Source organism: Neisseria sp. P0017.S009, assembly GCF_051957375.1.
In the GTDB taxonomy this organism is placed as follows: Bacteria; Pseudomonadota; Gammaproteobacteria; order Burkholderiales; family Neisseriaceae; genus Neisseria; species Neisseria perflava.
On record NZ_JBQCWL010000005.1, the window covers coordinates 112,821 to 206,002 of the forward strand.

The window sequence follows — 93,182 nt, forward strand, 5'->3', positions numbered from 1 at the left end:
TGAAGATGATGCTCTTCAATTAGAATATTCTTATTTAGATGGCAGATTAATTACTTTAACTGTATGGAGATTAAGTATATCCGTAATTTCTGAAAGAATATAATCGTTATATTTTCTAAGAAAATTATTGTCTATATAAACCGTGCCGTCTGAAAAAATCCCAATTTTCAGACGGCTTGAGACCTTAGTAAAAAAACTAAGTTTTTACCCAGGCATTTAGGGAATTCCTTATAAGAATCTTCTTTCAGCAAACCGAACAAACTATGATCAACAAATACATCGACCGATTCCTTTTGTTAAAGCTGGAGAAAGTGATTGATTGGCAGCGGTAGGCTGTTTTTAAAAGAAAATATGCTGTCAGACTTTGCCTTTCTTTCGCCAAACTGATAAACTGTTTGCCATTATTTTTGGCCGGGGCATAAATTTTTCATGAAAGACGCAGAGCAGAGTAGTTGTTATACCGCTTCTTCCCTTTATCTATGCCCGAAATTTGGCAGTCTGTCCGTTTTAAGCGGAACGGCTGCCTTTTTGTATTTTAAAGGAACGCAATCATTATGGATTTCAGTTGGTTGGCCGAGCCGCATACTTGGATAGGCTTTGCCACGCTTCTGGTTTTGGAAGTTGTTTTAGGTATTGATAACCTTGTTTTCGTAGCAATTTTGGCAAACAAGGTCAAACCGTTGCAACGGGATAGGGCGCGGATAACGGGCTTGGGTTTGGCTGTCGTTATTCGGATTTTTATGCTGGGCTTCATGGCACACATCATGACACTGACACGCCCTTTGTTTGAGCTGGGTGGTCTGGAGATTTCCGGCAAAGACATGATTATGTTTGCCGGTGGTATTTTCCTGCTTTATAAAGCGACTACCGAGCTGCACGAACGCCTTGAAGGCCACAATCAATTTGCGGTTGCTGAAGGACAGAAGAAGCATTCTTCTTTTTGGGGTGTTGTGGCGCAAATTTTGATTTTGGATGCGGTTTTCTCTATCGATTCTGTTATTACAGCAGTGGCGATGGTGGATCATATTGTGGTGGCAATGGGTGCGGTTGTTGTGGCGATGACGGTGATGATTTCCGCCAGTAAACTGTTGACTGCCTTTGTGGACAAGCATCCGACCGTTGTGATGTTGTGTTTGGGTTTCTTGTTGATGATTGGTTTCAGCCTGATTGCGGAAGCCTTCCATTTCCATATTCCGAAAGGCTATTTGTATGCGGCGATCGGCTTCTCGATTTTGATCGAACTGTTTAATCAGGTTTCGCAAAAGAATGCCCGCAAAAATGACTACATCAGCACTTCTTGGCGTAAGCGCACCGCTGAAAATGTGTTGGGTATGATGGGTATCCGCGAAAGCATTTTGGCAAAAGCAGGCGATAATGGCGGCGATGACGAGCATTTTGAAGAAAACGAAAAATCCATGATTCGCAGCGTGCTGACTTTGGCGGAGCGTCCGATTATGGGCGTGATGATTCCGCGTCGGGAAATCGAGAAATTGGATATTTCCCAAAGTCGGGAAGAACAAAATGCGCAATTGAAAAATACACCGTATAGCCGTTTGTTGGTTGTCGGTAAAGCAGGTGTAGATGAGCCTTTGGGCTATATCAGTAAAAAAGATTTGCTGAACCAGCTGCTTGAATCCGGAGAAATCAATATTCAGACGGCCTTGCGCCAGCCATTAATTTTGCCGGACAGTACGACGGCGTTGAATGCGATTGAATTGTTCCGTCAAAGCAGCGCGGATTATGCGTTGGTGGTGGACGAGTTTGGCGCGGTGCTGGGTATGGTGACCATGAAAGATTTGTTGGAAACCATTGCCGGTGAATTCCCCGAAGAGTTTGAGCGTGAGGAAGAAGAAGCTGCTCCGGCCAGTCAGGATGAAACGCTGTCTGTGGATGGTGCATTGGAGTATGTGGAATTGGCTTCTCAGTTAAATCTGCCTGCTCAAGAGGAAGACGCCGATTTTCATACCGTTGCCGGCTTGATTATGGAAGAATTGCAAAGTATTCCTGATGTGGGCGACTTCATCGATTACCATGGCTGGCGTTTTGAAGTGGTTGAGAAGGACGGACAACGGATTGCCCGTGTAAAAATCAATCGTTTGCCGGAAGAAGAATAAGTAAAAGCTAATATAGTAAAGGCCGTCTGAAAATGTCCAGACGGCCTTTTTATTTATCCGACTTTAGTTACCGTAATGTCCCGAGCCTAAAATTCGGTGTGAATGTGCGCCGGTTGCATGGTAGGGATTGCTCGGAACTTGATTGCACCAACAGGCTGCAAGCCAGGCAAAAGCGGCAGCTTCGACCCATTGCGGGTCAAGATGGAGCTTGGCTGTGCTGTGCAATTTGGTGTCGGGAGAAAACAGGGTTTCCAAGTCTTGCATCAAAACCGGATTGCGGATGCCGCCGCCGCAGATGTAAAGATTATGAATCGCCGGAGCAGCTTGTTTGGTCGCGTCAAAAATGGTTTGTGCGGTATAAAAGACCAATGTGCGTATCACATCTTCCGGCTTTTCATTACCTTTCAGACGGCCTTGAAGCCAGCTTAGGGAAAACAACTCTCGGCCTGTACTTTTGGGATAAGGGCGGCTGAAATAAGGATGGTCGAGCAGGGAAGCGAGCAGGTCGGGGAGGATTTTGCCTTGTGCGGCTTTTTCCCCGTTTTTGTCGTAAGGCTGCTGCCAGATATGTTGCATCCATGCATCCATCAGCATATTGCCGGGGCCGGTATCGAAGCCGAAAGAAGGGCTGTCGGGCGGGAGGATGCTGATATTGGAAATGCCTCCAATGTTGAGTACGGCTCGGGTTTCATTCGCATCTCGAAACAGCGCTTCGTGAAAGGCTGGGACGAGGGGTGCACCTTGACCGTTGCAGGCAAGGTCGCGGCTGCGAAAGTCGCCGACAGTGAAAATGCCGGTCAGTTCAGCTAACAGGGAGAGGTTAACCAGTTGAATGCTGTAACCGTATTCAGGCGCATGGCGGATGGTTTGTCCGTGGCAGCCGATTGCGGCAATGTCTTTGGCCGACAGGTTTTGTTCTGCCAATAGTTGTTGGACGGTTTGGGTGTATAGGCGGCTGAGTGTTTGCGCCAGGATATTGCTTCTGTGCAATTCATTTTCGCCTATGTCTTGTAGTGCCAACAATTCTTGGCGCAGGCCGTCTGAATAGGGTAGAAAGCTGTGGGCAACGGCTCGTTGCCATTGCTTGCCCTGCATTTGAATCAGTACGGCATCGGCACCGTCCATGCTGGTTCCGGACATGATGCCGATATAGTATTGGGGTTGCATTTCGGTTACAGAAAGAGAAGGTAAAGCGACATTTTAACGCCTTTTGACGTTTTTACGGGAATTTCGGCATTTAATGTAAATAGTTGGTGCAAGAAAGATTACAAAGAGGTTAAAATAACGTGACTCAACATGTTTTCCAAAAGGAAACTTTCCATGGCTCAAACTCAGTCGAGTGCGAACTTGAAGCTGATTAATACGGTTTTTGCCGCTATGCTTGTGAGCATGGTCGGCTATTTTATTTATTGGGGCCTGGGTTATACCCACTACAACCACTCCGGCCTGTTTATCCTTGCTACCTTTTTCGGCGTCTTCATGGCGTTTAATGTGGGTGGTAACGATATTGCTAACTCTTTCGGTACAAGTGTCGGCTCCGGCACATTGACTATTCCGCAAGCTTTGCTGATTGCGGCAGTATTTGAAGTCAGCGGCGCAGTGATTGCCGGCGGCGAGGTAACAGATACCATCCGTAAGGGTATTGTCGATTTGAATGGCATGCATCTGGATCCGATGCAGTTTGTTTTTATTATGATGTCTGCGCTTTTGGCTGCGGCATTGTGGCTGCTTTTTGCATCGCGCAAAGGTCTGCCGGTTTCTACGACACACGCCATTATCGGCGGTATCGTCGGTAGTGCCTTGTGTATGGCGGCATTGAACGGTGTGGATTCCATTGCGCTGATTCAATGGGACAAGTTGGGCGAAATTGCCTTGTCTTGGATTTTGTCTCCGGTATTAGGTGGCATCGTTTCCTATCTATTGTTTTCACGAATTAAGAAAAACGTTTTGGACTACAACTCTTGGGCCGATAATACGCTCAAAGGCATCAAGTTGGAGAAGAAAGCCTATAAAGAAGAGCACCGCCTGTTTTTTGATGCCTTGAGTGAATCTGAAAAAGTCGAATACGCCACCAAAATGGCGCACGATGCCCAAATTTATGATGAGCCGGACTTTGATCCTGAAGAATTGCAGTCTGAGTATTATCGCGGTCTGCACCGCTTTGACAGCCGTAAGGGCGAAGTAGATTCTTACAAAGCACTGCATTCCTGGGTGCCGTTTATTGCTTCTGTCGGCGGCATGATGATTGCGGCCATGTTGATTTTTAAAGGTCTGAAAAATCTGCATTTGGGCATGAGCAACGTCAACAGCTTCCTGACCATTTTCATGATCGGCGCAGCTATTTGGATGGGTACGTTTGTATTCGCCAAAAGTTTGAAACGCAAAGATTTGGATAAATCGACTTTCCAAATGTTCTCATGGATGCAGGTATTTACTGCTTGCGGTTTCGCATTCAGCCATGGTGCAAACGATATTGCCAATGCGATTGGTCCGTTTGCCGCGATTATGGATGTGCTGCGTACCAACAGCATTACTTCTCAAAACGCCGTGCCGCCAATTGCCATGTTGACTTTCGGTATCGCTTTGATCGTCGGCTTATGGTTTGTCGGTAAAGAAGTGATTAAAACCGTAGGCACCAGCTTAGCAGAAATGCACCCCGCGTCAGGCTTCTCAGCAGAGCTTTCTGCCGCCGCCGTCGTGATGGCCGCATCATTTATGGGCTTGCCTGTTTCCAGTACCCATATCTTGGTAGGTGCAGTTTTGGGTATCGGCTTGGTTAACCGCAATGCCAACTGGAAATTGATGAAACCGATCGGCCTTGCTTGGGTTATTACCTTGCCTGCTGCTGCCGTTTTGTCTGTTGTCAGCTATTTGGTTTTGCAAGCCGTGTTTTAACTGACTGTTTGATTTAAAAAGGCCGTCTGAAAGATATTTCAGACGGCCTTTACTTATGTTCATAAGAGTAGATTTTAGATTGCTTTAATGTCGAACAAATAATGTTGTTCAATGTTTAAATTGATACAAGAATAATCAGCGTAATAAAGAAATACCTTATTGGGAATAGCTTAGAAAAGATTTTGGTTTCAAAACTTGGCTTGGTGGGGGTAAACAAGGCTATTTTTAATCAGCCACTATAAGGTTAAGGCAATAAAAAGCCCCAATTCATCGACGTTAAAGATGTCGTATTAAATTGGGGCTCTATTTATTTAGTGCAAGCCTTATCAGGCCGTCTGAACATTATTCAGAAGCTTCGTTGGTCTCGGCTTGAGTAGGAGCTACTTCTGCTTCTGTAGTAGCCTTAGCGGCTTGACGTTCGGCTTGTGCAGCCAATGCCTGTTGAACGGCTGGGTGCTGTTGGGCGATGGTTTGTTCTTCTGCGCTGACTTCGCCTTTGAAGCGGTTATTCAAGTCAAAACGTTTGCCGCCGCGAGCCAGGGCTTTCAGATAGCGCGGACGGCGGCAGTGGTTAGCCAGTACGCGTGCAATCAGTGCAGGGTCGTATTGGGGCAGGGCGGCAACCAAGTCTTGGTCGATACCGACGGCCAACGGTTTGAATCGTTTGAATACATCATATTTGCCGTAAATGTGGTCGGCAATCATGTCTGTCTGTTTTTTCTTGCTCATAGTTTGGACGGCAGATTTCAGCGCAGCGCCCAAAGCGGTTTCTTGTGCCATTGCGGTTGTATTCCTCTAATATAAATCCGTATTTTCGTCATACGGCAATAAGGTGCTATTGTAGTATAAAGACTGTGATTTGGCTAAATTTTTCTGAGAATATTCAGAAATAAACGGTTATTTTTCCAATTTGGCAATGTCTGGTGTATTAACCTGAACATCGGCATTTTGTGCACGATGGCGTAAGGCGTGGTCGATCAAGACCAATGCCAGCATGGCTTCTGCAATCGGAGCGGCGCGTAATCCGACGCAGGGGTCGTGGCGGCCGTGTGTGGCAAGTTCGACAGGGTTGCCCTCTATATCAATACTGCGGCGCGGTGTGGCGATGGAACTGGTCGGTTTAATGGCAATATTCACATGAATGTCTTGTCCGGTGCTGATGCCACCCAAGATGCCGCCTGAGTGGTTGGATAGAAAGCCTTGAGGCGTGAGCTCGTCGCCGTGCTCGCTGCCGCGTTGAGTTACGCTATCAAAACCTGCGCCGATTTCCATGCCTTTGACGGCATTGATGCCCATCATGGCATAGGCAATTTCTGCATCGAGGCGGTCAAAAACTGGTTCGCCTAAGCCGACAGGGACGTTGGCTGCTTCGATATGAAGTTTTGCGCCGACAGAATCCAATGATTTGCGCACGCTGTCCATATAGTTTTCCAAGTCCTCAATTTGGCTTTGGTTTGCGGCAAAAAAAGGATTTTGGGAAATATATTCGTAACCTTCAAACTGGATTTCTTTTTCGCCTACTTGGGTAACGTAGGCGGTAATTTCAGTACCGAATTTTTCTTTCAGCCATTTTTTCGCAATTGCTCCGGCTGCAACGCGGGCAGCGGTTTCGCGGGCGGAACTTCTACCGCCGCCGCGATAGTCGCGTGTACCGTATTTGTGCCAGTAGGTGTAATCGGCATGTCCGGGGCGGAAACTGGTGGCGATATTGCCATAGTCTTTGCTGCGTTGGTCGGTATTGCGGATTAGGAGAGCGATAGGTGTACCGGTAGTTTTGCCTTCGAATACGCCGGAGAGGATTTCGACTTGGTCGGCTTCGCGACGTTGGGTAACGTGGCGGCTGGTGCCGGGTTTGCGACGGTCAAGGTCATATTGGATATCCGCTTCGCTCAATTCTAATCCTGGCGGGCAGCCGTCGATGATGCAGCCCAAGCCTGCGCCGTGGCTTTCGCCGAAAGTGGTAACGGTAAAGATTTGTCCGAAGGTATTGCCTGCCATAGGGATACTCTTTTGAAATTGGGTTTGGAAATTTTTTACTTGTTTGGATAATTCTCAGGCCGTCTGAACAGATGTGAGAACGAAATCAAAGATTCTCGTTTCACCGTTCAGACGGCCTTTTGAGATGACTACTTAGTTCAATTTACCGTGGCACTGTTTGTATTTCAGGCCGCTGCCGCAAGGGCAAGGATCGTTGCGGTGAACAATCAGGCCGTTTTGTGCAAGCGCTTCAGGGCTGAAGTCTGTGCCGTCAGGGTCGAACGCTTCTGTAACCAAATCGGTTTGCGATTGACCGAGCAATTCTTCCATATCAGGCGCATCGGAGTGGACGGTTTGAACATCGCTGACGCTTTGTGCGGCGGTGTGGTCGTATTCGCTATTGCGCTCGATTTGAACGGCAGTCAGCAAAGCGGCAATGTTTTGTTTGATACCGCGCCACAGATTTTCAAACATGGCGAAAGCTTCGCGTTTGTATTCCTGTTTCGGATTTTTCTGAGCATAGCTGCGCAGATGGATACCTTGGCGCAAGTAGTCCATAGCGGCGAGGTGTTCGCGCCATTGGTTGTCGATAACTTGCAGCATAACATTGCGTTCGAAGTCTGACATAGCCTGTTTGCCGACCAATTCAACTTTTTCGGCATACTCATCTTCGATGCGCTTGATGAGGCGTTCTTTAATGTCTTGGTTGTCCAAAGTGCTGTCTTCTTTCAGCCAGCCTTTAATATCGACATGCAGGCGGAAATCGGCGGCAAGTTGGTGCTCCAGTGCTGGAATGTCCCATTGCTCTTCCATGCTGTCAGGCGGGATGTGGTAATCAACCAAGTCGCTGATAACGTCGGCGCGGATTTCGCGGGTCAAATCACTGACATCTTTGCTGGTCAGGATTTCGTTGCGTTGATGGTAGATCACTTTACGTTGGTCGTTGGCAACGTCATCATATTCTAAAACCTGTTTACGCATATCAAAGTTGCGGCCTTCGACTTTACGTTGTGCGCCTTCGATTTGACGGGTCAGCAGGCCGTGTTCGATGGCAACGCCGCGTTCAGGTGCCAGGCGGTTGAGGATGGCGGCGGCACGGTCGAGTGCAAACAGGCGCAACAATGGATCTTCAAACGATAGATAGAAACGGCTGGAGCCGGGGTCGCCCTGACGGCCGGCACGACCACGCAACTGGTTGTCGATACGGCGGCTTTCATGGCGTTCTGTACCGATAATATGCAAACCGCCTGCGGCCACAACTTGGTCGTGTTCAGCTTGCCAACCGCTTTCAAGGGCAGAAATTTGCGCTTGTTTTTGCTGTTCGCTCAGGGTTTCATCGGCATGGATGGCTTCGATTTGATGTTTGAGGTTGCCGCCCAAAACAATATCGGTACCGCGGCCTGCCATGTTGGTGGCAACGGTAATTGCGCCGACTTTACCGGCTTGAGCTACAATCAATGCCTCGCGCTCGTGTTCTTTGGCGTTCAGAACGTTATGCGGCAGACCGGCTTTGTGTAACAAGTCAGAAACCAGTTCGGAGTTTTCGATGCTGGTGGTGCCGACCAAAACCGGTTGACCGTTTTTGTGGCATTCGGCAATGTCTTTGACAACGGCTTCAAATTTTTCTTCAGCTGAGCGGAAGATTTGGTCGTTGAAGTCTTTACGTTGTACAGGACGGTTGGTCGGGATGATGACGGTTTCGAGGTTGTAAATGCTTTGGAACTCGAAGGCTTCGGTGTCGGCCGTACCGGTCATACCGGATAGTTTGCTGTACAGGCGGAAGTAGTTTTGGAAGGTAATAGATGCAAGCGTTTGGTTTTCGCGTTTGATTTCTACGCCTTCTTTGGCTTCAACAGCTTGGTGCAAGCCTTCGGACCAACGGCGGCCGGCCATCAGACGGCCTGTGAATTCGTCCACAATCACGATTTCACCGTCTTGAATGACGTAGTGTTGGTCTTTGTGGAACAGGGTGTGCGCACGTAATGCCGCCATGAGGTGGTGCATCAGGGAAATATTGGCGGCAGAGTAGAGCGAGTCGTTTTCCTGTAATAAGCCCATTTGTGTCAGGATTTGCTCGGCGTGTTCGTGACCAGCTTCGCTCAGAATAACTTGGTGTGCTTTTTCATCTACCCAGTAATCGCCTTCGCCTTCTTCGGTTTCTTGGCGGATAAGGTGGGCCGGAACGGCATCCATTACGCGGTAGAGCTGGATGTTGTCATCTGCCTGGCCGGAAATAATCAGCGGCGTACGCGCTTCGTCGATCAGAATGGAGTCCACTTCGTCGACAACGGCAAAGTTCAATTCGCGCTGAACTTTGTCGTATTGGTCGGTAACCATATTGTCGCGCAGGTAGTCGAAGCCGAATTCGTTGTTGGTGCCGTAAGTAATGTCGGCACCGTAAGCGGTTTGGCGTTCGAAAGGTTGCAAATCGGCGACGATCACGCCGACACTCAAGCCTAAGAAGTTGTACAAAGGCTCCATAATGCTCGCGTCACGGGAGGCGAGGTAGTCGTTGACGGTAACGACGTGGACGCCTTTTCCTGACAATGCATTCAGGTAAACGGCAAGGGTGGCCACCAGAGTTTTACCTTCACCGGTACGCATTTCGGCGATTTTGCCGTTGTGCAGAACCATACCGCCGATAAGCTGTACATCAAAGTGGCGCATGCCCAATACACGGCTTGATGCTTCGCGGCAGACGGCAAAGGCTTCGACCAAGATGTCGTCCAGGCTTTGTCCGTCGGCGAGACGTTGTTTGAATTCGGCTGTTTTAGCTTGCAGTTCTGCATCGCTCAATGCCTGCATTTGTTTCTCAAGCGCGTTGATTTTGGCAACGGATTTACGATATTGTTTCAGCAGGCGGTCGTTGCGGCTGCCGAAGATTTTCTTAGCAATGTTTGTCAGCATGAATAATTCCTGCGCCTTGATATAATAGTGGGCGAAATTGGGATTTTAACACAAGCGCTTGTATAACGCGGTAATGCTGTTTGAAATAAAGGCGGTTTTGCTGTATTTCAATTGTAATTGTTTGGTTAATTTACTGAGAGGCCGTCTGAAATATATGGATTTAGCACAATTAGGCAAGCGCAATCATTTATTGGCGGGCTTGTTGCAACAATCGCAACAATGGCGGAAATTGGATGCAAAAATCAAAACGGTTTTGCCGGCCAACCTGCATCCGCATTTTCAGACGGCCTGCGTAGAAGACGGAAGATTGGTCTTGCTTGCCGCCAATAATATGGCTGCTTCGCGTTTGAAAATGATCCTGACTGCCATGTTGCCCAAGTTGCAAACATTGCATACAGGCGTCAGGGAAGTGGTGGTCAGGGTAGTTCCCAAGCCTCCGGCTCAGCCGAAAACCAATAGTTTGAGATTGAGCGAGGCAGCTTTAGACAGCTTCGATGAGGCGGCAGCCAAATTGGAAGGCAAACATCCCGAATTGGCGGCGGCATTGGCAGAATTGGTGCGCAAGCACAGCCGCTAAAATCATGCCGAATGAGATTATGGTTAATAAATGTTAAAATTTATTTCATTTGACTGATAGCATCTAATACTAAAGAAATACGACCTAAACAGTAACTGTTTTCTTTTAGGTAAACTGATGTAAACTTGGCCTGAAATTTTGATTTCGTGTGAAGTTTGTAGCAAAATAACGCCTGAATTTCTTATCACTCTGCGTGAATAAGTTTAAGTTTGACATTTGTCTTTGTTAATATATTCGCGCGGGTTCTATTAATAGAACTTAACAAGACTCTCATCATTAGGAGATACATCAATGAAAGCTTATCTGGCTCTGATTTCCGCTGCCGTTATCGGCTTAGCTGCATGCTCTCAAGAAGCTGCAAAACCTGCTGAAGCACCTGCTGCTTCCGCTGCTTCTGAAGCTGCTCCTGCAGAAACTACTGCACCTGCCGATGCCGCTCCTGCCTCTGAAGCTGCTCCAGCCGATGCTGCCGCCGCTCCTGCTGCCGGCAACTGCGCAACTACTGTTGAAGCCAACGACGCTATGCAGTTTAACACTAAAGAAATCCAAGTGAGCAAAGCTTGTAAAGAATTCACCATCACTTTGAAACACACTGGTACCCAACCTAAAGAAAGCATGGGTCACAACATCGTCATCGGTAAAGCCGAAGACATGGACGGTATTTTCAAAGACGGTGCCGGTGCTGCTGCAACTGACTACGTTAAACCTGACGACGCACGCGTTGTTGCCCACACCAAACTGGTTGGCGGCGGCGAAGAAGCTTCCCTGACTCTGGATCCTGCTAAATTGGCCGGCGGCGAATACAAATTCGCTTGTACCTTCCCAGGTCACGGCGCTTTGATGAACGGTAAAGTTACTTTGGTTGACTAATCCGCCTCAAGCTCGAAAACAGACAGCCTGCCTTGCGCAGGCTGTTTTGTTATAATCTGGAAACATTAATTTAAGAATAAAACTTCAAAACCATGAATCCGTTTGAAACCAAAAGCGTTACTTTTGCCGAACCCATTGAAATGCTGTACGCCTGTCATGGCAAAGTGCGCCGTTTCTGCAGCCAGGTTGCCATGTTGTCGAACTATATTGCCGAAAACGGCTGCAATCAAATCGTTTTGCAAACCATCCGCCAAATTGCCCAATATTTTAATGTTGCCGCGCCGTTGCACCATGAAGACGAAGAAGAAAATTTCTTCCCGCTTCTATTGCAATATGCGCCGCAAGCTCAAGAAAGCGTTGACGAGCTTTTGCGCCAACATATCAGCCTGCACAACAACTGGGCGGCGGTATCTGCCGAATTCGCCAAACTCGAAGCAGACAACGCCTATATCCCCGATGCGGAAACGTTCAAACGCTTTGTCGCAGGATATGATGTTCATCTGGCGATTGAAGAGCCGCTATTTGATATGGGCAAAACCTTTATCCCCAAAGAAAAACTGACCGAAATCGGCGAAATTATGGCTGCACGCCGCCGCAAATAAGGTCGTCTGAAACAATCGTCTCAAGGAATACACTATGCTGACCCCAAAAAGTTGCGATTTGTTCAATATCCCTTTTTTCCAGTTTTCCCAGCTTAAAAAATACCAGCCTGAAAGCATTCCGCAAATCAAGGCAGACTATAAAGAAAACTGGCAGGTATGGCAGCAGCTAATCCAGCAGGTTGCCGCCGAATTGGGTGCACCGTTTGCGCCGCCGCATATCGAACGCTGGTGTAACGGCTGGCAGGTCCGCGCCCATTTTTTTGCCTATTTCAAATACGAACAATATAAAAATTCCGCAGCGATTTTATCGATTTTGCTGAATCGCCGCCGTTTGAGCGTCAGCTTGGACTGGCATTGCTATAAAGCCGATGTTTCTCCCATTGCGCTGCCTGATTACAACCGCTGGCTGGATAATTTTGATACTGAAAAATACGCTTCCTTCGATATGTGGCACGGTGCGGAAAGCGAATATGACGATTATCGTACCGTTGCCCAACAAAGCGACGGCGATAGAAAGCTTCGAGACGATAAAGATTTCTTCTGTATCGGCAAACACATCGAACGCGATGATTTGGGCAAGCAGGATGTCGCGAAATGGATAGTGGAAACAGTGGAAGACTTACTGCCGCTGTATGAAGCTTGTCATGGAAAATAAATCAGGATGCAGAAAGGGAAACTGCCCATTCAGTATCTTCAAATAAACTCAAGGCCGTCTGAAAATCATATTCAGAACGTTTCAGACGGCCTGTTTCTCAAAGTGAGCAAATATGACCGAAACCCAATCCCTAGAGCTTGCCAAAGAGCTGATTTCCCGCCCGTCCGTTACGCCGGATGACCAAAACTGCCAACAACTGCTGGCCGAACGCCTGCAAAAAATCGGTTTTGCCGTAGAAGAGCTTCATTTCGGCGACACCAAAAACATTTGGTTGCGCCGCGGTACTCAGGCTCCGGTGTTCTGCTTTGCCGGACATACCGACGTTGTGCCGACAGGTCCTGTTGAAAAATGGGATTCGCCTCCGTTTGAACCGACCGAGCGTGAAGACCGTCTGTATGGCCGCGGCGCGGCGGACATGAAAACCAGCATTGCCTGCTTCGTTACCGCCTGTGAGCGTTTCGTTGCCGAATATCCCGATCATCAAGGCAGTATCGCGCTCCTGATTACTTCAGACGAAGAGGGCGATGCGCTGGATGGCACAACCAAAGTTGTCGATGTATTGAAAGCGCGTGGCGAATTGATTGATTACTGTATCGTCGGCGAACCGACTGCCGTGGATAAATTGGGCGATATGTTGAAAAACGGCCGACGCGGCTCGTTGTCGGGCAATCTGACCATCAAAGGCAAGCAAGGCCATATTGCCTATCCGCATTTGGCAATCAATCCCGTGCATACTTTTGCCCCGGCCTTGCTGGAGCTGACGCAGGAAGTCTGGGACGAGGGCAACGAATACTTCCCGCCGACCAGTTTCCAAATTTCCAATATTAACGGCGGCACAGGCGCGACCAATGTGATTCCGGGCGAGCTAAACGTCAAATTCAATTTCCGTTTCTCTACCGAGTCTACTGAAGAAGGGCTGAAACAACGCGTTCATACCATTTTGGATAAACACGGCGTGCAATACGATTTGCAGTGGTCTTGCTCAGGCCAACCTTTCCTGACACAGGCAGGAAAACTGACCGATGTGGCACGCGAAGCCATTGCCGAGATTTGTGGCGTTGAGGCTGAATTGTCCACCACCGGCGGCACTTCGGACGGACGCTTCATCAAAGCCATTGCGAAAGAGCTCATCGAATTAGGCCCGTCTAACGCGACCATCCACCAAATCAACGAAAACGTACGTTTGGAAGATATTCCGAAGTTGTCGGCGGTGTATGAAGGTATGTTGAAACGCCTGTTGAAGTGAAAAGGCCGTACCGTAGGCTTTGAAAAACGATAGGGCGATACGATTCTTTTGCTCTTTCGGTTTTCTCTTAAGTTATCGATAATTGAACAAGGCAAAATATGATTACTCTGCCTTCTTTAAACGAGCTTCCATCAAAGTGGAATGAAATCCGAGAGCAGTTGGAAACTGACTTTCCCGCTACTCTCGAAGCCTTACTGCACGAGCGTCTTACCGAACACGAAGCCAAGCAGTTTGAGCAGGATTTTATTGACTGTATCGGTTGTGCGCCTGAAGAATATGTCCGTATCCGCCGAGCTATCCGACTGTTGGAAACGCGTTATCCTGATAGTCCGAACGAACTGACTGCGGCCGCGGTTGCCACGCCGTTGGGCGAGATGTTGGCGGTGTTCGGCAGCAAGGGTTTGTGTCTGCTGGAATTTGTCGGGCAGAAACATATGGAACAGGAAATCATGGCTGTCCAAAAAGCTTTGAACGGACAGTTTATTTTCCAAGAAAATGAGCAAACGCAACTTTTGCGTCAAGAATTGGATTTATACTTCCAAGGCCGTCTAAAAGTTTTTGCGACGCCTTTGGAAACGATAGGTACAGCCTTTCAGCAGCAGGTGTGGAATGCGCTGCTGACTATTCCTTACGGCGAAACGCGCAGCTACAAGGAGCAGGCGCAACAGTTGGGCAATCCTAAAGCCATTCGCGCCGTTGCCGCTGCAAACGGGCAGAACAAGGTGTCTATCTTGATTCCCTGCCACCGCGTTATCGGTAGCGACGGTAAGCTGACCGGCTACGCAGGCGGTTTGAACCGCAAACAATCGTTGCTTGCCTTGGAGAGAGGCGAGGTTCAGACGGCCTTGTTTTGAGTTTTGATAGAGGATAAGGGGCCATGCTTCGGGCAGGCTTCGCACGTTAAAAAAATTGAGCAGCAGAAGGTCGGTGGAAGCCCGACGAAATCTGCATGGAGAAAAATGTTGGGCAACGCCCACGCTAGAAAAAAGAGAAATAAGACATGAGCCTGAAAAACCGCCATTTTTTAAAACTTTTGGATTTCACGCCGGAAGAAATTACTGCCTATCTCGATCTTGCCGCCGAATTGAAAGCCGCTAAAAAAGCAGGGCGCGAGGTGCAGCGGATGAAGGGGAAAAACATTGCCCTGATTTTCGAGAAAACATCGACCCGCACCCGTTGCGCGTTTGAAGTGGCCGCGCGCGATCAAGGGGCAGGGGTAACTTATCTGGAGCCTTCTGCCAGCCAAATTGGGCATAAGGAAAGTATTAAGGATACGGCGCGGGTTTTGGGGCGGATGTTTGACGGTATCGAATATCGCGGTTTTGGACAGGATGTGGTGGAAGAGCTGGCCAAGTATGCAGGCGTGCCTGTGTTCAATGGTTTGACCAACGAGTTTCACCCGACTCAAATGCTTGCTGATGCGCTGACGATGCGCGAGCATAGCAACAAGCCTTTGAACCAAATTGCGTTTGCCTACGTCGGTGATGCGCGTTACAACATGGCCAATTCGTTGCTGGTGTTGGCTGCGAAACTGGGCATGGACGTGCGTATCGGTGCACCGAAAAGTTTGTGGCCGTCTGAAAACATTATCGAGACAGTGCAGGCTGTTGCCAAAGAGACCGGTGGACGGATTCTGTTGACGGAGAATGTGAAAGAAGCCGTGAAAGGCGTGGATTTTATCCATACCGATGTGTGGGTCAGCATGGGTGAGCCTAAAGAGGCGTGGCAGGAACGTATCGATTTGCTGAAAGATTACCGAGTTACGCCCGAATTAATGGCCGCGGCTGAAAATCCGCAAGTCAAGTTTATGCATTGCCTGCCTGCTTTCCATAATCGTGAAACCAAAGTCGGTGAATGGATTTATGAGACATTCGGCCTGAATGGTGTGGAAGTAACGGAAGAAGTCTTTGAAAGCGAAGCCAGTATTGTGTTTGATCAGGCAGAAAACCGGATGCACACGATTAAAGCGGTGATGGTAGCGGCATTGGGCGATTGAGTTTTGCGCTCAACGCTGCTTACCGCTTCATTTAATAGAGATTAAATAAAGGCCGTCTGAAAGAAAGACTTTCAGACGGCCTTGTTGTTTGATTGGGTTTATTGCCAAATCAGGACTTTGGGTTCGGGCGTCACTTGATAGCCTTCTTGACGCAATAGTTCGATTAAGCCTTTTCCGCTGGGTAAATGGGCAATGCCGACAGCAAAGAGGGTGCTTTGTTTGGCCGATTGCTTGCGGATTTCAGGTAGCCATGCCAAGTTACGGCGGATCAGGAGGTCGTTTTTCAGCCAATCGGACATGGCTTTGGCGTGTTTAGCATCAACACGTTTGAGGGTGCACTGTTCGGTTTCTTCCAAAAGTGGGATGAGTTCTTCAAAGCGGCCTTCTGAATAGGCTTGATGGAGTTTTTTGATATCTTCGGTTTCTTCTTTATTGGTTTTAATGCTGGCTTTCAGAAAGTTGAGCATGGTTTCTTCAGGCTGTGCTTTGAAGATTGCGGAAACTTCGTCCAAGCTTTCTAATGAACTACGCGGTTTGTTGATATTGACTGCTGCGTTGGTCAGCAACATATCTGCACCGGTTTCTGCGCTATATCCTTGGGGAAATGCGCTGCCGGCAAAAACCAATGCTGCCCACGGGTGGAGTTTGTCGGCAATTCTGGTGATGGGTCGGCTTTCTTCATTTTTTGAATAGATTTCTTGTAAAAGACGGAAATCTGTTTTGCCAAGCTTGCGGCTAAGCGGTTCGGTACTCATGACTTCTTTGAAGTATTTTTGATACATTTTTTTCGTTTCCGGACTGCTGTCCGGCAGTGGGTCAATTTCTGTGGTCAGTTGGTTGGTGGATTGCAACAGTTTGACCGCATCGGAAGACAAAGTTTGATTGGTTCGTCCCATGTGGATGGTGCCGAGCAGGTAGGAATCGGGTTGGCCTTCTTTGCTGATTTTCCAAACATTGCTGGTCAGTTTAGGCTGCTGCCAGTTAAGTTCGGCAGGTTTGTTGTCGGGTGAGATCGCGGCGGGTTTGCAGGCGCCCAGGGCGAGGGCAGTCAATGGCACAAGCAGGCAGGCAAGCAGTTTTTTCATGTTTTTCCTTATTGTGGTGTGCGGTAGGCAAGGGCAATTTAGAAATCGAGCAGGTTTTGAACCGGATGTTCGCCCGTTTCGGTTTTTTCCATTTTGCGGTTGCGGATTTTGGCTTTCCTGAGGGATAGAAGGTGCATGACTTGATGCTTTTGGCTGTCGGTCATCTGGAGCCAGTACAAGCGCTCTTCCCGGCTGCGCAGGCAGCCTTTGCAATAGCCTTTGGCATTGGCTTCACAAACGCCGATGCAGGGACTGGGGATGGGGAAAAAATCAGGTTGTTCCATATTTTAAAAGCGTTTGAGACAAGAGACTGGACAAACCAAAATTGCAGACTGCATTCGTATTTGTCTACACACGATCGGTGTATCCAGCAGGGTTCCTAATATCCAATTGAGTTGATCATTTCAATAAGTTTATATCTGCCACCCTAGGCATAAAAAACCTAAGAGAAACCATAAATATATCGCAGAAGAAGTCAGTATCTTCCCTATTTTCAGATTTCTCCAATAAAACCCAAGTAAGAACATTATAAAAATTAAAGGAATTCCAATATAAATATAATATTTAAGCGATCCTAATTCACTGAACACGTTTATAACAGAATAGAGACCGATAAATCCACCTGACCAAAAAACAATTATTGCTGGCCCTAAAAAAATAGCCGTTATTAAATGAGGGAGCAGTATGATTTTTATCCATTCTTTATATTTGTTGTTCATTTTAATCCCAATTACTTCAATGGTATCGTATCGATTCAAATGGGGGAGCAAAGTGTACAGTAACGTCACCAAGAATAATTACGGTATGTTTGGCAGAATCATGTTTTAATACATATTTGGAGTTCCGCTATATTTTGATTTTCAGACGACCTATGTGTAGCCCCAACTATCTGCATTTTATGACTTAATCAGTTTGCGCAAAGACTGATTGTTGTATTTGATATCGGCAATCAGCTGGTCATATTGGTGCATTCTACGGAGCGAGCGGGTAATTAGATAGACCGAGAAAATAATCAAGCTGATGTTCATCAGACTGACCAGTACGAGCAAAGGCCAAACATCAACGGCCTCGTACCATTTCGATGTCGCAATCAGCGCACTGAAAATAGACAAAGGGAGTGCGAAAACGGCAATGCCCGTACGCATGATAGCAAGTGCCGTGCGTTTTTCTGCAAGGAGAAGCTGTACTTGATTGATGCTGAGGATATCGTTTTGCTGTTCGGTAACCATAGGATACGCGCCTATACAAATTAACTTTGAATTCTGATAAAGCGGAAAATATGGTTTTATGTTACCCGAAAGTATTGAAAATAAAAACAAAGGTCGTCTGAAAATTTTTAGACGACCTTTTCCATTCCTGTTTATACGGTTTGCGAGTATTTGGCTTTGGTTTCTTTATGGCGCAAATGGTAGTCGAACACCATGGCGATGTTGCGGATCAGGAAACGGCCCTTCGGTGTCACGGTCAGGCTGTGCGGTTTGAGACGGACCAGGCCGAGGGTTTCAAGTTGCTTCATATCTTCCAGTTCGGCTGCAAAATAGCGGCTAAACGGAATGCCGAACACGCTTTCGTAAATTTGATAATCAAGCGAGAAGCGGCACATTAAATCCTGAATAATGTTGCGGCGCAGGATATCGTCTTGATCAAGCTGGTAGCCGCGCATAATCGGCAGATGTCCGGCATCAAGAGCGGCGTAATAGGCATCGATGTCGCGCTCGTTTTGGGAGTAGGTGCTGCCGATTTTGCCGATAGAGGACACGCCGATCGCTACCAAATCGCAGTCGGCATAGGTTGAGTAGCCTTGGAAGTTGCGTTGCAGGAAGCCTTCTTTGAGGGCGATGGAGAGTTCGTCGTCAGGTTTGGCAAAGTGGTCCATGCCAATGAAAACGTAGCCGCGCTCAGTCAGGGTTTGGACGCAATATTGCAGCATATCGAGTTTTTCTTCGCTGCCGGGAACGACATTGGTGTCGATACGGCGTTGCGGTTTGAAGATATGCGGCAGGTGGGCGTAGTGGTAGAGGGCGAGGCGGTCAGGGTCAAGCGACAAGACCGTGTCGATGGTGGTTTTGATGCTTTCGGTGTTTTGGTGCGGCAGGCCGTAAATCAAATCGACACTGACGGATTTGAACCCTGCTTCGCGGGCGGCATCGATGACTTCTTTGGTTTCTTCGTAACTTTGGATACGGTTGACGGCTGCCTGCACTTTAGGATCGAAGTCTTGAATGCCGACACTCATGCGGTTGAAACCGAGTTTGCCCAGTTTGAGGACGGTTTTGCGGCTGACTTTGCGCGGGTCGATTTCGATGGAGTATTCGCCGTTGGGGATGAGCTGGAAGTATTTGCGGATCATTTCGAAGACGCGTTCGAGTTGGTCGTCGCTTAGGAATGTCGGCGTGCCGCCGCCGAAGTGGAGTTGCGCAAGCTGGTGTCGTCCGCCTAAATGCGGTGCCAGCAACTCCATTTCTTTTTCCAGATACTGGATATAGGCATCGGCACGGCTTTTGTCTTTGGTAATGATTTTGTTGCAGCCGCAGTAGTAGCAGATGGTATTGCAGAAGGGGATGTGGATGTAGAGTGAAAGGGGTTTGTTGAGCGCGCCCATGTTACGCAGGTTTAAAGCTTGGATATATTCGGCTTCTTTAAAGCCTTCATGGAAGCGGTCGGCGGTCGGATAGGATGTATAACGTGGACCGCTTGATGGCAAACTGGCAATCAATTCGCGGTCGAATTCCGGTAATTCATTGTTTGTGTTAGTGTTATTTGAGATAGGGATGATTTTCATGGTCGGGGCTTGTAGTATGAAGTAAGGAAATTAGGGAAAATTTTAGTCAAAATTTCGATAGTTTGGTAGAATGCCTCATAATGATATGCCAACTTTGACATGGGTCAATAGTTATTCGGCTTCATCAGGGATTGAGAGAACTAAGCAAATTAAAGGTGCGTTATGGCCACACACAATGCAACACATCAAATGAAAACCTTGTGTTCCACATGTTCTTTACGCGAGCTGTGTTTGCCTGTCGGACTGATGCCTAACGAATTTTCACAATTAGACGCGGTTATCCGTCAAAGCCGCCGTCTGAAAAAAGGTGAATACCTGTTCCGTGCCGGCGAGCCATTTACCTCTTTGTTTGCCATCCGTGCGGGCTTCTTTAAGACAACAGTCGCCAGCCAAGATGGACGAGACCAGGTAACCGGCTTTTTTATGTCGGGCGAGCTGATCGGTATGGATGGGATTTGTTCCCATATTCACAGCTGTGATGCTGTGGCTTTGGAAGACAGCGAGGTATGCGAGCTTCCGTTTACACACATTGAAGAACTCGGTCAGGATATTCCCAGCCTCCGCTCTCACTTTTTCCGCTTAATGAGTCGCGAAATTGTTCGAGATCAGGGCGTTATGCTGCTTTTGGGCAATATGCGCGCTGAAGAGCGATTGGCAGCATTCTTGCTCAACCTGTCTCAGCGTCTCTATTCACGAGGCTTCGCCGCCAATGATTTTATCTTGCGGATGTCGCGTGAGGAAATCGGCAGCTATTTGGGGCTGAAGCTGGAAACAGTCAGCCGCACCTTGTCTAAATTCCATCATGAAGGCTTGATTTCGGTTGAACACAAGCACATCAAAATCTTAGATGCGACAACCTTGAAGAAAATGGTTTCTGGTTGTTCGCACGCTATCTGAATCTTAGGCCGTCTGAAATATTTCAGACGGCCTTTTTAACAAGAATTAAAGAATAATTGTTAAGTTACGCAAGTGATAGTCAGGTATTAAATTGAAAAATCTTCAACAACCGGCGTGTACAGAATGCGGTCGACTACTTCTCTGGTCAGTTTCGGTGCAAACATCTGGATAAAGTCATACGCGTAACCGCGCAGGTAAGTATCCGAGCGTAAGGCTATCCAAGTGGGCGACGGTTCAAATAAGTGTGCCGCATCAATAAGCTGTAAATCTTGATCGACAACGGGATCGTACGCCATTTTGGCCATCAAACCAACGCCCAAGCCTAAGCGGACATACGTCTTCAATACATCTGTATCGGCAGCCGATAAGGCAACATCAGGTTGCTCAATATGCGCTTTATTAAATGTACGCGCAATGCTGCTGCCGGAATTAAAAGCAAATTCGTAAGTAACCAGCGGAAAAGAAGCCAAATCTTCAAGGCTTAAAGGATTGCGGCAGTCCAAAAGAGGGTGGTCATGCGGAACAATCACGGCATGGTTCCATTCGTAGCAGGGCAGCTTGCCTAACTCAGGATGATCATCAATCTGTTCGGTAATAATTGCTAAATCTGCTTCGCCGCTGCTGACCATTTGCGCAATCGCAGAAGGGCTGCCTTGTTTGATGGTCAAATTGACCTTAGGGTAGTTTTTGACAAATTCCGCAACGATTTTGGGCAAGGCATAACGCGCCTGGGTATGCGTTGTCGCGATGGTCAGCGAACCGCTGTCATGATCGGTAAACTCGCTGCCGATATTTTTAATGTTTTGTACATCGCGCAAAATTCGTTCCGAAATTTCTAACACGGCTTTGCCCGGTTGCGAAACGGAAACCACACGCTTGCCGCTGCGGATAAAAATTTGGATACCCAATTCTTCTTCAAGCAGGCGGATTTGTTTGGAAATGCCGGGCTGGGATGTGAAAAGCGCATCGGCGGCTTCAGAGACATTCAGATTGTGCCGGTAAACTTCAAGGGCGTAACGTAATTGTTGCAGTTTCATGGTAGCAGTACCGAATACGTTGTTATTGTGGATTTTGTGCGACAAACGGCATGTAATTTAACATATTTTGCCCAGTTTTGCCCCGAGTTTTGAAAATGGTTGTTTTTAATGAAAATATCTTTTAATGATATGAAAACAGGAAATTCAGGAAAGAAGAGGGAAAGGGGTTTTGTTGTTTTTGTACAACTTTAGGTAGGTGAATTGTCTGATTTTGCCCTAAATTAATGACACAAGATTGATTTTTCGGCATGATTAACTACTAGGAAGCAGGCACTTCATGATTGTTTGAAGGCATCGAGTATTGACAGTTTGCCTTGCGCTTCTTTATAGTGCAACCTGATATATCCGATTTGCCGCTGTTTTGATACTGCGGCCTGTATATTGGTACTTTGCAGCGGTTGCTTTCCTAGTCCGCCGCATAACAATTTGATGAGGGAATAAAATGACCAAACAGCTGAAATTAAGCGCATTGTTCGTTGCCTTGGTTGCCTCTGGCACCGCTATGGCCAGCGAAGCGCACACCAAACACGGTTACACCGTAAGCAGCCAATCTCAAGAAATCGTCCGTAACAACTACGGCGAATGCTGGAAAAACAGCTACTTCGACAAAGCTACCGAAGGCCGTGTTGAATGTGGTGACCGCGAAGCAGTTGCTCCTGTACAACAAGCTCCTGAGTATGTTGATGAAACTGTTTCTCTGTCTACTAAAACTCTGTTCGGCTTCGACAAAGACAACCTGCGTCCTGAAGCTCAAGAAAACTTGGATTCTTTGGCTCAACGCCTGAGCAACGACAGCGTACAAACTGTACGTGTTGAAGGTCACACTGACTTCATGGGTTCTGAAGAATACAACCAAGCTCTGTCTGAGCGTCGTGCCAACGTAGTTGCTAACTACTTGGTAGGCCGTGGCGTTGCTTCTAGCAAAATCTCTGCAGTAGGTCTGGGCGAGTCTCAAGCTCAAATGACTGCTACTTGTGAAGCTGAAGTTGCTAAACTGGGTAAAAAAGTTTCTAAAGCTAAGAAACGTGCTGCCCTTATCGCTTGTATCGAACCTGACCGTCGCGTTGATGTTAAAATCCGCAGCGTTGTTACTCGTCAAGTTGCTCCAGGCCAAACTATCGAAGGTCAAGGTGAATTGCCTGCTACTGATGAAGGTTGGATCCCAGCTCCTTACAATGGCGTTCACGGTTACGCTAAACCTTAATCGGTTTGTGAAAAATGCCCTGCAATATGCAGGGCATTTTTTTATGGTTTATATTTGAAGAGTCAGGGAATTTATGATTCAAAATAAAAGGCCGTCTGAAAGACTTTTTTCAGACGGCCTTTTATTAAGACAGATTAGTTTGGTTTGGGCCATTTCCATACGCAGATGGCTGCCAGTATCGTACAAATCAAAAAGATAATACTGGATAAGCCATGCCAAATGCCGAATGTACCGCCTACTAGAGACAAGAGCCAGTTATCCAGCCCGTACTTGTGTGCCTCGATAACCGGCGTAACCAAAAGATGATTACAGGCTAAGAGTAGCCAAAGCACCAAAACCCACCAAGAGAGGGAGGCAAGTTGCCGTCTGAAAAAGGCATAGGCTACACCAAAAATAGCTAATCCGCATATTGCTGTGATGGCAAATAAAATGCCGGCGATTTCTCCTGCCAGCATTTTGGGCAGGATGCGGAACAGGATAGGGGCAGTAACATAGCCTGCTGTCAGCTGCATACCAAGCCACATGGCGGCAGCGGTTTGGATAATTTTGTACAGTAGATTCATTATGCTTCTCCTGGGAAGATTTCGTTTTCTTTGATTATGGTGTTTTTAGGTACAGCAAAAGGCCGTCTGAAAATGTTTTCAGACGGCCTTTTGTTTATTTAAATATATTGCACGGCAATGATGTCATATTCACGCACGCCGCCGGGTGCTTGAACTTCTGCAACGTCGCCTTCTTCTTTGCCGATCAGGGCTCGGGCAATGGGGGAGCCAACGTAGATTTTGTGTTCTTTGATGTCTGCTTCATCTTCACCGACGATTTGGTAGGTAACTTGTTCTTCGGTTTCCAAATCTTCCAGTGTCACAGTTGTGCCGAACACAATTTTGCCTTCTGCATGGATTTCGGCAGGGTTGATGATGTGCGCCATAGAGAGTTTGTGTTCCAACTCGGCAATGCGGCCTTCGATAAAGCCTTGACGCTCTTTGGCGGCTTCGTATTCTGCGTTTTCAGACAAGTCGCCGTGTGAACGTGCTTCGGCGATGGCTTCAATGACTTCTGGGCGTGCTACGCTTTTGAGGTGTTGAAGTTCTTGTTTCAACAATTCTGCACCACGGACGGTCAAAGGGATTTTTTGCATTGAGTTCTCCATGAAAGCATGATGATGCTTTTAAAATTTTATCCGGCCACGCGCGGTAGCCGGATTGGAAATAAAAATACAAGCCGCCAAAGCTTGGCGGCTTGATGAATAAATAAGTAATGCCTGTATTCTACCAAATTCTGCCGAAACCGCAATAATTAAAACGGATTTTCAGTAAAGTGTTGTTTTCTGTCTATTTTGTTTTTCAGACGGCCTGAAAACTAAATATTGAAGTATTTCAAAGCTGCATCGGAAAAACGGTTTCTTAAATGAATGTTTTTGATTAAAATGCCTGATACTAATTCGTAATAATTAGTCTGCTTTGACTATATAAAGAGAATATATGGAAACAAAACCAACTTCCCAAAATGAACAACAGGCTAACCGCCGTTATTTGACTGTTTGGCGATGGCATTTTTATGCCGGACTTTTGGTTGCGCCGTTTTTAACCCTGCTGGCTGTTACAGGGTTGGGAATGCTGCTATTTGCCAATATTACCGGTAAAGAAGGCGAGCGCATACATGTTACGCCTCAGGCAGTGGTTCAGCCTTTGTCGGCTCAGGCTGAAGCTGCCAGACAGTTTGTGAATCCGGAAACTTCCTCTGTGGTGCAGTATATTGCGCCGCGCACAGATGATATGGTTGCCGTATTCCGCGTGAACAATGACGATAAAGCCACTATGGTTGCCGTTGATCCCTATACGGCAAAAGTCGTGAACACGATGCCGCGCGGTCAAGGCTGGTATCACACGATGGATGAAATCCACGGCGATATTATGATTGGGGCGACAGGGGACTACCTGTTGGAAACCGCTGCGTCGCTAACCATCATCATGATTGTGACCGGTATTTATTTGTGGTGGGTAAAACAGCGTAGTCTGAAGGCTGTTTTTTTACCTAAAGCAGGCAAAGGTCGTTCTTGGTGGCGCAACCTGCACGGTGCATTTGGCTCTTGGGTTTCTTTGATTTTATTGCTGTTCTGTCTGTCGGGCGTTGCTTGGGCAGGTATTTGGGGTGGTAAAGTGGTTCAAGCGTGGAGTCAATTTCCTACGGGTAAATGGGGCGTGGAGCCTAATCCTGTATCTTCCGTATCAACCCATGGTGATGTGCTGAACGACGGTAAATCCAAAGAAGTGCCGTGGATTTTGGAGCTGACGCCTATGCCGGTTTCCGGTACGACAATGGGCGAAAACGGCATTAATCCGAGTGAGCCGATGACGTTGGAGACGGTTGACCGCTTTGCGCGCGAAATTGGCTTTAAAGGTCGCTATCAGCTTAATTTGCCTAAGGGTGAGACCGGTGTATGGACGCTGTCGCAAGACTCAATGAGCTACGATATGATTAGTCCGACTGCGGATCGTACGGTACACATTGATCAATACAGTGGCAAAATCCTGGCTGATATTCATTTCGATGATTACAACTGGTTTGGTAAATTCATGGCGGCAAGCATTGCTTTGCATATGGGTACGCTGGGCTGGTGGAGCGTATTGGCAAATGTCTTGTTCTGCCTGGCGATTATCTTTATCTGTGTCAGCGGTTGTGTAATGTGGTGGAAACGCCGCCCTTCGGAAGCGCGAGGTTTAGTTCCTCCTGCACAGAAAATTAAATTTCCGGTATGGTGGGCAATGGCTGTGCCACTTCTGATTTTGGCTGTGATTTTTCCAACGGCCATTGCTGCAATCGCTGTTATTTGGATTTTGGATACACTGTTGTTGTCGCGTATCCCAGCATTGGCAAGATGGTTTAAATAACCGTCTGATGTGATTAAAGGCCGTCTGCATCTTTTGTTTCAGACGGCCTTTGTTATAAAGGTTAAAAGAAGCAGGGGGAGTTATAATTCTGTTTAAGTTTATGCGTGAGATGGGAATTGTGATTGGCTTACAGGATTGTGTAAGAAAGACAAGGCGTTCTTGTATAAAAACAAAAAACCCACTTCATTGAAGTGGGTTTTTGATGAAGGCTTTAACCTTTGCGAGCAGGCAATTTTTCTTTAATGCGAGCTGCTTTACCGGTCAGGCCGCGCAAGTAGTACAGTTTGGCGCGACGTACGTCACCACGGCGTTTAACTTCGATTTTTTCTACGGTAGGAGAGTACAGTTGGAAAGTACGTTCTACACCTTCGCCGCTAGAGATTTTGCGAACGATGAAGTTGCTGTTCAGGCCACGGTTGCGGCGAGCGATAACAACACCTTCGTATGCTTGCAGACGGCTGCGAGAACCCTCAACTACGCGTACAGATACGACAACGGTGTCGCCTGGAGCGAATTCAGGGATTTCTTTGTTCAAGCGAGCGATTTCTTCTTGCTCTAATTGTTGAATCAAGTTCATTTGTTTTTCCTAAGTTATGATTGGATTTCCTGTTGCTCTTGCAAGATTTCTTTTAAGAGGCGGGATTCCTTTGGGATTAAACTGCGCTTTTCCAATAAATCGGGTCGGCGCTCTAAAGTGCGTCGCAGTGATTGTTTCAATCGCCACTCGGCAATCAAGCCATGATTCCCTGAGCGTAAGACATCAGGAACTGTCATGCCTTGGAATTCTACGGGTTTGGTGTAATGAGGACAGTCTAAAAGGCCGTCTGAAAACGAGTCTTGTTCGGCTGACTGTATATCGCCCAATACGCCCGGAACCAATCTTAAGACAGCATCCATCAACATCATGGCGGGTAATTCGCCACCTGAGACGACAAAGTCGCCAATGCTGATTTCTTCGTCCACACTGCTTTGCAATAGTCTTTCATCTATGCCTTCATAGCGTCCGCATAGAAGAATAAGATGGGGCAGTTCGGCAAGATCTGCGGCCTTTTTATGTGTCAGCGACTGACCTTGCGGACTGAGATAAATTACTTTGGCAGGTTTTTGCGAGTTTGCTTTGGCTTCTTCAATTGCTGCTTGAAGCGGCGGCGCCATCATAATCATTCCCGGACCACCTCCGAAGGGGCGATCATCAATATAACCGAGTTTGTTGTCGGCAAATTTTCGGGGATTGATGGCTTGAAACTGCCAAAGATTTTGTTTTCTTGCTCTGCCTGTAACGCCATATTTGACAATGCTGTCGAACATCTCTGGGAAAATGGTGATGGCTTGGATCAGCATCAGTAGTCCAAACCCCAGTCGGCGATAATGGTTTTGCTGTCGGTATCGACAGATTCGATATAGTTGGAGACAAAGGGAATCAGGATTTGTCCATGTTCGCCTTTAATCATCAAAACATCATTTGCACCGGTTTCCATCAGGTTGCTGACTTGGCCGAGGACGATGTTTTCTTTGTTGATGACGGTCATGCCGACTAAATCTGCCCAGTAGTATTCGTCTTCCTCAGTAGGGGCGAATGACTCTCTGGGGATTTCGATGGTATAGCCGCGCAAGGCAAATGCTTGGTCGCGATCGTCTATACCTTCAAATTTGACCTGAAGTTCGCCATTGACAATTTTACCTGCCTCAAGCACAACATTCAGGGTTTTGCCATCCTTGCACAACTGCCACTCGGGGTAGTCCAGCAGGCTGTCGGTATATTCGGTATTGGCAGCAATTTTAAGCCAGCCTTTAATGCCGAATACGCCTTTGATGTAGCCCATGGCTACCCGTTTTTGAGTGTCTGTCATGGTCGTTTCGGCTGATTAAGCAGCGATTTTTTGCTCTTTAATCAGTTTGGCAACTGCATCGCTAACTTTCGCGCCTTGAGCAACCCAGTGGTTGATGCGGTCTGCGTCGAAACGTACGCGTTCTTGTTTTTCGTTGGCAACGGGGTTGTAGAAACCTACGCGCTCGATGAAGCGGCCGTCACGACGGTTGCGAGAGTCAGTTACGACTACGTTGAAGAAAGGGCGGTGTTTTGAGCCGCCGCGAGCCAAACGGATAACTACCATTTTGAGTCCTTTTGAAAAATGCGGATATATAGAAACCGCTAATTTTAGGATATTTCACACGGGTTATGCAAGTTTTTATTTGTTTTTGTTGCTGTTTTGCCATTCGTTCAAATCGAGGCTGGCTTGATACAGTCCGCGGTCGGTTTCCGACGGGGTGACGGTAAATCCTGATTTTTCAGCGAGTTTGAGCATTGGGGTGTTTTCTTTGAGGATTTCCGCATTCATGATTTGATAACCTTGCTGTGTGGCAGTTTGGATAATGAGGCTCATCATTTTGCCAGCCAAGCCGGTTTTGCGTGTTTCAGGTGCTAAAGTAATGCCGAACTCGCACTCATTACGATTGATGCGGCTGTAACGGCTAACTGCGACGATACGGCCGTCTGAAGCGAAGGCTGCCCATGCGCATTCGGTATGGAAATCGGGACGGGTCAGCCGTGCGAGTGTGGGCAGCGGTAACTCGTTGGTATGGGTCATGAAGCGCGTATAGCGGTCGGCCGCGGGTAATTGGCGGACAAATTTTTGTTTGGCTTCGGCATCTTCAGGTTCTAGTGCGCGGATGTGCAGTGTGTTGCCGTCGGGCAGGATAAAGGTATCGGTTTGGCTCGGATAGGGTGCGAGTACGTTTTGTATCTCGGGCGTTTCGGTTTTAGGGTGCAGCAGTTCGGAAGCGGCTTCGCCGGTGTTGCGTAGGAATTCGGCTGCGACCGGATTTTTTTGTTGGAGGTAGGCGGCGGCGCTTTGCATTTTTGCTGCAGCTTGTTCTAAGGTTTGGACGGCTTTTTTGGGGATTTTGGTTGTCGGCGCGGCTGGTTTTTCCACAATTTCGGGAATGATGGTGCTGCTGTATTGGCTGCCGTTGTAGTTGAGGATAATGTCGCCGATATGCTGGTTGTTGCGGATAAGCGTGTTTAGGGAATGCAGGAACTGATTGAGAACGGAAGTGTTGTCGAGTTCTGCAAATTGGCTTAAACGCTGGATATCAAGCGTGGTAAAGGGAGGTAATGTGGCTTCGGTTTTGCCGTTGTAATGGGCGGTAAGGATATTGCCGTAAATGGCATGGCGGCTGAACCGGAATTGGACGGCATTGTGTTTTTGGGTTTGGCACGGAGGCAGGTATAGGGCTTCCGCCATCAGTTCGGTTTGGCCGGATGCAATGGCTTTATCGATACTTTTGCTTTTAGGTGTTTTCAGACGGCCTGTTTTGGCTGGCGCAGGGGTATTTTGCACCTGTTGCAAATAGGCTGTTTGATTGCGGAAATAAAGTGTCAGCAAGGCTTCTTCCGGTGTGTTAAACCGAGTCAGGCCGTCTGAAAAACAATAGCTGACGAGAATGGGCTTGCTGGTTTTTTGTGCCAAATTATCCAGAGTTTGATGAATACTGTATGCGTCCGGCGTATCTGGCGAAATAATGCCAAGTAGGGCTTGAGTATGCGGATTTTGTAATTGTTCGAGTGCCAAGCGGTGGATGCGTGCAGGCGTAGGGTTGCTGCCGATGCAGCCTTGTCGGATGGATGGTGCATCGGTTGGGAGGTCGAGGGTCAATTCGCAGGCATTGGCGGTAGTGCGCAGCCATTCTATCGGCGTATCGGACAGAATGGTGGGATGGGTAATGACGGGAATGCCGGAAAGGTAGGCTTTTAGGGCTGCTTCCAGTTCGGCGTTATTGAATACCGGTTGGAAATTGCAATGGCGGCTGAGGCTGCGCAGGATGGCTTTGTCTGTGTCGTCGGTGTAGTGTGTAGACAATAGGATAAGCGGAGTGTGGCGTGTAAAGTGGCGGATGGCACTGAACAGCTCGCGTTGGTTTTCGGCCGGATTGTAGTGGATCACGGCAACTTTAGTATGGCGGTTGTGGCCGAAGCGGTTGAGCCAGTCGGCCGATGTAGTAGGGCTTAGATCATAGTTGAGGCTGATGTGGCGCGATACGCCTTGATGCAGCGTGTTCAGCAGGTGGTTGATGTTGCGGCTGACGGTGCTGTGGCCGGTGAGTAATGCGATATGGCCGGCCGGATAGTCGGTTTGGGTGCTGATGTTGAGGTTGAGTGAGGGAAGTTGGATGCCTGCGCTGTTGCATACGGTGATGTTCAATTCATCGCCGTGATGTTTTTGAATGGTGGAACGGGCGTTTTTGCAGGATTCGGGCGGTAGGTTTTCCCAATCTTGAATCAGAATAATGTGGTGCAGGTCTTTTTTACGGCAGGCTTTGAACAGCGAGTCGTAATGGTCGGGCGGGATAACGGCAACAACCAAATCGGCTTGTCCCGGGATTTTGCTGAGGCTGGAGTAGGAGGGAATGCCTGCTACACTGCTGTGTCGAAGATTGACGGGGGTGATTTTGCCTTGATATGAGGAACCGAGCAGGTGGCTGAAAATGCGTTCGCCAAGGCTGTGCGGACGTTCGCTGGCGCCGACGAGGATGATGTGTTCAGGCATGAAGAAGTAGCCGGAGCCGGTTTGGACGGTTGCGCTCATGATGGTTCCTTATTTGTGTTTTTGGCCGTCTGAAAAGTTTCAGACGGCCTTATTTTTAGACTTCTTTTTTGTCTCCGGCTTTCTTTTTGGGAAGGATAAAACGCATCCTCAGGCCGTTGGGTTTGACATTTTCAGCAATGATTTTACCGCAGTGCTGTTCCATAATGTGCTGTGTCAATGCAAGCCCTAAACCTGTACCGGGCTTGTGCGCGCTGGAGTCGGCGCGATAAAAGGCAGTGAAGATATGCGGAAGCTGCATTTCATCGACACCCGGACCGTTGTCGGTCACATCGATAATCCAGTGTTTGCCGTCTTGTCCGATATGGGTTTGAATGGTGCTGCCTTCCGGACTGTAATTGATGGCATTACGGATAACGTTGTCAAAGGCGCGGTATAGATAGCCTTCGTTGGCGCTGACCACGGCATTTTCGGGGATTTTTGGGTCAATGCTCAGGGTAACGCTTTGGTTGTTTTGGTGGGCAATGCTTTGGTTGTCCTCAATCAAGTTGGTTAAGAACGGAACGAGTTTGAGGTTTTCTTTTTCCAAAGGAATATTGGAAGTTTCCAAGCGGGATAGGGTCAACAATTCACCGACCAGAGTATCCATGCGCACCAGTTCGCCTTCAAGTCGCTTGAGGTATTGCTCTTGTTTTTGCGGCTGAGATTGAATCAGGCCGACAATCGCCTGCATACGCGCCAGTGGCGAGCGCATTTCATGAGAAACATGGTGGAGCAGGTGGCGCTCTTTGGCAACAAGTTTTTCAAGTTTCTCGGCCATTTTATCGAACTGCACGGCAAGGTGGGACAATTCGTCGTCACGGTCGTCAACTTGTTGGGAAATGCGGGTTTCGAGTTCGCCGTTGGCTACTCTGTCCATGCCGCCGCCAAGAATTTTGATAGGCTTGGTAATGTTGTTGGCAAGGATGTATGCCATCAGCAGGCCGACGATGATGATGAAAGACAGAATAATAAATTCGTGCCAAATAGGCGAAAGCGGCAGGCCGGGAATGAAGAGTGGGCTAGGTAGGCGTTGGGCTTGATGATTGTCCCAGCCTTTAATGAAGAAGAGGTATTCTTCGCCGAAACGGTCGTATTCGATGTGGGCTAAATCGGATTCGGGATTGTTGATGGCAAAGATGCGGGCGCGTTCGATGGACAGGCTGTCGATATTGCGGCCTAAAATATCTTTTTTATCGTCGCCGGTAATCACATAAACGGCATTGGAAACAGGATTGTTTTTCCATTCCGAAAGAATTTCACGCGCACCGCTGTCTCCGCGCGAGTTAAACGCGGAGATGATGCTGCTCATCAATGTGGTTTCGATGGTGCGGCGTTGGTTGAATTGGTTTTCGGCGAGGGTGTTTTGCACCAGCCAAAATGAAAAACTCGCCACAAAGATTGCGCAGACGATGACTGCGCAAAATGTGGCGAAGATGCGTTGAAACAGTTTCATTGATCTGTTTAATCTTTAGTTTTTAACAAACAGGTAGCCTAAGCCACGTACAGTTTGAATCAGGGAAGCATCGCCCAATTTGTGGCGGATGCTGGAGATGTGTACGTCGATGCTGCGGTCAAATTTAGCCAGTTTGCGGTCGAGTGCCTCGATAGACAGGGTCTCTTTGCTGACGACTTGTCCGGCGTGGCGCATCAAAACTTCGAGCAGGTTGAATTCGGTGCTGGTCAACTCGAGCGGAGTGTCTTTGATGCTGGCTTGGCGTTTGGCCGGGTACAAAACGACGTCGCTGACAGAAATGCTGTTAGGCGCGTTGTTTTGTTCGTTGCTGTGTTGCGCACGGCGCAGGATGGCGTTGATGCGGGCCAAGAGTTCGCGCGGTGTGCATGGTTTCGGTACGTAATCGTCCGCACCCATTTCCAGACCGATAATGCGGTCGATGTCGTCGCCTTTCGCGGTCAGCATGATGATGGGCACGGTGCTTTGGGTGCGTACGTTTTTCAGTACGTCCAAACCGTTCATTTTAGGCATCATGGAGTCTAATACGACGACATCGTATTGTCCGGTCAGAATTTCTTGAACGCCGGCTTCGCCGTCGGGAACGCTATGAACGTTGAGGCCTTCGGCAGTCAGGTATTCGGTCAGCAATTCGGTCAAGAGGGCATCGTCATCTACGAGTAATACGCGACTCATGGAATTTCCTTTTCGTGATTGTATGCGCCGCGGTACTAAATGGCAGTACGGCGCTTAAAATAGAGTTGTGTTCAATCTTAACATGCAATCTGCTTTTGTTGATAGCGTAATTTTCTGTGCTTTTGCGCTTTTTTGCATAGAAACTTGTCGCTCTTTACATTTTCAGACGGCCTGTAAGGACAAACTGACAATTGAGTGAGTTTTGTTTAGGGTTTATCACATGATTTGGCAGTTTGGTGTTTCGGTGCATTGATGAAATCTTTGCAATCGGACAAAAGTTTGGGCAGCAGAGGGGCGAATACCGGATGGCTGCGTATTTTGTCGGCGTAGAAATACATCATATAGGGATAATAATATTGCACTGCCTGCATCCATTGCGCACCTTCTTCTTTTTTGCCTTGTCGGTAGAGGTAGAGGCCGACTTGATAGGCGTTGGAGTAGGGGCGGTAGGTCAGGGCTTTGAGTGCGGCCTCTTCCGCCCATGGGCGGATGTAGGCATCGGTCGGGTCTGCACGTTTGCTCAAACTTAAATCGGCGTAATAGGCAAGCATGGGGCTTTCTTTGGAAAGCTGCTGCAAGCCGTCGATTTTGTTTTGGACTGTTTGCGGATCGTCGGTTTTCCCTACACGGCTATATTGGGTCAGATTTTGATATTCCCAGCTGAGGTTTGCCATGCCGATTAAGATCGATAAAGCGGCTATACCGCCTGCCCACTGCCTGATTTGAGTAGATAAAGGGCCGTCTGAAACATCTTTTGGATAAGAAGGTGTCAGCGACAGAATCAGGCTGAATACGGTGAGGAAATAAATATACCAAAGTGGATATTCGAGCATGCTGTGGCAGAGGCTGACGGCGGCGGCGGTTAGTAAAAACAGGGAAGCCGGCGTTTGGTTGCGGCCCAACAGTCGCCATACGGCTGCAAGCAGGGTTAAGGTTGCAAGCAAGGTGCCGGCAATGCCCATTTCGGACAATAACTGCATGACGATATTGTGCGAATGGGTAAACAGTACGCCAAGGATATTGTTGGGGAAGTATTGTTGTTGGGCATTGATCAGGAAGGTTTGCTGGGCAAAACTGTTCCAGCCGTGACCGAACCAAGGTGCGGATTGAAAAGCAATCCATGCCTTGCTCCATTCGATTTGGCGCATGGAGCCTTCAAAACCGCTGGTGCCTGCGCGTTCGACAGCGGTTTCGTATTTGATGTTGCCAAACAAATCCAACAGGCTGCCCATACCGAATTGGAAAGCGGCGGCCAGGATGGCGGTCAGAAGGAAAATGCACAGTGCGCGTTTGTGTTGGAAACGGGTACGCCAAAACCATAACGGCGTAATCAGGAATAGGGCGGCAATGTAGCCTAAGATGGTGCGCGAGTTGACAAGGCCGAGGGTCGCAGTCAAAGCCAATACGAACAGAAAACCTGCTGCATTGGACATTTTGCGCGCCGTCCATAAATAGGATGCCGCCAAAATGCCCCACATTAAATAATGTCCCAAATGGTTTCGTTGGCCGAGTTGGCCGTTTACGGTGCCGTTGCTTCGGGCAATGATGCCGTTCAACCACTCTACGTTGGACCAGCCTTTAAATTGCAGCCAGACGATGGCAGCCTGTATGGTTGCACCTATCAATAAAGACCAAGCAAAGATGCTGACGACGCGTTCCTGTCCGTAAGCTGCTACCCAGCCCCGCACCGACCATGCGCCCAGTGCCAAAATGACAAATGTCCAGGCGGTGATGTCACTCATGCCGGGGTAGATCGAATGCATGAGGCGCGCTTGGAGCGACCAAAATACGGCCATGGCAAACAAGCCGATACTGAGTGCAGGAAGGCGGATATTCAGCAGGCCTTTGTGTGCGCTAATCAATGTCAGTACCAATGAGCCGCTCAGTGAGATGGCTTCCAAATAAAAGCTGGGCAGTGGGCCGACTCGGTAGAGTGAGAGAAAAGGGACGGCGCAAATCCAAAGAAAACTGAGCCATAAAGGCCAAAAGGTTTTCACTGAAGATTCAGTCAGGCCGTCTGAAAGTGTGTGGTAGGTCATTTTGATGTGTGTTTTTGTTGTTTGATAAATGCAAGGCAGCCGAGGAAAAAGGCAATACACAATAATACGGAAACGGCGGCGCAAATCCGGCTGGCGACGGCTGTGTCTGCCAGGCGCATACAGGCTTCGGCAAAGTAAATCAGAATCAGCATGGAGCTGTATTGATAAGTGTAGATGCGTTTTTTCAAAATGCCGGTCAACGGCAGGCACAGCGGCAGGGCTTTCAGTGCCAGCCATGAGCCGCCTTCGCGCAATGGCGCGATCCACAATTCCCATGACAAGGAAAGCAGAATCAGCAGGATAAGGCTTATGGAAGTTGCAAGATAAGGTAATGGGGAGCGTGTATTGTTCACAATATTGAGGGCGTAAAGCCGTACTGGAAAACTTAAAATTATACCGCTAAAAAGGCGGGATAAGCCAAGAATATTGCTTAAAGGTACTGAAGAAAGGATTTATTGTTTTTTTCAAACGAATGAAACTTTATCTTGTTTTATAGTCTTATTAATATATATATTTAATAAAGATTGTGCTACTATTATAAATACTTTATCTCAGGAGGATAGAAAACCATGAATCGCGTTGCTGATGTTATCCGTGATGATATTAAAGTAATGACAGCCTATCAGGTTGCTGATTTGCCGGAAGGTTTTATTAAGTTGGACGCCATGGAATGTCCGCATCATCCTTTCGCCGGGTATGAATCTTTATTGTCAGAATGGGCGAATTTGGCAAAGCAGGCACCGATTCATTTGTATCCCCATACTGCCAAGAGCGGTATTTATGAAGAATTGAGGGAGGTTTTCGCTATTCCCGATAAAGCGGAAATCGCATTGGGTAACGGCTCCGACGAGCTTATCCAATTTTTGACTATGCTGGTTGCCAAACCAAATGCGCGTGTATTGGGTATTGAGCCAAGTTTCGTTATGTATCGTCATAATGCCGCGCTTTATGGCATGGAATATGTCGGCGTTCCCTTAAATCCAGATTTTTCTTTAAATCTCCCTGCCGTTTTGACCGCTATCGAGCAACATCAGCCGTCATTAATTTTTATTGCCTATCCCAATAATCCTACCGGCGTGTGCTTTAAACGAGAAGAAGTGGAAGCGGTCATTCGTGCGGCAACCGGCATTGTGGTTGTCGATGAGGCATATGGAGCGTTTCATCATGACAGTTTCCTTCCTTGGGCGGGAGAAGTCGAAAACCTGGTCGTAATGCGCACCATCAGTAAAATCGGCTTTGCCGGCTTACGGATGGGGTATGCGGCGGCAAGCCCAAGCATTATGGGTGAACTGGCCAAAATCCTTCCGCCTTACAATATGAATCAATTAAGCTTGGCGGCGGCAAAATTCTCATTGAAACATCATCAAATCATTCAGCAAAACATTGATACATTAAAAAATGAGCGTTCGCGCGTGATGAATGAATTGTCGAAATTAAACCGTTTGGAAGTTTTTCCGAGCGAAGCCAACTTTATTACTGTTCGCGTTCCTGATGCGAACGGGCTGTTTGAAACATTGAAGCAAAACCGCATACTGATTAAAAAACTGCATGGCAGCCATCCGCTTTTGGATCAGTGTGTCCGTATAACCGTAGGCTCGGCAGCGCAAAATGATGCCGTCTTGGCGGTTATTAGAAACCTTTACCCCAATCTTTGATTTCAAGGAAACTACCATTATGAACAAAGCTCAACTGCATTTGACCAATTTTCTGTTACTGGTTGAAGAAGCCGGCTCATTGACCAAGCTTGCACGTGCGTGCGGTTATGAAAACTCCGCCTCTTTGTCTCAGCTCAAACGCCGTTTGGAACAACAGGCAGGCGATGAGTCTGCACGCGGCATTCGTCCGAGCCTGGCTGCGAAGTTGGAATCCGGTATGCGCAAACGCAAAGGCTGGCTGAACCGTGATCACAGCAAAGATCAAGAAAAAGCAGCAGTTGAAGCGGCGCGTTTGGAAAAACAAACTGTCGAAGCAGCCGAAGCTGGTGTTTCAACCGAAGGCCGTTTTGTTACCGTTACCCGCAATACCTGCGAAACCCAAATCACCGTCAGCCTCAATCTTGACGGTACCGGTAAATACCGCTTGGATACCGGCGTTCCTTTCCTTGAGCATATGCTTGCCCAAGTGGCGCGTCATGGTTTGATTGACTTGGATATTACCTGCAAAGGCGATTTGCACATTGACGACCATCACACGGTTGAAGACATCGGTATCGTATTGGGTCAGGCCTTGAAACAAGCGCTTGGCAATAAAGCCGGCATTACCCGTTATGGCCATGCCTATGTTCCGCTGGATGAAGCGTTGAGCCGTGTAGTCATCGACCTTTCCGGCCGCCCTGGCTTGGTGTACAACATTGACTTTACCCGCGCCCTGATCGGCCGTTTTGATGTCGATTTGTTTGAAGAATTTTTCCACGGCCTTGTAAATCACAGCATGATGACCTTGCACATCGATAACTTGAGCGGCCGTAATGCACATCATCAAGCCGAGACCGTTTTCAAAGCCTTCGGCCGTGCATTGCGCATGGCGGTCGAATACGATCCGCGCATGATTGGTCAAACGCCTTCTACTAAAGGCACGCTGAGCGAAGAATCTGTTCAAGAAGAAGCGGAAGCCGCATCAGAAGAATAAGGCAGCGTTTGAATGAATAAAGGCCGTCTGAAACCGATTGGGATTTCAGACGGCCTTTATTATTCATCTTGTATGGTGGCAATATTTTGTTTTAAACCATCTTTTGCTACAATCATTCTTATTATTATATTAATCATTAAATGTTTTCAGACGGCCTGAGGAGAAGCAATGAAAGTAGCGATTGTCGATTATGGAATGGGAAACCTGCATTCAGTGTTGAAATCGGTTCAGGCGGCGCAGGTCTTGTCCAAGCAAAATGCCGAGGTTTATCTGACTTCGCGGCCTGAAGAAGTGATGGTGGCGGATAAGGTTATCTTTCCGGGGCAGGGCGCCATGCCGGACTGTATGTCTGCGCTGAAGGCCAGCGGTTTGGGCGAGGCGGTTTCAGACGGCCTGAAAAACAAGCCGTTTTTTGGAATTTGCGTAGGTGCGCAATTATTGTTCGAACACAGCGAAGAAGGCGATACAGATGGTTTGGGTTGGTTTGAAGGACAAGTAAAACGGTTTTTGCCCAATCAAACCGATGCACAGGGAGGCCGTCTGAAAGTGCCGCATATGGGTTGGAATACAGTGCGCCAAACCCGTCCGCATCCTTTATTTCAAGACATTGGGCAGAACGAGTATTTCTATTTTGTCCATAGCTATTATTTTGCACCGAAAAATGAAGAGATTATTTTAGGTGTCAGTGAATATCCGAATGAATTTGCCTGCATTGTCGGTAAGGACAATGTATTTGCCACACAATTCCACACGGAAAAAAGCCATCAGGCAGGATTGCTGCTGCTGCGTAATTTTTTAAATTGGCAGATTTGAGGCTTTAACATAAATCTGCTAAAAATCGCTAATTTGTGTAAAATATACTGAAATTGAATAGAGGAGAAGAAAATGCTGTTGGTACCTGCCATTGATTTGAAAGAAGGACGCTGTGTTCGCTTAAAACAAGGTTTGATGGAGCAGGCGACGGTGTTTTCCGACTCGCCGGCAGAGATGGCGTTGCATTGGCGCAATCAAGGCGCACGCCGTTTGCATTTGGTTGATTTGAACGGCGCATTCGCAGGCGTTCCTCAAAATTTTCCGGCGATTAAAGAAATTTTGGCCGCCGTGGTTAAAGATATTCCGGTACAGCTTGGCGGCGGTATCCGTGATTTGGGCACCATCGAAAAGTATTTGGATTTGGGTCTGACCGATGTGATTATCGGTACGGCCGCGGTAAAAAATCCTGAATTTGTGCGCGAAGCATGTAAGGCCTTTCCGGGTCAGATTATCGTCGGCTTGGATGCCAAAGACGGTATGGTGGCGATAGACGGTTGGGCAACGGTAACGGAACACCATGTCGTCGATTTGGCCAAGCGTTTTGAAGACGATGGCGTCAACAGCATTATTTATACCGATATCGGTCGCGACGGTATGATGAGCGGCGTGAATATCGAAGCCACCGTCAAATTGGCTCAATCAGTGAATATCCCGATTATCGCTTCCGGCGGCTTGACGAATTTGGACGATATCCACGCATTGTGTGCCGTCGAAAAAGAGGGTGTGAGCGGTGCGATTACCGGCCGCGCAATTTATGAGGGAAGTATTGATTTCGCACAGGCACAAAAAATGGCCGATTCTTTGGCTTGACCTAAGTGCGTTTAATTATGCAGATTGGGGCTTTGCAAGGTGTAACAGCGCAGGAGTTGGCGTATAGCTGAAAATGCCTTCAAAAGCGGCATTTTGCAAAGTCCTTAGACTTAAAATCTGTCTGAAATAATTATAAAAAAACAACTCACTCAATATCTTATTTTATTAAGGGATTGGTATGCTTGAAGCGTTTGTTTTGGGTTTTTGGATTATCTGGTCATCCGACCGCGAAGTGTATCCGCTAAGCGAAAGTTTGTGGTTTACACTGATTGCAGTGATATTGCGGCAGCTGACGGCGTTTGATTTGCCGATTATCGATACCTATTGGATGATTTTCAACGGGATAATCTGGGCATTTGCCGGTTTAATTTTTTCCATTGTCGGCCGCATTGACAGCAATTTCATTATTTCCTGTGTTTTGGCGATGATAGCCGGCATTGGTTATTTTCAGCTGTTGCAACATTTGCCGGATTGGTTGAGCAAATTTTTGGCCTGACGGTTTCAGACGGCCTGATAACGGATAATAGGTATTGAGTATGGCATTGGCAAAACGAATTATTCCTTGTCTGGATGTAAAAGACGGTCGCGTGGTAAAAGGTGTCAACTTTTTGGGTCTGCGCGATGCAGGCAATCCGGTTGACGTTGCCAAACGCTACAACGATGAAGGCGCGGATGAGTTGACCTTTTTGGACATCACTGCCTCCAGCGACAATCGCGACACTATTTTGCACGTTATTGAGGCAGTCGCTTCACAAGTTTTTATTCCATTAACCGTCGGCGGCGGTGTCCGTACGGTTGCCGATATCCGTCGTCTGCTTAATGCCGGTGCCGATAAGACCAGCATCAATACGGCCGCTGTAACCAATCCTGATTTGGTAAACGAAGCGGCCGGTTTTTTTGGTTCGCAAGCGATTGTTGTTGCCGTGGATGCCAAAGCGGTTAACCCTGAAAACACCCGTTGGGAAATCTTTACCCACGGAGGACGTAATCCGACCGGTTTGGATGCGGTGGAATGGGCTGTCGAAATGCAGCGGCGCGGTGCAGGCGAGATTTTGCTGACCAGTATGGACCGAGACGGCACCAAGCAAGGTTTCAACCTGCCTTTGACACGCGCGGTCAGCGAAGCGGTCGATATTCCGGTCATTGCTTCTGGCGGCGTCGGTTCTGTTCAACACTTGGTGGACGGCATTAAGGACGGGAAGGCCGATGCGGTATTGGCCGCCAGTATTTTCCACTTTGGCGAAGCGAGCATCCGCGAAGCAAAACTGGCCATGCGTGAAGCAGGAATTGAAGTGCGTTTGTGATTACTATCCAAAGGCCGTCTGAAAATATGGGAAAAAAATGCGAATGTCGAACATAAACGAAACGCTGCTGAATGCCGTAAAATTTGATGAAAAAGGTTTGGTTTGCGCGATTGCCCAAGATTGGCAGACACACCGTGTGCTGATGGTTGCCTGGATGAACGCCGAAGCCCTGCAAAAAACCGTAGAAACCGGGTTTGCCCACTATTACAGCCGTTCCCGCCAAAAACAATGGATGAAGGGCGAAGAGTCAGGGCATACGCAAAAAGTACATGAATTGCGCCTGGATTGCGATGGCGACGCAGTGGTCATGTTGATTGAACAAAACGGCGGCATTGCCTGTCATACTGGGCGCGAAAGCTGTTTTTACAAAGTTTGGCAAGACGGCGCATGGCAGACAGTCGATGCCGTGTTGAAAGACGAAGAGGCGATTTACGGACATAAACATCCTTAAGGCCGTCTGAAAGAAAATAAGAGAAACTGACCATGACCGATACTATCCTTACCCAAATTCAAAACGTCATCGATTCGCGCAAAGGCGGCGATCCCGATGCTTCTTACGTTGCCCAGCTGCTGCACAAAGGCGAAGACAAGATTCTGAAAAAAGTCATCGAGGAAGCGGGTGAAACCTTGATGGCCTCTAAAGATGGCGGTGGCGAACATTTGGTTTACGAAGTGGCGGATTTGTGGTTTCATACCATGGTTTTATTGGCGCATCACGGATTGCGTGCCGAAGATGTAGTAAACGAGCTTGCGCGCCGTCAAGGTTTGTCGGGATTAGTGGAAAAAGCTTCTCGCAAAGAATCTTGAATTTATATTACAATCCCGTATTTGACCTGTTTCAGAATCCGTCTCTTAGGGCAAAAACGATTTCCCTTTTTGGGGTGAAACTCGTTATACCCGTTTTCAGACGGCCATTGGAGCCATTATGGATAATTGTATTTTCTGCAAAATCGCAACCAAAGATATTCCGGCACAAACTGTTTACGAAGACGATGAGATGCTTTGTTTCAAAGACATCCGTCCTGCTGCGCCGGTGCATCTGCTGCTGATTCCGAAAGTACACTTCGATTCACTGGCACACGCAACCGCCGAACATCAAACCCTGTTGGGGAAAATGATGTTGAAAGTCCCTCAAATCGCCCAAGAGGCAGGTTTGACCGACGGTTTCAAAACCCTGATCAACACAGGCAAAGGCGGTGGACAAGAAGTATTCCACCTGCATATACATATCATGGGTACGCCTGCATAACTATCATCTATTTTTAATAAATTCAAGGATTTATCATGGGTAGCTTCTCTCTCTGGCACTGGATTATCGTACTGATTATCGTCGTTTTGGTATTCGGTACCAAAAAATTGCGCAATGTCGGCAAAGACCTCGGCGGTGCAGTGCATGACTTCAAACAAGGCCTGAATGAAGGTACAGACGGCAAAGATGCCAAAAAAGACGAAGTCATCGAACACAAAAAAGACGAAGACAAAGCATAATCCATGTTTGATTTCGGTTTGGGCGAATTGCTGCTGGTCGGCGTTGTCGCCCTAATAGTGCTGGGTCCAGAACGTCTGCCGCAAGCCGCGCGCACGGCCGGGCGTTTGGTCGGCAAATTGCAAGGCTTCGTCAACAACGTCAAGCAGGAGCTCAATACTCAGGCTGAGTTGGACGAATTGCGCAAGGTGAAGCAGGAATTTGAAGCCGCCGCTTCGGAGTTTCGCGACGGTATCAAAGACTTAGGCGATGATGCACAAAAAAATCTGAATGATATTTCAGATGGCCTCAAGCCTTGGGAGCGCCTGCCCGAACAAAAAACGCCAGCTGATTTTGGCGTGGACGAGTTCGGTAATCCTCTGCCTGATTTGGCTTCAAGCAGCACTGAAAATGAAAGTGCGGCCCAAGTTCCTGAAGAGGGTGGAGCAGCGCAAACTCAAGAGCCTGTCGGAGCTGAAAATGCCGAGTCCGAGCAAGACCGCGCTTGGCGTGAGTATTTGACCGCATCGGTTTCCCCCGCACCGGCGGTTGAAGTCAGCTATGTCGAAGCTCCTGCTGCCGATGTTCCTCCGCTGCATACGACTTCTTTGCGTAAGCAGGCGATGAGCCGCAAACGCGATATGCGCCCGAAATTCCACGCCAAGCCCAAACTGCGCGTCCGTAAGTAAAAAGTGAGTCAACCGGTGTCCGAACCTCAACACGAACAACCCGTCCAACCGCTTATCGAGCATCTTCTCGAGCTGCGCCGCCGAATGATGTGGATCGTCATCGGTATCGTTGTCTGCTTTTTGGGCATGATGCCGTTTGCCCAGCAGCTCTATACTTTTGTTGCCGAACCATTGATGGCCAATCTGCCTAAAGATACCAGCATGATTGCGACCGATGTGATCGCGCCGTTTTTTGTGCCGGTAAAGGTTACCTTGATGGCGGCGTTTCTGCTGTCGTTGCCGCACACGCTGTATCAAGTCTGGGCGTTTGTCGCCCCGGCTTTATACCAAAACGAAAAGCGTTTGATTACGCCGCTGGTGTTGTCCAGCGTGACGCTCTTCTTTGTTGGTATGGCGTTTGCCTATTTTCTGGTATTTCCCGTTATTTTCAAATTCTTGGCCGGTGTAACCCCTGTCGGTGTCAATATGGCGACCGATATCGATAAATACCTGTCCTTTATTTTGGGCATGTTTGTTGCATTCGGTACGACGTTTGAAGTTCCCGTCGTTGTGGTGTTGCTTGCCAAAATGGGCATTGTTTCGACTGCACAGCTTAAGAATGCGCGTCCGTATGTGATTGTCGGTGCGTTTATCGTGGCCGCAATCATCACGCCGCCTGACGTAATTTCCCAAACCCTGCTTGCCGTTCCGCTGATTCTGCTCTACGAAGCTGGTATTTGGTTCAGCCGTTTTGCCAAAGCGAAAACGCAGCAGGAAGATGAGGATACACCGCAACCACCGGCAGAAGTTTAAGAATCAAGGCCGTCTGAAGAATTTTTCAGACGGCCTTTGTATCATGGCACTTTCAGTTTTTAAGAAAAAGCATGATGAATGTTCGGGGAATCGTAAAACATTACTGTCCAGATTCTTTTGATTCGGCTAAAATTTTTGACCGAGGATTTTGCCGAAATCGAAGCAGTAATGCGTAACAGTCCCTCATGCCTCAATGGGCTGGATTTTAATACCAAACTGCCGGAATTACGTTTGGGAAATGGGGTGATTTTTACCAAGGCATAAGCCGAAAATACTTGATTTTAGGTAATTGAAAAAATATTCGTTTCTATTTTATCGAGAAGAATGATGTCAGGCCGTCTGAAAATTAACTACGTTTCAGACGGCCTTTTTGTCACCCTTGTTTTTCGTTGTAATCCTTATTTATCAAGCATCTTACAAAAAGGGTTTTGAAAAAGAGAAGTTTATATTTTGACTAAATCCAGCCGTATGAATCCATAGTGAAATGTGTTATCTTATCTACGTGTGTTAAGAAACATTAATAAGTTTGTATTTTTCTTACAGAGAAAGGCTTCAAAATGGATGGATGGACTCAAACGCTGAGTGCCGGTACTTTGCTCGGTATCGCCGCGGCAGCGATTTTGCTGATCTTGATTTTGATTGTAAAACTGCGCGTTCATGCCTTGCTGACGTTGGTATTGGTCAGCTTGCTGACTGCCATCGTAACAGGTCTGCCTATGGGCAGCATTGTTAATGATGTATTGGTCAAAAACTTCGGCGGTACACTTGGCAGCGTGGCGTTGTTGGTTGGTTTGGGTGCAATGCTTGGCCGTTTGGTGGAAACTTCCGGCGGTGCTCAGTCTTTGGCAGATGCGCTGATTCGGATTTTTGGTGAGAATCGTGCGCCGTTTGCCTTAGGCGTGGCTTCTTTGATTTTCGGTTTTCCGATTTTCTTTGATGCCGGTTTGGTGGTGATGTTGCCGATTGTGTTTGCAACGGCACGCCGCATGAAGCAAACTGTTTTGCCCTATGCGTTGGCATCTATTGGCGCATTTTCCGTCATGCACGTCTTCCTGCCGCCACATCCCGGCCCGATTGCAGCTTCTGAATTTTATGGCGCAAATATTGGTCAACTGCTGATTTTGGGTTTGCCTGTTACCTTGATTACTTGGTATTTCAGCGGCTATTTATTGGGTAAGATTTTGGGCCGCAGCATTCATGTGCCCGTTCCTGATTTGCTCAGCGGCGGTACGCAAGATAACGACCAACCGAAAGCGCCTGCAAAGGCATCTACGGTCATTGGCATTATGCTAATTCCTATGTTGTTGATTTTCTTGAATACTGGTTTGTCTACTCTGATCAGCGAGAAAATGGTCAGTGCGGATGAAGGCTGGGTGCAGTTTGCACGAATGCTCGGTTCGACACCAATTGCTTTGCTGATTTCTGTTTTGGTAGCCCTGTATGTATTGGGCAGTAAACGTGGTGAAAAAGCCAGCGCTTTGGAGAAAACCATTGATGGCGCATTGGGCCCGGTTTGCTCGGTTATTTTGATTACCGGTGCAGGCGGTATGTTCGGCGGCGTATTGCGTGCTTCCGGTATCGGTAAGGCTTTGGCCGACAGCATGGCTGACTTGGGTATTCCTGTTTTACTGGGCTGTTTCTTGGTAGCTTTGGCTTTGCGTATTGCGCAAGGTTCTGCGACTGTTGCCCTGACTACCGCTGCCGCGTTGATGGCACCGGCCGTTGCGGCGGCAGGTTTCAGCGATTGGCAGATTACTTGCGTGGTATTGGCGACGGCGGCAGGTTCCGTTGGTTGCAGCCACTTTAACGACTCAGGCTTCTGGCTTGTCGGCCGTCTGTTGGATATGGATGTGCCGACGACCTTGAAGACATGGACGGTCAACCAAACACTTATCGCACTCATCGGTTTTGCTTTATCGTCAGTGTTGTTTATCTTGGTTTAATCGAAAATGGCCGGCGGATAGTGTTTTTGAGATAACACAATCCGCCTGTTTTCAAATACCGTTAAAATCTAGATAAACAAGGAGTAGAAAAATGACGACACATTTTGTCATGATGGGCGTGTGCGGTTGCGGTAAAACCACTGCCGCATTGTCTTTGCAAAAACATCTCAACCAATGCCCATATGCCGAAGGCGATGATTTCCATACTCAAGCCAACCGCGACAAAATGGGTGCCGGTATTCCGTTGACGGACGAAGACCGCTATCCTTGGCTGGGCAATTTGCGTGACTGGATGACAGAGCAGGCAAAAAACGGGGAAAAATATTCCATTGTTACTTGTTCCGCACTCAAGCATCACTATCGCGATATTCTGCGTGGTGCAGAAGGGAAGGTGGCTTTTATTCATCTGACTCCGCCTCAAGCAATCAATCTTGAACGTATGCTGTCGCGTCAGGGGCATTATATGAAAGCCGGAATGCTGGATTCGCAGCTGGAGATTTTGGAAGAGCTGGGTGCGGATGAGTACGGCGTTAAAATTGACAATCCGGGTTCGCCTGAAGCCGTTGAGGCAGATATTGTGAACTGGGTGAAAGCGCAAGGCTTGATTTAGTAATGATCAGAAATGGAAAGGCCGTCTGAAATATTTCAGACGGCCTTTTTTGATGGGATTTAGAATGTTTTTTGCGAGTCAAGCAATAAGGTAACCGGCCCGTCATTGCAAAGGGAAACCTGCATATGGGTTTGGAATCTGCCGGTTTCGACAGTCAATCCATGTTTGCGCAAAAGTTGCGCGGTATATTGATAAAGCTTATCCGCTTGTTCGGCAGGGGCAGCATTGGAGAAAGATGGGCGGCGGCCGCTGCGCGCATCAGCGTAAAGGGTAAACTGGGAAACCAGTAATATCGAGCCACCGACATCTTTGAGCGATAAATTTAATTTGCCGTTTTCGTCTTCAAAGATACGCAGGTTGGCGGTTTTATCCGCAATGTATTTGGCGTCTGTTTCTGTATCGGTGTGGGTAACGCCGAGCAATATCATAAATCCGTTGTCGATTTTGCCGCAGGTTTCGCAGGAGTTTTCGGACAAAACGTCAACTTTGGCTTGGGTAACTTTTTGGATAACAGCGCGCATGATGTTTTTGAATAAAAGAAGTTTGTAAAAAAGGGCGTAAAAGACACGCCCTTTGGGTTGGAGTATGGTTTCAGACGGCCTGAAACCATTGAATCAATTTACGGATTAATGCCGTTTTCTTTTAAGATACGTTCGATCTGATTCTCGACTTTTTGTCGTTTAACAGCTTGGGCAATCTGATTGCGTACCAGTTCGAAAGGTTCGGCATTGGGATCGTGTTCTACTGCACTGAGTTTAAACAGATAAAAACGGTTTTCCATTTGAATCGGCTCATGCGTTACATCGCCTCGGTTCATGTCGGCAAAAGCGGTAGCCAGTTGAGGAGAGAGCTGCTGCGGAGAGATGAAGCCGTCGAACTCTTGTTCGGGGTTTGGATAGCGTTTCATCAGCTCTTCAAATGACAAGCCTTTTAGCAGCAGCTCTCGCGCGGCGCGTACTTCGTCGGCTGAAGCAAAGCTGACTTGTTGCAGCTTGATAATGCGTGTTTGATGGTCGTAGAAACGGCGCAACTCAGCATCGTCAACCGCGGTTTGACGTTCTAGATAAGCAGCGTATTGGTTGGCATAAAACTCAGCTTCAACGTTTTTAAGCTGATTCTGCACTTCTGCATCTTTGTCCAAACCAGCCTGGATGGCTTCATTTTTCAAAATTTCCAAAGTCTGCAAACGTGTAACCACATCTTTGCGGATTGCCTGACCATCGGGTTTGGCAGTCTGGTTGGGATGTTGATCGGCTTGTCTCAATACTTCGGCAACCATGCTGTCGATACGGGCGGGATCGATTTCAGGTGCTTTGGCAGTTGCCAAGCCGATGGTTGATAGGGCGAGGATAGCCAAAACGGCAGTTTTGGGCTTGATGTTCATGTGAGTTCCTTATTGCCCGCCGTTATCACGGCGGGCACGTTATATTATTTGTTGACTTTGATGCTGGCTTTTTTCAGCAATGATTGAATGGCCGCATCAACACGGGCTGCCTGTAAGTCGCTGCCAATCTCGTTTTTAGAGGCTTCGTAAGAAGGTACGGTAACGTTACGGCGGTCATTGACGTAGAAAACGGCGTACAAATTACCGTTTTGCAGCGGCGTTTTAGTGTGCGCACCTTTTTTCAGGTCTTTGACAGCTGCGTAAAGCGGAGGCGCTGATTCTTGCAAATCTTTAAGCGGAACATAAGCTTTAGGGATACCGCCGGCTTTTTTGGCCGCTTCGTCAATTGAGTATTGGTTCAATACCGAAACAAAGCTTTTTTTCGCATCCAAATCGGCAATGGCTTTTTGGGCATTGCTGCTGCTGTCAGTCACGATTTCGCCCATTTGGACTTCCTGAGTACCTTTATAGAAGTTGCTGAAGTCGTTGTAAGCGGCTTTGACATCTTTTTCTTGAACAGGATATTGACGGACGATATGCGCCGCGAAAGCTTGGCCTAACAAATCATTTTCGAAAACTGCCCATTCGGTTTTGAATGTGGCTTTTTTATCTGCACCTTGCTTGGCGGCATCGGCACGCGCTTGCTCCAATGCAGTTTTGAATTCAGCGCTTTGATCCAGTTTTAATTTTTTAGCTTCTTGGGTAACAACAGTGCTGATAACTTGGCGTTCAGTCAGCATTTGACGCAATTCAGGAGTGTCTTGAACGTTCGGGTTGCTGGCGCGTACGGAAGCAACTTGGTCATCGATAACGCTGCTGTCGATGGCTTGACCGTTGACGGTCACCAAAGTTTGGGCAAACAGGGTGCCGGTAGTCAGGGCAAGCATCAAGGCTGAAGCAAAGTAGGTTTTTTTCATCGTATTTCTCTTTTAAATAATGATTGGAAATAAATTAATGATTAGAAATCAAAGTTTAAGTAGTAATCTTAATGGAAGTATTCGTCCGGCGTGGCCGCTTTGATACTGAGTGCATGAATCAGGCCGTCTGAAAACAAGTCTTGCAAAAGCTGCTTAATCATACGTTGCCGCTGGAGGCGACCGATATTTTCAAATGCGTTGCTGACCACCAATATCGCATAATGCCCGCCGCCTTTATTGCCGGCATGGCCGGCGTGCAGATGGCTCTCATCTTCAAAATCGAAGAACTCAGGCTCAAGTGCCTGCAGGCGTTCCTCGATAATTTGACGCATATTGCTCATTTGAACACGGCTTTAAAGGGTTTAATCAATACTTCTGCGTATACGCCGGCATCGACGTAAGGGTCTTGTTCAGCCCATTCTTGTGCTGCGTCCAAAGATTCAAATTGAGCCACAATCAGGCTGCCGGAAACGCGTTCCGGATTGTCTGGTAGAGGATTGGGGCCGGCAGTCAGCAGACGGCCTTGCGCTTTCAATTCTTCCAAGCGTGCCAAATGAGCAGGGCGGGCTGCCATGCGTGCTTCGTGGACATCTTCGGCATCAGTGGCCAAAAGCATGAAATATTCCATTATTGATCCTCCTTAGGCTGGAAACGCATCAGATACATGCCCTGTGCGATAGAAAAAATGATTGTGAAACCCAATGTGCCGAACAATTTGTAATTGACCCATTGGTCTGGAAAATACGTAAAGACAAAGAGATTGGCAGCCCCCATAAAAATCAGGAAGCCAATCCATGCATAAGTCAGGCGCGTCCATACAAAATCAGGAAGCTGCATTTCTTTACCCATCACGGCTTTTAGCCCGTTTTTACCGGCAAGATGGCTAAACAGCATGACGATTGCGCCGATCCAAAACAGAACGGTCGGTTTCCACATGATAAAGCGGTTGTCTTTCAGCAGAATCGTTGCACCGCCAAAAAAGACAATCAAAATCAGACTGACCCATTGCATGGTGTCCAGTTTGCGGTGTTTCCAAAAGGTCAGCGCAGCTTGGGCAATACCGACTATAACCGCAACAGCCGTTGCGGCAATCATGTCTTTGGTGATGATGTATGTGATGAAAAATAAGAATACGGCGAATAAGTCGCTCAAAACCTTCATATATTAATGATGAAACTAATTGAGTAAATGCTAATCATACAGGGAGATGTGTTTTTTTGCACCTTTCCCCATGACTTTAATACCACATATATCCATATGAGATATTTGTTTTGGGTTGGCGAAATTTGTAAAAAAGAAACACAAGCATGCAAAAGTAATAGATTTACCAAGGAATTTCAGGCTGAATAGCCTGTATTGCTTGGCAGAAATGGGTTAAAAATATATCATGACGTAATATCTAGTAAATATATGGTTAAATGCGCGCACATTGGTTAGTACCATAATTTCCGAACAGGGGATCAGTTTTGAAAAAACATCACAATATTAAATTAATTACAGCTTCTATCGCTTTAATGACATCGCTCAGCGCTTCTGCAGGTTTGGGCGGTTTGAACGTTCAATCTCATTTGGGTGAGCCTTTTACAGGCAGTATCACTGTGACTGGCGAGGAAGCTCAGGCTCTGCTTAATGGCGGTAAGGCCACTATTTCAAATGGTAATTTGCGCGCGGCGGTACGCAAATCAGGCGATAAGGCAGTCGTTACCATTCGTTCCTCTAAAGCCATCAAAGATCCTGTTTTGGTTTTCCAAGTAGGTGTCGGCGCGCAATCGCGTGAATACACTGCTATCATCGATCCGGCCGGATACGACGCTAAAGATGCGGCATCCGTCCGCCCCCGTCAAACTGCCGAATCCCAATCCTTCGAGCCGACACGCAATGCCCAACAGCCTGCAACTAAAAACAATAAAGCAGTAGGTAATCAGGCAGCTCAAGCGCGTAAGGATGTGCAGCGTAAGGCTGAGAAAAAACAAGTTCAGACGGCCTCTGCTAAAAACGACACAGCTGCACGTTCAGGTAGACAGCATTTGGTGCGTACGGGTGAAACCCTGATTGCCATTGCGTCCAGCATCCGTCCGCAAGGTATGACCTTGGATCAAACCATTCAAGCATTGGTTAATGCCAATCCGGATGTGTTTATCGATAACAATGCCAACCGTATGTTGGCAGGTAAGGTGCTGAATATTCCAAACCGTAGCGAATTGCAACGTTTGGCTGCTTCTGCTCCTGCTAAAACTAATACGGCAACAGAAAAAGCCAATGAAACCGCTAATGCAACAGAGGCTAAAACAGAAAAACCTGTTGTTCAGCCTGAGGCTCAAACTGAAGCCCAGGTTAAAGATGCTGGCGTAAATACACAGCAACAGGAAGAAGTAAAACAAGCTTCAGCTGAACAAACAGAACAAGCAGCATCTGCAGCGGTTAATGAAAATGCCGCATCGACTGTTCCTGCATCCGATATTCAAGAAGCTATGGCTTCTTCTGATGCTCAAGAGAATGTAGTGGCTTCTGAGTCTGTTGCAACCACTGATTCTATCGCGGAGCAAACAGAGGGCGAATCAAATGGCAATTTATGGAAATGGTTATTGGCAGGCGGTGCAGCCCTTATTGCTGCTTGGTTGTTGTTAAAAGCTGCGGGTAAACGTAAAGACGAGCTTGAAGCAGCACCTGTAAGCCGTATGGATGAAGAGAAGGCTGTACAGAAAGATGTTGCTGCTTCAGCTGCTGCGGTTGCTGCAACTAAAGTAATGCCGTCTGAAAAAACTCAAGATGGCCTGCTTATCGAAGACGATTTTGAAGATGATGTGGTTATCAATGAAGTAGAAGAATCTTCCAATATCGATGATGTCAAACTTGATTTAGGTAAGATTGACAATAGTCAGGCAGGTATTCTTTCAGGTGCAGTAACGCATGATGTTGAGACAGAACAACGTCGCCATGCTGATTGGGACAATATCGAATCAACAGAAAGCGTGTACGAACCTGAACCAGAAAATCCATATCAGCCGGTATCCGTTGTTATGCCTGAACGTAAAGAAGAGCAGGCAAATACATTTGCTGAGTTTGATTTGGCGGCAGAGAAAAAAGTCTCCGAGTCAAGAAATGAAGAGCCACTCGAGTTTACGGTAGAAACCCCTGAAGCTTCAGACGGCCATGCGTTGCCATTCGAGATCAAGCAAGATCAAGACTTGCAAATTCAAGGAACCAAAGAAGAAGTAGAGAAAGAAGAAGCTGCTTCTGAGTTTGTGATTGAAGAAGGTGCATTGGAATGGGGAGCTGAAGATGTTTCAGTAGCCGCCGATAAAAGCAATAGTGAAAGAGGCTTTGTTTCAGAATCAGTTGGCATGACTGCACCGCTTGAAGCCAAATATGATTTGGCTAAGATGTATATCGAAATCGGTGATCCTGAAGCGGCTCGAGAAACATTGCAAGGGCTGATTGAGGAGGCTGAAGGCGATATTCTGCATAAAGCCCAAAAACTGATGAAAGAACTTGGCGCGTAAGTGCTAGTCAAATGAAGATGCCGTTTCAGACGGCATCTTTTTTATGGTAAATTAAAAAGCAAGATTTTATCTGAGTCTATTATTGGTTGGGTAAGATTTCAGCTTTATATGATGGTTGAAGATGAAGGCCGTCTGAAATACAAAATGGAGGCGTGTGTTAATCACGCCTTTTTAATATTTGTTACTTGAGCGTAGGCAACAATATCAATTTACAAGAAGTATAAGAAATGACTGAACAAGTAAATACAACAGGACATCTGGTGCAGCGCTGGGCTTTGACCCTCTCTTATGACGGTAGTCGTTTTTATGGTTGGCAAAAACAGGCTGGAGATTTGCCGACTGTTCAGACGGCCTTAGAGCAGGCATTAACTTCAATAGCAGGAGAGCAGATTAATACTATTGTTGCAGGAAGGACAGATACGGGTGTACATGCGACAGCTCAGGTCGTACACTTTGATACATCTGTAAGCCGTCCGGAGCAAGCGTGGGTGCGTGGAGTCAATGCGCATTTGCCTGACGGTGTGGCTGTATTGCTTGCGCAAAAAGTTGCACCTCATTTTAATGCTCGATTTGATGCTTATGGCCGGCATTACCGTTATTTGCTGGAGTCATCTCCGGTTTGTTCTCCGTTGTTGGTTGGCAGGGTGGGGTGGACACATTTGAAATTAGATTTAAATCTGATGAGGCAGGCTGCTGCTTTATTGGAGGGTGAACATGACTTCTCCAGCTTTCGTGCGGCTGAGTGCCAGGCAAAATCGCCTATAAAAACGCTATATAGGGCAAGTATTAGTGGGACTCCTCGTTATTTGTGCCTTGATTTGCATGGAAATGCATTCTTGCATCATATGGTGCGCAATATTATGGGCGCATTGGTATATGTGGGAAGTGGTAGGATTAGTGTGGATGAATTTCAGTCAATCTTTTATGCAAGAAGCAGATTGAAAGCGCCTCCGACCTTTATGTCTGACGGTCTATATTTGACAGGCGTTGATTATCCTGATGAGTTTGGGGTGGTAAGACTGCCTCTGCCTGAGTGGATGAATGTTTCGGGTAACGTTTTTCAGACGGCCTAATTGGCAGATTGTTGGTATAAAAGCAACAAAATAGCTGGATTGATGTGTAAATTAATAAAGTGTTGTAAAAATGCACAATTGGTTTTAAAAGAAATTTATCATTGATTTTAAATAATAAATTTCATTTTTTTAGGCTGTGTTTGCCTTTGCTGGGTTTCAAGGGTGGTGGGGGTGGATTGAATAAAGTTTGTTTTTTTAGAGAGGAGCAATTATAGTAACAGTCATGGAATCGCTGATTCCAGCGATAATGTAAGCCTAAGCGGATTGTCCGGTCTGCTTAAGTTATTTCTTCACAATAGAAAAGGAATACAGCAATGAAAAAATCTCTGATTGCTCTGACTTTGGCAGCTCTGCCTGTTGCAGCTATGGCTGATGTGACTCTGTACGGTCAAATCAAAGCTGGCGTAGAAATCTCTAAAGTAAAAGAGGGTAAGACTTCTTCTAAAACTGCTACTGAGATTGCTGACTACGGTTCTCGCATCGGCTTCAAAGGCCACGAACACTTGGGTAGCAACTTGAATGCTATTTGGCAAGTTGAACAAAACACTTCTATCGCCGGTGGTGATTCTGGTTTCGCGACCCGTGAATCTTTCTTGGGCTTGGAAGGCGGTTTCGGTAAAGTTCGTGCTGGTAAATTGGATACTTCTCTGAAAAACAGTAGCGACAGCTTCGACCCTTGGGAATCTAGTAATGCTAACGCAGACGCTCTGCAATTGGGTAAAATCAAACGTGTAGATACTCGTAAAGTATCTGTACGTTACGACACTCCTGTGTTTGGTGGTTTCAGCGCAAGCGTACAATACCAACCTCGCGACAATGCTAACCCTGGCGATAAATACGATCACGCTGTGAAAACCCGTGCGTCTTACGACTTAGGCTTGAACTACGAGAACTCTGGTTTCTTCGGTCGCTACGCTGGTTCTTATGCTAAACGTGCTGACTTGACTTCTGGTTACCTGGATGCATTCAACCACAATACTACTTTGGCTGCCGGTACTTACAAAGATCACCAAGCACACCGTCTGACTGCTGGTTACGATGCTAACAACCTGATGGTTGCTGTTGTAGGTCAATACGAAGGCTTCAAAGCTGACGTAGCTGGTGCTAAGAAAAACGAACGTACTGAAGTTGGTGCAACTGCTGCTTACCGCTTCGGTAACGTAACTCCTCGTGTTTCTTACGCTCACGGCTTTAAAGCTAAAGAAGAAGGCGTGAAACAAGAGAACAGCGCTTACAACCAAGTTATCGTTGGTGCTGACTACGACTTCTCTAAACGCACTTCTGCCCTGTTGTCTGCCGGCTGGTTGAAAGAAGGCAAAGGCGATACTAAATACGAGAAAACTGCTGGTACTGTTGGCCTGCGTCACAAATTCTAATCTGACTTAAGATTAGTCTGAAAAAAGAGCCTGTTTTATATAGGCTCTTTTTGTTTTTGTAAGAAATGTATTTTGTCATTGTAGGGGTAGGTTAAAGTATTTTCGATATTCGTTTTCAGGCGGCCTATGGAAATTTAAGTCAGGTTCTATTCTATTTAATATATGCTAAATGAAATTTCAGAAATTGTTTTGAGTATTATTATAAATAAGTTAATAATATGGGGATGATTCTTGGATTGAGTTGATTTTCCTATGTTTCATGCCTAATAATAAAAGGTTCATCTAATGTAGTTCTAAAGTATTATTAGTATGTAGAATCTGGTTTTAAGATTTGTAAACTTGATTTTAATCAAATTATTGCTGATAGATGATTCATATAATATAAGTGTTTAGAGTATCGATATATCGGGAATAGCCATGTCCTGTCTTGAAATGAAGTGCTTAAGTGGCATTTGGAAACGAATCCTTATGCTGTTTGCTGTATTTTTCGTGATGATGGTAAGCCTGCCTGCTTACGCGGAACGCTTGCCTGATTTCTTGGCAAAAGTTCAGCCGTCTGAAATTTTCCCAGGTGCTGACCGCTACGGTAAGCCTGAAGGTAAGCCCTTGGTTGCTCGCGTGTACAAGGGCGAAGAGCAGCTTGGCTTGGTTTATATCACGACTGACGTGGTCAATACGCGCGGTTATTCGAGCAAACCGATCGATACGATGGTTGCATTGGCCAATGATGGCACTATTGCCGGCGCAAAATTGGTTGAGCACCATGAGCCGATTATGCTGATCGGTATCCCGCAATCCCGTGTCGATAAATTCATTGACAAATATATCGGCTTAAATTTTATTAAAAACCCGCCTCAACCAGGTGTTGCACCAGGGGATATTATTAGTGGTGCGACTGTGACCCTGATGGTCATCAATGACAGTATTCAGCGCTCTGTTAAAGCAGTAATCCATCAATATCATTTGGGTACAGATAAAGCAGTTCAAGCCGGTACGGCAGCTGCTTCCGGCGAACAGTCTGCTGTACCTGACGTTCAGACTCGTCCGCGTCGTGTTGCTAATCAAGACAAACAAGATATCCTGTCATGGAATGCGCTTTTGGAACAAAAAGCCGTCGGCCATCTGCATATTTCTATCGACGAAATCAATAAACTGTTTGAGAAAAGCGGTAAAGCAGGTGTGGCAGATCATGCGGAGCAGGGTGATGGTAATGATACATTTATTGATCTGTATGTTGCCTTGGTCAGCCAACCTTCCATCGGTAAAAGCCTTTTAGGTGAAGCCGGTTGGAACAACCTGCAAAAACGTTTGAAACCTGGCCAAGAAGCCGTGATGGTGGCCGGCGAGGGTCGCTATTCTTGGAAAGGTTCGGGTTATGTCCGCGGCGGTATCTTTGACCGTATTGAAATGATTCAAGGCGATACCAGCTTCCGCTTTACCGATGCGCAACATGAACGTGTAGTTGCTTTATCTGCCGAAGGTGCGCCTGCATTTAAAGAAGTTTCTTGGTTCACAATCCCCGAAGGTGTGGAATTTGATGGTGCTGAACCATGGCGTTTGCAATTGATGATTCAACGCGTATTAAGCGTAAATGATAAGGCATTTGTAACTGCCGATTTGGATTACGAATTGCCAAAAGGCTACTATGTCGATGATCCAAAAGCACCACCTGTTGAAATCAGCGCGCCGGTTGAGCAAGTTGCAGCTGCCGCTTCAGCTCCTGAAAGTACGGGTATTGCTGAAGATGCGACTGCCGGTGATGATGGTGTTTCCAACCAACTTTGGAAACAGGTTTGGAAAGCCAAACAAGGTCAAATTATCGTTGTCGGTATTGCTTTGACAATTCTCTTGTTGGTATTCCTGTTCCAAGACTGGATTGTCCGTTACGAAAAATGGTATGACCGATTCCGTCTTTGTTTCCTGACCTTTACGCTGTTTTATATCGGCTGGTATGCTCAGGCACAATTATCGGTAGTGAATACTTTGACGTTGTTCTCAGCTGTTTTGACTGAGTTCCACTGGGAATTCTTCCTGATGGATCCGCTGGTATTCATTCTGTGGCTCTTTACAGCGGCAACCATGCTGTTGTGGAACCGCGGTACATTCTGTGGATGGCTGTGTCCTTTCGGTGCATTGCAAGAGTTAACCAACCGTATCGCTAAAAAATTGGGTCTGAAACAGATTACAGTGCCACACTTGTTGCATACCCGTCTGAGTGCGATTAAATATGTAATTTTCTTCGCTTTGCTGGCAATTTCCCTGTACGATTTGGGTACGGCTGAAAAATTTGCTGAAATTGAGCCTTTCAAAACTGCAATTATTTTGAAATTCATGCGTGAATGGTGGTTTGTTCTGTTCGCCGCCGCTTTGCTGATTGCAGGCTTGTTCATCGAACGTTTCTTCTGCCGTTATCTGTGTCCTTTGGGTGCAGGTATCGCATTGCCGGGCCGCTTCCGTGTATTTGATTGGCTGCGCCGTTATAAAATGTGCGGTAACCCATGCCAGATTTGTACACACGAATGCCCAGTACAAGCAATCGCACCAGAAGGCGACATTCATCCGAACGAATGTATCCAATGTCTGCATTGTCAGGTAATGTATCATCACGATACGCGTTGCCCTCAAGTAGTGGCAACGAATAAGAAAAAACAAAAACAAGCGGCGGCAAAAGCTGAACAGCATGATGCGGCAGCGACGCAAAATGCTCAAGAACAAGTCGTCCAGTTTGTTAAAAAAGAATCGGCAATCAGTGTCGACAAGTAGTAATTTATCAATAAAAAAAGAGGGCTGTATCGGCAGCCTGACTTAGAAAGTTTTTCATCGGCAGGCCGTCTGAAAAATCGGCCGCCGGATTTTATCCAAGGAGTGTCGTATGTCAGACGAAAAATTAGAACAAAACGGCTTAAGCCGTCGTTCATTCTTAGGTACTGCCGCTGCTTCCGGTGCGGGTATTGCTGGTGCCGGTTTGTTGGGCTTGGCCGGTTGCTCTAACGGCGAGGGTGATAAAGCTGCTGCTTCCGGTGCTGCACCTGCCGAAAAAGCCGCTGCTCATTCTGCCGAACCGGGCAAACAAACTTCCGAAGTTGGTCCAGGCGAACTTGACCAATACTACGGTTTCTTGTCAGGCGGTCAATCAGGTGAAATGCGCTTGATCGGCGTACCTTCTATGCGTGAGTTGATGCGTATCCCTGTGTTCAATATGGACAGCGCTACCGGTTGGGGTCGTACCAACGAGAGCCTGCGTATTTTGAATGAAAAAATTACGCCGGAAACCCGTAAATTCCTGCAAGACAGCGGTCTGCGTTGCTACCCTAACGGCGACTTGCACCACCCGCACTTGTCTTTCACCGACCAAACTTACGATGGCCGTTATGCTTACGCCAACGATAAAGCAAACACCCGTGTTTGCCGTATCCGCTTGGATGTGATGAAAACTGATAAAATCATCGATATTCCTAATGCTTCAGGTATCCACGGTCTGCGTCCTCAACGCTATCCGAAAACTGGCTACGTATTTGCCAACGGTGAGCATATCGTTCCTGTTGACGGCGTAGGCAAATGGGATGATCCTAAAACTTGGAATGCCGTTTATACTGCAGTTGATGGCGAAACCATGGACATCGCATGGCAAGTATTGGTAGACGGTAACTTGGATAATGGCGATGCCGACTACCAAGGTAAATACTCTTTCTCTACCTGCTATAACTCTGAGCGCGCTCTGACTGTACAAGGTGCATCTTCTAACGAACAAGACTGGTGTGTAGTATTTAACCTGGCCGCCATCGAAGAAGGCATCAAAAAAGGCGACTTCAAAGAAGTTAACGGCGTAAAAATGTTGGACGGTCGTGCGGAAGCCAACTCTCCATACACTCGTTACATCCCGGTTCCTAACTCTCCTCACGGTTGTAATGCAAGCCCTGACGGCAAATACATCATGCTCAACGGTAAACTGTCTCCAACCGTTACCGTATTGGATGTTAGCAAACTGGATGACTTGTTTGCAGGTAAAATCAAAGAGCGCGATGTTGTCGTAGCCGAGCCTCAACTGGGTCTTGGCCCATTACACACTGCATTTGACGGTCGCGGCAATGCCTATACTACATTGTTTATCGACAGTCAAATGGTGAAATGGAACATCGACGACGCGATTAAAGCCTATAAAGGCGAGAAAATCGATCCGATCAAACAAAAACTCGACGTTCACTATCAACCGGGTCACAACCACACTACCATGGGCGAAACCAAAGAAGCCGACGGTAAATGGTTGGTATCTTTGAACAAGTTCTCTAAAGACCGCTTCTTGAATGCCGGTCCTTTGAAACCTGAGTGTGACCAATTGATCGACATCTCCGGCGACGAAATGCGTCTGGTGCATGACAATCCGACTTTTGCCGAACCACACGACTTGTGCTTGGTTGCTGCGTCTAAAGTGAACCCAAGCAAAACTTGGGACCGCAAAGACCCATGGTTCTGGCAAGAAGCTTTGGAACAAGCTCAAAAAGACGGTGTTGAGCTGGAAAAAGCTGCCAAAGTCGTACGTGAAGGCAACAAAGTACGCGTGTACATGACTGCCGTTGCGCCTGCTTACAGCGTTCCTCAATTTGAAGTGAACCAAGGCGACGAAGTTACCGTATATGTAACCAACGTTGAGACCATTGAAGACTTGACTCACGGCTTTACTTTGGAAGGTTATGGCATTGCTATGGAGATTGGCCCGCAAGCTACATCTTCTGTAACCTTCAAAGCTGTCCGTCCAGGCGTACACTGGTACTACTGCCAATGGTTCTGCCACGCATTGCACATGGAAATGTCTGGCCAAATGATTGTTAAACCAAAATAATTTCGGTTTGATGATTTAATTCTTCAGGCCGTCTGAAAAAACATTCTTTCAGACGGCCTTTATAGCAAAGTTGTTTGTCGGCCGATATGGTCACAAAATGAAAGCCATCATCAGACAGCTTTGCTATAACACCAAAATACCTGTTTCCGCATCGGTTTATCATGCGGCAAGCAGGCCGTCTGAAACAGAGATATGATTATGACGCACACACAAATCCATCATTCCAAATGGCAACGTGCCGCACTCGTATTGCTGCTTGGCAGCATGGTTCAGACGGCCTTTGCCGCAGTCATCAACGTATCCGCACAAGACAATCTCAATGATGCTTTGGCGCGCGCCCAAGCCGGCGATACGCTCAAGCTTGCCTCCGGTACATACAAAACCAAACTCTATATCGACAAACCCATTACCATCGAAGGCCCTGCCGACCGTTCCGCCAAGATTGTCGGCGACCGGAGCGGGAGGACGGTTGCCGTTCATGCGCCTGATGTAACTTTGCGCAATCTGACTGTTTCCCATTCCGGCATGAGTTTGCCGGCAATGGATGCGGGTATCTATTTAGAAGAGACGGCAACGCGCGCGCTGGTGGAGCATAACAACATCATCGACAATTCTGTCGGCGTGTATATTCACGGTGCGGCAGAATCCATGGTGCGGGAAAATAAAATCATCGGCGATGCAACCCTGCGCGTCAACGAACGCGGCAACGGCGTAACCGTCTGGAATGCGCCCGGTGCGCAAGTGGTTGATAACGATATTTCCAAAGGCCGTGACGGTATTTTTTCAAATACCAGTACCCATAATACCTACAAGGGCAACCGTTTTAGCGACTTACGCTTTGCCGTCCATTATATGTACACCAATGACAGCGAAGTCAGCAACAATATCTCCGTCGGCAACAACATGGGTTATGTGCTGATGTTTTCCGAACGCCTGAAAGTGTATGGCAACATTGCCGTTGGCAGCCGCGACCAAGGCATTATGCTCAACTACGTCAATTATTCCGAAATTTACGATAATGTGATCAACAAGGCAGGCAAATGCGTGTTTGCCTACAATGCCAACTACAATAAAATTTTCGACAATCATTTTGAAAACTGTCAAATCGGTATTCACTTTACCGCGGCCATTGAAGGCACAAGCCTGTTCAATAATTCGTTTATCAACAACGAAAGCCAAGTCAAATACGTCAGCACCCGTTTCCTTGATTGGGGCGAGGGTGGTCGCGGCAACTATTGGAGCGATAACAGCGCCTTTGACCTTGACGGCGACGGCTTCGGCGACAGTGCCTACCGTCCCAATGGGATTATCGACCAAATCATCTGGCGCGCACCCGTCGCCCGGTTATTGATGAACAGCCCTGCCATCAGCATTGTCAAATGGGCGCAATCTCAATTTCCCGCCATCCTGCCCGGCGGCGTAATTGACAGCAAGCCTTTGATGAACCCTGTCCGCAATAAAACGACAACCAAATACGAAGCCATGAAGGACGAATTGCTGCATGAAGCAAAAACGCACCAATCCGAATGGGGTAATGCCGAAAACGGTGCGTTGACAGGCGGAAATGCCAATATGTAACCTTTCAGACGGCCCAATATCAAAGGCCGTCTGAAACATTCACTAGAGGAATATCCATGAGCAGTACCAACCACGTTGAATTAAGAAACGTGACCAAGCAGTTTGGCAGCCAAAAGGCCGTCAACCAAGTCGATCTGGTTCTCAAGGCTGGCGAGAGCGTCGGCATGGCAGGACACAACGGTGCAGGCAAATCTACCATTATGAAGCTGATACTCGGCCTGATTACGCCGACCGAGGGCGAAGTGATGCTTTTGGGAGAGCCGACCGGCAGTAAAGCAGGGGCGCAGCGTCGCAGCCAAATCGGTTACCTGCCTGAAACGGTTGCATTGCACCCTTCATTGACCGGTATCGAAACCATGGATTTCTATGCCAAACTAAAAAAACAGCCCCTGAGTAAAAACCGCGAATTGCTCGAGCGTGTCGGCATTTCCCAGGCCGCACGCCGCCGTGTCGGCACTTACTCTAAAGGTATGCGTCAACGCCTCGCTTTGGCACAAGCCTTGTTGGGCGAGCCTAAAGTTTTATTGTTTGACGAGCCAACTACCGGCCTTGATCCGGCTTCACGTCAAATGTTTTACGAAGTTGTGCGCGAACTCAATGGGCGCGGCGCAACCGTATTGCTCAGCACCCATGCACTGGCCGAGCTTGACGGCCACGCCGACCGCATCATCGTTATGAAAAACGGCGTGAAAGTTGCTGACGGCAGCATGGATGAGTTGCATGTTCAAAGCGGTCTACCGCTGACCGTCAACGTCCGCTTGAAAGAAGCGCGCCCGTTGAGCGAGCGTTGGCATCCGCTTTCAGACGGCCTGTCGTATAAAGCGCAATGTAAAGCCGAAGAGCGTATGGGACTTTTGAGCGAATTGGGTGATTTGGGCAGTCTTGCCTACATCGATATCCACACGCCAACACTTGATGATATGTACGCGCAATTCTTGAAGAGGGAAGACGTATGAACCCCGTTTGGATTATTACCGGCAAAGAAGTCCGAGACAGCCTGCGCAACCGTTGGGTTCTTGCCGCCGCACTTTTGCTTGCCGCATTGGCACTGTCATTAGGCTTTCTCGGCAGCTCGCCTACCGGTTCGGTCAAGGTTGATCCCTTGACGGTAACTGTAGTCAGTCTGTCCAGCCTGTCTATCTTCTTGATCCCGCTGATTGCGATGTTGCTCTCTTATGATGCACTGATCGGCGAAATCGAGCGCGGTACAATGGCGTTGTTGCTAAGTTACCCCATCTCGCGCAACCAAATCCTTGCCGGTAAATTTATCGGCCACCTCATCATTCTTGCCCTTGCTACCACCGCAGGCTACGGATTGGCAGGTATTACCCTTCAGCTTGCCAACGGCGGTTTTGATATTGCCGCATGGCAACCTTTCGCCCTTTTGATTGCTGCCAGCGTGATTCTTGGCGCAGCCTTTTTGTCCATGGGCTATTTGATCAGCGCAAAAGTTAAAGAACGCGGTACAGCCGCCGGTATCGCCATCGGCGTATGGCTGTTTTTTGTCGTTATTTTCGATATGGCGCTTTTGGGTGTTTTGGTTGCCGATACCGAACAAGTCATTACCGCGCCTGTAGTGGAAACCGTTCTTCTGTTCAACCCCGCAGACATTTATCGCCTGCTGAACCTGACGGGTTACGAAAATACAGCCATGTATGCCGGCATGGCAGGTTTGAGCGAACAAATCAGCCTGAGTATGCCTATTTTGCTGACGGCTCAGGTATTATGGGTTATCATTCCTTTGATTTTAGCCGCCTGGATTTTCGGAAAGCGACAAATATGAGAAAAATATTATTGACAACCTTCACACTCATCGCATTGGCAGCCTGCAGCAAGCAGGACAACAGCCCTCCGCCTGCGCCCCAACAAATCAGCGACAGCGCGGTCGGTCATTACTGCAGCATGAATTTGACTGAACACAACGGCCCTAAAGCGCAAATCTTCTTGAACGGCAAACCTGACAAACCGGTTTGGTTTTCCACCATCAAGCAGATGTTCGGCTATACCAAACTGCCCGAAGAGCCTAAAGGCATTCATGCCATCTATGTTACCGATATGGGTAAAGTCAAAGATTGGGAAAAACCCAATGCTGACACTGAATGGATAGATGCGAAAAAGGCCTATTACGTTATTGAAAGCAGCTTTATCGGCGGCATGGGTGCGGAAGACGCGCTTCCGTTTGCCGACAAGGCTCAGGCTGAAAAATTCGCCAAAGAAAAAGGCGGCAGAGTAGTCGGTTTTGCAGAGATGCCCGACGAATACATTTTCAAATAAAACAACCAATAAAGGCCGTCTGAAACAGTTTCAGACGGCCTTTGTGTTGGAAGCTGCCGATTGCTGATTTAATGAATGCGGCTTTCAATATAAAGATAAAAAATCTAAGGAATACTTTATGTCCACCCCTTTAACGCGCCGCCGTTTCCTTGCCATAGCTGCCACCCTTGCCGCCGGTGTCAGCATTCCTTTTGCCATCAGCCGCAAAACCAATCAGCTGACTCATTCAGCCAGCCCGAATCAAGAAGGGCAGCCTGTTATCTGGAAAGGGATTGCATTAGGCTCGGGTGCGGAATTGCGTTTGTTCGGCGTTGGGCGCAGGCAGGCGGAGATACTGATCAACAAAGTATTGGCAGAAGTTTCACGGTTGGAAAAAATCTTCAGCCTGTATCGGGACGACAGCCTGATCAGCCGTTTAAACCGAGAAGGCCGTCTGAAGAATCCGCCATCCGATTTTTTGCAGCTGCTCAGCATCAGCCGAGATATACATCAGCTGACGCAAGGTGCATTTGATCCCAGCATTCAGCCTTTGTGGAATCTGTATGCCAACTATTTCAGGAGAAACCCCAAAACCGAAACGCCACCATCTGAACGCAGTATCAAAGACACGCTCAAATTAGTGGATTTCAACAAAGTCGATTTTGATACTAAAGAAATCCGTTTTGCCCAAAAAGGCATGGGCTTGTCGCTTAACGGCATTGCCCAAGGCTATATCACCGACAAAGTAGCCGAATTGTTGAAGCAGCAAGGCGTTACCCAGGCATTGATTGATATGGGGGAGATTTACGGCTTTGATAATGCCAACCAGCGCGAGTGGAATGTCAGCATTCGCAATCCTGACCAAGAAGACCAAATCCTGACCACCATTGCCATGAAAAATCAAGCGTTTGCCACATCGGGTGGCTATGGCACGGTGATGGACGAAGCTGGCAAATTTACCCATCTTTTTGATCCGCGTACAGGCGGAAGCCAACCGCGCTATAAAAGCATGAGCGTCATGGCGGAAAGTGCGGCAGTTGCCGATGCTTTTTCTACCGCATTTTCTATTATGGATGAAGCGGCCATCCGAGCAGCGGCCCAAGTTAAAAAGGCACAGGTTTGGCTGGTGATGCCAAATAATGAATTGAAGAAGATTTGAGATTGAGAAAAAGAATAGTTTTGCCAGTTGCTTTGAATATATGAATAAGGGAAAGTCTAAAATATTGAAATAATGAAATATAAAAAAAGAAGGGCTGCCCAAGGGGCAACCCTGAAACTCTTGCAGCTGGGAGTAATTAGCAAGAGATTACGACACTTAAAACAAAAATTCACTCATTTCAAAGCACGAAGCTTTAATATCTAAGCAAAACGGTATTTCGACCGCTCAAACCCCTTCGATACGGAGAAACACAACCTACATGGGAAAATCCGACAAAGTGGTTTGAAGCAATTCAGATGAACGGTCTGTAATGCAGATAACCGGATGTCTTTAGATAAACGGTATAATATCAGGATAAGCGGAACATTACTAGTGAATATTATAAAAAAGTAGAATAATTCATTTAGTGATTGATTATATTGAATAAAAACATGATTTCTTATTGAACTTTTTTACAACATATTGATTTGGTTTTAAAAAGGGAATTACGTAAGTATTTGGCGTTAATCAAAAAACTTGTTTTGAGCTTTGAGAAGAGATAATCAATAGAAAAAGGCCGTCTGAATGTTCAGACGGCCTTTTTTCAAAAAGTTACTTATTTGGTTGCAGAAGCAGTAGAAGCAGCTTCGGCTTGAGCGCCTGCAGCTGCGTTTTCACCCCATGCCGCAGGATATTTGTAACCGGCAAAGCGTTTTTGTGAGTAAGCTTTGAACTCGTCAGAGTTGTAGGCTTCGGTTACATCTTTCAGCCATTGGCTGTCTTTGTCGGCAGTGCGGACGGCAGACCAGTTAACGTAGGCAAAGCTTGGCTCTTGGAACAGGGCTTCGGTCAGTTTCATGCCGCTGCTCATGGCGTAGTTGCCGTTAACGATGGCAAAGTCAACGTCGGCACGGCTGCGTGGCAGTTGGGCGGCTTCAAGCTCTACGATTTGGATATTTTTTGGATTCTCGGCAATATCGTTTTTAGAAGCAGTCAGCGGATCAACGTCGGCTTTCAGTTTAATCCAGCCCAATTCGTTCAACATAACCAATGCACGGGCAAAGTTGGATGGGTCGTTAGGCGCAGAAACGCTGACGCCGTCTTTCACTTCGTCCAAAGATTTCAGTTTGCCAGGGTACAGGCCCAAAGGTGCAGTCGGTACTTGGAAGGCTTCAGTGATGTCCAGTTTGTGTTCTTTTTTGAAGTCATCCAGATAAGGTTTGTGTTGGAAGATGTTGATGTCCAATTCGCCTTCAGCCAAAGCAAGGTTGGGGCGCACATAGTCGGTGAACTCGATCAGTTTGACTTTATAGCCTTTTTTCTCCAAAGCCGGTTGGATTTGGTCTTTTACCATATCGCCGAAGTCGCCGACGGTTGTACCGAAGACGATTTCTTTTTTCTCTGCGCCGTTGTCGGCAGAAGAAGCAGCAGAGGCAGCAGGCGCGCTGTCTTTTTGACCACCGCAGGCAGCCAATACGATGGCCAGCGCAGCAGCAGAAAGGGTTTTGAAGAATGTGTTGGTTTTCATATTTTGCTCCAGATGGATGATAAAACGGTTTCAGACGGCCTTAAGCTGCCGCCGTCAAAAAAAGAGGAATTGTAAATCTATTTTGGGAATATGAGGGTGTTTTTTGTAGATTTATTTGGTATATCCTAATATGTTCTAAATAGATAACAGGCCGTCTGAAAAATAGTAAGTCCATTTCAGACGGCCTGGTTTGTTTAACGTTTATCCAGTTTGCGCGCCAATCTGTTGCCGATACCTTGAATCAGGATAACGAGTAAAACCAGGATGGCAACGATGAAGATGATGACTTCCATTTGATAGCGGTAGTAGCCGTAACGGATAGCAAGGTCGCCCAAACCGCCGCCGCCAATCATACCTGCCGCCGCGCTGTACGACAAAAGGCCAATAGCCAGTACGGTAATGCTGGAAACCATACCTGCGCGCGCTTCATTCAAAAGCACTTTGCAGATGATGCTCATGGGTGAGGCACCCATTGCGGAGGCCGCTTCAATTACGCCTCTGGGTACTTCGCGCAGGTTTTGCTCAACCAGACGGGCGAAGTAGAATAGGCCGGATACGCTCAATACCAATGAGGCGGCAACCGGGCCGATGGTCGTGCCGATGATGGCGCGTGTAACAGGAATCATGGCAATCATCAGGATGACGAAAGGGAATGCGCGCATCAGGTTGACCAGGTTGTCCAAAAACAAATTCAGCTGTTTGTTGTAGTGCAACTGATGGCTTGACGTCACAAACAGCAATACGCCCAAAATCGTACCGAAGATAACGGCGAAAGTAGTCGATAGGCCGACCATAATAAAGGTTTCGCCCAAGGCTTGGATAATTTCGCCCTTCATGCTGACGATGGTCTCAACAGCACTTTCAAATGTTAAATCTGCCATATTAGTCCTCTCGAATCAGCTCTTGCCCGATTTCGGATTGGGCATGGATTTGGTTGCCGTGTACTTCAACGATTTCCAGCAGACGGCCTTTATCCAAGAGGGCGGCACGGTCGCACAGGCGGCGGATAACGCTCATTTCGTGGGTAACGATGACGATGGTTACGTTGAAACGTCGGTTGATGTCTTCCAAACATTTCAAAACGCTGCGCGTAGTGGCGGGGTCGAGGGCGGAAGTGGGTTCGTCGGCGAGGATGACTTGAGGTTGCGGCGCCAGCGCACGGGCAATGCCGACACGTTGTTTTTGACCGCCGGAAAGTTGGGACGGGTAATGGTTGGCACGGTCTTGCAAGTCGACAATTTCCAAACATTCTTCAACACGCGCTTGGATTTTTTTAGACGGCCATTTGGCAATTTCTAAAGGGAAGGCGACGTTTTCGGCAACGGTACGGTTGCTCAATAGGTTGAACTGTTGGAATACCATGCCGATGTTTTGTCGGGCGTGGCGCAGTTGCGTGGCGTTGAGTGCGGTCAGCTCTTGGCCGCACACGCTGACGGTACCTGTATCCGGACGTCCCAATAAGTTAATCAGGCGCAGCAGGGTGGATTTGCCTGCGCCGGAATAGCCCATCAAGCCAAAGATTTCACCCTGTTTGATTTCGAGGCTGGTCGGCTCGACGGCGACAAAGTCTTTGTTGTCGCGTGTTTGATAGTGTTTGGAGACGTGATCCAGAATAATCATGGTTTATCCGTGTTTTCTTTAATTCGTGTGGCCATCAGGGTGTGCAGACGGCGGTTGTCGGCGCGTGCGACGGTAAATTGCAGGCTGCCGATGATGACTTTTTCGCCGCGTACGGGCAGGTGTCCCAATTCTTGAATGACCAGGCCACCGATGGTATCGGCTTCTTCGCTGCTGTATTCCGTACCGAAGAAGGTGTTGATGTCTTTGATTTCGGTGGCAGCGTGGATGCGCCAGCGTTCGGAAGAAACGGCGTGGATATTGTCGGCGCTGTCGTCTTCATCAAATTCGTCTTCGATGTCGCCGACGATTTGCTCGATGATGTCTTCAAAGGTTACCAGGCCGGATGTACCGCCGTATTCGTCAATGACAATCGCCATGTGGTTGCGTTGTTCGCGGAATTCTTTTAAAAGGGAGGCCAGTGATTTGCCTTCGGGGACGAAAACGGCAGGGCGCAAGACGGATTTCAGGTGGAACTGCTCGGGGTTGAACATATATTTGAGCAGGTCTTTGGCGTGCAAAATGCCCAAAACTTCGTCTTTGTCTTCGCCGATGACGGGGAAACGCGAATGGGCGGTTTCGATGATGTAGGCCGTGATGCGCTCGATGCTGTCGTTTTCTTTCAATACGTTCATGCGGCTGCGCGTAATCATGGCATCGCGCACTTCCAGCTCGGCAAAGTCCAATACTTTTTCCAGCCGGGTCAGTGTGTCGGCATCAAAAACTTCCTGCTCGTGCGCTTGGCGCAGCAGGGTCAATACGTCTTCGGCGGAATCAGGCTCGCCGGCAAGTCGGGAGATTAGGCGTTCGAAAAACTTGGGTTTCGACTGCGTACCGTCCATTTTAATATTCGTCCTCTTGGTAGGGGTTGGGGAAGCCTGCCGCCAGCATCAGGCGGATTTCTTCGGCTTCCATTATTTCGGCTTCATTGTCTTCGATGTGGTCGTAGCCCATCAGGTGTAAAGTACCGTGTATGGTCAGGTGGGCAAAATGCTGCTCAGGTGTTTTGCCTTGTTCGGCGGCCTCTTTCAAAACCACTTGCGGACAAATTACCAAATCGCCATACAAGCCGTCTGAAAACTGGTCGGGCAGGATTTCGCCTTCGTTGAGCGCGAAACTCAATACATTGGTGGCGTAATCCTTGCCGCGGTAGTCGCGGTTGTAGGCGCGGGCTTCTTCTTCGTCCAGAAGAATCAGGCTGATGTCTGCGCGGCGGTATTCGTTTTTCAAGGCCGACCACGCCCAGCGGTAGAAGTCGTTCTCTGACGGAAGGTTGGCGGCGGAAGAAGCGTTTTCAAAGCTCAGATGAAAACGTTGCCGCTGTAAGGATAAAAAAGGATATTTCTTGGCGCGTTTCATGTTGTCCGGAAAATTTGGTTTTTAGGCGTAAATATAACATATTCACCCCCATGCCGTCTGAAAAAACGCCCAAAATATGATAGACTTCATGCCGTTTTCCATCTTTCAGGCAACCATTATGAACCCGAAAAAACTCGTTATCGCCAGTCGCGAAAGCCTGCTTGCCATGTGGCAGGCAAAACACATCCAAGGCCGTCTGAAAGCCCTGTATCCCGATTGCGAAGTCGAGATTTTGGGCATGACCACGCGCGGCGACCAGATTTTGGACAGAACTTTGTCAAAAGTCGGCGGTAAAGGCTTGTTTGTCAAAGAGTTGGAGCAGGCTTTGTATGACGGCCGGGCCGACTTGGCCGTGCATTCGATTAAAGACGTGCCGATGGATTTACCTGAAGGTTTTACGCTTGCGGCCATCGGCGAACGCGCCAATCCGTTTGACGCATTTGTGTCCAACCAATACGCGCGTTTGGAAGAAATGCCCAAAGGCGCTGTCGTCGGCACATCCAGCCTGCGCCGCGAAGCCCAGTTGCGCGTGCGCTATCCGCATTTGGTTATCAAACCTTTGCGCGGCAATGTGCAAACCCGTTTGTCCAAACTCGATAACGGCGAATACGACGCGATTATTTTGGCTGCCGCCGGTTTGCAGCGTCTGGAATTGGACGAACGCATCCGCATGATTTTGTCGGAATCCGACAGTCTGCCTGCCGCCGGACAAGGCGCATTGGGTATTGAAATTGCAGCGCATCGCGAAGATTTGTACGAAGTCTTAAAGCCTTTGAACCACGATACCACACACGCCTGCGTTACGGCCGAACGTGCGTTGGCGCGCGCTTTGGGTGGAAGTTGCCAAGTGCCGCTGGCCGCATATTGCACTGAAGAAAACGGCTTGCTGACCTTGCGCGGCTTGGTCGGTCATCCTGACGGTTCGGTAATTTTGCAGGCGGATGCGCAAGCCCCTGCCGAATACGCCGATGCCTTGGGTCGTGCAGTCGCCAAAAAACTGGCAGATGATGGTGCGGAAGAATTGATTGCTGCCGTATTGCAAGAATAGGCTTAAAACAGCATAGATCATTTAAAAGGCCGTCTGAAACTTTCAGACGGCCTTTATTTTTTGATGCTTAAGGATTCATAATCCGCGCAACCAAAGCTTTTTCTTTGCCTTGCATATTCGGGATTTTGACCTGAATGCCGTTGCCTGGGGCAACATCGACAGGCTGGCCTTTGCGGGTCATTTGTTCCAATTTGATGGTTTGGTTGCCGCTCGGGTGGATGATTTCGAGTGAATCGCCGACAGCGAAGCGGTTTTTAACTTCGATTGTCGCCCAGCCGTTTTCATCAATTTCGGTAACGTGGCCGACGTATTGGCTTTGTTTGGCGGTGGAATGGCCGCTGAGGTAGTTTTGGTAGTCTTGAGTTTGGTGGCGTTCGAGGAAGCCGCTGGTGTAGCCACGGTTGGCGAGGCCTTCGAGTTCGCTCAACAGGCTGTAATCAAACGGACGGCCTGCAACGGCATCGTCAATCGCTTTGCGGTAGGACTGGGCCACGCGTGCAACATAATAGAGCGATTTGGTACGGCCTTCGACTTTGAGGCTGTCCACACCAATTTTTGCCAGTTTCTCAACCACTTCAATGCCGCGAAGGTCTTTGGAGTTCATGATGTAGGTGCCGTGTTCGTCTTCCATAATCGGCATCATTTCGCCCGGGCGGTTGGACTCTTCAATCAGGAAAACTTTGTCGGCGTAGGGATGGCGTTTTTGACCATTGATGCCTTCAAAGTTTTGGTTGGCTTCTTCTTGAGCTTTTTCAAAGTTGAAACCTTGCAGAAGTTGGGCGTCGCCTGCATCGCTTTCAGTGGCGTTGTGAACCTTGTAGTCCCAACGGCAGGAGTTGGTGCAGGTGCCTTGGTTGGGGTCGCGATGGTTGAAATAGCCGGAGAGCAGGCAGCGGCCGGAGTAGGCGATACACAATGCGCCGTGAATGAAGACTTCGAGTTCGATGTCGGGGCATTCTTGGCGGATTTCGGCGATTTCTTCCATGCTCAATTCGCGCGACAGAATAATGCGCTCAACGCCGATGTTTTGCCAGAATTTCACGCCCCAGTAGTTGGTGGTGTTTGCCTGTACGGACAGGTGAATCGGCATTTCCGGCCATTTTTCGCGCACAGTCATAATCAAACCCGGATCCGCCATAATCAACGCGTCGGGTTTCATGGCAATCAAGGGCTCCATATCGGAAACAAAGGTTTTGAGTTTGGAGTTGTGCGGCAGCGTATTGACGGTCAGGAAGAATTTTTTGTTGCGCTCGTGCGCTTCTTTAATGCCTTGCTCGAGGACGTCGAGTTTGGCAAATTCGTTGTTGCGGGCGCGCAGGGAGTAACGCGGGCTGCCGGCGTAAACGGCATCTGCGCCGTAATCGTAGGCGGCGCGCATGCGTTCGAGGCCGCCTGCAGGCAATAAGAGTTCGGGTACTTTCATGTTTTATGCTTTTTAAAATGTTTTCAGACGGCCCTTAAGGAAAGAGGGAAGGCCGTCTGAAAGATGTTTGAAGAATGGGCGGATTATCCGCTGTTTTTGTGTTTCGGTCAATTTTGTGTCGGGTTTGCGCTTTGTTTTTTATACGGAAAATGTCCTATATGGGCAAAGGTGAAAAGGGGCTTTAATTTATTAGAAATGTAAAAAAAGCAGGGTTGGGCGGAATAATTTAACAAAAAACCGTTCAAGCAATGTATTTTCTTGTAAAATATCAAGCTTCATTTTAAAAAATATTCGGATTAGTTACCGATTTTGACCGACGGAAGGTTTATGGATTTTCGTTTTGACATTATTTATGAATACCGCTGGATGTTTTTATACGGCGTGTTGACAACGCTGGGACTGACGGTGGTTGCAACGGCAGGTGGCTCGGTTTTGGGTTTGCTGTTGGCATTGGCGCGTTTGATCAATCCGGAAAAAGCCGGTGTGCCGATGCGTGCCTTGGCTTGGGTGTTGCGTAAGATTTCTTTTTGGTATGTTACGCTGTTCCGCGGTACGCCATTGTTTGTACAAATTGTGATTTGGGCTTATGTTTGGTTCCCATTTTTCGTTCACCCGGCCGACGGTGTGCTGATTAGCGGCGAAGCAGCTGTTGATCTGCGCCGTTCTTATGGTGCGCTGATTGCCGGTTCTTTGGCTTTGGTTGCGAACTCGGGTGCGTATATTTGTGAAATTTTCCGTGCCGGTATTCAATCGATTGATAAAGGCCAAATGGAAGCTGCGCGTTCTTTGGGGCTGACCTATACTCAGGCGATGCGTTATGTGATTTTGCCGCAAGCTTTGCGCCGTATGTTGCCGCCATTGGCCAGTGAGTTTATTACGTTGTTGAAAGACAGCTCATTGCTTTCCGTCATTGGCGTGGCAGAGTTGGCTTATGTACAAAGCACGATTACCGGCCGCTATTCTGTCTATGAAGAGCCGCTTTATACAATTGCGCTGATTTATTTGGTGCTGACAAGCTTTTTGGGTTGGGTATTCCTGCGATTGGAAAACCGTTACAATCCGCAACACCGCTAATCGCTTTAAATCAAAAAAAGGAAGACTTTTTCAAGTCTTCCTTTTTTTATTTGCTGTCAATGTTTCAGACGGCCTTGAATCAGAATGCTTCACCGACTTTGACACCGCCAGCGATGTCTTTTGGCGTTGCCAGTTTGGCAGTTGCTTGTTGGGCGGCTTGGAATGCTTCGGTTGCCATGATGTCGGCGGCTTCTTGTACGGTCAATGTGTTGGCCATGTATTGCCAACGCGCTGCCAAGTCGGCGTTTGCCGGTGCGTGGAAACCGTCTCGCAATTCATCTACCAAATCGGGACGGTTGCACACCAGTACAATATCGCAGCCTGCTTCAAAAGAAAGGCGGGCGCGTTCTTTAATACCGCCGACACCGCATGCGCCTTCCATGGTCAGGTCGTCTGAAAAGATAACGCCGTTAAATCCGATTTCTTGGCGCAGGATTTGTTTCAGCCATTTTTCGGAGAAGCCGGCAGGTTGGCTGTCGGTTTGCGGGTATACGACGTGGGCAGGCATGACTGCGGCCATGCCTGCTTGGCTCAATGCTCGGAAGGGGATAAGGTCTGCGGCTTCTAGCTCTTCTCGGCTGCGTTCGTCGCAAGGCAGGACGTGATGGCTGTCGCCTTCGACAAAGCCGTGGCCGGGGAAGTGTTTGCCGCAAGATTTCATGCCGCCTTTGTTCAGACCTTTTTGCAGGGCAAGGGCAAGCTGGGTAACGATGTTGGCGTCGCGGTGGAAACTGCGGTTGCCGATGACGGCGCATTGACCCCAGTCCAAATCCAATACAGGCGTAAAGGATAGGTCGATACCGCAGGCGGAGAGTTCGGTTGCCAAAACCCAGCCGACTTGTTCTGCTTGGGTACAGGCGGCTTCTTGGCCTTCGTTATCCCAAATTTCGCCCAATACATTCATGGCAGGCAGGCGGGTGAAGCCGTCAATAAAACGTTGAACCCGTCCGCCTTCGTGGTCGACGGCGATGATAAGTTCAGGTGTACGGACGGCTTTGATTTCTTGAACCAAAGCTTTGAGCTGGGAAACGTTTTCAAAGTTGCGGCGGAACAAAATAACGCCACCGACGGCAGGGTCGAGCAGGCGTTGTTTTTCTTCTTCGGTCAGATGATAGGCAGCGACGTCGGCCATGGCTGGGCCGCGTGGAAGATGAGGCGTATTCATTGTTTTGTCCTGAATAATGTATCTATTGGATAATCGTTATGTTCAGACGGCCTGAGAGTGTAAGAATATCTCAGGCCGTCTGAATATTGGTTTTGAATTAGGCAGTTGCTTTTTTCTTGTCTTTTAAGATGAAAACCAACACAACCATCACGATGCCGGTTACCACAAAACCTAAAGGCGCAGAGCCGGTCATGCCCAGTGCGAGGTAGCCTGTGGCAGCAGATGCGGCTACGGTCAGCGCATAAGGGAATTGCGAGGTAACGTGGTCGATGTGGTTACAGTGTGCGCCGGTAGAAGAGAGGATAGTGGTATCGGAAATTGGCGAGCAGTGGTCGCCAAATACGGCACCGGCCATTACGGCAGACATGCAAGGGATAATCAGCGAAGGTTCGACTTTGACGGCCATGGCGGCGGCAATCGGCAACATGATGCCGAATGTGCCCCAGCTTGTGCCGGTAGCGAAGGCCATCACGCCTGCGAGCATAAACAAAATCACGGGTAGGAAGCCTGCGTGGATATTGCCTGCCACCAAAGTGGAGAGGTATTCGCCGGTGTGCATCTCGCTGACAACGGTGCTGATGATCCATGCCAAAATTAAGATGGTAATGGCACCGCGCATAGAGATGATGCCCTGCCAAATGGCTTTAGGGTAATCGCCGGTTTTGATGGTGCCGATGGTGCAGAGGATGACGGCCAATACGCCGCAGGTGCCGCCGAATACGAGGGAAGTGTTTACATCGGTATTTTCAAATGCGCTGAGCAAAGAGAAGGTTTCAGAAGCTTGTGCGCCAGTGTAAATCATGGCGGAAACAGTGGCGACGATCAGTACCAAAACCGGCACAATCAGAGCGAATACGCGACCGTTGGGATGGCCTGTTTCAACGGTTTCATCATGAGTTTCGTTCAAAGCGGCGCGTTCCAAACGGGCCATGGAGCCGATGTCGAAGGAGAACCAGGCCACGACAAACACCATAATCAATGCGAAGACGGCGTAGTAATTCATCAGGCTCATGGCCACGAATGCGCCCATTGGTGTGTAGTCTGTGATGTTGTAAGTCACCAAAAGGCCTGCCAAAGTAGCAATAATCGATGCCCCCCAGCTGGATACAGGCATCAAAACGCACATCGGCGCGGCAGTGGAGTCAAGGATATAAGCCAGTTTGGCGCGGGAAACTTTGAATTTGTCGGTTACAGGGCGGGCAATCGCGCCGACGGCAAGGCTGTGGAAATAGTCGTCAATAAAGGTAACGAATACCAGGCAGGCAGTCAGCAGCTTCGCACCACGGCGGCCTTTGATGTGCTGTTTTGCCCAATCGGCAAATGCTTGGTTACTGCCTGAATGCGTCAGCAGGGAAGTGAAAATCCCCAAAAGCACTAAGAAGAGCAGGATTTTGGGTTTGCCCAAAGACCAATCGCCGTCCGCCCAAGTCAGGCTGACGGCCATGTCTTTCAAGTGAACCAAGGCATCAAGCGGATTACCGCCTACCAGCAGGAATGAGCCGACGATAATGCCGACACCCAAGGACAGCAATACACGACGCGTGGCAATGGCCAGGGCAAGCGCGATGGCTGCAGGAATAATGGATAAAATAGAATTCGAATAATTAATAAGTTGCATAATTATATTGTATATAAGCGGTGAAATATTTTCAGACGGCCTAAACTGGAAGACGGATAACAAAATACCCACCGCCTCTGACAGATGGGTATTTTATCATTTAACGCATCATCATGCCGTCTGAAAATCTTGCTATTGCAGATTTAGCGCGAGGAACAAAGTATTGCCTTCGCGTTGTACCAAAAGCGGTACGTTTTTGCCTGCGCTTTCCAATGCGCTACGGAAAGTGGATTCGTCATTGACGCTGATTTGGCTGACGGCAATAATTTCGTCGCCGCGTTTGAGGCCGGCACGTTCGGCCGCACCGCTAACGCGCAGAACGATTAAGCGTTGTTTGCCGTCTGCGTTTTCAACCTGCAAAGTTAGGCCTGCATTTTCAACGGTAAATCCGTCATGGCCGCCTTCGTGTTGCGGGTGTTCGGCTTCTTTTGCAGAAGTTTCCGTTTGTTCGGCTGCGCTGCCAAGTTTGACTTTGACATCGGTTTGTTTGCCGCCGCGCCAAATGCTCAAAGTCACTTCTTTGCCCGGCATCATCGAGCCGACCATGACCGGCAAGTCGCTGGAGGCACGGACTTCTTCTCCGTTTACGCTGCGGACAATATCGCCGACTTGCAACCCGGCTTGTTGCGCTGCGCTGTTCGGCATGATTTTGGCAATCAGCGCGCCGCTTGCTTTGTCCAAACCGAAAGATTTGGCCAAATCGTAAGAAACTTCTTGGATAACCACGCCTAATTGACCGCGTTGGACTTTGCCGTTGGCTTTTAATTGATCGGCCACATTCATGGCAACATCAATCGGAATGGCAAACGAAATGCCCATGAAACCGCCGCTTCGGCTGTAAATTTGCGAGTTGATGCCGACTACTTGGCCGCGGAGGTTGAATAACGGGCCGCCTGAGTTGCCGGGGTTGATGGCAACGTCGGTTTGGATGAACGGCGTGTAGTTTTCATTCGGCAGGCTGCGGCCTTTAGCGGAGACGATGCCTGAAGTTACGCTGTTGTCAAAGCCGAAAGGTGCGCCGATGGCGGCTACCCATTCGCCCGGTTTCAAATCTTTCGGATTGCCGATTTTGACAACCGGCAAGTCTTCTTGCGGCTCAATTTTTAAGAGGGCAACGTCGGATTGGGCGTCTGAGCCGACCAGTTTGGCCGTGTATTCGCGTTTGTCGTTGAGCAGGACTTTGATATTGCCCATGCCAGCAACCACGTGGGTATTGGTCAGGATATAGCCGTCTTTGCTGATGATGAAGCCGGAGCCGAAATTCAGATCGTCGCTTTCGGTATCTTCTTGCGGCATGTCTGGCATATTGGGAACAAGGCGTTTGAAGAACTCGTAAAACGGATCGTTGTCGGGAAATTGGCTCAGGTCCATGCTGTGGTCGTCATCCGGTGTCGCAGAGCGTTTTGCCGGTGTCGCTTGAATATTGACGACGGCCTGTCCTTCGTTTTGCACCAGTTGGGCGAAGTCGGGCAACAACATACCGACTTTTCCGTCATCGGTATTGGTTTCAATACGTTGAACGAGTTCTTTGTTTTCGTCTTTGTCGAAAAAGGTGCTGACTTTGTCGCAACCTGAAAGAAGGGAAGCTGAGAGGACAGCAAGGGCCAGATATGTGTTTGTTTTAATATGCACGAAAGTTCCTTTTGCCGGTGCCTATCGTATTGTCGGCATGCGTTTGAATCGGCAGGCAGTTTTATTGTTTGAATGCTGTTTAAATGTATAAGGTAGGATTTTTACACTTTAACGGTTTTTTTTCAAGCATTTCATTTTAAATGAAAAAATGATAATTGGGATTTTATTGTTTTAAGGCCGTCTGAAAACTTTTGAATATGACCTGTCGGTCGGTTCGCTTTTTTCAGACGGCCTTTAAATTGTGGTCAGTCGTGTTGATCCAAATGGTAGATCTGTGCCACGGCATCGATTAATTCGTTGTTGTCCGAGCCAGCTTTATTGAGCGTGCGTGTCGGAGAGTGGAGCAGTTTGTTGGTCAACTGAATGGAGAGGCGTTCGAGGACATCCTCGGCGGATACGCCTTTTGCCAGTTGCTTCATGGCATTTTCCAATACTTGGCGGCGTGCACGTTCACCTTCGTCGCGCAAGGCGCGGATAAGCGGAACGCTTTGGCGGTTTTTCTGTAGGCGGATAAATTCGCTGACTTTTTCTTCCACCATGCTTTCAGCCGCCGCCGCTGCTTTTTTGCGCGCATCTTTACCGCTTTGGACAATGTCCATCATGTCGTCTACGGTATAGAGATATGCGTCTTCCAATTCGCCGACTTCGGCTTCGATATCGCGCGGAACAGCCAAATCCAGCAGGAAAACAGGCATGTTGTGGCGTTTTTTCAATGCGCGTTCGACCATGCCTTTGCCGACGAGTGGGAGTTGGCTGGCAGTGGAAGAAACAACCACGTCGTAATCGTGAAGAATATCGGGCAATTCGTTCAGCAGGCAAGCTTCGGCGTTGACACCGAGTTTGTCGCACAATTCCTGCGCGCGCTGGTGTGTGCGGTTGGCAACGGTAATGAGCTTGGGATTTTTGGCGGCAAAATAAGTAGCCACCAGCTCAATCATTTCGCCTGCGCCGATAAAAAGGACGTTCAGATCAGAAATGGAAGGGAAGATTTGCTCTGCCATTTTGACCGATGCAGAAGCCATGGAGACGGAGTTTTCGCCGACAGCAGTGTCGGTACGCACTTCTTTGGCAACGGCAAAGGTTTTTTGAAACAGGGCGTTTAAGTGGGTGTTGATGCTTTCCTGTTCTTGCGCAACGCGGACGGCATCTTTGATTTGACCGAGAATTTGCGGTTCGCCCAAGACCATGGAATCTAAACCGCAGGCGACGCGGAAGGCGTGGCGGACGGTTTCATTATTATCTAAGGTATAGAGGTAAGGGCGGATTTCTTCGGCAGGCAGGTCGTGATATTGTGCCAACCAGTCGATGATTTTTTCGGTTTCGCCGACGCAGTAAAGCTCGGTGCGGTTGCAGGTAGAAAGAATGACTGCTTCTTCCGCCGCCTCACTACGCGCGAGGTTGGACACGGCATCCGGCAGATTTGCAGCTGCAAATGCCAGTTTTTCGCGTATGCTCAAGGGCGCGGTTTGGTGATTGAGTCCGACGACGGTAAGTTGCATGGTTATGGTATGACTGGGTAGTGTGTGTGGTGGGTATTATAGCTTAAGTGGGCTTTAAAATGAATGTGTTGGGGGAGAAGATGCAATGAGGTTTGCCATCGAAAAGGCCGTCTGAAAAGATTCAGACGGCCTTTTATCAAGAAAGGCTTAAACGGCTTCAGCTTCTTCTGCCAAGAAACCGCGCAGTTTTTGCATAGCTTTGGCTTCGATTTGGCGGATGCGTTCGGCAGATACGCCGTATTCGGCAGCCAATTCGTGCAGGGTCAAACCGCCATCGTCTTGCAACCAGCGGCTTTCAACGATACGGCGGCTGCGGTCGTCCAGTTGTGCCAAGGCGTTTTGCAGACCTTCGGTTTGCAGGGCGTAGTGGGCTTGTTTGGACAACTGGCGGCTAGGCTCTGCATCGTGATCGGCCAACCAGTCGATAGGGGCGAAGTTGTCTTCGTCATCGTTGTTTTCTGCCATGATGCCGATATCGTGACCGGTCATGCGTTGTTCCATTTCCAAGACTTCGGACAATTTGACGCCCAAATCGTCGGCGATTTCTTGCGCTTCTTTTGGAGACAAGGCATTCAGGTTTTTACGCATGCTGCGCAGATTGAAGAACAGTTTGCGTTGCGGTTTGGTTGTGGCAACGCGGACCAAACGCCAGTTGCGCAAAATGAATTCATGGATTTCGGCTTTAATCCAATGCACGGCAAACGAAAACAGGCGCGCGCCGCGGCTCGGTTCGTAGCGTTTGACGGCTTTCATCAGGCCGATATTACCTTCTTGAATCAGGTCGGCTTGGTTGAGGCCGTAGCCGTCGTAACCGCGTGCAATGGATACGACGACGCGAAGATGAGACAGAATAAGCTGTTTGGCGGCGTTGAGATCGCCTTTTTGTTGACGTTCGGCCAGTTGTGTTTCTTCTTCGGCAGTCAGCATGGGAATGCTGTTGACAGTATGAATGTATTGCTCGAGGCTACCGTTGCCGCTGTGGATAACGGGTAATGCAAAAGCTTTATTCATAAAGGATACTCTCCTTGATTGGGCCGTCTGAAAACGGCTTTTTGTTTATTGTGTGACAAGCAGTATAACACTGCCTGTGGTTTGTTTTGTTATGGGTTGGATTTTTTCTGTAAATTAACGATAGATCCAATAGTTTTTACTGCTTGAATCGCAAGGGTTGATTGTCTTAGAAAATTTGAGTGATTTGCTAGGTTTTGGCTAAGTATATTACAAACATTTCTGTATGTAAATAGTTTTGGTGATAAAAAAGACCTTGTATAACAAGGTCTTAAAAATTTTTTATTCTGGTTTTTTCCGGCCAATCAGGATAAGGAATACGCCGATAACGGCCAAAATGCTGATAAGCCATGTTGAGCCGCCTGCTTTCATATAAGGCGTTTCGCCGATATAGCCTTTAACGTGGCCTTCGAGGACGGTTTCTGTATCCGGTTGGGCTTCGGCAACAATCGTACCTTTAGGGGAAATAATGGCGGTCGCGCCGGTATTGGTGGCGCGAACCATGTAGCGGCCCAGTTCCATTGCACGCGCTTGGGACTGTTGAAGCTGCTGGTACATGGCATTGGACTTGCCATACCACGCCATATTGCTGATGTTGGCAAGCAAGGTGGAGCGTTTCGCCGTTGCAATGAGTTCGTCGCCGAAACCGTCTTCATAGCAGATATTGAAGGCGACTTTTTGATCTTTCATCACCAAAGGCGCTTGGTTGTCGCCGCCTTTTTGAAAGTCGGCCAAAGGCATATCCATCATTTTATAGAGGCGCTCGGTAATGGTGGGCAAGGGCTTGTATTCGCCAAATGGAACGAGGTGGTTCTTGGCGTAGTAGGGGATGGTATCGGAAGTGCTGTTGTGATAGTCGCTCAAATTGATGACTGCATTTTCGTAGCCGTTGCCGTCGGGCGTATATTGGCTGATACCGATGGCCAACGCGCTGCCGTTGCTTTGCGCTTGCTCGGCGAATTGTTCCAAGATGCCTTCGGGCAGGTCTTGGCGCATCAGTGGCAGGGCGGTCTCGGGCAGGATGACGATGTCAGCACTGGTTTTGCTGATTTGTTCGTAGTATTTCTGAATGGTTGGGATGATTTGCTCTTCTTTCCATTTCAGATTTTGCTCGATATTGCCTTGAATCAGGGCAACCGTGCTGGTGCTGCCGTCAGGGCGGGTGTATTCGGTTTGTTGGGAAATGTAGCCGACGGAGCAGAGTGCAACGATAAGGAATAAGGGCAGGAGGCGGTGTTTCAGACGGCCGTGGTTGTCAATCAGCAACACCAGCCATGCGCTGAGAAAAGCGGTTGCCAGCGTGACCATATGAATGCCGCCCAAAGGCGCGAAGCCTGCCAACGGGCTGTCTTTGATGATTTGGGAATAGCCGATTGCACCCCAGCCGAATCCAGTCAGGAAACGTTCGCGGGCAAATTCTGCCAGCGTCCACAAAATCGGCAGCAGGAGGCCGGTTTTGGCCCAGCGCGACAGGTTGCATTTTCTCCACACCCAAAAACAGATGGCCGGATAAAGCGCAAGAAATGCCGGCAGCAGGAAGGTGAGGGGGATGGCGTATGAATCCGGCAAACCCGAAACATCATGCAAGGCAGTGTGTATCCAATAAAACTGCGCCGTATAACCGATTAATCCGAACAGATAGGCAGTCATGACGGCAAAGCGTGGACGCAATTCAATCAGGCGTATCAGCGCGCCAAACAACAGCGGCATCAGCCAGAAATGATAATACGGGGCGAAAGTGAACGGTGTCGCGGCGGCAATCAAGATGACCAGCGGCCAGTAAAGCAGCGGATGTTGCCAATATTGTTCGAGTTTACGGAAAATATTCATGCTTTAAATGGTATTGAGGCCGTCTGAAAAGTTTTCAGACGGCAGGGAAACAAAATCAGTCTTTTTGAAACAATTTCATTGCAGGCAGGACGATTGCGCAAGCCAATGCACCGGCGGCTACTCCGACCACCAAGTTGGCGATATGTTCCATCATGCCGCTGTCCCAATGCTGTGCGTGGAGGAAATCGTGCAAAAAGCCAAGGTTGTGGGTGATCAGTCCGCCGCCAACCAAGAACATCGCCAGCGTGCCGACAATGCTCAAGCCACGCATAAACCAAGGCATAAATGAAATCAAACTGCGTCCGATACCTTGCACAGCAACGCTTTTTTGGCGCATCAACATCATGCCGAGGTCGTCAAGTTTGACGATAATGCCGACCAAACCATAGACCAATGCCGTCATGCCGACACCGATGGCGGCCATAACCAAAGAACGCGTCATCAGGTCATATTTTTCAACAACGCCCAGCGCGATAATAATAATTTCGGCGGAGAGGATGAAATCTGTGCGGACCGCGCCTTTCACTTTTGTTTTTTCGTCTGTGACTTCAGGCTCGGCATCGTGTCCGTCTTCGTGTTCATTGCGGTGCAAGAATTTGTGCAACAGTTTTTCCACGCCTTCAAAACACAAATAAACACCGCCGATCATCAACAAGGGCGTAATCAGCGCTGGCAGGAAAGCGGAAAGCAACAGTGCAAGCGGCACCAGAATCAGCTTATTGACCAGAGAGCCTTTTGCTACCGCCCAAATAATCGGCAATTCGCGCTCGGCGGATACGCCGGTTACCTGATTGGCGTTGAGCGCCAAATCGTCACCGACCACGCCGGCGGTTTTTTTTGCGGCGACTTTGGTCATCATCGCTACGTCGTCCAAAACGGCGGTAATGTCGTCCAAAAGCGTAAAGAGAGAGGCGAAGGCCATAATGTTGTCCGGATAAAATCAAATAAACGCGCGATTATATATGAAAATTCAGTTGCTTGAATGGTTTCAGACGGCCTTTGACGGAAATTAACCAAAGGCCGTCTGAAAATGCTATTTCGGCGTATAACGTCCAGCCATGGCTTTATACACCATATTTTCGTATTTCAAGGCTTCATAGCGTTGGTTCAGTAGGTTTTGCGCCGAGCTGTATTCCGAATTCAAAGCCTCCAGCCAGTCTTTCAGCTCGTTTTTACCGTGTTGGTAGCGTACTTGATAGTAATGGCTGTTTTTCTTGTCCAACTGATAACGCTGTTCTTGATTGGCAAGGCTGGCCTGCGCGTTTTTGTAGGCAAGGTAATTGGTGTTGACCTCGTTGAGCGCGGTAGTCAGGGCTTTTTCAAAATTCAGCTTGGCACTGTCCATCTCCGCTTGTACGGTTTTGTCTTTCCATTTCATGATCTGCCAATTAAGGAAAGGCAGATTGATGGTGGCCGATCCGCCTAACATAGGGATATTGAACGTGCTTTTCGCTTTATCGGAAGACGTACTCAAACTTGCGTCCAAAGTAATCGACGGATACCAACTGCGTTTTTGCGCGTTGACCGATTGCTGCGACGCCTGCAGGCGGTATTCGGCGGCGCGCAGGTCGGGGCGGTTGGCTAAAACGGTAATCGGTACGTCCAAGTTCACGCCTTTGACCGGCAGCAGGCGGAATTGTGCCGGATCGGCGGCCATGTTTTCAGACGGCCTTAAATTCAATAAATTACGCAAAACCTGTTTTTGCGTATCCAAATTGTTTTGCAAAGACAACAGGCTGTTTTCTGCGCTCAGCAATGACTGTTTGGCTTGGGTCGGCTGGCTTGAGTCGGCTCGGCCGTAGTGGAACTTGGCATTCGCAATGCGGTTGATTTCCTGGTATTGCTTCAGCGATTTTTTCGCCAACTCGATGGCTTCGTTCAGGTAGGAGATATTGAAATACGCATCGGCGACATTATTAATCAAAGTCAGGCGTGTATTGGCCATGTCTTCATGCGTGGCTTGGTATTCCCATACCTGCGCATCGGCAGTGGCACTGAGTTTGCGCCACAAATCCAATTCGTAGCTCAAACCAAGCTGGCTGCTGAAGGTATTGCCATGGCTGCCGGTTTTCAGGTTTTTAGAAGCGTTCGCGCCCAACGATCCGCTGAACGAAGGCACCAAATCCGCGCCCAAAATATTGGCTTGATACAAAGCTTTGTTGACGCTGATGGCGGCCTGTTTCAAATCGACATTGTTCGCCAGCGCCTGCTCCATCAGCGCATTGAGCTGCTGGCTTTGGTAGATTTCCCACCAGTTGCCGTTTACATCGTAGCGTTCGGCAGTTTCCGCCGCGCTCATGACTTGGCCGGTCGCTTCCAGCGTCAGGTTCGGATTGGCTTTAGGCGCGGCGCACGCACTTAGGGCAAGGGCAACAGCCAATGATAAGGCTGCTTGGGAAAAAGGTTTCGTCTTCATAAAAAATCTTTCGGGTAACAGCATTTCAGACGGCCCTAAAATAATAGGCCGTCTGAAACATAATCAATCCTGAGCCAGCGCATCAATCGGGTTGAGCTTGGAAGCCTTGTTGGCAGGCATAAAGCCGAACGCGACGCCGATGGCGGTGGAGCAGACGACTGCGCCGATGACGGAAGTCATGGAAATGCTCATTGGGAAGTCGGTAACAAAATAGTTGAACACCAGGCTGATGCTTGCGGACAGCAATACGCCGGACAGGCCGCCGATGATACAGATTAAGACGGCCTCAATCAGGAACTGTTGCAAAATATTGTTGCGGCGTGCGCCGATTGCCATGCGAACGCCGATTTCTTTGGTGCGCTCGGTAACGGAGACCAGCATGATGTTCATCACGCCGATACCGCCGACCACCAAAGAGATGACCGCGATGGAAGAAATCAGCAGCGTCATGGTGCCGGTTGTGCTTTCCACCATTTCTTTGATGCTGTCGCTGTTGTTCATAAAGAAGTCTTCTGTACCGTGGCGTGCTTTCAGCAGCTCGGTCAGGCTTTTTTCGGCAACCTGTGTGTTGGCATCGTCTTTGATTTTGACAACGATGGAGTTGGTATAGCTTTCGCCGGTAATTTGGTGCATGACCGTTGTATAAGGCGACCAAAGCATCAGCGAGTCGGAATTGCCAAATGAGTTGTCATCCTTTTTCATAATGCCGATGACGGTTAGCGGACGTTTTTTGAAAAGGATGGTTTTGCCTAAAGGATTGACACCTTCGCCGAAGAGTTTGGTTTTGGTGTTTTGGTCGATGACGACAACTTGGGCATCGGTTTTTACATCGTCATCATCAAACAGACGGCCTTCTTCCAATTTCAAACCGCGCACGTCGAAATATTGTTCGCCTACGCCGTAAAGCGAGGCGGTCAGGTCGGTGTTGCGGTAGGTCAAGGTGCCGCTGGAGTTGGTTTGAGGGGTGGCGGAGGCGACGTAACTTTGTTGGCTGATAGCTTTTGCGTCATTAATCGTCAGTGTCTTGATCCGTCCGCTTCTACGGTCGCCAAAACCACGGCCGGGGAAGATACTGATGGTGTTTGTGCCCATCGAGTTGATGTCTTCCAAGATTTTTTGTTGAGAACCATTACCCAAGGCCACTACCGATACTACCGAAGCGATACCGATGATAATCCCCAGCATGGTCAGCAGCGAACGCATTTTGTGCGCCATAATCGCCTGTACCGACATTTTGAATGCTTCCATAAATTGATCGTAATAAAACGACCAGGAAGCTTTTTCTTTAATCCTCTCCACTTTGCTTGGCGGAATATCGGGATTTTTAGACGTATCCGAAATAATCTGACCGTCGCGAATTTCGATGACGCGGTTTGCATTTGCCGCAATGCCCGGATCGTGGGTAACCATAATCACGGTATGCCCGTCTTCGTGCAGCTTGTGGATGATTTCCATCACATTTTTACCGCTGGCGGTATCCAATGCGCCGGTTGGTTCGTCGGCAAAGATGATTTCGCCGCCGTTCATCAACGCGCGGGCAATCGAAACGCGCTGTTGCTGCCCGCCGGAAAGTTCGCTGGGTTTGTTGCCTTCTTTATTTTGCAAACCCAAATCGCCCAACAGTTTTTCCGCACGTTCCGCGCGCTCTTTGCTGTCCATGCCCATATATACGGCAGGCAGGGCGACGTTGTCCCGGGCGGTCAGCGAACTTAACAGGTTGTAACGCTGGAAAATAAAGCCGAAACGCTCACGGCGCAAAGCCGCCAGCTCATCCGGCTGCATTTGCGATGTTTCGATGCCGTCGATTTGATAAGAGCCGGAAGTGGCGGAATCCAGACAGCCCAAGATATTCATCAGCGTTGATTTGCCCGAGCCGGATTGGCCGATAATCGCCACAAAGTCGCCTTTTTCAATAGAAAGGCTGACATCTTTCAATACATGCACACGGTTTTCACCGCTACCGAAAAAACGGTTGATATTCTTACATTCGATTAAACTCATAATCTTTCCGGGCGAAAAATAGACATACAGAAACCAAGGCCGTCTGAAACACAGCCAAACCTTTCAGACGGCCTTAATCAATCAGCGGGGAGGGCCGCCGCCCATCATCGCGCGTTCGCTGCTCTTATTCTTTTCGTCTGCGCTCATTTCAGAAACGATTACTTTTTCGCCTTCTTTCAAGCCGCTTTTGATTTCGGTATTCATACTATCTTTCAAACCGACGGTTACTTCGCGTTCTACCGCTTTATTGTCTGCACCCAAAATGCTGACATAGGATTTACCGTTATGTTTTTTTACAGTCAGCGTCGGTACCAGTAAGACATTCTTCACGCCGTTGATTTCAATCGTGTTTTGAGTGGTCATGCCGATGGAAAGTTTGCCGTCGGAATTTGGCACCAAGGCGCGGGCATAGTAGTAAATCGCATTGGAAGTTGTGTCCGTGCTGCTGGTGTAGCTGCCCAAAGACATGGTGGTCAGGCCGGGGTCGACGCTGTCCAATTTCGCTTTAATCGGCGTGTCCGGCTCGGACAAAATGGTGAACGAAATATCCTGACCGGCTTTGACCTTTGTGATGTCGCCTTCTGCAATCTGCATTTTGTTCAACATGGTTTCCAGATTGGCCAGCTGGATAATGGTCGGCGTAGATTGCGCCGCATTGACGGATTGGCCTTCTTCAACAGGAATGGCGACCACGGTGCCGTCCATGGTGGCGGTAATCCGCGTGTGACCCAGTTCGGATTCGGCTGTATTGATGGAGATTTTTGATTGTTTGATGGAGGCCTTCAGTTCGGCGACATTCGCTTTGGCTGCAGCTAAAGAATCTTGTGCAGATTCCAAATTTTCTTTGGAAGTTGCCTGTTCTTTCCATAAGGCAAGTTCGCGTTTATATTTTTTCTCTGCACTGGAAAGCGCGATTTCGGCAGAAACCAATTTTGCCTGATAGGTTTCCAGTTTGGATTTTTCGGTATTTAAGGTATTGATCTGATTGGTTGAGTTGATTTCCGCAATCAGATCGCCTTTTTTCACTTGTTGGCCCAGTTTCACATACAGTTTTTTAATCTGACCTGAAGCTTCCGCGCCTACGGATACTAAATTGGAAGGTGAGATTTCTCCGGTTGCCGACACGGTTTGACGGATATCGCCGCGTTTGACCACTTCTGTAATAAAAGAAGACTGAGGCTCAGGCTTCATCAAAGACCAGCCGCCGAAAGCCGCTGCTACTACAACAGCCGTACCGGCCGCCCACTTGAAAACTTTAGACATATAAAAAAAACCAATTCAATAAAATAACGTCGCAGACAAGCAACAAATATATTGATAGAAACAAAAAAACAACTGGATTTTACTGTAAAGACCAAGGCCGACCAAGAGATGGTTAGCTTAAATTGAAGTTTAACTTATTGAAATAAAAAATAAAAGAATAAAAATATTTTTCAGAACTTGCACCTCATTTACATAAATTCCCAAACTCCCTCCGAATCTGAACATTTAAGCCGCAAGAAAACTACTATAATATTCACATCTTAATTCTAATTATTCACGACATAAATACAATGAAACATCAACAAGGCTTCACGCTTATCGAGCTGCTGATAGTCGTTGTGATTGCAGCCATTCTTGCTACCATCGCCTATCCGTCTTATCAAAACTACATCCGCCAAACGCGCCTCGCATCCGTCCGCACACAGATGCTGCATAATGCCCAACAACTTGAACGCTACTATACTCAAAAAAGTACTTTTGAAAGGTTTTCTGATAAAAATTTACAGCAGAATCAATATTTTGATATTGGTTTTGAAGGTAAGCCTTCCGATTTAGGTTATATTTTGAAGGCTGAACCCAACAAAGAAACCAACGCTAATGAAACCTGTACCGTTTATTACAACGACAGCGGTATCATCTGGGCAAAAAACAGCAATAAACAAAACTGCCCCGGTTATGAAATACCAAAATCGGAATAAATCGAAATATAAAAAGGCCGTCTGAAATTCAGACGGCCTTTTTGATGGTTTGGCTGTATAAGCAGATTAGCCTAAACAGGGTAAATATCGGTAATCCTGACGCAATGTGAAGTCAGTCTTAGCCTTTGCGGCGCGGTTCGTCAGGGCGGATGCGTGAAGCCAGTTGGTCGAGGATGCCGTTGACGAATTTATGGCCATCGGTGCCGCCGAAAGTTTTGGTGACTTCGATGGCTTCATTGATGATGACGGGGTAGGGGGTCTCAGGCATGGTGCTCAGCTCATGGCAGGCAACCAGCAAAACGGCGCGTTCGATAGGACTGAGGTCTTTCTCGTCGCGGTCGAGCAGGGGGCTGATTTTTTCCATGTATTCTTCGGCATGGGTTTGTGCACCGAAAAACAGTTTGTTGAACAGCTCTTCATCCATATTGGATGTTTGGGACAGTTCGTGGATGTTTTTGGCGATTTCTGGGGCGGCAGTTTTGTTGATGCCTGCTTGATAAATAGCTTGTACGGCAAGCTCGCGTGCGCGGCGGCGTGGGCTTTTCATGGGTATTCCTTGTGAAGAGAGTGCCGATGGTTGTCGGCTGAATATTGAATGATTCAGACGGCCTCAATATCATGATTGAGAGGCCGTCTGAAAATATGCGGTATTCAATACGGGGAGAAGCTTATTCTTCGTCGTCTTCGTATTGTTCTGACAAAAGATGGTTGACCAAGTTGGCACATTCTACGGCAACTTTGGCGGCATCGGAGGCTTTTTCTTCGATGCGTGCGACGGCCTGTTCGTCGTTTTCGGTCGTCAGGATGGCGTTGGCGATCGGGATGTTGTAATCAAGGGCAACGCGGCTGACGCCTGCGCCGGATTCATTGGATACCAATTCAAAGTGGTAGGTTTCGCCGCGAATGACAACGCCGATGGCAATCAGGGCATCGAATTGTTCGGATGAAGCGAGGTTCATCAGCGCGATAGGCACTTCAAGCGCGCCGGGGACGGTGGCAAGCGTGATGTTGTCTTCGGCTACGCCCAATTCTTTTAAGGTGCGGCAGCAAACTTTGACCATTTCGCTGCCGATTTCGTTGGTGAAGCGGGCCTGAACGATGCCGATGCGCAAGTTGGTACCGTCGAGGCGGGGTTCGATAATGTTCATGATGATTCCTTCAATATTGGTGAAATAGGGATTCGGCTCGGTTTCAGACGGCCTGGTTATAGGGAAGGCCGTCTGAAACGAAATGGGGATGGATTATTCTTGCGGCTGCCAATCGGCAACGGCTTGGAACTCGCCGTCTTCGTTTAATTCCCACGCGCTGCCTTCTGCCTGAGTCAGCAGGGGCGCGATGTCGGGATTGTCTGCGGTAATGGCGGAGAGGCTGACAATGCTGAAGTTGTCGGGATTGTCGGTGTATTCGTCGGTTTCGTCGCCGCTGAAAATACGCCAGCCGCTGTCGTTTTCAAATACGGGGGCTTCGCGGTAGAGGAAGCCGACGGGTTTGCCTTGTTCGGCGACGGTGTTGGTAACAATGCAGCGGTCGAGCGCTGCGGCCAATGCTTGGGCAAATTTGTTCATGGAGTTGGCAAAGAGATGATTTGGCATGATTTTACACGATTCGCCGCTTTTCCGCACGGATGTGTGCAGGGTCGGTTTGATGGTACAATGTCGGCAAGTGCCGTCAGGTTTGAACATGACGGCTTTTGATTGTTTATCGGCTTGAGGGACGCAAGAAACAATGAGCCAAAATAAAAAAGTTGCCGGTGTAGCCTTTTTATTTTGTTTCACTGCGGATGAGGCGTGCTTTCCGGCTGTTTTTTTGAAAGTATGGAATGAAACCTGATTTGCTCAAACAGCAGGCGCATCGAGCGATTCAAAAGCGTCTGGGCTATGAGTTCCGCAATATGGAGCTGCTTCAGCAGGCTTTGACTCACCGCAGCTACAATGCCAAACACAATGAGCGTTTTGAATTTGTCGGCGATTCGATTTTGAACTATTCAGTGGCGCGGATGTTGTTTGACGCGTTTCCGAAATTGTCGGAAGGCGAGTTGTCGCGGATGCGCGCGGCTTTGGTGAATGAAGGCGTATTGGCTGAAATCGCGTTGGAAATGAATGTCGGCGACGGTTTGTATTTGGGTGCCGGCGAGTTGAAGAGCGGCGGTTTCAGACGGCCTTCGATTTTGGCTGACGCAATGGAGGCGATGTTTGCGGCGGTCAGCTTTGACGCTGATTTTTCTGCGGCGGAAAAAGTGGTTCGCCATTTGTTTGCGGAACGCGTGAAACGTGCGGATTTGAATATCGGCAAGAAAGACAGTAAAACCGCTTTGCAGGAAGCCTTGCAGGCACGTCGCTTTGCCCTGCCGAAATACCGAATCGAAGAGCAGGCGGAGCAGACGGCTGATGCGATGTTTGTGATTTCCTGTGATTTGGGCGAACTCGGTTTCATCTGCAATGCACGCGGCAGCAGTCGGAAAGTGGCCGAGCAAAAAGCGGCATGTGAAGCTTTAGAGTGGTTGGAACAGAAGTTCCCTTTGAAAAAAGCTAAAAAATGATACTTCAGACGGCCTTTGAAAAAATGCAAAGGCCGTCTGAAACAATCAAGAAAGTCATATATAAATGGATATCGAAACCTTTTTGCAAAACGAGTCGCAACACCCGACGGATTATCGTTGCGGCTTTGTGGCCATCGTGGGTCGTCCGAATGTCGGCAAATCCACGCTGATGAACCATTTAATTGGTCAGAAAATCAGTATTACCAGTAAAAAAGCACAAACCACGCGCAACCGTGTAACCGGTATTTACACCGACGACACGGCGCAATTTGTGTTTGTCGATACGCCTGGTTTTCAAACCAATCACCGCAATGCCTTGAATGACCGTCTTAATCAAAACGTAACCGAAGCGTTGAGCGGCGTGGACGTGGTGGTTTTTGTGGTGGAAGCCATGCGCTTTACCGATGCGGACCGCGTGGTGCTGAAGCAGTTGCCTAAGCATACGCCTGTGGTATTGGTGGTCAATAAAATCGATAAAGATAAAGCCAAAGACAAATTTGCGCTTGAGGCTTTTATCAATGAAGTGCGCCAAGAGTTTGAATTTGCCGCCAGCGAGGCAGTCAGCGCGAAACATGGTCTGCGTATTGCCAATTTGCTGGAATTGCTCAAGCCGTATCTGCCGGAAAGTATCCCGATGTATCCGGAAGATATGGTGACGGATAAATCCAGCCGATTTCTGGCGATGGAGATTGTGCGCGAAAAACTGTTCCGTTATTTGGGCGAAGAGTTGCCGTATGCGATGAATGTTGAAGTGGAGCAGTTTGAGGAAGAGGAAAGCGGACTGTTCCGCATTTATATCGCGGTGTTGGTCGATAAAGACAGCCAAAAGGCGATTTTGATTGGCAAGGGTGGGGAGAAATTGAAGAAAATTTCTACTGAAGCCCGCCTTGATATGGAAAAATTATTTGATACCAAAGTCTTTTTGAAGATTTGGGTGAAAGTGAAATCCGGTTGGGCAGACGATATTCGTTTCCTGCGCGAATTGGGATTGTGATTTAATGTGTTTGAACAAAGGCCGTCTGAAAAATTTTCAGACGGCCTTTTTTTATCAAGCCAACAACTCAGTCAGACGTTTGACGATTTCATCCGCTGCTTGGCGTTTGGATGTTTCCGGAAATGAGGTTTCGGCAAGGTCATCAATAATGGTGATTTGATTGGTTGGTTTGCCCATGGAAACGGAAACTTGGTTGGCTACCAGCATCGGTACGTTTTTGCGCAAACGTTTTGCCCGAGCAAATTCCAAAACCTGATGGCTTTCGGCAGCAAAGCCGACGCAGAATGGTCGAGAAGGTAGGGCGGCAACGGATGCGAGAATATCCGGATTTTCCGTCAGTTCGATAATTGGAGGCTGATTGCCGTTTTTCTTCAGTTTCTCGTTGCTGCTGTTTTTGACTTTATAGTCTGCAACGGCTGCAACGGAAATAAAGACATCTTGCTCATGGATATGGCGGTGAACTGCCTGATACATGGCTTCTGCGCTGACAGCTTGTTCGGAATGAGCCAAGCCTGCTGGCAAGGCCATCTGAATTTGACCGTAAATCAGCGTGACTTTCGCTCCGGCAGCACGGCACGCACGTGCTAAAGCCATGCCCATTTGTCCGCTGGAAATATTGGTAATGCCGCGGACAGGATCGATGGCTTCAAACGTTGCGCCGGCTGTAATCAGAACTTTTTTGCCGCTCAATAGCTTGGGTGTCCATAAATCCTCTAACAAATCTGCCAGATCGACCGCTTCGACCATTCTGCCGGTACCTGTTTCGCCGCAAGCCTGTTCGCCGCTGTTTGGGTAAAACACGGTAATGCCGTCTGAAACCAGCTGCTCAATATTGCGCAGGTTGGCAGGGTTGTTCCACATTTCGACATTCATTGCAGGCGCAACGGCCAAAGGACATTTTCTGGCTGCGGCCAAAGTAGTCAGCAGGTTGTCGGCCAATCCGTTGGCAATTTTGGCGATCGTATTGGCAGTGGCTGGTGCAATAAGAAATACGTCGGCTTCACGCGTCAGATTGATGTGCGCCATGCCATTATTGGAAGTGCCTGAATAGGTATCCGATAAAACAGGGTTGCCGGTTAAAGCTTGGAAAGTCAGTGGGGAGACAAATTCCGTCGCAGAATCTGTCATTACCACTGATACAGAATGTCCTTGCTTTTTCAGCAGTCTGACCAGTTCGCAAGATTTATACGCCGCAATACCGCCGGTAATGCCGAGGAGAATGTGTTTGCTCATAAATAATGGGTTCATTAAATGAGGTATATAGGAATCAAATCAAATTAGATTTGTTCGATGTTGATCCTGGCCAGTTTTGCTTTAATCGCATTGCCATATCTCTTCGGTAAGAATGCTGAAACCGCTCCGTTTTTCACTTCAGTCACATAACTGCAGACTTTAAATTCAGGAACAACATTGAGCGAGTAGTCCGGATTGACCAAAGGCGAAGCACTGGAGTACAGCGTCCATCTTGCCAGACTGCCGTCTTCATAATCAGTCGTTGCATTAAAGCTGGTGACCCCTTCGCTGAAAGCGATTTGATAATTAGAGTAGAACTCGCCGGGAATTTCGTGTGCATTACAGAAATCAAATAATCTGTCATGTGCAAACAGATTCTGACGGATATAGGCCCACAATTCTTTTTCTAGAAAATCTTGGTCGGCAAAATGCCTGGAAGGATAGCCCTCGTCGACAAAGTTTTGAATCCTTTCCTGCATATCTGGGACTGCGCCCGCTTTAGCGCCCCACATACCCGCAAGAATTAGGGCAGTATGCGAGCCTGAGTCGCGAATAGTGTGGAATAGTGTACCACTTTTTATCCATTCGGATACGGCCGCTGCATCACGATAACAAATAATAGAATCTGCATCACGGAAAATAACGTATTCAACCTCGGGATCATTGATGGCAAGAAAGCGCCACATCGTACCCGGCCAGTTGTCCAATGGAGCGCCAACCTTAATCACTTCTGCACCGTTATTTCTAAATCGTTGAATAGCTTCAGCCGATACAGAATCGTCAATATAAAAACGACATGTCCAACCGGGGAAAAGTACAGGAGCAAGCTGGGTGTTTAAGACGGCAGGCTCAATATATTTGGAATTATTGCCAAATAAAGAAAAGGAGATAATCCGTTTGCCGTTTTTTGGAGCTGGTGTTGGAATGATTTCATGTTCTAGGTCTGGGATGGCTTTGTCTTTTAGAACCAAAGCCTGATGACCGTAAAACCCGGTTTTTTCCCAATTATCTAGGGCGCCGTAAGCATGGGCAAGTAAATCCAAAGCAGGAATATAGGTGCTATCCAGCTCTAACGTTTTCATTTCAGCCTCAATGGCTTTTTCCCATTTCAACTGCTTCAGATAGGCATAAGCAACTTTGTGATGAAATTCGACAGATTGTGGATTGAGAAGGCAAAGAATCTCGGCACGTTTTAGCGCTTCCTCGTAATTTTCCTCTTCGATAAAAGAGTGATATGCTTGTTCAAATTTTTGTTGAATCTTTTCGTTATTCATAATAGGGACTATTCTAAATTTATGATTGTTTTATTGGAGAAAGTAGAGATTGTAAGAGTAGATGGGACTAAAGCGCCAGTAGTATAGAGATATAGAGTGTTTGAATGTGGCAATTAAGAGTAAAACTGCAGGACTATTTATCTTTGGATATCTGTTTTATCTATCGAACGATAAAATCCAATAAATTTTAAATTATTTAAATACAGATAGTTGTGAAAAAATTTTAATTTTTTTGAAATTGTGTGTTGACTGGTTTTGTTTGGGGGCGTATAGTTCGGTTCTTCGCTGCTGACGCGGTGAAGAAAACGAAGCAGACAGTATAACACAGTTAGTTAGAATTT

General features: G+C 48.0%; 89 protein-coding genes (1 of these 89 only partly in view). 42 read left to right on the plus strand and 47 right to left on the minus strand.

The window, feature by feature from the left end:
* Together ACTHTG_RS07510 and ACTHTG_RS07515 are read left to right on the plus strand one after the other, a co-directional pair.
* A protein-coding gene (locus ACTHTG_RS07510; protein WP_004519611.1) for a hypothetical protein crosses the window boundary here: on the plus strand, positions 1-103 show its end. Its footprint begins 266 nt before the window's first position; only the last 103 of its 369 coding nucleotides appear in the window; the start codon falls outside the window, past its left edge; it ends in the stop codon at positions 101-103.
* A 451-nt stretch (positions 104-554) separates the two neighbouring features.
* Complete coding sequence (locus ACTHTG_RS07515; RefSeq protein WP_004519613.1) at positions 555-2,114, plus strand: TerC family protein; 1,560 nt, start codon at positions 555-557, stop codon at positions 2,112-2,114.
* Positions 2,115-2,177: 63 nt separating this feature from the next.
* On the opposite strand, the gene ACTHTG_RS07520 is transcribed toward ACTHTG_RS07515, so the two are convergent.
* A complete protein-coding gene (locus ACTHTG_RS07520) occupies positions 2,178-3,281 on the minus strand; it encodes an anhydro-N-acetylmuramic acid kinase (RefSeq protein ID WP_004519614.1) in 1,104 nt (367 codons plus the stop codon).
* Between the two features lie 153 nt (positions 3,282-3,434).
* Between ACTHTG_RS07520 and ACTHTG_RS07525 the strand changes: the two genes are divergently transcribed.
* Complete coding sequence (locus ACTHTG_RS07525; protein WP_039862088.1) at positions 3,435-5,009, plus strand: inorganic phosphate transporter; 1,575 nt, start codon at positions 3,435-3,437, stop codon at positions 5,007-5,009.
* A 342-nt stretch (positions 5,010-5,351) separates the two neighbouring features.
* Here ACTHTG_RS07525 and ACTHTG_RS07530 read toward each other — a convergent pair whose 3' ends face one another.
* From ACTHTG_RS07530 to secA, 3 genes are all read right to left on the minus strand, one after another.
* Positions 5,352-5,789: a ProQ/FINO family protein gene (locus ACTHTG_RS07530; RefSeq protein WP_004519616.1), complete on the minus strand. Its 438-nt coding sequence runs from the start codon at positions 5,787-5,789 to the stop codon at positions 5,352-5,354.
* Between the two features lie 117 nt (positions 5,790-5,906).
* A complete protein-coding gene (aroC, locus tag ACTHTG_RS07535) occupies positions 5,907-7,007 on the minus strand; it encodes a chorismate synthase (RefSeq protein WP_004519617.1) in 1,101 nt (366 codons plus the stop codon).
* 132 nt (positions 7,008-7,139) lie between these two features.
* Positions 7,140-9,893, minus strand: coding sequence for a preprotein translocase subunit SecA (secA, locus tag ACTHTG_RS07540; protein WP_049335622.1), 2,754 nt, complete (start codon positions 9,891-9,893; stop codon positions 7,140-7,142).
* Between the two features lie 154 nt (positions 9,894-10,047).
* Here secA and ACTHTG_RS07545 point away from each other — a divergent pair, with 154 nt between their 5' ends.
* The 7 genes from ACTHTG_RS07545 (at position 10,048) to argF (ending at position 15,839) form a co-directional block, all read left to right on the plus strand.
* Positions 10,048-10,470 carry a DciA family protein gene (locus tag ACTHTG_RS07545; protein ID WP_440360609.1) on the plus strand — a complete coding sequence of 141 codons (423 nt, stop codon included), beginning with the start codon at positions 10,048-10,050 and terminating at the stop codon, positions 10,468-10,470.
* A gap of 291 nt (positions 10,471-10,761) precedes the next feature.
* Positions 10,762-11,340 (plus strand): azurin, encoded by a 579-nt coding sequence (gene azu / locus ACTHTG_RS07550; RefSeq protein ID WP_003748712.1) that lies wholly within the window; start codon positions 10,762-10,764, stop codon positions 11,338-11,340.
* Positions 11,341-11,432: 92 nt separating this feature from the next.
* Positions 11,433-11,942 carry a hemerythrin domain-containing protein gene (locus ACTHTG_RS07555; RefSeq protein ID WP_004519620.1) on the plus strand — a complete coding sequence of 170 codons (510 nt, stop codon included), beginning with the start codon at positions 11,433-11,435 and terminating at the stop codon, positions 11,940-11,942.
* Positions 11,943-11,976: 34 nt separating this feature from the next.
* Complete coding sequence (locus tag ACTHTG_RS07560) at positions 11,977-12,597, plus strand: glucose-6-phosphate 1-dehydrogenase family protein (protein WP_004519621.1); 621 nt, start codon at positions 11,977-11,979, stop codon at positions 12,595-12,597.
* Between the two features lie 112 nt (positions 12,598-12,709).
* On the plus strand, positions 12,710-13,843 hold the full coding sequence (dapE, locus tag ACTHTG_RS07565) for a succinyl-diaminopimelate desuccinylase (RefSeq protein ID WP_004519622.1): 1,134 nt from the start codon (positions 12,710-12,712) through the stop codon (positions 13,841-13,843).
* A 98-nt stretch (positions 13,844-13,941) separates the two neighbouring features.
* On the plus strand, positions 13,942-14,697 hold the full coding sequence (locus ACTHTG_RS07570; protein ID WP_004519623.1) for a methylated-DNA--[protein]-cysteine S-methyltransferase: 756 nt from the start codon (positions 13,942-13,944) through the stop codon (positions 14,695-14,697).
* Between the two features lie 146 nt (positions 14,698-14,843).
* Positions 14,844-15,839: an ornithine carbamoyltransferase gene (gene argF / locus ACTHTG_RS07575; RefSeq protein ID WP_004519625.1), complete on the plus strand. Its 996-nt coding sequence runs from the start codon at positions 14,844-14,846 to the stop codon at positions 15,837-15,839.
* Between the two features lie 98 nt (positions 15,840-15,937).
* Here argF and ACTHTG_RS07580 read toward each other — a convergent pair whose 3' ends face one another.
* The 4 genes from ACTHTG_RS07580 to hemN form a co-directional block, all read right to left on the minus strand.
* A complete protein-coding gene (locus ACTHTG_RS07580; RefSeq protein ID WP_004519626.1) occupies positions 15,938-16,924 on the minus strand; it encodes a TraB/GumN family protein in 987 nt (328 codons plus the stop codon).
* A 38-nt stretch (positions 16,925-16,962) separates the two neighbouring features.
* On the minus strand, positions 16,963-17,208 hold the full coding sequence (locus ACTHTG_RS07585) for a DUF1289 domain-containing protein (RefSeq protein ID WP_004519627.1): 246 nt from the start codon (positions 17,206-17,208) through the stop codon (positions 16,963-16,965).
* A 612-nt stretch (positions 17,209-17,820) separates the two neighbouring features.
* Complete coding sequence (locus ACTHTG_RS07590; protein WP_004519629.1) at positions 17,821-18,153, minus strand: hypothetical protein; 333 nt, start codon at positions 18,151-18,153, stop codon at positions 17,821-17,823.
* Positions 18,154-18,284: 131 nt separating this feature from the next.
* Complete coding sequence (hemN, locus tag ACTHTG_RS07595; RefSeq protein WP_004519630.1) at positions 18,285-19,706, minus strand: oxygen-independent coproporphyrinogen III oxidase; 1,422 nt, start codon at positions 19,704-19,706, stop codon at positions 18,285-18,287.
* A gap of 162 nt (positions 19,707-19,868) precedes the next feature.
* On the opposite strand from hemN, the gene fnr reads away from it, so the two are divergent.
* Entirely contained in the window at positions 19,869-20,603 is a 735-nt protein-coding gene (gene fnr, locus ACTHTG_RS07600) for a fumarate/nitrate reduction transcriptional regulator Fnr (RefSeq protein WP_039862092.1), read from the plus strand.
* Positions 20,604-20,689: 86 nt separating this feature from the next.
* Here fnr and ACTHTG_RS07605 read toward each other — a convergent pair whose 3' ends face one another.
* Positions 20,690-21,640 (minus strand): CysB family HTH-type transcriptional regulator, encoded by a 951-nt coding sequence (locus tag ACTHTG_RS07605; RefSeq protein ID WP_049336754.1) that lies wholly within the window; start codon positions 21,638-21,640, stop codon positions 20,690-20,692.
* 442 nt (positions 21,641-22,082) lie between these two features.
* Between ACTHTG_RS07605 and ACTHTG_RS07610 the strand changes: the two genes are divergently transcribed.
* Complete coding sequence (locus ACTHTG_RS07610; RefSeq protein ID WP_049336752.1) at positions 22,083-22,844, plus strand: OmpA family protein; 762 nt, start codon at positions 22,083-22,085, stop codon at positions 22,842-22,844.
* Positions 22,845-22,978: 134 nt separating this feature from the next.
* Here the strand turns inward: ACTHTG_RS07610 and ACTHTG_RS07615 are convergent, their stop codons facing one another.
* Both ACTHTG_RS07615 and greA read right to left on the minus strand, forming a co-directional pair.
* Positions 22,979-23,407: a DUF4149 domain-containing protein gene (locus ACTHTG_RS07615; RefSeq protein ID WP_049336750.1), complete on the minus strand. Its 429-nt coding sequence runs from the start codon at positions 23,405-23,407 to the stop codon at positions 22,979-22,981.
* Between the two features lie 98 nt (positions 23,408-23,505).
* Positions 23,506-23,982: a transcription elongation factor GreA gene (gene greA / locus ACTHTG_RS07620; RefSeq protein WP_039862094.1), complete on the minus strand. Its 477-nt coding sequence runs from the start codon at positions 23,980-23,982 to the stop codon at positions 23,506-23,508.
* A 343-nt stretch (positions 23,983-24,325) separates the two neighbouring features.
* Between greA and ACTHTG_RS07625 the strand changes: the two genes are divergently transcribed.
* Positions 24,326-25,735, plus strand: coding sequence for a PepSY-associated TM helix domain-containing protein (locus tag ACTHTG_RS07625; protein ID WP_049336743.1), 1,410 nt, complete (start codon positions 24,326-24,328; stop codon positions 25,733-25,735).
* A 211-nt stretch (positions 25,736-25,946) separates the two neighbouring features.
* Here the strand turns inward: ACTHTG_RS07625 and rplS are convergent, their stop codons facing one another.
* The 9 genes from rplS to ACTHTG_RS07670 form a co-directional block, all read right to left on the minus strand.
* A complete protein-coding gene (gene rplS, locus ACTHTG_RS07630) occupies positions 25,947-26,312 on the minus strand; it encodes a 50S ribosomal protein L19 (RefSeq protein WP_003679470.1) in 366 nt (121 codons plus the stop codon).
* A 14-nt stretch (positions 26,313-26,326) separates the two neighbouring features.
* The gene (gene trmD, locus ACTHTG_RS07635) at positions 26,327-27,076 is read right to left on the minus strand and encodes a tRNA (guanosine(37)-N1)-methyltransferase TrmD (protein ID WP_049336742.1); all 750 of its coding nucleotides are present in this window, start codon (positions 27,074-27,076) and stop codon (positions 26,327-26,329) included.
* Complete coding sequence (rimM, locus tag ACTHTG_RS07640) at positions 27,076-27,585, minus strand: ribosome maturation factor RimM (RefSeq protein WP_049336741.1); 510 nt, start codon at positions 27,583-27,585, stop codon at positions 27,076-27,078. Before rimM ends, trmD begins: the two co-directional genes overlap by 1 nt.
* A 15-nt stretch (positions 27,586-27,600) precedes the next feature.
* Positions 27,601-27,849, minus strand: a complete 249-nt coding sequence (rpsP, locus tag ACTHTG_RS07645; RefSeq protein WP_003684452.1) for a 30S ribosomal protein S16 — start codon at positions 27,847-27,849, stop codon at positions 27,601-27,603.
* Between the two features lie 75 nt (positions 27,850-27,924).
* Positions 27,925-30,321, minus strand: coding sequence for a bifunctional acetate--CoA ligase family protein/GNAT family N-acetyltransferase (locus tag ACTHTG_RS07650; RefSeq protein WP_049336739.1), 2,397 nt, complete (start codon positions 30,319-30,321; stop codon positions 27,925-27,927).
* A gap of 55 nt (positions 30,322-30,376) precedes the next feature.
* Positions 30,377-31,774 (minus strand): HAMP domain-containing sensor histidine kinase, encoded by a 1,398-nt coding sequence (locus ACTHTG_RS07655; RefSeq protein ID WP_004519642.1) that lies wholly within the window; start codon positions 31,772-31,774, stop codon positions 30,377-30,379.
* Positions 31,775-31,789: 15 nt separating this feature from the next.
* Complete coding sequence (misR, locus tag ACTHTG_RS07660) at positions 31,790-32,467, minus strand: two-component system response regulator MisR (RefSeq protein WP_003748666.1); 678 nt, start codon at positions 32,465-32,467, stop codon at positions 31,790-31,792.
* A 206-nt stretch (positions 32,468-32,673) separates the two neighbouring features.
* Complete coding sequence (locus ACTHTG_RS07665) at positions 32,674-34,506, minus strand: PglL family O-oligosaccharyltransferase (RefSeq protein WP_070646197.1); 1,833 nt, start codon at positions 34,504-34,506, stop codon at positions 32,674-32,676.
* The gene (locus ACTHTG_RS07670; protein WP_049336736.1) at positions 34,503-34,859 is read right to left on the minus strand and encodes a DUF2069 domain-containing protein; all 357 of its coding nucleotides are present in this window, start codon (positions 34,857-34,859) and stop codon (positions 34,503-34,505) included. The genes ACTHTG_RS07665 and ACTHTG_RS07670 overlap by 4 nt, the downstream gene beginning before the upstream one ends.
* A gap of 216 nt (positions 34,860-35,075) precedes the next feature.
* Here ACTHTG_RS07670 and hisC point away from each other — a divergent pair, with 216 nt between their 5' ends.
* The 14 genes from hisC to ACTHTG_RS07740 all read left to right on the plus strand — a co-directional run bounded on the left by hisC (position 35,076) and on the right by ACTHTG_RS07740 (position 45,560).
* On the plus strand, positions 35,076-36,161 hold the full coding sequence (hisC, locus tag ACTHTG_RS07675; RefSeq protein WP_285071135.1) for a histidinol-phosphate transaminase: 1,086 nt from the start codon (positions 35,076-35,078) through the stop codon (positions 36,159-36,161).
* Positions 36,162-36,180: 19 nt separating this feature from the next.
* Positions 36,181-37,134, plus strand: a complete 954-nt coding sequence (gene hisB / locus ACTHTG_RS07680) for an imidazoleglycerol-phosphate dehydratase HisB (RefSeq protein WP_049348224.1) — start codon at positions 36,181-36,183, stop codon at positions 37,132-37,134.
* Between the two features lie 168 nt (positions 37,135-37,302).
* The gene (hisH, locus tag ACTHTG_RS07685; RefSeq protein WP_440360610.1) at positions 37,303-37,947 is read left to right on the plus strand and encodes an imidazole glycerol phosphate synthase subunit HisH; all 645 of its coding nucleotides are present in this window, start codon (positions 37,303-37,305) and stop codon (positions 37,945-37,947) included.
* Between the two features lie 72 nt (positions 37,948-38,019).
* Positions 38,020-38,757, plus strand: a complete 738-nt coding sequence (hisA, locus tag ACTHTG_RS07690) for a 1-(5-phosphoribosyl)-5-[(5-phosphoribosylamino)methylideneamino]imidazole-4-carboxamide isomerase (RefSeq protein ID WP_049336731.1) — start codon at positions 38,020-38,022, stop codon at positions 38,755-38,757.
* 178 nt (positions 38,758-38,935) lie between these two features.
* Positions 38,936-39,253, plus strand: coding sequence for a hypothetical protein (locus ACTHTG_RS07695; RefSeq protein ID WP_004519651.1), 318 nt, complete (start codon positions 38,936-38,938; stop codon positions 39,251-39,253).
* 40 nt (positions 39,254-39,293) lie between these two features.
* Complete coding sequence (gene hisF, locus ACTHTG_RS07700; RefSeq protein ID WP_049336730.1) at positions 39,294-40,061, plus strand: imidazole glycerol phosphate synthase subunit HisF; 768 nt, start codon at positions 39,294-39,296, stop codon at positions 40,059-40,061.
* A gap of 43 nt (positions 40,062-40,104) precedes the next feature.
* On the plus strand, positions 40,105-40,512 hold the full coding sequence (hisI, locus tag ACTHTG_RS07705; RefSeq protein WP_004519653.1) for a phosphoribosyl-AMP cyclohydrolase: 408 nt from the start codon (positions 40,105-40,107) through the stop codon (positions 40,510-40,512).
* A gap of 32 nt (positions 40,513-40,544) precedes the next feature.
* The gene (locus ACTHTG_RS07710; RefSeq protein WP_003679440.1) at positions 40,545-40,868 is read left to right on the plus strand and encodes a phosphoribosyl-ATP diphosphatase; all 324 of its coding nucleotides are present in this window, start codon (positions 40,545-40,547) and stop codon (positions 40,866-40,868) included.
* 118 nt (positions 40,869-40,986) lie between these two features.
* Entirely contained in the window at positions 40,987-41,310 is a 324-nt protein-coding gene (locus ACTHTG_RS07715; protein ID WP_004519654.1) for a histidine triad nucleotide-binding protein, read from the plus strand.
* A 35-nt stretch (positions 41,311-41,345) separates the two neighbouring features.
* Positions 41,346-41,549, plus strand: coding sequence for a Sec-independent protein translocase subunit TatA (tatA, locus tag ACTHTG_RS07720; RefSeq protein ID WP_003679438.1), 204 nt, complete (start codon positions 41,346-41,348; stop codon positions 41,547-41,549).
* A 3-nt stretch (positions 41,550-41,552) separates the two neighbouring features.
* The gene (tatB, locus tag ACTHTG_RS07725) at positions 41,553-42,215 is read left to right on the plus strand and encodes a Sec-independent protein translocase protein TatB (RefSeq protein WP_004519655.1); all 663 of its coding nucleotides are present in this window, start codon (positions 41,553-41,555) and stop codon (positions 42,213-42,215) included.
* Positions 42,216-42,230: 15 nt separating this feature from the next.
* Complete coding sequence (tatC, locus tag ACTHTG_RS07730) at positions 42,231-43,007, plus strand: twin-arginine translocase subunit TatC (protein ID WP_039862097.1); 777 nt, start codon at positions 42,231-42,233, stop codon at positions 43,005-43,007.
* Between the two features lie 557 nt (positions 43,008-43,564).
* Entirely contained in the window at positions 43,565-44,950 is a 1,386-nt protein-coding gene (locus tag ACTHTG_RS07735; RefSeq protein WP_004519658.1) for a GntP family permease, read from the plus strand.
* Positions 44,951-45,041: 91 nt separating this feature from the next.
* Positions 45,042-45,560 (plus strand): gluconokinase, GntK/IdnK-type, encoded by a 519-nt coding sequence (locus tag ACTHTG_RS07740; protein ID WP_049336727.1) that lies wholly within the window; start codon positions 45,042-45,044, stop codon positions 45,558-45,560.
* 59 nt (positions 45,561-45,619) lie between these two features.
* Here the strand turns inward: ACTHTG_RS07740 and dtd are convergent, their stop codons facing one another.
* The 6 genes from dtd to ACTHTG_RS07770 form a co-directional block, all read right to left on the minus strand.
* A complete protein-coding gene (dtd, locus tag ACTHTG_RS07745; RefSeq protein WP_049336726.1) occupies positions 45,620-46,081 on the minus strand; it encodes a D-aminoacyl-tRNA deacylase in 462 nt (153 codons plus the stop codon).
* A 98-nt stretch (positions 46,082-46,179) separates the two neighbouring features.
* Positions 46,180-46,944 carry a peptidylprolyl isomerase gene (locus tag ACTHTG_RS07750; protein ID WP_049336724.1) on the minus strand — a complete coding sequence of 255 codons (765 nt, stop codon included), beginning with the start codon at positions 46,942-46,944 and terminating at the stop codon, positions 46,180-46,182.
* Between the two features lie 44 nt (positions 46,945-46,988).
* Complete coding sequence (locus tag ACTHTG_RS07755) at positions 46,989-47,861, minus strand: peptidylprolyl isomerase (protein WP_049336722.1); 873 nt, start codon at positions 47,859-47,861, stop codon at positions 46,989-46,991.
* 68 nt (positions 47,862-47,929) lie between these two features.
* Entirely contained in the window at positions 47,930-48,202 is a 273-nt protein-coding gene (locus ACTHTG_RS07760) for a BolA family protein (protein ID WP_049322785.1), read from the minus strand.
* A complete protein-coding gene (locus ACTHTG_RS07765; RefSeq protein WP_004519663.1) occupies positions 48,199-48,489 on the minus strand; it encodes a YciI family protein in 291 nt (96 codons plus the stop codon). Before ACTHTG_RS07765 ends, ACTHTG_RS07760 begins: the two co-directional genes overlap by 4 nt.
* Positions 48,489-49,022: a septation protein A gene (locus ACTHTG_RS07770; protein WP_049336720.1), complete on the minus strand. Its 534-nt coding sequence runs from the start codon at positions 49,020-49,022 to the stop codon at positions 48,489-48,491. The genes ACTHTG_RS07765 and ACTHTG_RS07770 overlap by 1 nt, the downstream gene beginning before the upstream one ends.
* Before the next feature lie 353 nt (positions 49,023-49,375).
* On the opposite strand from ACTHTG_RS07770, the gene ACTHTG_RS07775 reads away from it, so the two are divergent.
* The 10 genes from ACTHTG_RS07775 (at position 49,376) to ACTHTG_RS07820 (ending at position 63,643) form a co-directional block, all read left to right on the plus strand.
* On the plus strand, positions 49,376-51,364 hold the full coding sequence (locus ACTHTG_RS07775) for a FimV/HubP family polar landmark protein (protein ID WP_049336718.1): 1,989 nt from the start codon (positions 49,376-49,378) through the stop codon (positions 51,362-51,364).
* 227 nt (positions 51,365-51,591) lie between these two features.
* Positions 51,592-52,437 carry a tRNA pseudouridine(38-40) synthase TruA gene (gene truA / locus ACTHTG_RS07780; protein ID WP_004519666.1) on the plus strand — a complete coding sequence of 282 codons (846 nt, stop codon included), beginning with the start codon at positions 51,592-51,594 and terminating at the stop codon, positions 52,435-52,437.
* Between the two features lie 314 nt (positions 52,438-52,751).
* The gene (gene porB, locus ACTHTG_RS07785; protein WP_049336717.1) at positions 52,752-53,813 is read left to right on the plus strand and encodes a trimeric porin PorB; all 1,062 of its coding nucleotides are present in this window, start codon (positions 52,752-52,754) and stop codon (positions 53,811-53,813) included.
* Positions 53,814-54,281: 468 nt separating this feature from the next.
* Positions 54,282-56,576 carry a NosR/NirI family protein gene (locus tag ACTHTG_RS07790; protein WP_192830388.1) on the plus strand — a complete coding sequence of 765 codons (2,295 nt, stop codon included), beginning with the start codon at positions 54,282-54,284 and terminating at the stop codon, positions 56,574-56,576.
* A 109-nt stretch (positions 56,577-56,685) separates the two neighbouring features.
* Complete coding sequence (nosZ, locus tag ACTHTG_RS07795; RefSeq protein WP_004519669.1) at positions 56,686-58,653, plus strand: TAT-dependent nitrous-oxide reductase; 1,968 nt, start codon at positions 56,686-56,688, stop codon at positions 58,651-58,653.
* A gap of 198 nt (positions 58,654-58,851) precedes the next feature.
* Entirely contained in the window at positions 58,852-60,231 is a 1,380-nt protein-coding gene (locus ACTHTG_RS07800) for a nitrous oxide reductase family maturation protein NosD (protein ID WP_371440881.1), read from the plus strand.
* 56 nt (positions 60,232-60,287) lie between these two features.
* Positions 60,288-61,187 carry an ABC transporter ATP-binding protein gene (locus ACTHTG_RS07805; RefSeq protein WP_004519672.1) on the plus strand — a complete coding sequence of 300 codons (900 nt, stop codon included), beginning with the start codon at positions 60,288-60,290 and terminating at the stop codon, positions 61,185-61,187.
* Positions 61,184-62,014 (plus strand): ABC transporter permease, encoded by an 831-nt coding sequence (locus ACTHTG_RS07810; RefSeq protein WP_004519673.1) that lies wholly within the window; start codon positions 61,184-61,186, stop codon positions 62,012-62,014. The genes ACTHTG_RS07805 and ACTHTG_RS07810 overlap by 4 nt, the downstream gene beginning before the upstream one ends.
* Positions 62,011-62,505 (plus strand): nitrous oxide reductase accessory protein NosL, encoded by a 495-nt coding sequence (locus ACTHTG_RS07815; RefSeq protein ID WP_004519674.1) that lies wholly within the window; start codon positions 62,011-62,013, stop codon positions 62,503-62,505. The genes ACTHTG_RS07810 and ACTHTG_RS07815 overlap by 4 nt, the downstream gene beginning before the upstream one ends.
* A 118-nt stretch (positions 62,506-62,623) precedes the next feature.
* Positions 62,624-63,643, plus strand: a complete 1,020-nt coding sequence (locus tag ACTHTG_RS07820) for an FAD:protein FMN transferase (RefSeq protein WP_070587445.1) — start codon at positions 62,624-62,626, stop codon at positions 63,641-63,643.
* A 595-nt stretch (positions 63,644-64,238) separates the two neighbouring features.
* On the opposite strand, the gene ACTHTG_RS07825 is transcribed toward ACTHTG_RS07820, so the two are convergent.
* The 5 genes from ACTHTG_RS07825 to ybeY form a co-directional block, all read right to left on the minus strand.
* Positions 64,239-65,150: a MetQ/NlpA family ABC transporter substrate-binding protein gene (locus ACTHTG_RS07825; RefSeq protein WP_070587443.1), complete on the minus strand. Its 912-nt coding sequence runs from the start codon at positions 65,148-65,150 to the stop codon at positions 64,239-64,241.
* A 194-nt stretch (positions 65,151-65,344) separates the two neighbouring features.
* Positions 65,345-66,031 carry a methionine ABC transporter permease gene (locus tag ACTHTG_RS07830; protein ID WP_070587440.1) on the minus strand — a complete coding sequence of 229 codons (687 nt, stop codon included), beginning with the start codon at positions 66,029-66,031 and terminating at the stop codon, positions 65,345-65,347.
* A gap of 1 nt (position 66,032) precedes the next feature.
* Complete coding sequence (locus tag ACTHTG_RS07835; protein WP_440360611.1) at positions 66,033-66,770, minus strand: methionine ABC transporter ATP-binding protein; 738 nt, start codon at positions 66,768-66,770, stop codon at positions 66,033-66,035.
* Complete coding sequence (locus ACTHTG_RS07840; protein ID WP_049344871.1) at positions 66,767-67,609, minus strand: HlyC/CorC family transporter; 843 nt, start codon at positions 67,607-67,609, stop codon at positions 66,767-66,769. The genes ACTHTG_RS07835 and ACTHTG_RS07840 overlap by 4 nt, the downstream gene beginning before the upstream one ends.
* 1 nt (position 67,610) lies before the next feature.
* Positions 67,611-68,126, minus strand: a complete 516-nt coding sequence (ybeY, locus tag ACTHTG_RS07845) for an rRNA maturation RNase YbeY (protein WP_049344870.1) — start codon at positions 68,124-68,126, stop codon at positions 67,611-67,613.
* A gap of 118 nt (positions 68,127-68,244) precedes the next feature.
* Between ybeY and hemC the strand changes: the two genes are divergently transcribed.
* Positions 68,245-69,174 carry a hydroxymethylbilane synthase gene (gene hemC, locus ACTHTG_RS07850; protein WP_107848928.1) on the plus strand — a complete coding sequence of 310 codons (930 nt, stop codon included), beginning with the start codon at positions 68,245-68,247 and terminating at the stop codon, positions 69,172-69,174.
* Positions 69,175-69,241: 67 nt separating this feature from the next.
* Here the strand turns inward: hemC and trhP are convergent, their stop codons facing one another.
* Positions 69,242-70,597: a prephenate-dependent tRNA uridine(34) hydroxylase TrhP gene (trhP, locus tag ACTHTG_RS07855; RefSeq protein ID WP_004519683.1), complete on the minus strand. Its 1,356-nt coding sequence runs from the start codon at positions 70,595-70,597 to the stop codon at positions 69,242-69,244.
* Positions 70,598-70,924: 327 nt separating this feature from the next.
* On the opposite strand from trhP, the gene ACTHTG_RS07860 reads away from it, so the two are divergent.
* A complete protein-coding gene (locus tag ACTHTG_RS07860) occupies positions 70,925-71,671 on the plus strand; it encodes an amino acid ABC transporter permease (protein ID WP_049344868.1) in 747 nt (248 codons plus the stop codon).
* A 79-nt stretch (positions 71,672-71,750) separates the two neighbouring features.
* On the opposite strand, the gene nagZ is transcribed toward ACTHTG_RS07860, so the two are convergent.
* The 10 genes from nagZ to ACTHTG_RS07910 form a co-directional block, all read right to left on the minus strand.
* The gene (gene nagZ, locus ACTHTG_RS07865) at positions 71,751-72,836 is read right to left on the minus strand and encodes a beta-N-acetylhexosaminidase (RefSeq protein WP_440360612.1); all 1,086 of its coding nucleotides are present in this window, start codon (positions 72,834-72,836) and stop codon (positions 71,751-71,753) included.
* A 97-nt stretch (positions 72,837-72,933) separates the two neighbouring features.
* Positions 72,934-74,454, minus strand: coding sequence for a Na+/H+ antiporter NhaC family protein (locus ACTHTG_RS07870; protein ID WP_308538629.1), 1,521 nt, complete (start codon positions 74,452-74,454; stop codon positions 72,934-72,936).
* Positions 74,455-74,586: 132 nt separating this feature from the next.
* Positions 74,587-76,086 (minus strand): DegQ family serine endoprotease, encoded by a 1,500-nt coding sequence (locus ACTHTG_RS07875; protein ID WP_004519688.1) that lies wholly within the window; start codon positions 76,084-76,086, stop codon positions 74,587-74,589.
* 245 nt (positions 76,087-76,331) lie between these two features.
* Positions 76,332-77,585, minus strand: a complete 1,254-nt coding sequence (hemA, locus tag ACTHTG_RS07880; protein ID WP_440360613.1) for a glutamyl-tRNA reductase — start codon at positions 77,583-77,585, stop codon at positions 76,332-76,334.
* 147 nt (positions 77,586-77,732) lie between these two features.
* A complete protein-coding gene (gene rpoH, locus ACTHTG_RS07885) occupies positions 77,733-78,596 on the minus strand; it encodes an RNA polymerase sigma factor RpoH (protein ID WP_004519690.1) in 864 nt (287 codons plus the stop codon).
* Between the two features lie 279 nt (positions 78,597-78,875).
* Positions 78,876-80,423, minus strand: a complete 1,548-nt coding sequence (lnt, locus tag ACTHTG_RS07890) for an apolipoprotein N-acyltransferase (RefSeq protein WP_004519692.1) — start codon at positions 80,421-80,423, stop codon at positions 78,876-78,878.
* 55 nt (positions 80,424-80,478) lie between these two features.
* On the minus strand, positions 80,479-81,345 hold the full coding sequence (locus ACTHTG_RS07895) for a DUF808 domain-containing protein (RefSeq protein WP_049344865.1): 867 nt from the start codon (positions 81,343-81,345) through the stop codon (positions 80,479-80,481).
* A 111-nt stretch (positions 81,346-81,456) separates the two neighbouring features.
* Positions 81,457-82,839: a TolC family protein gene (locus ACTHTG_RS07900; RefSeq protein WP_440360614.1), complete on the minus strand. Its 1,383-nt coding sequence runs from the start codon at positions 82,837-82,839 to the stop codon at positions 81,457-81,459.
* A gap of 63 nt (positions 82,840-82,902) precedes the next feature.
* Positions 82,903-84,840: a MacB family efflux pump subunit gene (locus ACTHTG_RS07905; RefSeq protein WP_004519695.1), complete on the minus strand. Its 1,938-nt coding sequence runs from the start codon at positions 84,838-84,840 to the stop codon at positions 82,903-82,905.
* Between the two features lie 81 nt (positions 84,841-84,921).
* Positions 84,922-86,103, minus strand: a complete 1,182-nt coding sequence (locus ACTHTG_RS07910; protein WP_308538628.1) for an efflux RND transporter periplasmic adaptor subunit — start codon at positions 86,101-86,103, stop codon at positions 84,922-84,924.
* A 290-nt stretch (positions 86,104-86,393) separates the two neighbouring features.
* Between ACTHTG_RS07910 and ACTHTG_RS07915 the strand changes: the two genes are divergently transcribed.
* Positions 86,394-86,801, plus strand: coding sequence for a type IV pilin protein (locus tag ACTHTG_RS07915; protein ID WP_308538627.1), 408 nt, complete (start codon positions 86,394-86,396; stop codon positions 86,799-86,801).
* 118 nt (positions 86,802-86,919) lie between these two features.
* On the opposite strand, the gene nusB is transcribed toward ACTHTG_RS07915, so the two are convergent.
* From nusB to ACTHTG_RS07930, 3 genes are all read right to left on the minus strand, one after another.
* Positions 86,920-87,348 carry a transcription antitermination factor NusB gene (gene nusB / locus ACTHTG_RS07920; RefSeq protein ID WP_049350952.1) on the minus strand — a complete coding sequence of 143 codons (429 nt, stop codon included), beginning with the start codon at positions 87,346-87,348 and terminating at the stop codon, positions 86,920-86,922.
* A 121-nt stretch (positions 87,349-87,469) separates the two neighbouring features.
* A complete protein-coding gene (gene ribH / locus ACTHTG_RS07925; protein ID WP_003748562.1) occupies positions 87,470-87,949 on the minus strand; it encodes a 6,7-dimethyl-8-ribityllumazine synthase in 480 nt (159 codons plus the stop codon).
* Between the two features lie 93 nt (positions 87,950-88,042).
* Positions 88,043-88,366 (minus strand): DUF2185 domain-containing protein, encoded by a 324-nt coding sequence (locus tag ACTHTG_RS07930; protein ID WP_039862122.1) that lies wholly within the window; start codon positions 88,364-88,366, stop codon positions 88,043-88,045.
* A 254-nt stretch (positions 88,367-88,620) separates the two neighbouring features.
* Between ACTHTG_RS07930 and rnc the strand changes: the two genes are divergently transcribed.
* Complete coding sequence (rnc, locus tag ACTHTG_RS07935) at positions 88,621-89,340, plus strand: ribonuclease III (RefSeq protein WP_003683027.1); 720 nt, start codon at positions 88,621-88,623, stop codon at positions 89,338-89,340.
* A 64-nt stretch (positions 89,341-89,404) separates the two neighbouring features.
* A complete protein-coding gene (gene era / locus ACTHTG_RS07940; protein WP_036493257.1) occupies positions 89,405-90,334 on the plus strand; it encodes a GTPase Era in 930 nt (309 codons plus the stop codon).
* A 54-nt stretch (positions 90,335-90,388) separates the two neighbouring features.
* Here the strand turns inward: era and coaBC are convergent, their stop codons facing one another.
* The gene (gene coaBC, locus ACTHTG_RS07945) at positions 90,389-91,567 is read right to left on the minus strand and encodes a bifunctional phosphopantothenoylcysteine decarboxylase/phosphopantothenate--cysteine ligase CoaBC (protein WP_308538626.1); all 1,179 of its coding nucleotides are present in this window, start codon (positions 91,565-91,567) and stop codon (positions 90,389-90,391) included.
* A 44-nt stretch (positions 91,568-91,611) separates the two neighbouring features.
* Positions 91,612-92,841: a tetratricopeptide repeat protein gene (locus ACTHTG_RS07950; protein ID WP_308538625.1), complete on the minus strand. Its 1,230-nt coding sequence runs from the start codon at positions 92,839-92,841 to the stop codon at positions 91,612-91,614.
* Positions 92,842-93,182: the final 341 nt, after the last annotated feature.

What these genes read in the sequence shown, in the direction of transcription:
- ACTHTG_RS07585 (WP_004519627.1), bottom strand. Translation starts at nt 17,208, where the DNA reads ATGGAACAACCTGATTTTTTCCCCATCCCCAGTCCCTGCATCGGCGTT.
- ACTHTG_RS07860 (WP_049344868.1), top strand. Translation starts at nt 70,925, where the DNA reads ATGGATTTTCGTTTTGACATTATTTATGAATACCGCTGGATGTTTTTA.
- ACTHTG_RS07740 (WP_049336727.1), top strand. Translation starts at nt 45,042, where the DNA reads ATGACGACACATTTTGTCATGATGGGCGTGTGCGGTTGCGGTAAAACC.
- porB (WP_049336717.1), top strand. Translation starts at nt 52,752, where the DNA reads ATGAAAAAATCTCTGATTGCTCTGACTTTGGCAGCTCTGCCTGTTGCA.
- ACTHTG_RS07760 (WP_049322785.1), bottom strand. Translation starts at nt 48,202, where the DNA reads ATGAGCAATATGCGTCAAATTATCGAGGAACGCCTGCAGGCACTTGAG.
- ACTHTG_RS07840 (WP_049344871.1), bottom strand. Translation starts at nt 67,609, where the DNA reads ATGGACGGTACGCAGTCGAAACCCAAGTTTTTCGAACGCCTAATCTCC.
- secA (WP_049335622.1), bottom strand. Translation starts at nt 9,893, where the DNA reads ATGCTGACAAACATTGCTAAGAAAATCTTCGGCAGCCGCAACGACCGC.
- ACTHTG_RS07605 (WP_049336754.1), bottom strand. Translation starts at nt 21,640, where the DNA reads ATGAAACTGCAACAATTACGTTACGCCCTTGAAGTTTACCGGCACAAT.
- ACTHTG_RS07765 (WP_004519663.1), bottom strand. Translation starts at nt 48,489, where the DNA reads ATGGAATATTTCATGCTTTTGGCCACTGATGCCGAAGATGTCCACGAA.
- ACTHTG_RS07810 (WP_004519673.1), top strand. Translation starts at nt 61,184, where the DNA reads ATGAACCCCGTTTGGATTATTACCGGCAAAGAAGTCCGAGACAGCCTG.
- rnc (WP_003683027.1), top strand. Translation starts at nt 88,621, where the DNA reads ATGAAACCTGATTTGCTCAAACAGCAGGCGCATCGAGCGATTCAAAAG.
- ACTHTG_RS07910 (WP_308538628.1), bottom strand. Translation starts at nt 86,103, where the DNA reads ATGTCTAAAGTTTTCAAGTGGGCGGCCGGTACGGCTGTTGTAGTAGCA.
- dtd (WP_049336726.1), bottom strand. Translation starts at nt 46,081, where the DNA reads ATGCGCGCTGTTATCCAAAAAGTTACCCAAGCCAAAGTTGACGTTTTG.
- ribH (WP_003748562.1), bottom strand. Translation starts at nt 87,949, where the DNA reads ATGAACATTATCGAACCCCGCCTCGACGGTACCAACTTGCGCATCGGC.
- ACTHTG_RS07625 (WP_049336743.1), top strand. Translation starts at nt 24,326, where the DNA reads ATGGAAACAAAACCAACTTCCCAAAATGAACAACAGGCTAACCGCCGT.
- ACTHTG_RS07750 (WP_049336724.1), bottom strand. Translation starts at nt 46,944, where the DNA reads ATGAACATCAAGCCCAAAACTGCCGTTTTGGCTATCCTCGCCCTATCA.
- ACTHTG_RS07545 (WP_440360609.1), top strand. Translation starts at nt 10,048, where the DNA reads ATGGATTTAGCACAATTAGGCAAGCGCAATCATTTATTGGCGGGCTTG.
- ACTHTG_RS07950 (WP_308538625.1), bottom strand. Translation starts at nt 92,841, where the DNA reads ATGAATAACGAAAAGATTCAACAAAAATTTGAACAAGCATATCACTCT.
- ACTHTG_RS07820 (WP_070587445.1), top strand. Translation starts at nt 62,624, where the DNA reads ATGTCCACCCCTTTAACGCGCCGCCGTTTCCTTGCCATAGCTGCCACC.
- hemN (WP_004519630.1), bottom strand. Translation starts at nt 19,706, where the DNA reads ATGAAAATCATCCCTATCTCAAATAACACTAACACAAACAATGAATTA.
- nusB (WP_049350952.1), bottom strand. Translation starts at nt 87,348, where the DNA reads ATGAAAAGCCCACGCCGCCGCGCACGCGAGCTTGCCGTACAAGCTATT.
- hisH (WP_440360610.1), top strand. Translation starts at nt 37,303, where the DNA reads ATGAAAGTAGCGATTGTCGATTATGGAATGGGAAACCTGCATTCAGTG.
- greA (WP_039862094.1), bottom strand. Translation starts at nt 23,982, where the DNA reads ATGCAAAAAATCCCTTTGACCGTCCGTGGTGCAGAATTGTTGAAACAA.
- ACTHTG_RS07665 (WP_070646197.1), bottom strand. Translation starts at nt 34,506, where the DNA reads ATGACCTACCACACACTTTCAGACGGCCTGACTGAATCTTCAGTGAAA.
- argF (WP_004519625.1), top strand. Translation starts at nt 14,844, where the DNA reads ATGAGCCTGAAAAACCGCCATTTTTTAAAACTTTTGGATTTCACGCCG.
- ACTHTG_RS07520 (WP_004519614.1), bottom strand. Translation starts at nt 3,281, where the DNA reads ATGCAACCCCAATACTATATCGGCATCATGTCCGGAACCAGCATGGAC.
- ACTHTG_RS07525 (WP_039862088.1), top strand. Translation starts at nt 3,435, where the DNA reads ATGGCTCAAACTCAGTCGAGTGCGAACTTGAAGCTGATTAATACGGTT.
- trmD (WP_049336742.1), bottom strand. Translation starts at nt 27,076, where the DNA reads ATGCTGATCCAAGCCATCACCATTTTCCCAGAGATGTTCGACAGCATT.
- ACTHTG_RS07815 (WP_004519674.1), top strand. Translation starts at nt 62,011, where the DNA reads ATGAGAAAAATATTATTGACAACCTTCACACTCATCGCATTGGCAGCC.
- trhP (WP_004519683.1), bottom strand. Translation starts at nt 70,597, where the DNA reads ATGAAAGTACCCGAACTCTTATTGCCTGCAGGCGGCCTCGAACGCATG.
- rpoH (WP_004519690.1), bottom strand. Translation starts at nt 78,596, where the DNA reads ATGAATAAAGCTTTTGCATTACCCGTTATCCACAGCGGCAACGGTAGC.
- misR (WP_003748666.1), bottom strand. Translation starts at nt 32,467, where the DNA reads ATGAGTCGCGTATTACTCGTAGATGACGATGCCCTCTTGACCGAATTG.
- ACTHTG_RS07590 (WP_004519629.1), bottom strand. Translation starts at nt 18,153, where the DNA reads ATGGTTACCGAACAGCAAAACGATATCCTCAGCATCAATCAAGTACAG.
- coaBC (WP_308538626.1), bottom strand. Translation starts at nt 91,567, where the DNA reads ATGAGCAAACACATTCTCCTCGGCATTACCGGCGGTATTGCGGCGTAT.
- ACTHTG_RS07570 (WP_004519623.1), top strand. Translation starts at nt 13,942, where the DNA reads ATGATTACTCTGCCTTCTTTAAACGAGCTTCCATCAAAGTGGAATGAA.
- rpsP (WP_003684452.1), bottom strand. Translation starts at nt 27,849, where the DNA reads ATGGTAGTTATCCGTTTGGCTCGCGGCGGCTCAAAACACCGCCCTTTC.
- ACTHTG_RS07895 (WP_049344865.1), bottom strand. Translation starts at nt 81,345, where the DNA reads ATGGCCTTCGCCTCTCTCTTTACGCTTTTGGACGACATTACCGCCGTT.
- ACTHTG_RS07555 (WP_004519620.1), top strand. Translation starts at nt 11,433, where the DNA reads ATGAATCCGTTTGAAACCAAAAGCGTTACTTTTGCCGAACCCATTGAA.
- hemA (WP_440360613.1), bottom strand. Translation starts at nt 77,585, where the DNA reads ATGCAACTTACCGTCGTCGGACTCAATCACCAAACCGCGCCCTTGAGC.
- ACTHTG_RS07650 (WP_049336739.1), bottom strand. Translation starts at nt 30,321, where the DNA reads ATGAGCGCAACCGTCCAAACCGGCTCCGGCTACTTCTTCATGCCTGAA.
- tatB (WP_004519655.1), top strand. Translation starts at nt 41,553, where the DNA reads ATGTTTGATTTCGGTTTGGGCGAATTGCTGCTGGTCGGCGTTGTCGCC.
- era (WP_036493257.1), top strand. Translation starts at nt 89,405, where the DNA reads ATGGATATCGAAACCTTTTTGCAAAACGAGTCGCAACACCCGACGGAT.
- hisC (WP_285071135.1), top strand. Translation starts at nt 35,076, where the DNA reads ATGAATCGCGTTGCTGATGTTATCCGTGATGATATTAAAGTAATGACA.
- ACTHTG_RS07770 (WP_049336720.1), bottom strand. Translation starts at nt 49,022, where the DNA reads ATGAAGGTTTTGAGCGACTTATTCGCCGTATTCTTATTTTTCATCACA.
- aroC (WP_004519617.1), bottom strand. Translation starts at nt 7,007, where the DNA reads ATGGCAGGCAATACCTTCGGACAAATCTTTACCGTTACCACTTTCGGC.
- fnr (WP_039862092.1), top strand. Translation starts at nt 19,869, where the DNA reads ATGGCCACACACAATGCAACACATCAAATGAAAACCTTGTGTTCCACA.
- ACTHTG_RS07900 (WP_440360614.1), bottom strand. Translation starts at nt 82,839, where the DNA reads ATGAAGACGAAACCTTTTTCCCAAGCAGCCTTATCATTGGCTGTTGCC.
- ACTHTG_RS07800 (WP_371440881.1), top strand. Translation starts at nt 58,852, where the DNA reads ATGACGCACACACAAATCCATCATTCCAAATGGCAACGTGCCGCACTC.
- ACTHTG_RS07870 (WP_308538629.1), bottom strand. Translation starts at nt 74,454, where the DNA reads ATGCAACTTATTAATTATTCGAATTCTATTTTATCCATTATTCCTGCA.
- ACTHTG_RS07735 (WP_004519658.1), top strand. Translation starts at nt 43,565, where the DNA reads ATGGATGGATGGACTCAAACGCTGAGTGCCGGTACTTTGCTCGGTATC.
- ACTHTG_RS07530 (WP_004519616.1), bottom strand. Translation starts at nt 5,789, where the DNA reads ATGGCACAAGAAACCGCTTTGGGCGCTGCGCTGAAATCTGCCGTCCAA.
- ACTHTG_RS07715 (WP_004519654.1), top strand. Translation starts at nt 40,987, where the DNA reads ATGGATAATTGTATTTTCTGCAAAATCGCAACCAAAGATATTCCGGCA.
- nosZ (WP_004519669.1), top strand. Translation starts at nt 56,686, where the DNA reads ATGTCAGACGAAAAATTAGAACAAAACGGCTTAAGCCGTCGTTCATTC.
- ACTHTG_RS07655 (WP_004519642.1), bottom strand. Translation starts at nt 31,774, where the DNA reads ATGAAACTGTTTCAACGCATCTTCGCCACATTTTGCGCAGTCATCGTC.
- ybeY (WP_049344870.1), bottom strand. Translation starts at nt 68,126, where the DNA reads ATGAAACGCGCCAAGAAATATCCTTTTTTATCCTTACAGCGGCAACGT.
- ACTHTG_RS07515 (WP_004519613.1), top strand. Translation starts at nt 555, where the DNA reads ATGGATTTCAGTTGGTTGGCCGAGCCGCATACTTGGATAGGCTTTGCC.
- ACTHTG_RS07825 (WP_070587443.1), bottom strand. Translation starts at nt 65,150, where the DNA reads ATGAAAACCAACACATTCTTCAAAACCCTTTCTGCTGCTGCGCTGGCC.
- ACTHTG_RS07790 (WP_192830388.1), top strand. Translation starts at nt 54,282, where the DNA reads ATGCTGTTTGCTGTATTTTTCGTGATGATGGTAAGCCTGCCTGCTTAC.
- ACTHTG_RS07930 (WP_039862122.1), bottom strand. Translation starts at nt 88,366, where the DNA reads ATGAACAAATTTGCCCAAGCATTGGCCGCAGCGCTCGACCGCTGCATT.
- ACTHTG_RS07695 (WP_004519651.1), top strand. Translation starts at nt 38,936, where the DNA reads ATGCTTGAAGCGTTTGTTTTGGGTTTTTGGATTATCTGGTCATCCGAC.
- ACTHTG_RS07775 (WP_049336718.1), top strand. Translation starts at nt 49,376, where the DNA reads ATGACATCGCTCAGCGCTTCTGCAGGTTTGGGCGGTTTGAACGTTCAA.
- hisB (WP_049348224.1), top strand. Translation starts at nt 36,181, where the DNA reads ATGAACAAAGCTCAACTGCATTTGACCAATTTTCTGTTACTGGTTGAA.
- ACTHTG_RS07710 (WP_003679440.1), top strand. Translation starts at nt 40,545, where the DNA reads ATGACCGATACTATCCTTACCCAAATTCAAAACGTCATCGATTCGCGC.
- ACTHTG_RS07915 (WP_308538627.1), top strand. Translation starts at nt 86,394, where the DNA reads ATGAAACATCAACAAGGCTTCACGCTTATCGAGCTGCTGATAGTCGTT.
- ACTHTG_RS07610 (WP_049336752.1), top strand. Translation starts at nt 22,083, where the DNA reads ATGACCAAACAGCTGAAATTAAGCGCATTGTTCGTTGCCTTGGTTGCC.
- hisI (WP_004519653.1), top strand. Translation starts at nt 40,105, where the DNA reads ATGTCGAACATAAACGAAACGCTGCTGAATGCCGTAAAATTTGATGAA.
- hisF (WP_049336730.1), top strand. Translation starts at nt 39,294, where the DNA reads ATGGCATTGGCAAAACGAATTATTCCTTGTCTGGATGTAAAAGACGGT.
- rimM (WP_049336741.1), bottom strand. Translation starts at nt 27,585, where the DNA reads ATGACAGACACTCAAAAACGGGTAGCCATGGGCTACATCAAAGGCGTA.
- ACTHTG_RS07830 (WP_070587440.1), bottom strand. Translation starts at nt 66,031, where the DNA reads ATGGCAGATTTAACATTTGAAAGTGCTGTTGAGACCATCGTCAGCATG.
- truA (WP_004519666.1), top strand. Translation starts at nt 51,592, where the DNA reads ATGACTGAACAAGTAAATACAACAGGACATCTGGTGCAGCGCTGGGCT.
- tatA (WP_003679438.1), top strand. Translation starts at nt 41,346, where the DNA reads ATGGGTAGCTTCTCTCTCTGGCACTGGATTATCGTACTGATTATCGTC.
- azu (WP_003748712.1), top strand. Translation starts at nt 10,762, where the DNA reads ATGAAAGCTTATCTGGCTCTGATTTCCGCTGCCGTTATCGGCTTAGCT.
- ACTHTG_RS07835 (WP_440360611.1), bottom strand. Translation starts at nt 66,770, where the DNA reads ATGATTATTCTGGATCACGTCTCCAAACACTATCAAACACGCGACAAC.
- hisA (WP_049336731.1), top strand. Translation starts at nt 38,020, where the DNA reads ATGCTGTTGGTACCTGCCATTGATTTGAAAGAAGGACGCTGTGTTCGC.
- dapE (WP_004519622.1), top strand. Translation starts at nt 12,710, where the DNA reads ATGACCGAAACCCAATCCCTAGAGCTTGCCAAAGAGCTGATTTCCCGC.
- nagZ (WP_440360612.1), bottom strand. Translation starts at nt 72,836, where the DNA reads ATGAATACGCCTCATCTTCCACGCGGCCCAGCCATGGCCGACGTCGCT.
- ACTHTG_RS07755 (WP_049336722.1), bottom strand. Translation starts at nt 47,861, where the DNA reads ATGAAAAAAACCTACTTTGCTTCAGCCTTGATGCTTGCCCTGACTACC.
- ACTHTG_RS07615 (WP_049336750.1), bottom strand. Translation starts at nt 23,407, where the DNA reads ATGAATCTACTGTACAAAATTATCCAAACCGCTGCCGCCATGTGGCTT.
- hemC (WP_107848928.1), top strand. Translation starts at nt 68,245, where the DNA reads ATGAACCCGAAAAAACTCGTTATCGCCAGTCGCGAAAGCCTGCTTGCC.
- ACTHTG_RS07560 (WP_004519621.1), top strand. Translation starts at nt 11,977, where the DNA reads ATGCTGACCCCAAAAAGTTGCGATTTGTTCAATATCCCTTTTTTCCAG.
- ACTHTG_RS07905 (WP_004519695.1), bottom strand. Translation starts at nt 84,840, where the DNA reads ATGAGTTTAATCGAATGTAAGAATATCAACCGTTTTTTCGGTAGCGGT.
- lnt (WP_004519692.1), bottom strand. Translation starts at nt 80,423, where the DNA reads ATGAATATTTTCCGTAAACTCGAACAATATTGGCAACATCCGCTGCTT.
- rplS (WP_003679470.1), bottom strand. Translation starts at nt 26,312, where the DNA reads ATGAACTTGATTCAACAATTAGAGCAAGAAGAAATCGCTCGCTTGAAC.
- ACTHTG_RS07805 (WP_004519672.1), top strand. Translation starts at nt 60,288, where the DNA reads ATGAGCAGTACCAACCACGTTGAATTAAGAAACGTGACCAAGCAGTTT.
- ACTHTG_RS07580 (WP_004519626.1), bottom strand. Translation starts at nt 16,924, where the DNA reads ATGAAAAAACTGCTTGCCTGCCTGCTTGTGCCATTGACTGCCCTCGCC.